118 protein-coding genes and 5 tRNA genes (2 of these 123 only partly in view) are annotated in these 115,343 nt (G+C 36.3%); 37 read left to right on the top strand and 86 right to left on the bottom strand.

The genetic code is table 11. From position 1 onward, the window contains the following. The 5 genes from B8977_RS06470 to B8977_RS06450 form a co-directional block, all read left to right on the top strand. A protein-coding gene (locus B8977_RS06470; RefSeq protein WP_084016862.1) for a YceD family protein crosses the window boundary here: on the top strand, positions 1-92 show its 3' portion. It extends 466 nt beyond the left edge of the window; only the last 92 of its 558 coding nucleotides appear in the window; its start codon lies beyond the left edge, outside the window; it ends in the stop codon at positions 90-92. Between the two features lie 15 nt (positions 93-107). Further along, positions 108-308, top strand: coding sequence for a 50S ribosomal protein L32 (rpmF, locus tag B8977_RS06465; RefSeq protein WP_084016861.1), 201 nt, complete (start codon positions 108-110; stop codon positions 306-308). A 230-nt stretch (positions 309-538) separates the two neighbouring features. After that, entirely contained in the window at positions 539-1,024 is a 486-nt protein-coding gene (accB, locus tag B8977_RS06460; protein ID WP_084016860.1) for an acetyl-CoA carboxylase biotin carboxyl carrier protein, read from the top strand. Positions 1,025-1,043: 19 nt separating this feature from the next. Beyond that, complete coding sequence (gene accC / locus B8977_RS06455; RefSeq protein ID WP_084016859.1) at positions 1,044-2,402, top strand: acetyl-CoA carboxylase biotin carboxylase subunit; 1,359 nt, start codon at positions 1,044-1,046, stop codon at positions 2,400-2,402. A gap of 357 nt (positions 2,403-2,759) precedes the next feature. After that, a complete protein-coding gene (locus B8977_RS06450; RefSeq protein ID WP_084016858.1) occupies positions 2,760-3,008 on the top strand; it encodes a hypothetical protein in 249 nt (82 codons plus the stop codon). A 64-nt stretch (positions 3,009-3,072) separates the two neighbouring features. Here the strand turns inward: B8977_RS06450 and B8977_RS06445 are convergent, their stop codons facing one another. Continuing rightward, on the bottom strand, positions 3,073-3,567 hold the full coding sequence (locus tag B8977_RS06445; RefSeq protein WP_394334469.1) for a Smr/MutS family protein: 495 nt from the start codon (positions 3,565-3,567) through the stop codon (positions 3,073-3,075). 118 nt (positions 3,568-3,685) lie between these two features. On the opposite strand from B8977_RS06445, the gene B8977_RS06440 reads away from it, so the two are divergent. Together B8977_RS06440 and B8977_RS06435 are read left to right on the top strand one after the other, a co-directional pair. Next, positions 3,686-4,786 (top strand): hypothetical protein, encoded by a 1,101-nt coding sequence (locus B8977_RS06440; protein ID WP_084016856.1) that lies wholly within the window; start codon positions 3,686-3,688, stop codon positions 4,784-4,786. A gap of 12 nt (positions 4,787-4,798) precedes the next feature. Next, positions 4,799-6,403 carry a T9SS type A sorting domain-containing protein gene (locus B8977_RS06435; protein ID WP_084016855.1) on the top strand — a complete coding sequence of 535 codons (1,605 nt, stop codon included), beginning with the start codon at positions 4,799-4,801 and terminating at the stop codon, positions 6,401-6,403. Between the two features lie 55 nt (positions 6,404-6,458). On the opposite strand, the gene B8977_RS06430 is transcribed toward B8977_RS06435, so the two are convergent. From B8977_RS06430 to B8977_RS06330, 20 genes are all read right to left on the bottom strand, one after another. Next, on the bottom strand, positions 6,459-7,766 hold the full coding sequence (locus B8977_RS06430; RefSeq protein ID WP_084016854.1) for a dihydrolipoamide acetyltransferase family protein: 1,308 nt from the start codon (positions 7,764-7,766) through the stop codon (positions 6,459-6,461). 103 nt (positions 7,767-7,869) lie between these two features. Next, positions 7,870-8,718, bottom strand: coding sequence for a T9SS type A sorting domain-containing protein (locus B8977_RS06425; RefSeq protein ID WP_159447459.1), 849 nt, complete (start codon positions 8,716-8,718; stop codon positions 7,870-7,872). Between the two features lie 108 nt (positions 8,719-8,826). Next, positions 8,827-9,132, bottom strand: coding sequence for a DUF3467 domain-containing protein (locus B8977_RS06420; protein ID WP_084016852.1), 306 nt, complete (start codon positions 9,130-9,132; stop codon positions 8,827-8,829). Next, positions 9,132-13,391: a DNA-directed RNA polymerase subunit beta' gene (gene rpoC, locus B8977_RS06415; RefSeq protein WP_084016851.1), complete on the bottom strand. Its 4,260-nt coding sequence runs from the start codon at positions 13,389-13,391 to the stop codon at positions 9,132-9,134. Before rpoC ends, B8977_RS06420 begins: the two co-directional genes overlap by 1 nt. Positions 13,392-13,486: 95 nt before the next feature. Next, positions 13,487-17,320: a DNA-directed RNA polymerase subunit beta gene (rpoB, locus tag B8977_RS06410; protein WP_084016850.1), complete on the bottom strand. Its 3,834-nt coding sequence runs from the start codon at positions 17,318-17,320 to the stop codon at positions 13,487-13,489. 418 nt (positions 17,321-17,738) lie between these two features. After that, on the bottom strand, positions 17,739-18,110 hold the full coding sequence (gene rplL, locus B8977_RS06400; protein WP_084016848.1) for a 50S ribosomal protein L7/L12: 372 nt from the start codon (positions 18,108-18,110) through the stop codon (positions 17,739-17,741). A gap of 115 nt (positions 18,111-18,225) precedes the next feature. Then, positions 18,226-18,855 (bottom strand): 50S ribosomal protein L10, encoded by a 630-nt coding sequence (rplJ, locus tag B8977_RS06395; RefSeq protein ID WP_317043190.1) that lies wholly within the window; start codon positions 18,853-18,855, stop codon positions 18,226-18,228. 12 nt (positions 18,856-18,867) lie between these two features. Then, on the bottom strand, positions 18,868-19,563 hold the full coding sequence (rplA, locus tag B8977_RS06390; RefSeq protein WP_084016847.1) for a 50S ribosomal protein L1: 696 nt from the start codon (positions 19,561-19,563) through the stop codon (positions 18,868-18,870). A 20-nt stretch (positions 19,564-19,583) separates the two neighbouring features. Then, complete coding sequence (gene rplK, locus B8977_RS06385) at positions 19,584-20,024, bottom strand: 50S ribosomal protein L11 (protein ID WP_084016846.1); 441 nt, start codon at positions 20,022-20,024, stop codon at positions 19,584-19,586. 256 nt (positions 20,025-20,280) lie between these two features. Further along, complete coding sequence (locus B8977_RS06380; RefSeq protein WP_084016845.1) at positions 20,281-20,796, bottom strand: hypothetical protein; 516 nt, start codon at positions 20,794-20,796, stop codon at positions 20,281-20,283. A 42-nt stretch (positions 20,797-20,838) separates the two neighbouring features. Beyond that, positions 20,839-22,032 (bottom strand): leucine-rich repeat domain-containing protein, encoded by a 1,194-nt coding sequence (locus B8977_RS06375; protein WP_084016844.1) that lies wholly within the window; start codon positions 22,030-22,032, stop codon positions 20,839-20,841. 66 nt (positions 22,033-22,098) lie between these two features. Continuing rightward, on the bottom strand, positions 22,099-23,481 hold the full coding sequence (locus B8977_RS06370; protein ID WP_084016843.1) for a dipeptidase: 1,383 nt from the start codon (positions 23,479-23,481) through the stop codon (positions 22,099-22,101). Between the two features lie 159 nt (positions 23,482-23,640). Continuing rightward, a complete protein-coding gene (locus B8977_RS06365; RefSeq protein WP_084016842.1) occupies positions 23,641-24,717 on the bottom strand; it encodes a reverse transcriptase family protein in 1,077 nt (358 codons plus the stop codon). A gap of 160 nt (positions 24,718-24,877) precedes the next feature. After that, entirely contained in the window at positions 24,878-25,204 is a 327-nt protein-coding gene (locus B8977_RS06360; RefSeq protein WP_084016841.1) for a hypothetical protein, read from the bottom strand. Next, a complete protein-coding gene (locus tag B8977_RS06355; protein ID WP_084016840.1) occupies positions 25,191-26,048 on the bottom strand; it encodes a phosphoribosyltransferase-like protein in 858 nt (285 codons plus the stop codon). Before B8977_RS06355 ends, B8977_RS06360 begins: the two co-directional genes overlap by 14 nt. A gap of 135 nt (positions 26,049-26,183) precedes the next feature. Then, on the bottom strand, positions 26,184-26,597 hold the full coding sequence (locus tag B8977_RS06350) for a type II toxin-antitoxin system VapC family toxin (protein ID WP_084016839.1): 414 nt from the start codon (positions 26,595-26,597) through the stop codon (positions 26,184-26,186). Beyond that, positions 26,594-26,836, bottom strand: coding sequence for a DUF6364 family protein (locus tag B8977_RS06345; RefSeq protein ID WP_084016838.1), 243 nt, complete (start codon positions 26,834-26,836; stop codon positions 26,594-26,596). The genes B8977_RS06350 and B8977_RS06345 overlap by 4 nt, the downstream gene beginning before the upstream one ends. A 75-nt stretch (positions 26,837-26,911) precedes the next feature. Then, on the bottom strand, positions 26,912-27,778 hold the full coding sequence (locus B8977_RS06340; RefSeq protein ID WP_084016837.1) for a hypothetical protein: 867 nt from the start codon (positions 27,776-27,778) through the stop codon (positions 26,912-26,914). Further along, entirely contained in the window at positions 27,779-28,489 is a 711-nt protein-coding gene (locus B8977_RS06335; protein WP_084016836.1) for a hypothetical protein, read from the bottom strand. Positions 28,490-28,507: 18 nt separating this feature from the next. Continuing rightward, complete coding sequence (locus B8977_RS06330) at positions 28,508-29,080, bottom strand: hypothetical protein (RefSeq protein ID WP_084016835.1); 573 nt, start codon at positions 29,078-29,080, stop codon at positions 28,508-28,510. 356 nt (positions 29,081-29,436) lie between these two features. On the opposite strand from B8977_RS06330, the gene B8977_RS06325 reads away from it, so the two are divergent. Beyond that, positions 29,437-29,763 carry a DUF4286 family protein gene (locus B8977_RS06325; protein WP_084016834.1) on the top strand — a complete coding sequence of 109 codons (327 nt, stop codon included), beginning with the start codon at positions 29,437-29,439 and terminating at the stop codon, positions 29,761-29,763. Here B8977_RS06325 and B8977_RS06320 read toward each other — a convergent pair. Together B8977_RS06320 and B8977_RS06315 are read right to left on the bottom strand one after the other, a co-directional pair. Next, the gene (locus B8977_RS06320) at positions 29,760-30,632 is read right to left on the bottom strand and encodes a nucleoside phosphorylase (protein ID WP_084016924.1); all 873 of its coding nucleotides are present in this window, start codon (positions 30,630-30,632) and stop codon (positions 29,760-29,762) included. The genes B8977_RS06325 and B8977_RS06320 overlap by 4 nt on opposite strands. Positions 30,633-30,740: 108 nt before the next feature. Then, complete coding sequence (locus B8977_RS06315; RefSeq protein ID WP_084016833.1) at positions 30,741-31,325, bottom strand: Crp/Fnr family transcriptional regulator; 585 nt, start codon at positions 31,323-31,325, stop codon at positions 30,741-30,743. Positions 31,326-31,669: 344 nt separating this feature from the next. Here B8977_RS06315 and B8977_RS06310 point away from each other — a divergent pair, with 344 nt between their 5' ends. Together B8977_RS06310 and B8977_RS06305 are read left to right on the top strand one after the other, a co-directional pair. Then, entirely contained in the window at positions 31,670-32,488 is an 819-nt protein-coding gene (locus B8977_RS06310) for a ZIP family metal transporter (RefSeq protein ID WP_084016832.1), read from the top strand. Between the two features lie 137 nt (positions 32,489-32,625). Next, the gene (locus tag B8977_RS06305; RefSeq protein ID WP_084016831.1) at positions 32,626-33,360 is read left to right on the top strand and encodes a fatty acid desaturase; all 735 of its coding nucleotides are present in this window, start codon (positions 32,626-32,628) and stop codon (positions 33,358-33,360) included. 18 nt (positions 33,361-33,378) lie between these two features. On the opposite strand, the gene gloA2 is transcribed toward B8977_RS06305, so the two are convergent. The 24 genes from gloA2 to B8977_RS06185 form a co-directional block, all read right to left on the bottom strand. Further along, positions 33,379-33,765, bottom strand: a complete 387-nt coding sequence (gene gloA2, locus B8977_RS06300) for an SMU1112c/YaeR family gloxylase I-like metalloprotein (protein ID WP_185116599.1) — start codon at positions 33,763-33,765, stop codon at positions 33,379-33,381. Positions 33,766-33,776: 11 nt separating this feature from the next. Beyond that, positions 33,777-34,538: a hypothetical protein gene (locus tag B8977_RS06295; RefSeq protein WP_084016829.1), complete on the bottom strand. Its 762-nt coding sequence runs from the start codon at positions 34,536-34,538 to the stop codon at positions 33,777-33,779. Positions 34,539-34,545: 7 nt separating this feature from the next. Continuing rightward, the gene (locus B8977_RS06290; protein WP_084016828.1) at positions 34,546-35,409 is read right to left on the bottom strand and encodes a DUF808 domain-containing protein; all 864 of its coding nucleotides are present in this window, start codon (positions 35,407-35,409) and stop codon (positions 34,546-34,548) included. Between the two features lie 260 nt (positions 35,410-35,669). After that, positions 35,670-36,215, bottom strand: coding sequence for a transcription termination/antitermination protein NusG (nusG, locus tag B8977_RS06285; protein ID WP_084016827.1), 546 nt, complete (start codon positions 36,213-36,215; stop codon positions 35,670-35,672). A gap of 26 nt (positions 36,216-36,241) precedes the next feature. After that, a complete protein-coding gene (gene secE, locus B8977_RS06280; protein WP_084016826.1) occupies positions 36,242-36,436 on the bottom strand; it encodes a preprotein translocase subunit SecE in 195 nt (64 codons plus the stop codon). A gap of 68 nt (positions 36,437-36,504) precedes the next feature. Further along, positions 36,505-36,576: transfer RNA gene (locus tag B8977_RS06275), tRNA-Trp, on the bottom strand. A 70-nt stretch (positions 36,577-36,646) separates the two neighbouring features. Next, a complete protein-coding gene (gene tuf / locus B8977_RS06270) occupies positions 36,647-37,834 on the bottom strand; it encodes an elongation factor Tu (RefSeq protein ID WP_084016825.1) in 1,188 nt (395 codons plus the stop codon). A 140-nt stretch (positions 37,835-37,974) separates the two neighbouring features. Beyond that, a tRNA-Thr gene (locus tag B8977_RS06265) sits at positions 37,975-38,046 on the bottom strand. Positions 38,047-38,055: 9 nt separating this feature from the next. Next, positions 38,056-38,128, bottom strand: a tRNA-Gly gene (locus B8977_RS06260). Positions 38,129-38,201: 73 nt separating this feature from the next. After that, positions 38,202-38,283, bottom strand: a tRNA-Tyr gene (locus B8977_RS06255). A 25-nt stretch (positions 38,284-38,308) separates the two neighbouring features. After that, a tRNA-Thr gene (locus tag B8977_RS06250) sits at positions 38,309-38,382 on the bottom strand. A 109-nt stretch (positions 38,383-38,491) separates the two neighbouring features. Then, on the bottom strand, positions 38,492-38,791 hold the full coding sequence (gene hpf / locus B8977_RS06245) for a ribosome hibernation-promoting factor, HPF/YfiA family (protein WP_084016824.1): 300 nt from the start codon (positions 38,789-38,791) through the stop codon (positions 38,492-38,494). Then, the gene (locus B8977_RS06240) at positions 38,781-39,692 is read right to left on the bottom strand and encodes a tyrosine-type recombinase/integrase (protein WP_084016823.1); all 912 of its coding nucleotides are present in this window, start codon (positions 39,690-39,692) and stop codon (positions 38,781-38,783) included. The genes hpf and B8977_RS06240 overlap by 11 nt, the downstream gene beginning before the upstream one ends. 70 nt (positions 39,693-39,762) lie before the next feature. After that, positions 39,763-39,957 carry a 30S ribosomal protein S21 gene (rpsU, locus tag B8977_RS06235; RefSeq protein WP_084016822.1) on the bottom strand — a complete coding sequence of 65 codons (195 nt, stop codon included), beginning with the start codon at positions 39,955-39,957 and terminating at the stop codon, positions 39,763-39,765. Between the two features lie 62 nt (positions 39,958-40,019). Further along, on the bottom strand, positions 40,020-41,162 hold the full coding sequence (locus B8977_RS06230) for an acyl-CoA dehydrogenase family protein (protein WP_084016821.1): 1,143 nt from the start codon (positions 41,160-41,162) through the stop codon (positions 40,020-40,022). Between the two features lie 101 nt (positions 41,163-41,263). After that, positions 41,264-42,217: a ComEA family DNA-binding protein gene (locus tag B8977_RS06225; RefSeq protein WP_084016820.1), complete on the bottom strand. Its 954-nt coding sequence runs from the start codon at positions 42,215-42,217 to the stop codon at positions 41,264-41,266. 69 nt (positions 42,218-42,286) lie between these two features. Further along, complete coding sequence (locus tag B8977_RS06220; protein WP_084016819.1) at positions 42,287-42,583, bottom strand: hypothetical protein; 297 nt, start codon at positions 42,581-42,583, stop codon at positions 42,287-42,289. Positions 42,584-42,592: 9 nt separating this feature from the next. Further along, complete coding sequence (locus B8977_RS06215) at positions 42,593-42,814, bottom strand: PspC family transcriptional regulator (RefSeq protein ID WP_084016818.1); 222 nt, start codon at positions 42,812-42,814, stop codon at positions 42,593-42,595. After that, positions 42,804-44,090 carry a DUF2851 family protein gene (locus tag B8977_RS06210; protein WP_159447458.1) on the bottom strand — a complete coding sequence of 429 codons (1,287 nt, stop codon included), beginning with the start codon at positions 44,088-44,090 and terminating at the stop codon, positions 42,804-42,806. The genes B8977_RS06215 and B8977_RS06210 overlap by 11 nt, the downstream gene beginning before the upstream one ends. A 38-nt stretch (positions 44,091-44,128) precedes the next feature. Next, positions 44,129-45,217 (bottom strand): peptide chain release factor 1, encoded by a 1,089-nt coding sequence (prfA, locus tag B8977_RS06205; RefSeq protein ID WP_084016816.1) that lies wholly within the window; start codon positions 45,215-45,217, stop codon positions 44,129-44,131. A 129-nt stretch (positions 45,218-45,346) separates the two neighbouring features. Next, positions 45,347-46,111 (bottom strand): T9SS type A sorting domain-containing protein, encoded by a 765-nt coding sequence (locus B8977_RS06200; protein WP_084016815.1) that lies wholly within the window; start codon positions 46,109-46,111, stop codon positions 45,347-45,349. A gap of 131 nt (positions 46,112-46,242) precedes the next feature. After that, positions 46,243-47,067, bottom strand: coding sequence for a T9SS-dependent choice-of-anchor J family protein (locus B8977_RS06195; protein ID WP_084016814.1), 825 nt, complete (start codon positions 47,065-47,067; stop codon positions 46,243-46,245). Between the two features lie 135 nt (positions 47,068-47,202). Further along, positions 47,203-49,389 carry a glutamine synthetase III family protein gene (locus tag B8977_RS06190; RefSeq protein WP_084016813.1) on the bottom strand — a complete coding sequence of 729 codons (2,187 nt, stop codon included), beginning with the start codon at positions 49,387-49,389 and terminating at the stop codon, positions 47,203-47,205. Between the two features lie 201 nt (positions 49,390-49,590). After that, positions 49,591-49,995 (bottom strand): DUF4293 family protein, encoded by a 405-nt coding sequence (locus tag B8977_RS06185; RefSeq protein WP_084016812.1) that lies wholly within the window; start codon positions 49,993-49,995, stop codon positions 49,591-49,593. 196 nt (positions 49,996-50,191) lie between these two features. Between B8977_RS06185 and rho the strand changes: the two genes are divergently transcribed. After that, positions 50,192-51,937 (top strand): transcription termination factor Rho, encoded by a 1,746-nt coding sequence (gene rho, locus B8977_RS06180; protein ID WP_084016811.1) that lies wholly within the window; start codon positions 50,192-50,194, stop codon positions 51,935-51,937. A gap of 73 nt (positions 51,938-52,010) precedes the next feature. Here the strand turns inward: rho and B8977_RS06175 are convergent, their stop codons facing one another. From B8977_RS06175 to dnaX, 3 genes are all read right to left on the bottom strand, one after another. Continuing rightward, positions 52,011-52,931: an FKBP-type peptidyl-prolyl cis-trans isomerase gene (locus B8977_RS06175; protein WP_084016810.1), complete on the bottom strand. Its 921-nt coding sequence runs from the start codon at positions 52,929-52,931 to the stop codon at positions 52,011-52,013. A gap of 56 nt (positions 52,932-52,987) precedes the next feature. After that, a complete protein-coding gene (locus B8977_RS06170; protein ID WP_084016809.1) occupies positions 52,988-53,491 on the bottom strand; it encodes a hypothetical protein in 504 nt (167 codons plus the stop codon). A 131-nt stretch (positions 53,492-53,622) separates the two neighbouring features. Then, on the bottom strand, positions 53,623-54,717 hold the full coding sequence (gene dnaX, locus B8977_RS06165) for a DNA polymerase III subunit gamma/tau (protein ID WP_084016808.1): 1,095 nt from the start codon (positions 54,715-54,717) through the stop codon (positions 53,623-53,625). 114 nt (positions 54,718-54,831) lie between these two features. Between dnaX and B8977_RS06160 the strand changes: the two genes are divergently transcribed. From B8977_RS06160 to ribB, 4 genes are read left to right on the top strand one after another with little or no spacing between them, the layout of a single operon-like run. Beyond that, entirely contained in the window at positions 54,832-57,225 is a 2,394-nt protein-coding gene (locus B8977_RS06160; protein ID WP_084016807.1) for an FtsK/SpoIIIE family DNA translocase, read from the top strand. A gap of 5 nt (positions 57,226-57,230) precedes the next feature. Continuing rightward, a complete protein-coding gene (locus B8977_RS06155; RefSeq protein ID WP_143736356.1) occupies positions 57,231-57,857 on the top strand; it encodes an outer membrane lipoprotein periplasmic chaperone LolA1 in 627 nt (208 codons plus the stop codon). Beyond that, entirely contained in the window at positions 57,858-59,324 is a 1,467-nt protein-coding gene (locus tag B8977_RS06150; RefSeq protein WP_084016806.1) for an LptF/LptG family permease, read from the top strand. Positions 59,325-59,332: 8 nt separating this feature from the next. After that, entirely contained in the window at positions 59,333-60,457 is a 1,125-nt protein-coding gene (gene ribB / locus B8977_RS06145; protein WP_143736354.1) for a 3,4-dihydroxy-2-butanone-4-phosphate synthase, read from the top strand. On the opposite strand, the gene B8977_RS06140 is transcribed toward ribB, so the two are convergent. The 9 genes from B8977_RS06140 to B8977_RS06100 all read right to left on the bottom strand — a co-directional run bounded on the left by B8977_RS06140 (position 60,452) and on the right by B8977_RS06100 (position 71,774). Beyond that, positions 60,452-61,111: a class I SAM-dependent methyltransferase gene (locus B8977_RS06140; RefSeq protein ID WP_084016804.1), complete on the bottom strand. Its 660-nt coding sequence runs from the start codon at positions 61,109-61,111 to the stop codon at positions 60,452-60,454. The two genes, ribB and B8977_RS06140, sit on opposite strands and share 6 nt — an antisense overlap. 9 nt (positions 61,112-61,120) lie before the next feature. Continuing rightward, a complete protein-coding gene (locus B8977_RS06135; RefSeq protein WP_394334468.1) occupies positions 61,121-62,197 on the bottom strand; it encodes a PA0069 family radical SAM protein in 1,077 nt (358 codons plus the stop codon). Positions 62,198-62,427: 230 nt separating this feature from the next. Further along, entirely contained in the window at positions 62,428-63,330 is a 903-nt protein-coding gene (gene porN, locus B8977_RS06130) for a type IX secretion system ring subunit PorN/GldN (RefSeq protein WP_084016802.1), read from the bottom strand. Positions 63,331-63,352: 22 nt separating this feature from the next. Continuing rightward, positions 63,353-64,891: a type IX secretion system motor protein PorM/GldM gene (gene porM / locus B8977_RS06125; RefSeq protein ID WP_084016801.1), complete on the bottom strand. Its 1,539-nt coding sequence runs from the start codon at positions 64,889-64,891 to the stop codon at positions 63,353-63,355. A 56-nt stretch (positions 64,892-64,947) separates the two neighbouring features. Next, entirely contained in the window at positions 64,948-65,622 is a 675-nt protein-coding gene (gene porL / locus B8977_RS06120) for a type IX secretion system motor protein PorL/GldL (RefSeq protein WP_084016800.1), read from the bottom strand. Positions 65,623-65,690: 68 nt separating this feature from the next. Next, a complete protein-coding gene (porK, locus tag B8977_RS06115) occupies positions 65,691-67,145 on the bottom strand; it encodes a T9SS ring complex lipoprotein PorK/GldK (protein ID WP_084016799.1) in 1,455 nt (484 codons plus the stop codon). A 105-nt stretch (positions 67,146-67,250) separates the two neighbouring features. Further along, the gene (locus B8977_RS06110; RefSeq protein WP_084016798.1) at positions 67,251-68,387 is read right to left on the bottom strand and encodes a formimidoylglutamase; all 1,137 of its coding nucleotides are present in this window, start codon (positions 68,385-68,387) and stop codon (positions 67,251-67,253) included. Positions 68,388-68,392: 5 nt separating this feature from the next. Next, the gene (gene topA, locus B8977_RS06105) at positions 68,393-70,900 is read right to left on the bottom strand and encodes a type I DNA topoisomerase (RefSeq protein WP_084016797.1); all 2,508 of its coding nucleotides are present in this window, start codon (positions 70,898-70,900) and stop codon (positions 68,393-68,395) included. A gap of 49 nt (positions 70,901-70,949) precedes the next feature. Further along, positions 70,950-71,774: a DUF2189 domain-containing protein gene (locus tag B8977_RS06100; protein ID WP_084016796.1), complete on the bottom strand. Its 825-nt coding sequence runs from the start codon at positions 71,772-71,774 to the stop codon at positions 70,950-70,952. A 211-nt stretch (positions 71,775-71,985) separates the two neighbouring features. Between B8977_RS06100 and miaB the strand changes: the two genes are divergently transcribed. From miaB to secG, 6 genes are all read left to right on the top strand, one after another. Then, positions 71,986-73,425 (top strand): tRNA (N6-isopentenyl adenosine(37)-C2)-methylthiotransferase MiaB, encoded by a 1,440-nt coding sequence (gene miaB, locus B8977_RS06095; RefSeq protein WP_084016795.1) that lies wholly within the window; start codon positions 71,986-71,988, stop codon positions 73,423-73,425. Between the two features lie 30 nt (positions 73,426-73,455). Further along, entirely contained in the window at positions 73,456-74,013 is a 558-nt protein-coding gene (locus B8977_RS06090; RefSeq protein WP_084016794.1) for a GNAT family N-acetyltransferase, read from the top strand. Positions 74,014-74,026: 13 nt separating this feature from the next. After that, positions 74,027-75,289 carry a sigma-54 interaction domain-containing protein gene (locus tag B8977_RS06085; RefSeq protein WP_084016793.1) on the top strand — a complete coding sequence of 421 codons (1,263 nt, stop codon included), beginning with the start codon at positions 74,027-74,029 and terminating at the stop codon, positions 75,287-75,289. Between the two features lie 70 nt (positions 75,290-75,359). Beyond that, positions 75,360-75,863: an LptE family protein gene (locus tag B8977_RS06080; RefSeq protein ID WP_245828463.1), complete on the top strand. Its 504-nt coding sequence runs from the start codon at positions 75,360-75,362 to the stop codon at positions 75,861-75,863. Between the two features lie 121 nt (positions 75,864-75,984). Further along, positions 75,985-76,746: a hypothetical protein gene (locus B8977_RS06075; protein WP_084016792.1), complete on the top strand. Its 762-nt coding sequence runs from the start codon at positions 75,985-75,987 to the stop codon at positions 76,744-76,746. A 5-nt stretch (positions 76,747-76,751) separates the two neighbouring features. Beyond that, on the top strand, positions 76,752-77,099 hold the full coding sequence (gene secG, locus B8977_RS06070; protein WP_084016791.1) for a preprotein translocase subunit SecG: 348 nt from the start codon (positions 76,752-76,754) through the stop codon (positions 77,097-77,099). A gap of 317 nt (positions 77,100-77,416) precedes the next feature. On the opposite strand, the gene B8977_RS06065 is transcribed toward secG, so the two are convergent. Next, a complete protein-coding gene (locus B8977_RS06065; protein WP_245828460.1) occupies positions 77,417-78,283 on the bottom strand; it encodes an ion transporter in 867 nt (288 codons plus the stop codon). Positions 78,284-78,319: 36 nt separating this feature from the next. Between B8977_RS06065 and B8977_RS06060 the strand changes: the two genes are divergently transcribed. Next, positions 78,320-79,210, top strand: coding sequence for a TIGR01777 family oxidoreductase (locus tag B8977_RS06060; RefSeq protein ID WP_084016790.1), 891 nt, complete (start codon positions 78,320-78,322; stop codon positions 79,208-79,210). 58 nt (positions 79,211-79,268) lie between these two features. Here B8977_RS06060 and aqpZ read toward each other — a convergent pair whose 3' ends face one another. From aqpZ to B8977_RS06035, 5 genes are read right to left on the bottom strand one after another with little or no spacing between them, the layout of a single operon-like run. Beyond that, positions 79,269-79,976, bottom strand: a complete 708-nt coding sequence (gene aqpZ / locus B8977_RS06055; protein ID WP_084016789.1) for an aquaporin Z — start codon at positions 79,974-79,976, stop codon at positions 79,269-79,271. A gap of 40 nt (positions 79,977-80,016) precedes the next feature. Further along, positions 80,017-80,940, bottom strand: a complete 924-nt coding sequence (locus tag B8977_RS06050) for a GYDIA family GHMP kinase (RefSeq protein WP_084016788.1) — start codon at positions 80,938-80,940, stop codon at positions 80,017-80,019. A 14-nt stretch (positions 80,941-80,954) separates the two neighbouring features. Next, positions 80,955-81,833, bottom strand: a complete 879-nt coding sequence (gene fabD / locus B8977_RS06045; RefSeq protein WP_084016787.1) for an ACP S-malonyltransferase — start codon at positions 81,831-81,833, stop codon at positions 80,955-80,957. 54 nt (positions 81,834-81,887) lie between these two features. After that, positions 81,888-83,759, bottom strand: a complete 1,872-nt coding sequence (locus tag B8977_RS06040; protein ID WP_084016786.1) for a glycosyltransferase — start codon at positions 83,757-83,759, stop codon at positions 81,888-81,890. Between the two features lie 9 nt (positions 83,760-83,768). Beyond that, on the bottom strand, positions 83,769-84,584 hold the full coding sequence (locus tag B8977_RS06035) for a 2,3,4,5-tetrahydropyridine-2,6-dicarboxylate N-succinyltransferase (RefSeq protein WP_084016785.1): 816 nt from the start codon (positions 84,582-84,584) through the stop codon (positions 83,769-83,771). A 199-nt stretch (positions 84,585-84,783) separates the two neighbouring features. On the opposite strand from B8977_RS06035, the gene ruvX reads away from it, so the two are divergent. The 4 genes from ruvX (at position 84,784) to mazG (ending at position 87,302) form a co-directional block, all read left to right on the top strand. Further along, entirely contained in the window at positions 84,784-85,194 is a 411-nt protein-coding gene (ruvX, locus tag B8977_RS06030; RefSeq protein ID WP_084016784.1) for a Holliday junction resolvase RuvX, read from the top strand. Between the two features lie 123 nt (positions 85,195-85,317). Continuing rightward, positions 85,318-85,890, top strand: coding sequence for a peptide deformylase (def, locus tag B8977_RS06025; RefSeq protein WP_084016783.1), 573 nt, complete (start codon positions 85,318-85,320; stop codon positions 85,888-85,890). An 18-nt stretch (positions 85,891-85,908) separates the two neighbouring features. Further along, positions 85,909-86,439, top strand: coding sequence for a DUF5606 family protein (locus B8977_RS06020; RefSeq protein WP_084016782.1), 531 nt, complete (start codon positions 85,909-85,911; stop codon positions 86,437-86,439). 95 nt (positions 86,440-86,534) lie between these two features. Beyond that, positions 86,535-87,302 (top strand): nucleoside triphosphate pyrophosphohydrolase, encoded by a 768-nt coding sequence (gene mazG / locus B8977_RS06015; protein WP_084016781.1) that lies wholly within the window; start codon positions 86,535-86,537, stop codon positions 87,300-87,302. A gap of 29 nt (positions 87,303-87,331) precedes the next feature. Here mazG and purE read toward each other — a convergent pair whose 3' ends face one another. Both purE and B8977_RS06005 read right to left on the bottom strand, forming a co-directional pair. Next, complete coding sequence (purE, locus tag B8977_RS06010) at positions 87,332-87,832, bottom strand: 5-(carboxyamino)imidazole ribonucleotide mutase (RefSeq protein WP_084016780.1); 501 nt, start codon at positions 87,830-87,832, stop codon at positions 87,332-87,334. A 17-nt stretch (positions 87,833-87,849) separates the two neighbouring features. Next, a complete protein-coding gene (locus B8977_RS06005) occupies positions 87,850-88,977 on the bottom strand; it encodes a 5-(carboxyamino)imidazole ribonucleotide synthase (RefSeq protein ID WP_084016779.1) in 1,128 nt (375 codons plus the stop codon). Positions 88,978-89,081: 104 nt separating this feature from the next. On the opposite strand from B8977_RS06005, the gene B8977_RS06000 reads away from it, so the two are divergent. Beyond that, positions 89,082-90,914 carry an ABC transporter ATP-binding protein gene (locus tag B8977_RS06000; RefSeq protein WP_084016778.1) on the top strand — a complete coding sequence of 611 codons (1,833 nt, stop codon included), beginning with the start codon at positions 89,082-89,084 and terminating at the stop codon, positions 90,912-90,914. Between the two features lie 52 nt (positions 90,915-90,966). Here the strand turns inward: B8977_RS06000 and B8977_RS05995 are convergent, their stop codons facing one another. Beyond that, complete coding sequence (locus B8977_RS05995) at positions 90,967-91,404, bottom strand: lipocalin-like domain-containing protein (protein WP_159447457.1); 438 nt, start codon at positions 91,402-91,404, stop codon at positions 90,967-90,969. Between the two features lie 81 nt (positions 91,405-91,485). Between B8977_RS05995 and queG the strand changes: the two genes are divergently transcribed. Beyond that, on the top strand, positions 91,486-92,445 hold the full coding sequence (queG, locus tag B8977_RS05990; RefSeq protein ID WP_084016776.1) for a tRNA epoxyqueuosine(34) reductase QueG: 960 nt from the start codon (positions 91,486-91,488) through the stop codon (positions 92,443-92,445). 7 nt (positions 92,446-92,452) lie between these two features. Further along, positions 92,453-92,965: a hypothetical protein gene (locus tag B8977_RS05985; protein WP_084016775.1), complete on the top strand. Its 513-nt coding sequence runs from the start codon at positions 92,453-92,455 to the stop codon at positions 92,963-92,965. Here the strand turns inward: B8977_RS05985 and B8977_RS05980 are convergent. Continuing rightward, positions 92,962-93,849, bottom strand: coding sequence for a helix-turn-helix domain-containing protein (locus B8977_RS05980; RefSeq protein WP_084016774.1), 888 nt, complete (start codon positions 93,847-93,849; stop codon positions 92,962-92,964). The genes B8977_RS05985 and B8977_RS05980 overlap by 4 nt on opposite strands. Before the next feature lie 186 nt (positions 93,850-94,035). Between B8977_RS05980 and hemA the strand changes: the two genes are divergently transcribed. From hemA to hemE, 4 genes are read left to right on the top strand one after another with little or no spacing between them, the layout of a single operon-like run. Next, positions 94,036-95,280: a glutamyl-tRNA reductase gene (gene hemA, locus B8977_RS05975; protein ID WP_084016773.1), complete on the top strand. Its 1,245-nt coding sequence runs from the start codon at positions 94,036-94,038 to the stop codon at positions 95,278-95,280. After that, a complete protein-coding gene (hemC, locus tag B8977_RS05970; RefSeq protein ID WP_084016772.1) occupies positions 95,280-96,197 on the top strand; it encodes a hydroxymethylbilane synthase in 918 nt (305 codons plus the stop codon). The genes hemA and hemC overlap by 1 nt, the downstream gene beginning before the upstream one ends. Then, entirely contained in the window at positions 96,194-96,868 is a 675-nt protein-coding gene (locus B8977_RS05965) for a uroporphyrinogen-III synthase (protein WP_084016771.1), read from the top strand. Before hemC ends, B8977_RS05965 begins: the two co-directional genes overlap by 4 nt. Next, on the top strand, positions 96,855-97,883 hold the full coding sequence (gene hemE / locus B8977_RS05960) for a uroporphyrinogen decarboxylase (protein ID WP_084016770.1): 1,029 nt from the start codon (positions 96,855-96,857) through the stop codon (positions 97,881-97,883). Before B8977_RS05965 ends, hemE begins: the two co-directional genes overlap by 14 nt. On the opposite strand, the gene B8977_RS05955 is transcribed toward hemE, so the two are convergent. The 7 genes from B8977_RS05955 to B8977_RS05925 all read right to left on the bottom strand — a co-directional run bounded on the left by B8977_RS05955 (position 97,880) and on the right by B8977_RS05925 (position 103,190). Beyond that, positions 97,880-98,272 carry a GreA/GreB family elongation factor gene (locus B8977_RS05955; protein WP_084016769.1) on the bottom strand — a complete coding sequence of 131 codons (393 nt, stop codon included), beginning with the start codon at positions 98,270-98,272 and terminating at the stop codon, positions 97,880-97,882. The two genes, hemE and B8977_RS05955, sit on opposite strands and share 4 nt — an antisense overlap. A 224-nt stretch (positions 98,273-98,496) precedes the next feature. Beyond that, on the bottom strand, positions 98,497-98,844 hold the full coding sequence (locus B8977_RS05950) for a T9SS type A sorting domain-containing protein (protein ID WP_084016768.1): 348 nt from the start codon (positions 98,842-98,844) through the stop codon (positions 98,497-98,499). A gap of 118 nt (positions 98,845-98,962) precedes the next feature. Further along, the gene (gene tsf, locus B8977_RS05945) at positions 98,963-99,784 is read right to left on the bottom strand and encodes a translation elongation factor Ts (RefSeq protein ID WP_084016767.1); all 822 of its coding nucleotides are present in this window, start codon (positions 99,782-99,784) and stop codon (positions 98,963-98,965) included. Positions 99,785-99,898: 114 nt separating this feature from the next. Continuing rightward, entirely contained in the window at positions 99,899-100,660 is a 762-nt protein-coding gene (rpsB, locus tag B8977_RS05940) for a 30S ribosomal protein S2 (RefSeq protein ID WP_084016766.1), read from the bottom strand. Positions 100,661-100,849: 189 nt separating this feature from the next. Then, on the bottom strand, positions 100,850-101,236 hold the full coding sequence (gene rpsI, locus B8977_RS05935; RefSeq protein ID WP_084016765.1) for a 30S ribosomal protein S9: 387 nt from the start codon (positions 101,234-101,236) through the stop codon (positions 100,850-100,852). Positions 101,237-101,244: 8 nt separating this feature from the next. After that, entirely contained in the window at positions 101,245-101,700 is a 456-nt protein-coding gene (gene rplM, locus B8977_RS05930) for a 50S ribosomal protein L13 (protein ID WP_084016920.1), read from the bottom strand. Positions 101,701-101,861: 161 nt separating this feature from the next. Beyond that, positions 101,862-103,190 carry a T9SS type A sorting domain-containing protein gene (locus B8977_RS05925; RefSeq protein WP_084016764.1) on the bottom strand — a complete coding sequence of 443 codons (1,329 nt, stop codon included), beginning with the start codon at positions 103,188-103,190 and terminating at the stop codon, positions 101,862-101,864. A 129-nt stretch (positions 103,191-103,319) separates the two neighbouring features. Here B8977_RS05925 and B8977_RS05920 point away from each other — a divergent pair, with 129 nt between their 5' ends. Next, complete coding sequence (locus tag B8977_RS05920) at positions 103,320-105,743, top strand: alpha-ketoacid dehydrogenase subunit alpha/beta (protein WP_084016763.1); 2,424 nt, start codon at positions 103,320-103,322, stop codon at positions 105,741-105,743. 89 nt (positions 105,744-105,832) lie between these two features. Next, entirely contained in the window at positions 105,833-105,967 is a 135-nt protein-coding gene (locus tag B8977_RS15260) for a hypothetical protein (RefSeq protein ID WP_262494077.1), read from the top strand. A 527-nt stretch (positions 105,968-106,494) separates the two neighbouring features. Here B8977_RS15260 and B8977_RS05915 read toward each other — a convergent pair. Continuing rightward, a complete protein-coding gene (locus tag B8977_RS05915) occupies positions 106,495-107,373 on the bottom strand; it encodes a cation diffusion facilitator family transporter (protein ID WP_084016762.1) in 879 nt (292 codons plus the stop codon). 77 nt (positions 107,374-107,450) lie between these two features. After that, on the bottom strand, positions 107,451-109,082 hold the full coding sequence (pruA, locus tag B8977_RS05910) for an L-glutamate gamma-semialdehyde dehydrogenase (RefSeq protein WP_084016761.1): 1,632 nt from the start codon (positions 109,080-109,082) through the stop codon (positions 107,451-107,453). A gap of 123 nt (positions 109,083-109,205) precedes the next feature. On the opposite strand from pruA, the gene B8977_RS05905 reads away from it, so the two are divergent. Then, entirely contained in the window at positions 109,206-109,991 is a 786-nt protein-coding gene (locus B8977_RS05905; RefSeq protein ID WP_084016760.1) for a hypothetical protein, read from the top strand. Positions 109,992-110,018: 27 nt separating this feature from the next. Here B8977_RS05905 and B8977_RS05900 read toward each other — a convergent pair whose 3' ends face one another. From B8977_RS05900 to B8977_RS05865, 8 genes are all read right to left on the bottom strand, one after another. Then, positions 110,019-111,269, bottom strand: a complete 1,251-nt coding sequence (locus B8977_RS05900; protein WP_084016759.1) for a type IX secretion system plug protein — start codon at positions 111,267-111,269, stop codon at positions 110,019-110,021. A gap of 137 nt (positions 111,270-111,406) precedes the next feature. Next, positions 111,407-111,688, bottom strand: a complete 282-nt coding sequence (locus B8977_RS05895) for a GNAT family N-acetyltransferase (RefSeq protein ID WP_084016758.1) — start codon at positions 111,686-111,688, stop codon at positions 111,407-111,409. 1 nt (position 111,689) lies between these two features. Then, on the bottom strand, positions 111,690-111,893 hold the full coding sequence (locus B8977_RS05890) for a (4Fe-4S)-binding protein (protein ID WP_084016757.1): 204 nt from the start codon (positions 111,891-111,893) through the stop codon (positions 111,690-111,692). 11 nt (positions 111,894-111,904) lie between these two features. Then, positions 111,905-112,300 carry an OsmC family protein gene (locus B8977_RS05885; protein WP_084016756.1) on the bottom strand — a complete coding sequence of 132 codons (396 nt, stop codon included), beginning with the start codon at positions 112,298-112,300 and terminating at the stop codon, positions 111,905-111,907. Continuing rightward, positions 112,300-113,193: a pirin family protein gene (locus B8977_RS05880; RefSeq protein ID WP_084016755.1), complete on the bottom strand. Its 894-nt coding sequence runs from the start codon at positions 113,191-113,193 to the stop codon at positions 112,300-112,302. Before B8977_RS05880 ends, B8977_RS05885 begins: the two co-directional genes overlap by 1 nt. Positions 113,194-113,195: 2 nt before the next feature. Beyond that, positions 113,196-113,510, bottom strand: coding sequence for a GNAT family N-acetyltransferase (locus B8977_RS05875; RefSeq protein WP_084016754.1), 315 nt, complete (start codon positions 113,508-113,510; stop codon positions 113,196-113,198). Between the two features lie 113 nt (positions 113,511-113,623). Beyond that, the gene (locus B8977_RS05870; RefSeq protein WP_084016753.1) at positions 113,624-114,502 is read right to left on the bottom strand and encodes a pirin family protein; all 879 of its coding nucleotides are present in this window, start codon (positions 114,500-114,502) and stop codon (positions 113,624-113,626) included. A gap of 112 nt (positions 114,503-114,614) precedes the next feature. Beyond that, positions 114,615-115,253, bottom strand: a complete 639-nt coding sequence (locus B8977_RS05865; protein ID WP_245828458.1) for a Crp/Fnr family transcriptional regulator — start codon at positions 115,251-115,253, stop codon at positions 114,615-114,617. A 23-nt stretch (positions 115,254-115,276) separates the two neighbouring features. On the opposite strand from B8977_RS05865, the gene B8977_RS05860 reads away from it, so the two are divergent. Beyond that, a protein-coding gene (locus B8977_RS05860) for a DUF1569 domain-containing protein (RefSeq protein ID WP_084016752.1) crosses the window boundary here: on the top strand, positions 115,277-115,343 show its start. 392 nt of this gene lie beyond the right edge of the window; only the first 67 of its 459 coding nucleotides appear in the window; the start codon lies at positions 115,277-115,279; the stop codon falls past the right edge of the window.

Below are 115,343 nucleotides of genomic sequence, written 5' to 3'. Positions count from 1 at the left end.
ATGAAAGTGAAATAATTGAAGAAGAAAATTCAAACGACGAAGAAATAGACCCTCGTTGGGAACAATTGAAAAAACTAAAAAATAATAACTGAGAAATAATATAAGTTATGGCACATCCTAAGAGACGACAGTCCACTACGAGAAGAGATAAACGTAGAACGCATTACAAAATCGAAGCACCTCAATTGGCTGTTGACAAAGCAACCGGAGAAGCACATCTTTACCACAGAGCTTACTGGCTTGACGGTAAAATGTACTACAGAGGGAAAGTCGTAATGTCAAAACAACAAGACGAAGAAGTAGAATAATTCTATTGATAAGAAAATTAAAAAGCTGTTTCTAAAATTTAGAGACAGCTTTTTCAATTTTTTCATCTATTCTATTTTAATTAAATTAAAAGTCATATGCCTGCATGTCAGCAGACACAGAAGTTTGTGTAAAAAATCGCCATCTTAAAGGTAGATTTTTATGCTCATTTCATACTTTTATTTTACTTTTGAAATTCCTACCGCAATTTTTATAAAAATAAAACACAGTTATGGACATTAAAGAAATACAAAACCTGATCAGATTCGTATCAAAATCAGAAGTTGCTGAAGTCAGTTTGAAACTTGAAGAATTTGAAATAAAAATCAAAAACATTGGCGGACAAACCATTACGTATGCACAACCACAAATGATGCAGCAACCAATGATGCAACAAGCTCCACAGGCATTTCAACCTTCTGCTCCTGCAGTCGGCGAAAGCAAAGCTGAAGCAGCACCTGCTGAGGACAATTCAAAATACATCACTGTAAAATCTCCAATGATCGGAACTTTTTACCGTTCATCAGGACCTGGAAAAGATGCATTTGTTTCTGTAGGAGACAGCGTTTCACCGGGAAGTGTACTTTGTATTGTGGAAGCCATGAAATTATTCAATGAAATTGAATCTGAAGTTTCAGGTAAAATTGTGAAAATTCTGGCAGACGATGCGACTCCAATCGAGTACGATCAGCCATTGTTTCTAATCGATCCTTCTTAAATCACCAAAAAAGCAAAATATGTTTAAAAAAATATTAATTGCAAACCGAGGTGAGATTGCGATGCGCGTAATCCGTACCGCAAAAGAAATGGGAATCAAAACCGTAGCGGTTTATTCTACTGCAGACCAAGACAGTTTGCACGTACGTTTTGCAGACGAAGCCGTTTGTATCGGACCACCATCGAGTGCTGAGTCTTATTTAAAAATTACCAATATCATTTCAGCTGCTGAAATTACAGATGCTGACGCTATACATCCGGGTTACGGATTTCTTTCAGAAAATTCTAAATTTTCCAAAACTTGTCGCGAACATGGCATCAAATTCATCGGTGCTTCTCCGGAACACATAGACAAAATGGGTGACAAAGCAACTGCAAAAGCTACGATGATCGAAGCTGGAGTTCCTGTAGTTCCGGGTTCTGAAGGGATTTTGAAAGATTATGCTGAAGCGAAAAAAATCGCGAAAAAAATCGGATATCCTGTAATGATCAAAGCTACTGCCGGTGGGGGTGGAAAAGGAATGCGTGCTGTTTGGGCAGAAAATGAGCTTGAAAAACACTGGGAATCTGCGGTTCAGGAAGCAACTGCTGCTTTCGGAAACGGTGGCATGTACATGGAGAAATTAATCGAGGAACCTCGTCATATTGAAATCCAGGTTGCAGGAGATTATACCGGAAGAGCTTGTCACTTGTCTGAAAGAGACTGTTCGGTTCAGCGTCGTCACCAGAAATTGGTTGAAGAAACGCCTTCTCCTTTCATGACAGATGATTTGAGAGAAAGAATGGGGAATGCGGCTGTAAAAGCGGCTGAATATATCGGATATGAAGGTGTTGGAACCATTGAATTTTTGGTAGACAAACACGGAGATTTTTATTTCATGGAAATGAATACGAGAATCCAGGTGGAACACCCAATTACAGAACAAGTAATTGACTACGACTTAGTTAAAGAACAAATTCTTTTGGCTGCGGGTCAGAAAATTTCCGGAAAAAATTATTTCCCGAAATTACATTCGATTGAATGTAGAATCAACGCGGAGGATCCTTACGCAGGATTCCGTCCTTCACCGGGATTGATTACGAATATCAACATTCCGGGTGGACACGGTGTTCGTGTGGATACGCATGTTTACGCAGGTTACCAGATTCCACCGTTTTATGATTCGATGATTGCGAAGTTGATTGTGACTTCTCAGTCGCGTGAGGAATCTTTGGCGAAAATGCGTCGTGCTTTGGAAGAATTCTACATCGAAGGAATCAAAACTACAGTACCTTTCCACAGACAGTTGATGGACAATCCTGATTTTATCGCAGGAAATTACACGACGAAGTTTATGGAAGATTTTGTGTTGGATCCAACTTACGCGGATCGTTTTTAAGGAATTTATTCATTCTATAAATAATGAAAATGCCGTCTGTTTTTGAAGATGGCATTTTTTTATTGGGTTAAATATCAGTGTAAGCGGATTTGCGCCCGCGATATGCAGGGCGGCGAGGAACGAGTCGGTCTGAAGCGAAGCGGAAGACGGAAGCGACAGCGTACCCCGGAGAAGCGCGATAAGGCGTCCAAATTATAAATTCAGAGGTTAAAAATAAGAACTTAGAGATTTGATTTAAGAGGGTTTAAAATCCTAATTTAATTCATTCTAAATACAAATAACTGAAATTCAGTTATTTAAAATTATTCTTGATTTGGTAATTCTTAAATTTGATTTATAATTTTAAAAATCTTAGTTATGAATGTTCAATTGGCAAAATGTTGTGGAAACTGTGAGAATTTTATAAATGGGCAGATTTGTGCTGTGCAGGAAATCGTGGTGAGTGAAAATCAGGTTTGTGAGGCATATCAGTTCAAAGCGGTTTTGCACAGAGATGATGATTGTTTGAAATGTGTGAAATTTCAGACTATTAATTGCGCGCATCCTCAGAAAGCAAGTGAGGGGATTTTGTGCAGTGTTTGGTACCCAAGAACGGCGATGATGTAATTTTAATTTTCCATTTTTATAATATGAGAGAATTCAATTGGATTGGGTTCTCTTTTTTATTGGTTTAAAATAGTCGGACTTCGGTGGCGCCAAGTTTGTATTTTTGGAATGATGCGTCATAGTATTCAAGTCGAGACTGGGCTTCGAGCAATTTATACAGTTCTTCACGGAGTTTTCCACTGCCGTGTCCGTGGATGAAAATAATTCGGTTCCGTTTGTCAGTTCTTGCGGAATCAATTTCGTATTTTACTTTATTCAATTGAATTTGCAACATTTCATAATTGCTTAAACCGGAAGGATAATCTACTAAATGACCTATGTGCAAATCGATTTCTTTAGGAGCATCGCTTTGATGAGGTTTACTTTTGATGGGTTTGGTTTCGGGTTTTGGATTAAAATCATTGATAAGCAATTCCTGATTGAGAATGAGTTCCGAGGCACTGAAAGTTTCTTCAAATCCATGTTCATTCAGGATTGAAACGCCTTGTTTACTAACTTTTATGACAGTACCGGTCTGGTCGTCATCGATTATTTTTATTTTATCTCCTACTTTAAACACAGCCAAATATATAGAGTGAAATTAAATTAGTCAAATGATGTGAAAATAATTTATCACACATGACTAATGTCATTAATATTTTCTTAACTTCGATTGTTTTTTACACACATAACTACACATGAGACAAATTTATTCTTTATTTTTTTTAATTATTCTTTTTACAATAGTTGGCTGCTCTTCAGATAATGACGGACCAATTGACGAAACTCCAACGGAAGTTTCTCCGGTTATTTTCGATATCAATGCAGTACCTTATCCTAAACTTTCCGATTATAATTTTTTCAAAGGAAACTTAGCTAATTTAGATCCTGTTTATGGAGTTTTACCCTATGAACCTATTTCTTCTCTTTTTACTGACTATGCATTGAAATCTAGATTTGTCTGGATGCCAGATGGTGTAAGCGCCAATTATGTTGCCGATGATAAAATTTTCAATTTCCCTTCAAGCACAGTTTTGATTAAAAATTTTTATTACAATAATGTAGCTCCGAATAATTCAAAAAAAATATTGGAAACACGTTTGATGATCAAGAAAGGGAGTGAATGGATATTTGCGAATTATAAATGGAATGATACCCAAGACGAAGCTGTTCTCGATATGGAAGGAAGTTTTGTACCCGTTGAATGGTCGCAAAACGGGGAAACTAAGAATGTACTTTATCGAATTCCTTCGAAATCAGAATGTTTGACTTGCCACAAACAAATTGAAGCTGCAATTCCGATTGGACCTAAGCCACAAAATTTGAATTTTAATATTAATTATTCTGACGGAAATAAAAACCAAATTGAAAAATGGGAAGAGTTTGGGTATCTGAATATAGGTTCCCCTGGCAATATAGTATCTATGGTCAATTATACTGACAATTCAAAATCACTGGATCAACGGATCCGTTCTTACTTAGATATCAACTGTGCACATTGCCACAACGAAACCGGACACTGCAATTACCTACCTATAAAACTTGCTTATTCTGAAACGGCTGATCCGCTGAATTTAGGAGTATGCATTGTTCCAAACATTAACATCAGCGGATTTGTTGGAGAAGAGGTGACACATATAGTGGTTCCTAATAATCCAGGGAAATCTGCTATGTACCATAGAATTAAATCAGATTTAGAAAATATCAGAATGCCTATGATTGGCAGAAGTTTAGTCCATGACGAGGCTGTGACTCTGACTACGCAATGGATCAATTCTTTAGAAGGAGAATGCAATTAATAATTAACATATATGAAAAACTTTTATTTACTATTAATGTTTGCTTCATTTAGTTTAAATGGACAAATTACATTTACTTCACAAAATGTTCCTGCTGACGGGACTTATAAAATGTGTGTCGTAGATATGAACGGAGATTTTTTGGATGATATTGTAAGTGTTTCCAGCAACAAGATTCATGTACTATTCCAAAATGAGGACGGTACTTTTACTTCTCAAAACTTCCCGACAAGTAATGTGTTATATCTTCCGGGTTGGTCTTTAGCTGCAGGAGATTTTAATGGAGACGGATATAATGATTTGTTATACGGTTCTTCTCAAGGAGTTACCTTTATGCTTACGCAGGTCAATGGTATGAATGTTTCCTACAGTACTCATGCTGGCAACCAATATGTATTTGCTCAACGTTCTAACTTCATTGACATTGACAACGATGGTAATCTTGATGCTTATGTATGTCACGATACCGAACCAAGTGTTTATTATACAAATGAAAATAATTCACCCGTATTCCATCAAGGAGGTTTAGGAGATTATCCTTCAGGTGGACATTATGGTTCAATTTGGATTGATTATAATAACGATGGTAAGCAAGATTTATATATTGCAAAATGCGGAGGTGAGGAAGAAAGAAGAAGAAACGAATTGTATAGAAACAATGGTAATGGAACATTTACCAATGTTGCCGGAGAAGCAAATTTGGATAGCACTTCAGAACAATGGTCTTCTGCTTGGGGTGATTTTAATAATGATGGATGGATGGATGTTTTCAACGGAAAAAATGCTCAAATGGGTGGACAAGGAAGTCATGAATTGATGGTAAATAATGGTGATGGAACTTTTACAAATGTCACAGCAGGTTCGGGCTTCGATATTTATAATGGCACAAGCAGAGAACATTTTACTTATGATTTCAACAATGATGGATATTTGGACATCGCAGGAAACGGTAATAAAATTTTCATCAATAATGGTGATATGACTTTTACGCCAATCAATGCACCTTTCTCCGATGCTTCAATTGGGGATTTGAACAATGATGGGTTTTTAGACGCTTATGCTTTTGGTTGGGTTTATTACAATAGTGGAAATTCTAACAATTGGCTTAAAATAAATACAATCGGTACTGAAAGTAATTTAAATGGTATCGGTGCCCGTGTTGAACTTTATAGTGAGTTGGGAATGCAAATCCGAGACGTACGAAGCGGTGAAGGTTTCTCATTTATGAGTACGCTTAACACTCATTTTGGAATTGGTACCGATGCCGAAATTGACAAGGTAATTGTTCGATGGCCTTCAGGAATTGTAGATACTATTGAAAATCCGGAAATCAATTCCACCTTAGTTATAGTGGAAGGCGAAAGTATCTTGGGTGTAAACGATACAGCGGCAGAGAAAATCTCCATCTATCCAAATCCTGTAAAAGATATTCTTTACGTTCAAGGAAAATCATTAAATGGATCAAATGTTGAAATATTTCATTTGACAGGAAGCTTGGTTCTTAAATCAAAATTAACTGATAACAAAGTTAATGTTTCTAATTTAGCCAAAGGAATTTATGTAATTTCTGTTGAAAATCAAGGTAAGAAAACTACCATGAAATTTATCAAACAATAACTCTAACAAAGCTATTTTAACAAAAAAACCACTCTTTGAGAGTGGTTTTTTTTATTTAAAACGAAGTATTCAAATCAAATGCTTCCAAATACTGAGCCACCCGCTGCACAAACATTCCTCCCAAAGCACCATCCACAACACGGTGGTCATAAGCATGAGACAGATACATTTTGTGACGGATGGCAATCACATCACCTTGCGGCGTTTCAATCACCGCCGGTTTTTTGATGATCGCTCCTACAGCTAAAATTGCAACTTGCGGTTGTGGAATGATTGGTGTTCCCAATGTATTTCCGAAACTTCCGATATTGGTAATCGTATAAGTTCCACCTTGAATTTCATCTGGTTTCAATTTATTTTGACGTGAGCGATTGGCCAAATCATTGACTTGTTTTGCTAGTCCGGCCAAACTGTATTGATCTGCATTTTTTATTACAGGAACAATTAAATTTCCTGTTGGTAAAGCTGCCGCCATACCTATATTTATATTTTTCTTTTTGATGATTTGGTCTCCGTTGACCGAAACATTGATCATTGGGAAATCTTTAATTGCTTTTGCGATGGCTTCAATGAAAATCGGCATAAAAGTAATTTTCTCACCATTTTTCTTTTGAAATTCATCCTTGTTTTTCTCTCTCCAAAGAACAATATTTGTCACATCAGCTTCGATGAATGAAGTAACGTGAGGAGCTGTTTGTTTGCTTGCCACCATGTTTTGTGCTATCATCTTACGCATTCTGTCCATTTCGATGATTTCATCACCACCTGAAATAACCTGAGGCTGCGCAGTTGAAGTTGGAGCCTGAACTTGAACGGTTGTTGAAGCCTGAGCAGGAGCAGAAGCTTTTCCTGACTTCTTATCTTCCACAAATTTCAGCAAATCTTCCTTAGTAACTCTGCCTTCTTTTCCTGAACCTTTTATTTGATCCAATTCAGAAACAGATATATTTTCTGCTTGTGCGATGGACTTTACCAAAGGTGAATAAAATTTATCGGAAGTTGAAGCATCAAAGTTCTCTGTATTTTGAGTCAATGTTTTTTCTAGTTCTGCAACAACAGCTTGCTCAGATTGAGGAGAAGAAGCCTGAGAAGGTTCGGAACTTTGAGTTGAAGCTGTACCTCCTTCTATTTCGAGTATAGCAATCGGCTCACCAATTTTTGCAACGCCATCTACATCGATCAAAATCTCCTTCAAAACACCGGCTACAGGAGACGGAACATCTGAATCCACCTTATCAGTTGCAATTTCTACTACTGATTCGTCTTCAGCAATCGGATCGCCTACTTTTTTTAACCAACTGATTACTGTGGCTTCCATCACGCCCTCACCCATTGCAGGCAAAATCAATTTATAATCTGACATAGCTTTTATTTGTTTTGAGTGGCAAATTTACTTAATTTTTAGGAAAGTTATAATTCAATCTAAGCATATATGTTTCTTATACTTTTATTGAGGTATGGATTAATTATTTCATAATAAATGAAATCTTAGTTATTTTTTTAGGTTCATGAATCTGCAATACATAAATTCCTTTGCTCAATCCTCTTAAATCAAATTCTAAAAAATCTTTTTTTGATACAAATTTTGAAAGATGTTTTTTTCCTGATAAATCATAAATTTCAATTTTATCTATAGGTGTTGTCCCTTTTAGAATTCCTTTAGAATTATGAACTGTAAATTTAAAACCTGAAAAATCTTCTGATTTTATTGACATTGTAGAAGTACACTGATCAGTCATTTCATCATCGAAATAAAATAAATTTTCATTTTTAAAGAAACAGCTAACTTTACCTACCCCATCATAATCCGGATTACCGCCCGGTGCATTGATTATCGAAAGCGACCCCATTCCTTCTACCCAAATCGGATAGTATCCCTGACTTTCAGTATTTGAAATTGTAGGAGAAAAATAAAAAAACTTACCTGTTTCGCTCTGAGTAATTGGATTAATTCTAATTGAATCAAGGCGAAAATATCCGCCTTCTGGGGGAAAGGGTGTGATTGGATTTTCTAAATTAATTGAATCTCCTTCTTCTAAGTTAAAATCATACATCAAATATTCTCTAATATTCCCATCAATTGTTGTGGTCAGATAAACCTTTTTTTCAGAAACATTTTCCCGCAAAAGAAAAGTTCTTGAAATATAATGGTAACCATCGAGGATTTTGTGATTTTGAGCATTTACAATCGTATCACCATCAGTATAATATACATCTTTGAAACAATCCCCTAAGTAACAACTTATCAGATTCCACTCATTTCGATTATCTAGCAAAGGTGTATAGCTCTGCGAATTGACGCAGATGTGAAACATTATGAAAAAAAGGAATAAAAGATTTTTCATTATTATTAAAATTAAAACTAATATACTTAAAATTAAACCATAAAAAAACCCCGTCTTTCGACGAGGTTTTTAGAAAATTTATGCTTCTCCCGGAGGGCCAAAATTAAATGGCATCGCGGTTGATTGCTGCTCTTTTACTTCACCGAATTGAGCTTCATATCGGCGAACATTTTCAGCCAGTGCATTGACCAAACGTTTCGCGTGCTGAGGTGTCAGGATAATTCTTGACTTCACTCTCGCTTTTGGAACGCCGGGCATCATCTGAATGAAATCTACCACAAATTCGGTAGGTGAATGATTGATCACTGCCAGGTTTGAATAAATTCCGTCTGATACCTGATCATTGATTTCGATGTCTATGTTTTGTTTTTTTTCTTCGCTCATTATAGTACTGATTTAGCATTTACCAATTCTTCATATTCTTTATTAGAACCCACGATGATGCTTTGGTATTCTTTCAATCCTGTTCCTGCAGGGATTAAGTGACCAACGATAACGTTTTCTTTCAAACCGTTTAAGTCGTCTCTTTTCCCGGCAACAGCAGCTTCGTTCAATACTTTTGTTGTTTCCTGGAAAGATGCCGCTGACATGAATGATTTCGTTTGAAGTGAAGCTCTTGTGATACCTTGTAAAATTGGCTGAGCCGTTGCAGGCATAGCATCTCTTGCAGAAACAAGGTTTTTATCTTCACGTTTCAATTTAGAATTTTCATCGCGTAATTCTCTTGAAGAAATGATTTGTCCCGGATTCAATTCGGTGCTGTCTCCAGAATCTTCCACGACTTTCATTCCGAAAATTCTGTCGTTTTCTTCCAAGAAATCATCTTTGTGTTCCAAGCTGTCTTCCAAGAATCTTGTATCACCAGAATCAACGATTCTAACTTTACGCATCATCTGACGAACGATAATTTCAAAGTGTTTGTCATCGATTTTTACCCCTTGCAAACGGTAAACCTCCTGAATTTCATTAACCAAATATTCCTGAACGGCAGTTGGCCCTTTGATTCTCAAGATATCTTCCGGAGTAGTTGCCCCTTCTGACAATGGGAAACCGGCGCGGATAAAGTCATTTTCCTGAACCAAAATCTGGTTAGATAATTTAACCAAATAAGTAGATTTTTCTCCTGTTTTTGACTCCACCATGATTTCACGGTTACCACGTTTGATTTTACCGAAAGAAACCACACCGTCAATCTCAGCAACAACTGCAGGATTGGAAGGGTTACGTGCTTCGAACAACTCGGTAACACGCGGTAAACCTCCTGTAATATCTCCTGATTTTGCAGAGCGACGAGGAATTTTCACCAAAATTTTACCGGCTTTAATTTTCTCACCATCATTTACAATCAAGTGGGCACCAACCGGAAGGTTATAATTCTTTTCTTCTTCTCCTGAAATAATTACTTTCAGGGTAGGAATCAATTTTTTGTTACGAGATTCAGAAATTACTTTCTCCTGGAATCCGGTTTGTTCGTCAATTTCCAATTGGAAAGTTGAACCTTGTTCAATATTTTCATATTCAACCTTACCGGCAGATTCAGCAATGATTACCCCGTTATATGGATCCCAGCTAGAGATGACATCTCCTTTTGAAACTGTTGCACCATCCTGAACTCTCAAAATCGAACCATACGCGATGTTATTGGTCATACGAACGTTTCCGTCCGCATCGATTAATTTCATCTCAGTTGAACGAGAAACTACAACGTCAGCTATATTTCCTGATTCATCTTCACTTTTTACAGTTCTCAAATCGTCGAAATCTACACGTCCGTTTGCTTTTGCAAGTAATGAAGACTGTTCAGAAACGTTACCTGCAGTTCCTCCAACGTGGAACGTACGAAGTGTCAACTGCGTACCCGGCTCACCAATTGACTGAGCGGCAACAACACCAACAGCTTCACCTTTCTGAACCGGTTTTCCGGTTGCAAGGTTACGACCGTAACATGCTGCACAGATACCTGTTTTAGCTTCACAAGTCAATGGAGAACGAACTTCTACGATTTCGATTCCGGCAGCTTGGATAGCATCTGCAGCTTCTTCTTTGATAATTTGATCGGCAGAAATTAATTTCTCTCCCGTATCCATATTGTAAACATCGTGTAACGAAGTTCTACCTAAAATTCTAGATGCAAGAGATTCAACGATTTCTTCGTTTTTCTTCAATGCTGCAACTTGTGTTCCTCTCAAAGTAGCACAATCTTCTTCCATCACGATTACGTCTTGCGCAACGTCAACCAAACGACGAGTTAAGTAACCCGCATCCGCCGTTTTCAAAGCGGTATCTGCCAAACCTTTACGTGCACCGTGCGTTGAAATAAAGTACTCCAAGATAGAAAGACCTTCACGGAAGTTTGATACAATCGGATTTTCGATGATCTCCCCTCCTGACGAACCTGCTTTCTGCGGTTTCGCCATCAATCCACGCATACCTGACAACTGACGAATCTGCTCTTTCGAACCACGCGCCCCAGAATCAAGCATCATGTAAACTGAGTTAAATCCGTCTTTGTCTTCTATCATACGTTTCATTACGATTTCAGTCAAAGTCGCGTTGGTATTGGTCCAAACGTCGATTACCTGATTGTAACGTTCGTTATTGGTGATCAATCCCATGTTGTAGTTTACCTTGATATTTTCAACTTGATTAATCGCATCATCAATCAAATCTTTTTTCTGATCCGGAATCAAAATATCACCTAAACTGAATGACAATCCACCTTCAAATGCATTTTTAAATCCAAGATCTTTCATTTCATCAAGGAAAGCTGCAGTTGTAGGGAAGTCAGTGATTTTCAAGATATTATTAATAATAGTCCTCAAAGATTTCTTTGTAAGAACTTCATTTACATATCCAACTTCTTTTGGTACGATTTGGTTGAACAAAACTCTACCAACTGTAGTTTCAATTATTTTTTGAACTAATTCTTCACCTTCACGAACTGTAGTTTTTACTTTGATCTGAGCATTTAATTCAACACTTTTTTCATTGTAAGCAATTTCCACTTCTTCCGGAGAATAGAACGTAATTCCGTGTCCTTTTCCTTGTTTCGAAGCTTTGGTCATGTAATAAAGACCCAAAACCATGTCCTGAGAAGGTACCGTAATCGGTGAACCATTTGCAGGGTTCAATACGTTTTGAGAAGCCAACATCAATAACTGCGCTTCCAAAATCGCTTCCGGCCCTAATGGTAAGTGAACCGCCATCTGGTCACCGTCAAAATCGGCGTTGAATGCAGTACACACCAATGGGTGCAATTGGATTGCTTTACCTTCAATCAATTTTGGCTGGAATGCCTGGATTCCTAAACGGTGCAAAGTTGGAGCACGGTTCAATAAAACCGGGTGTCCTTTCAATACATTTTCCAAGATATCCCAAACAACAGGCTCTTTTCTATCGATGATTTTCTTTGCAGATTTAACTGTTTTTACTATTCCTCTTTCGATCAATTTACGAACGATGAATGGTTTGTACAATTCAGCTGCCATGTCTTTTGGCAATCCACACTCGTATAATTTCAAGCTTGGCCCTACGACAATTACCGAACGAGCAGAATAATCCACACGTTTTCCAAGTAAGTTCTGACGGAAACGACCTTGCTTACCTTTCAATGAATCAGAAAGAGATTTCAACGGACGGTTTCCATCTGCTTTTACCGCAGAAGCTTTTCTTGTGTTGTCAAATAATGAATCGACAGATTCCTGCAACATGCGTTTTTCATTACGCAAGATTACTTCCGGCGCTTTGATTTCCATCAATCTTTTCAAACGGTTGTTACGGATAATCACACGACGGTAAAGGTCATTCAAATCCGAAGTTGCGAAACGTCCACCATCTAGCGGCACCAATGGTCTCAATTCTGGTGGAATTACAGGAACGACACGCATGATCATCCATTCCGGACGGTTTACGTGGTCGATGTTAGATTCACGAAGTGATTCCACAACCTGCAATCTTTTCAACGCCTCGGTTCTTCTTTGTTTCGAAGTTTCGTGGTGCGCTTTGTGACGCAATTCGTAAGACAAAGCATCTAAATCTGTTCTTCTCAACAAATCTTCTAATGCTTCCGCTCCCATTTTCGCGATGAATTTGTTAGGGTCGGTGTCTTCCAAATACTGGTTGTCAGAAGGAAGTGTTTCTAAAATATCAAGGTATTCTTCTTCTGTCAAGAATTCCAATCTTGCCAATTCTCCACCTTCAGGAGCTTTAGCAATACCGGCTTGGATAACGATGTATCTTTCGTAATAGATAATCATATCCAATTTTTTCGATGGCAATCCCAATACATAACCAATTTTGTTTGGCAATGAACGGAAGTACCAAATGTGTGCAACCGGAACCACCAAATTGATGTGTCCAATGCGCTCACGACGAACTTTCTTTTCTGTAACTTCTACACCACAGCGGTCACAAACTATTCCTTTGTATCGGATTCTTTTGTATTTACCACAGGCACATTCGTAATCTTTTACAGGTCCGAAAATTCTCTCACAAAACAAACCGTCACGTTCAGGTTTGTGTGTTCTATAGTTAATCGTTTCAGGTTTTAGAACTTCTCCTCTTGAATCTTGTAAAATAGATTCGGGAGATGCTAACCCGATACGGATTTTTGTAAATTTACTTGTTTTGTTTTTTGTTGACATAATGATTTTTTCTAATCAATTATAAATTTAATAATGGTTGAATTTAGATTCTTTACTCCGTTTCACTCGTTAAGAATGACACGAAAAGTAAGAATTTATTCTTCCAATGTTATGTCTAATCCAAGACCTTGTAATTCGTGCAACAATACGTTGAACGATTCTGGAATTCCAGGTTCTGGCATCGGCTCACCTTTTACGATTGCTTCGTAAGTTTTAGCTCTACCAATCACGTCATCTGATTTCACAGTCAAAATTTCACGAAGGATGTTAGATGCACCGAATGCTTCGAGTGCCCAAACCTCCATCTCTCCGAAACGCTGACCACCAAATTGTGCTTTCCCACCCAAAGGCTGTTGCGTAATCAAAGAGTATGGTCCGATAGAGCGCGAGTGCATTTTGTCATCTACCATGTGTCCTAATTTCAACATGTAAATCACACCAACGGTTGCTTGCTGCGCAAATCTTTCTCCTGTTCCACCATCGTACAAGTATGTTGTACCGAATCTTGGCACACCTGCTTTGTCAGTTAACTCGTTGATTTGTTCAATTTTAGCTCCGTCAAAAATTGGCGTTGCATAGGTTTCACCCAATTTCATACCAGCCCAACCTAATACAGTTTCGAAAATCTGACCGATGTTCATACGAGAAGGTACCCCAAGTGGATTCAATACAATGTCAACCGGTGTTCCGTCTTCTAAGAAAGGCATGTCTTCATCACGAACGATTCTAGACACGATACCTTTGTTACCGTGACGGCCTGCCATCTTATCACCCACTTTCAACTTACGTTTTTTAGCGATGTAGATTTTAGCCAATTTCACGATTCCTGCAGGTAATTCATCTCCAACCGAAATAGTAAATCTTTCACGGTTCAATGCACCTTGCAAATCATTGTGTTTGATTTTATAATTGTGAAGCAATTCTTTTACTTGGTCGTTTTTGTCTTCGTCAACTACCCAAACACTTTCTGCTCCTGTTAAGTTCAAATAATCTTCAACACTTGACAATGCTTTTTTAGAATATTTCGTTCCTTTTTTGATAACTTCTTCATTCAAGTCGTTGAATACACCTTGAGAAGTTTTTCCGTCTAAAAGAATGAATAATTTGTCTAATAATCTTTCACGTAATTCGTCAAATTTAGTATCAAATTCTCCTTCAACGCTGTCGATGATTGCTTTGTCCTGAGATCTTCTTCTCTTATCTTTGATGCTTCGTGAGAATAATTTTTTGTCAATTACTACACCTCTCAAAGATGGAGAAGCTTTCAATGAAGCATCTTTTACATCACCTGCTTTGTCACCAAAGATTGCACGCAATAATTTTTCTTCCGGCGTTGGATCAGACTCTCCTTTTGGAGTGATTTTTCCGATCAAAATATCGCCAGGTTTTACTTCAGCACCGATACGGATCATACCGTTTTCGTCCAAATCTTTTGTAGCTTCTTCCGAAACGTTTGGAATGTCCGGGGTCAATTCCTCCATTCCTAATTTTGTATCACGAACATCTAATGAATACTCGTCAATATGAATCGATGTAAACCAGTCTTCACGAACAACTTTTTCGTTGATCACAATCGCATCCTCAAAGTTAAATCCTTTCCAAGGCATGAACGCAACAACCAAGTTACGACCGATTGCCAATTCACCATTTTCAGTTGCATAACCTTCACAAAGAACTTGTCCTTTTGAAACTCTGTCTCCAATTTTCACAATTGGTTTCAAAGTAATTGTAGTTCCCTGATTGGTTTTTCTGAATTTGGTTAATTTGTATGTTTTTTCCGGAGAATCGAAACTTACCATGTCTTCATCTTCAGTTCTATCGTATTGAATAGAAACTTTGTCCGCATCAACATAAGTTACAGTACCTTCTCTTTCTGCATTAATCAAAATACGAGAATCTTTTGCAACTTGTTTTTCCAGACCTGTACCTACGATTGGAGCTTGTGGCTTCAACAAAGGAACGGCCTGACGCATCATGTTAGATCCCATCAATGCACGGTTCGCATCATCATGTTCCAGGAAAGGAATCAAAGATGCAGAAATAGATGCAATCTGGTTGGGAGCAACGTCCATCAACTGAACTTGATTTGGCTCAACAACCGGGAAATCACCGTCTTCACGAGCAGTTACCCTGTCGTTGATGAATTCTCCTTTTTCGTTGATCGGAGCATTTGCCTGCGCAATTACTTTTTCTTCTTCTTCTTCAGCAGAAAGATAAATTGGCTCCTGTGACAAATCAACTTTACCATCATTTACATTGCGGTAAGGAGTTTCGATGAAACCTAAATTATTAACTTTTGCAAATACACAAAGTGAAGAAATCAAACCGATGTTCGGACCCTCAGGCGTTTCAATCGGACAAAGTCTTCCGTAGTGTGTATAGTGAACGTCACGTACCTCGAAACCTGCTCTTTCACGGGAAAGACCTCCAGGTCCTAGGGCTGACAAACGACGTTTGTGCGTAATCTCAGAAAGTGGATTTGTTTGGTCCATGAACTGAGAAAGCTGATTTGTTCCGAAGAATGAATTGATAACAGATGAAAGTGTTTTTGCATTGATCAAATCAATAGGCGTAAACACCTCATTGTCACGAACGTTCATTCTTTCACGGATGGTTCTTGCCATACGCGCCAAACCTACTCCGAACTGAGCTGCCATTTGTTCACCAACTGTTCTTACACGACGGTTTGACAAGTGGTCGATATCATCAACCTCAGCTTTTGAATTCACCAATTCGATCAAATATTTAATGATGGAAATGATGTCTTCTTTGGTTAAAACCTGAGTTTCTTCAGAAATGTTTAAACCTAATTTTTTATTTAACCTGTAACGACCTACCTCACCCAATGAATAACGTTGATCAGAGAAGAATAATTTGTCAATGATTCCTCTTGCCGTTTCCTCATCTGGTGGTTCTGCGTTACGTAATTGTCTGTAAATATATTCCACAGCTTCTTTCTCCGTATTGGTCGGGTCTTTTTGAAGTGTATTGTGGATGATGGCATAATCTGCCGATTTGTTATCTTCTTTGTGAACAAGAATTGTTTTCACACCTGAATCAACGATTTGATCCAAATGTTCTTTTTCGATAATTGTTTCACGATCGAGGATAATTTCGTTACGCTCGATAGAAACAACTTCTCCTGTATCTTCATCTACGAAATCCTCATGCCAAGTGTTCAAAACACGTGCGGCAAGTCTTTTTCCCATTGCTTTTTTGATAGAAGCTTTGCTTACTTTGATTTCCTCTGCCAAGTCGAAAATTTCCAAGATTTCTTTATCTCTTTCATATCCGATTGCACGAAGCAAAGTCGTCAAAGGTAATTTTTTCTTACGATCGATGTAAGCATACATTACGCTGTTGATGTCAGTAGCAAATTCAATCCAAGATCCTTTGAAAGGAATAATTCTGGATGAATATAATTTAGTACCGTTTGCGTGGTATGACTGACCGAAGAAAACACCTGGTGAACGGTGCAACTGAGAAACGATTACACGCTCAGCTCCATTTATGATGAACGAACCAGAGGCCGTCATATAAGGAATAGTCCCCAAATAAACGTCTTGTACAACGGTTTCGAAATCTTCGTGTTCAGGGTCTGTACAAAAAAGTTTCATACGTGCTTTCAACGGAACACTGTAAGTCAGCCCTCTTTCGATACACTCGTCAATAGTGTAACGCGGCGGATCTACAAAATAATCAAGAAATTCCAGCACGAACTGGTTTCTGGTGTCTGTAATCGGAAAGTTTTCAGCAAACGTTTTGTACAAACCTTCGTTCCCTCTCTGATCTGGACGTGTCTCTAACTGGAAGAAATCTTCAAAAGATTTGATCTGGATGTCAAGAAAGTCCGGAAACTCGGATTGAACTTTGGTCGAAGAAAAACTGATTCTCTGATTTCCCTGAGTTTTGTTGTCTTTTTTACTCATAAAAATTTTAAGAAATGGGTTAAAAAAATATTTTGATGCTCAAAAAATATTAAACAATTGCCTTAAATTAGCTCTTGTTTAACTGCAACACTGGTATATCTTTTCACAGTGTAGTGCAAAATATTTCTTATTCCTTTTTAGATTCAACAAAAGTTGAGGCAGCTATAAATGAAAATTCCTCTTCCGTTTACACGAAAGAGTTCAAAATCAGAAACTTACTTAATTACAACTATTTATTGTTCTCAAAAGGACTGCAAATCTACGAATTAATCTATTATTTATCAAATGAATTTTCTATAATTAAATTTCAATCCTAATAAAAACAGATTTCTCCTTCGCCGAAATGATATTAGAAATTTAAAAAATAAAAAAGGCTGCCTCGTATGAGACAGCCTTTTGTTATTTTGGTGAATAAGAATTATTTCAATTCAACTTCAGCACCAGCTTCTTCTAATTGTTTTTTCAAAGCTTCAGCTTCGTCTTTAGAAACTCCTTCTTTTACTGGTTGAGGAGCACCATCAACTAAGTCTTTTGCTTCTTTCAAACCTTTACCTGTCAAATCTTTTACCAATTTAACTACAGCCAATTTGCTAGCACCACCTGATTTCAAGATTACGTCGAATTCAGTTTGCTCTTCAACAGCAGCACCTTCACCACCACCTGCAGCAACTACAACTGCAGCAGCAGCTGGTTCGATTCCGTATTCATCTTTCAAGATTGTTGATAATTCATTTACTTCTAAAACTGTCAAGTTTACTAACTCTTCAGCTAATTTTTTAACATCTGCCATTTTTAAATGTTTTTTTTTGGTTTTACAACTTTTTTTTGTTTGTTCAAAATCTAAGTTTCAATTAATTAAAAAATTCACATTAAACTTCAAACGTTTATAATTATTATGAGTGCGCTTATTCGCCAGCAGGTGTTTCGTCTGCTGATTCAGAAGGTTCTTCAGCCGGAGCCTCAGTTGCTTCAGGAGTTTCAGTTTCTGCAGCTGCTTCTACAGCCGGAGTTTCTTCTGCCACTTCCGTAGTTCCTTCTTCTTTTGATGCGTTGTCTTTGTTCTGCAATTGAGAAACCAAAGACTGGATTGGAGATTTCAACAATGCAACGATGTCTGCAATCATCTCTTCGCGAGATTTCAATGCTGATAATGCTGCTAATTTGTCGTCACCAACGTAAACACTTGATTCAATCCAAGCACCTTTCAAAACCGGTTTGTCCGATTTTTTTCTGAATGTTTCGATTACTTTTGCGGGAGCATTTCCTTTTTCAGCAATCATCAAAGCAGTGTTACCTGCCAATGAATCATATAAACCTGAAAAATCTTTATCCTCGATACGCTCCATTGCTTTTTGCAATAAAGTGTTTTTAACTACACGAAGAGAGATGTCACCTTTGTGGCAAGCCCTTCTCAATTCGGTGGTATTAGATGCGTTTAAACCTGAGATATCAGCAAGATAAACTATGTTTGACACTTCTAATACAGCGGTTAGATCGTCGATCATTTGCGCTTTTTGTTGTTTTGTCATTCCCATAATTACTTACTTTTATACGTTTAAACTTTTAGGATCAATAGAAATACCAGGGCTCATAGTGCTTGAGATGGTAATGCTTCTCATGTAAAGACCTTTTGCTGCGGTTGGTTTCAATTTTTGCAAAGTCTGAACTAATTCAGCTGCATTGTCCTTGAGTTTTTCCGGTTCGAAAGATACTTTTCCGATTGCTGCGTGAATGATACCGTAACGGTCAACTTTGAAGTCGATTTTACCGGCTTTCACATCTGCAACTGCTTTTCCTACTTCTGTAGTTACAGTTCCTGCTTTTGGATTTGGCATCAAACCTCTTGGACCTAAAACACGACCCAATGGACCTAATTTACCCATAACAGCCGGCATAGTAACAATAACGTCAACATCTGTCCAACCATTTTTGATTTTATCCAAATACTCATCCAATCCTACATAATCTGCTCCTGCAGCTTTTGCTTCAGCTTCTTTGTCTGGTGTAACCAATGCCAAAACTGTTACGTCTTTACCTGTTCCGTGTGGTAGGGAAACTACACCACGTACCATTTGATTCGCTTTTTTAGGATCTACTCCCAAGCGAACCGCTATATCTACAGATGCATCAAACTTTGCAGTATTTACATCTTTTACTAAAGCTGCCGCTTCGTCAATAGTATATAATTTATTCTTATCTACTTTAGCTTGTGCTTCCTTTTGCTTCTTTGTTAACTGAGCCATTTTCTAAACTTTTAAATGTTTTACTCGGGAGCTTGACCTCCTTTTACGGTTATACCCATAGAACGAGCCGTCCCGGCTACCATTTTCATTGCAGACTCTACAGTGAAACAGTTCATATCTTGGATTTTATCCTCAGCAATAGTGCGGATTTGATCCCAAGAAATGTTTGCTACTTTCACACGATTTGGTTCTCCTGATGCTTTTTTAAGCTTTGCAGCGTCCATCAACTGGATAGCAACAGGTGGTGTTTTGATAATGAAATCAAAAGATTTGTCTTGGTATACAGTGATTACAACCGGTAAAACCTGACCTTGCTTTTCCTGCGTACGTCCATTAAACTGTTTGCAGAACTCCATGATGTTGACACCTGCAGCACCCAATGCCGGTCCTACCGGTGGCGATGGATTTGCAGCGCCTCCTTTCACTTGAAGCTTTACAACTTTTTCGACTTTTTTTGCCATTTTGTTTTTTTAATAAAATTGAATACTAAATGAATTTGGAAGCATTTATTATTCAGTAATTTAGATTACTCACAATAACCTATTTTACTTTCGGACTGCAAAAGTATAAAAATAATTTAATCCAGCAAAAGTAAATTACTGATTTTTAGAAAGATTTAATCTAATAGGTATATAAATTAAAAAAAGTGTGATGACCTATAAATTATTAAGATAGAATGGATTTATACACCTTAAAATAAGTTGATAAAAAATTTGATTACTGTTTTGTATAAACCATCGTCAAATCTTCCATCAAAACCACTTCAAAGTTTTCATCCATATAAATCTGACCATTCGGTATTACAAATGTCAACACATTTCCCGTAAGTGTTCCTGTCATGGTCCCTGTCTCTGTAATGACCGTGACAGTATTTTCATTCTGAAGCCATGTAAAATCAGTAGTCTCATTTTCCAAAACACATTCAGTAGTGAATGTCACATCATCAGGAAAACTACCGGAAACGGCTATTTCTAAATAAGAGGTAGATTGTGTTTGACCGGTGAGGTTGGCGCTGAATACAGCAGTTTCATTTTGGTAGCACTCTGACTCGATCATAAAATCAGTACCTGAAATACCATCTCCATTGATATCAACAGGGGTTTCGACCAACATAGACGTCAATTTCCAACTTCCTTCCAAAGTCACCGGACCATCGATGATAGTAAATAAACCTTCATCATTAGTACAAGCAGTCAGCGATAGAAAACCTGCAATTATAAATAATTTTTTCATTGTGTGTTAATAAAATTTAAGCGTAAAAATAAAAAATTATAATTAAAAACCAATGCTTGGCGGAGCAGCATAACAATTCCCTTTATTCCAAACTTGTTTTTTAGAATCAATTAGTTCCTTAATGGTCTTACTGTCTTTTTCATATTTAATTTTAAACGTTTTTACATCAGAACTATTTGCGGGAGTGAAAATCAAATTGCCGTTTTTTATTTCAGAATTACCATTTGAGAATTCTATATCCATAGCTGAAACAATTGTATAACCTTCCTTTTCAGCTTCCAATTTATCTTTTTCATTGTATTCTGAAGATTCTTTTACCAGTTTGGCATAAACATTATTTCCTGAAAAATCCAATGTATAAAGTGATTCCTTTACTATGTCACCATTTTTTATCTTTTCAGTAAAATTCAAACAATTTTCGTTTCCAAAAACATCTTGCGTTTCTGTTTCTATGATGGGCTCTATAATTGGCGGCGGTAGAAGTTCAGGATTTACTTTAGCTTTTTTGGGCAGCAGTTTATCAATCTTTGATTTATTAGTTTGATAATAATTTTTGTCTATATAAATGATTTCAAGATCCTTCAAATTCTTGATTTCAGCCGGGATTTCAAATGATTTTTTTTGCTCAATATCAAGCGTTTTCAAATGAACCAACTCTGTAATAACACTTGGAAATGATTCAAATTGATTTTCCCCCACATACAAATATTGCAGCTTTGGCATATCTTTCAAACAATCAGGCAACGTTTTCAATTGATTGCTGCTCAACGCAAACATCTCTAGGTTTTTAAGCCGGCAAATGGATTCAGGAAGATTTTTAATTCCCGTTTCAGAAATAAGTAAATATTCCAATTGACTCAACGAACCAATTTCATCCGGAATATTTTGAATCGAGTTATTAGCTACATCCAATGTTTTCAAATTTTTTAATTCCAAAATTTCTTCCGGAAAAGAAGTGAATTGATTTCTGGGAATTGAAAGTTCTCTCAGCTTTGTAAGCTTTTTAATGGATGGGGGTAAAGTATTCAATTCATTGTCATCCAAAATCAAAATCTCTATTTCCTTCCAGGCTGAAAAATTATCAGGCAGTTCTTTCAATCCTTTACTATACAAGTGAAGACTGTAAACAAACTCCGATTCGGGCGCTTTTCCCGATAGAAATTCTTCTTCCTGACTGTAAACATTCGAAACAAATGACAGCATAAGAAAACTTAAAATAATTTTGATTTTTTTCATAAATTGAAATTTATAAGATAAAAAAAGAGGTACTTTGAATACCTCTTTTAAACTTTATTTTTAGAATTAACCTTCTACGTAATATTTAAAGAAATAAGGTATGGTTTCAATTCCTTTGTAGAAATTAAACAATCCGAAATGCTCATTTGGTGAATGAATCACATCTGAATTCAACCCAAAGCCCATCAACACAGATTTCGAACCCAATTCTTTCTCAAACAAAGCAACAATCGGGATGCTTCCTCCGCCTCTTGCAGGCAAAGCTTCTTTCCCAAAAGTTTCAGTCATTGCTTTCTTAGCCGCCTGGAATCCTTTGTCCGAAGTTGGCAACACATAAGCCTGTCCGCCATGATGAGGAATTACCTTTACCACAACCGAACTTGGTGCAAGTGTCGGGAAATAATCTACAAACAATTTCGTGATTTTCTCAGGGTCTTGCCCCGGAACCAAACGCATCGAAATCTTTGCAAATGCATGCGAAGCAATCACTGTTTTTGCTCCTTTTCCGATGTATCCGCCCCACATTCCGTTCACATCCAAAGTTGGACGGATAGATGCTCTCTCTATAGTCGAATATCCTTTTTCTCCTTGTATATCGGAAATCCCGATTGATTTTTTATAATTGTCTAAGCTAAATGGGATTTTCGCCATATCTGCTCTGTCTTGTTCAGACAATTCTTCCACATCATCATAAAATCCGGGAATCGTAATGCGCCCGTCGTCGTCATGCAATTTCGCAATCATTCGCGACAAAACATTCAAAGGATTGGGAACCGCACCGCCGTAAACACCAGAGTGCATATCCAAATCTGCTCCTTTTACTTCCACCTCTACATAGCTCAATCCACGCAAACCAACTGAAATAGAAGGTTGTTCTTTGGAAATAATCTCTGTATCGGAAATCAGGATGATATCATTCTTTAATTTTTCTTTGTTGTTTCTCACAAATTCACCTAAGCTGCTGGAACCTACTTCTTCTTCACCTTCAATCATAAATTTGATGTTGCAAGGAAGCTGTCCGCTTTTGTTCATCGCTTCAAAAGCTTTTACATGCATGAAAAACTGTCCTTTGTCGTCCGCAGAACCACGCGCGAAAATTGCCCCTTCAGGGTGGATTTCCGTTTTCTTGATCACAGGCTCAAATGGTCCCGATTCCCACAATTCCAACGGATCTGCAGGCTGTACGTCGTAGTGGCCATATACTAAAACAGTTGGCAGAGAAGCGTCAATCAATTTTTCGCCATATACTACCGGATAACCGCTGGTTTCACAAACTTCAACATTGTCTGCGCCTGCAGCTTTCAAATATTCGGCAACTTTATCTGCTGTATTGAGTACATCTTGGTTAAATGCAGGGTCAGCACTTACCGAAGGGATTTTCAGTAATTCAATTAATTCATCTAAAAAACGTTGTTTATTTTCTGTGATAAACTTCTGGGTTTCGTCCATTTTTACTTTTGTTTGATATAAAAAGCTAATGTAACAAATTCATTTTAAATTCTGAAATTGGAAGGGGAATAAGATTGTTTAGTAACATTTTGGGACTTGGCGAATGTGGCGGAAATCGAAACAGAAAATTTCAATTCATCTTAAACTTCTATTTAGCCGTTAGCTATAGTACTTTTTTTTCTCTTCGATTAGAATCTCCTTGTATCGTTTTAATTCTAAATCTTCAGGATTTAGTGAAAGTCCATATTGTATTTTACCTATAAGATGAAATACATAATAATTTCTCTCTTCATTTGTCCTTTTTAGATGATCTTCTAATCCAAACTTTGAAATGTAATACATTGAATTTCGTATTTTATTTCTTTCGGCTTTAGGTAATTGGACTTTTTTATTAACAATTACGCCAGAAATAATTTGTGGTACATTTTGTTTCATAAAATTGGTTTTTTCGATATTTAATCTCAAACCAATTTTATTTAGTTCTACTATTATAAAGGTTATTAAGTCTTCTTTATTTATATTACCTCCTGAAAAGGTCATATCATCCGCATAACGAGTATACTTGAGCTGATTTTGAATACAAAATTTTGCGACTGAATCATCAAATTCTGATAAAATTAGATTTGATAGATAAGGGCTTGTAGGTGCACCTTGTGGTAAATATCTATTTGAAATATTAACTCTTTGACCCTTTTTTCCTTTTGTTACATATGTACAAAGATTAGATAAATAATAGGAGACATCTTTAGCATATCCTAATGCAAGGAAATAATTAAAAATATTATTGAATTTAATCGAAGGAAAAAAATCTTCAATATCCAATGTCAAAATTTGTTTTTCGTTAGTGTGATATTTTAAATATTCTCTAAATTTTCTTTTAGGAGTATAACTTTTACAATATCTACTGACCTTTTGCTTGTAGAGAATTTCTTCAAGAATAAAATATTGAATTTCTTTTAAACTAGGAAGAGGTTCTGAGATTTCACGAAAATTTCCGTTTTTTTTTTGAATTTTGAATTTTCTATAGAAAAATTCAGTTGAATTTATAGCTCTACTTAAATATGAATGTTGGTATCCTACTAATCCAGCTAAATGATATGAATTATAAATAATCGGTAATTTTTTCGATACCAAATTTTCACTATAATTTAGACATTTAATTATAATTTCCTCTGAAAACCCAATATTAAGTGCCTTTTCTCTAAAATGTTTTTTATATAATTCAAAATCTACCATACAAAAAAAGTTTCCTTTATGTTTGGGAGTAATTAATTACTCCCAAACGGAAAAATGAGCTTTAACTAAGCAAATATCGGAGATTTTGCTTAGTTACAAGCTCATTGAGCTTGAAATTTAGTTCCCAAATAAGGGTTAGTGACTCACATCCCATATTATATTAAAAATATAATTTATTTTGGTCAGGTAAATATATAAAATCTATTTCAATTTTATGTTCCAATCTTGATTTCTCCTCTTTCTCAATCCATTTATCTTTATCTATATTTTTGTATTTCGCTGATAATTCATCAAAAAGTTTTAGACCGTCTTTTGTTAAAGATAATTTTGCATCTTGATAATTTAGTATTCCTTTTAACGTTAATTCTTTAATATTATCAATAACTTCAATAAAAGTTATGTCTTCCCTAACTAGTCTTCGAATATTGCCATTATTACAAATTATATGTAATAATTGATATAATTCATTATTATTAAATTTTTTCATACTGTCTTGGAAAAGGTGGTCTTAAATTTATTTGTTTTTTATAATTGCTCCAAAATATGGGAAAAGTATTGTCAGGAGTTCTCAATAATGTAATTAAGCTTTCAGATTCCTTGAAACCTAACGAATATTCGTCAATTGATGTGAAAATTCTTTTTTCAATGTTTCTCATTACATTTTTTTTATCCAAAACATCATCTCCAGTATTATAATCTGATATTCCTTTTAAGACTTCTATATTTTTATAAATTTTATATTTTTTCGACAATCTCTCATGAGTATCCATCCGAATAGCAATTGTTAATATTCTAATTTTATCTCCAATATTCTTATTAGTAGTTCCAATATCTTTTATACAATTTTCCAATGTCTCACCGCTACCTATAAAATCATCAACTAAGAGTAAAATATCTGATTTCCTAAATCTAATGTTAGGTATTTGGGAAAAAGCATTAATATCTTCGAATTTATATACATCACTATTTGGGATGGTTGGTATCAAAGATTTTATTAGATATGCAATAAAATTTCCACTTTTGACTTTCGATTGTTGGACTTTTGTAATTATTGGAAAAATATAAATATTTTGATTATTTGTGTTGAGTTCTGTAATCAAATCGATTAATAACTGTCTACAAGCGTTATAATAATCATTTAATGATATCCAATGAAATCTTTCTAAAAGTTCAAGAAATAAATTATATTCCTCATCATTTTCAAATACTATATTCGAAAAATTTGACAATGCTTCGAATACATCAGTATAATTTTCTTTTTCTTTCCATTTTTTTTCTTCAAAAATCTTATCAAGTTCAATTAAATAAGATATTGATTTTTCACTACTCATTCTAGTATTGTGCTTTTCAAGTATTACAGTTACACAAATATAGATGAAATTACTAAAAATGGAACTTAAATGCTTATATGTGATTAAGTAAAAATATTTAAATTATTTATCTGATTGTAATCAAGTCATAAAAACCTACAAATTCAAAAAAAACTCGTCCGGACTTAGAACCGGAATTTCACTTCCTTTAAAATCCTTTCCGTTACGAGTAATGATACAATTGATGTTTTCAATAGACGAAGCGCACAAGATTTGGATAGCATCTTCAAAATCTTTGTAATTGGAACGAAGACCTTTCTTGATTATATCGGTATCAACAACAATAATTGTTATAAAATCAAGCAGATTATACAAAACCTCACGAAGCGATTTTTCGTCCAGATATTTTTTAAGTAAATAATGTGTAGTTGCAATAGAATGTGAGGAAGTGAAAATCTGCAATTTATTTTCTTCCGCCAGTTGAAATATTTCAATTGCATATTTACTGAAAGGCTTTCTGTCTGCAATTAAATCGACAATTATGTTCGTGTCAAGAAATACTTTTTTCATAGATGTTTCTTTTCCATAGCAGATCTCAATTCAGTTTCTTCATCAAAATCTGCAGGAAGATTTACTGCGCCGACAATTTTTTTTAATCTTGGAGAAAGTTCGTGGTCTCCATTTTCACGGGTAATCGTCTCCAAATAATTCTCTATCAATTCAGACAAACTTCGTCCGGTACTTTTTGCATAAGACTTTGCCCGTTCAATAACAGATTTCTCGACAGTCAATGTAAGTTTAGTTGTCATTATACGTGTTTTATTTTCAAAAATACGTATTTGGATTTAGAATTACAAATTGGTTTGATTTATAAGAAAGTAGAATCAATCTTCCCCTTTTCTCTTAATTTCATATTGAAACTCCAAAACCCTCAAATTCCAAAGCGTCAACTTTTGCGTTGCCACCAACTTTTCACCCACAGAACTCACAATTAAGCGATCCTGAAAAGAACGGATGTATTGAGACCAAAATCTACCCTTAGAATCATTGAGCAAAAAATAAAAACCCGCATCACCAAACTTTTTCCCCGATGAAATCAAAAGCAGTTCCCCGTTTACACCTACACTCGGCGTCATGATGACCGTAGCGTTTCCATTGGGCAAGGGAAACACGGCTTTGATACAGGTTTTCCCCGAAGGAAGTTCACAAGTAGAATAAATACCTGAATATAAAACCTGCTGAGTCGATTCAAAAGTTCGGTACCAAACAGTATATTTTACCTCCTTAGATTCAGGATTTACGAGTCGGATGATTTCACTCTTGATTTGATTTGAACTTTCAAAATTATTAGTTGGTACATTAAGTTGATTAATTCTATTGCTGAATAAATAATTAATCAATTTCCCAAAAAACTTAAAAAAAGGATTCCATTTTACAGCAAAACTCAATTCATAGTCCGCAGTTTTTTCGTAGAAATCCACAACATTTTTGGAAAGACGGTTATATTCTTCACTTGAAAAATTCAAATCTTGAATAGATGCCAAAAGTCCGTTTGATGCAGTATTTCTTTCAATTTCCAAAACTTTGTCTTTCGCAATTTCATGTATGAAATCATCGGCTTTTGCTCCGGGTTTCCCAAATGCCCCCATCAGCCAAGGAACATCATTCGACTCTATTTCCTTGCCCCAAAAGATAGCCCATTGCTGCGTAAACCAATCCTGAAAATTTTGCTTGGGAGAAGCCAATTTCATTTATTTAGAATTTAGATTTGGGATAATGTGACTACGACCTTTCCACACACCATATTCCGCAACCGGTTTGAAACGCAGAGTCGTAAATTCATAGTGAAAGTCTTTCCTGTCTCGTTCTTTCATTGCTTGTGCATGACGTTGCGGCTTCTCAACAGCACTGTGACCATGAACCATATCTGTCATTTCCTTTTGAGATTTCCAAACTGAAAAAGTTGAAACAGTATTCGGAAATCGGATAGCAGCCAACGCCAACGTAATTCCGGGATGGTCACGCACCAATTTTTCAACAGGTCTGCCCCAATGAATAAATCTCGGAACCTGCAAAAGCCTCATGCGTGCAAGGGTAAATGCAACCACAGGAGCATCCGCATCATTCAATTCATCGACTTCTTCAGGCATTTCAAATCCACTTATTGTTCCCCATTGACGCAAAAACAATAAACGCGTATGCCAACCCGTTGCCAGCATTTTCCCAAACTTATCATTCTCTAAAAAATTATCTATTGCTTCTTCATTTTCCCATTGCGCAAACACAGCCAATTCCCCGATCAATATTCGTGATTGGGAAAATAGTGGAGCCCCCAATGTCATAGTAGTCATGCATTCAGCATGCAACAATCCAGGAATATTTTTTAGAACAGTTGGATTTATAATTCCCTTTAACCCGGAAGTAAATGTTGTGGTGGCAAGATGAAAAGTAAATACACTCATGAATTAATTCTTACATTGCTATTCATCTCCCTCATTTTTCCAGATTCTAACCTTATTTTTCCTTGCGTATAGCTCAGCACTTTTTATTTGTTCTATGAAATTATCATACGTTTTGTGATCGATATAAACTTCTACATCAGATTTTTCATCACTATCCTCATACAATTCCTTTTGCCATTTTTCCATTTCATCCCAAGTTTTTGGTCTCATCATGGTTCCACCTGGAAAACTACCATTTCTGATTAAATAATTGTTCAATGTATCTTGCTTATCAATTACCCAACTATAAACAATTTTAGATTCAGGCTCATCAACATCTACAGGTCCAAAAGAAGATACCGAAACGACTATAGCATCTGGGTGCTTTTTTAACCATTCACTTATTAAACTCTTAGTATTCTCTGCACTGGGCGGTCTAAAAAAACCTGAACCCAGTAAACAATAAGTGTTTTTGGGATAATTAGCATTCGATCCGAATATCAAATTAAATTCAAAATCAGTAATTTTTAAAGATTTTTCTTTTTCTTGTCCTTTGCAATTGCAGAAAAATAAAATACTCAATGAAAATATTAAAACAATTATTTGTTTCATGATTATTTTTAAGGTTGATAGCACAAATATAAATTAAACTATCAGAGTTTAATACGCACTCCACTAAGTAATTCTACAATCCTCTTAGCTACTCCTGCACTAGCCATGTCATTCCCTGCACTCACGATGGCAGCTTCTTTACTCGCCTAGGTAAGTTCTTCACTTATATTGTCATTTCCTTCACTCGCGTTGGCTAACGCACAATCATTCTAAATAATCTCTGAAACCTGCATTAGAAAAGCATTCCGGCACGACCCATTTTCTTATTTTAAAAATACAGTTTTAGATTTTGAAATTTCCCAATCTTCAAGTTTTTAAATTAAATCCTTTATCTTCGTTTCAGAAATAGATTTCAAATGATCATTTACAACGTAACCATCAACATAGACGAAAAAATAGAAACAGAATGGCTCCATTGGATGCGCAAAACGCATATTCCCGAAGTCATGAATACAGGTAAATTCATCTCATGCAGATTTTCTAAACTTACTTCCCACAAAGAAGACGGAAGTCAAAATTATTCAGCACAATACGTTTGCCACTCAAAAGAAGATTTACAGGATTATCAGGACAATTTCGCACCCATGCTGCAACAAAAGTCTCTTGAAAAGTTCGCAGACAAGATGCTTGCATTTCGCACGGAACTTGACATTATAGAGGATTTTTATTCCGTTTTGAGTTAATTCGTCAACTTCTCCAAAGCATATTGGATCATCTTGTCGATGCTCTTGTAAGAATCTTTGCTAAATTCTCCCAAGGCACGATTGGCAACGATACAATTCAATGAAAGCGCTTCATGTCCGAGCATTTTTGACAAACCGTAAATAGCCGAAGTCTCCATCTCGAAATTGGTGATTTTATGCCCATTGAATTCAAAATTAGCCAAAACATCATTGATATTTTCAGGAGAAGGAACTAAACGTAATTTCCTTCCCTGCGGTCCGTAAAATCCGCAGGCAGTTGCCGTGATCCCCAAACTTGTCTGGTCTGATGACAATAATTCCAACAAATCAGTAGAACCTTTTACTACATAAGGGACAGGCTTCGAATCATCCCATTCTGAATGGTCATAAAAAGCTTCTTCCATGTCCAGGTCACGTACCATCAAAGAATCCTCATAAAAATGAAGTAAACCATCCATGCCTAATCCGTGCGAACTCAAAACAAAACTGTCTACAGGAATTTCTTTCTGTAAAGCCCCAGAAGTTCCCAATCTTACAAATTGTAGTTCTTTTTGGATTGGATTTAATTCTCCCGTTTCTAAATTGATGTTGGCAACAGCGTCCAGTTCACTTAAAACAATATCGATATTATCCGTTCCCATTCCGGTCGAAATTACCGTAATCCTTTTGCCATTCAAGCTTCCGGTATGTGTTACGATTTCTCTTTTGCGTGTTTGGAATTCAATCGAATCAAAATATTGAGAAACTTTTTCCACGCGGTCCGGGTCACCTACAGTGATTACCAAATCTGCCAGATGTTCCGGGCGGATGTTACAATGGTAAATACTTCCGTCAGGATTCAAGATAAGTTCAGATGCTGCTTTGCTCATAAAATCAATTTCAAACATCAAACCTACATAAATTTTCTAATCCGAGATGAATTTAAAATTAGGTTTAAAACAAATTTTTCCAAAAATTAAAATTGAATTCAACTTAAATTATTCATCATCAGAATTTTTCAGAAATCTGCTTTTGAGACGGCTCAGCGAAACGGGATGAATTCCAAGATAAGAAGCGAGGTATTTGCTTTTCACGCGCAAAACCAGATGAGGTTGTTTCTTTATCAAATGCTCATAACGCTCTTCGGGAGAATATTTAATAAATGAATTTAAATTCTTAAAAATATTCATTGCCGTTTGTTTCCAATAGTTTAGAAGCAGCAAACCGATATTGGGATATTTCTGCGTAGATGCTTCCAGTTCTTCATAATTCAATACAAACATTACCGTATCTTCCAGTGTTTCATAGTTATAACGTGAAGGTTTTTTCAGAACCAGCGTATCCATGGAACCAAAAACCTGACCATCGGTTACAAAATGAACCGACTTGTCATTGAGACCGTATACGCGTATAAGCCCTTCCATAACGACACCGACATCATTTGTAAATTCACCTGATTTTAAGATAATCGTATTGGCAGGGTATCTTTTGAGTGTAGTGAGTTCAAGTAATTTTTTTCGATCATCATCACTTAAAAAATCCTGTGTTTCAAAAAATGATTTTGAAAAATAATTGGTATCCATTCTAGTTTAGCAAGTAAGTATTAAAATTAATATTCTTAATAGCTGCTAGTTATTCATAAGATGGAGATTGGTTATTTTAAAAACTGCCCCGGAAGAATAATCTGCCGGAGCAGCTACCTTAACCTAAACCAAACCTATATTTTTAATTGGTTCCGCGATATTACAGCAATTTTTGTGAAATTTTTCTCTTTTTGATTTCGAGTTTGAATTTTATTAACCCAAGATAATAAATTGAGTATTTTATGTTTTAATTTGAATTAAATTGAAATTTATTAAAAAATTCAAAAATCAAATAAAAGTTAGATTTGTCTAACAATTTTATATATTTGTATTAAATTAAAAAAATGTTTCAAAGCCTGATTGATTATTTTGAAAGTATTTCTCCTATTTTGGCAGCGTTGTATGCAACACTTTTTACGTGGGGATTGACAGCTTTGGGCGCCTCATTTGTTTTCTTTTTCAAAAACATGAACCGTGTTTTGCTGGACGGAATGCTGGGTTTCACGGGCGGAGTTATGATTGCAGCAAGTTACTGGAGTTTGCTTGCGCCTGCAATAGAAATGAGTACGGGAGGAGGTTTCATGAAAATCGTCCCCGTAGCGGTTGGATTTATCATGGGTGCGATGTTTCTTTTTGGGTTAGACAAATTATTACCCCATTTACACATCAATTTCAAACAATCAGAAGGTGTGAAAACACCGTGGCAGCGAACTACTTTACTGACTTTAGCAATTACCTTACACAATATACCGGAAGGATTGGCGGTCGGGGTATTATTCGGTGGCGTAGCTGCCGGAATTCCTGAAGCTACGATTGCAGGCGCAGTTACTTTGGCAATTGGAATCGGAATTCAGAATTTTCCTGAAGGAATTGCCGTTGCGATGCCCCTTAGAAGAATGGGACTTTCACGCCGAAAAAGCTTTATGTATGGGCAGGGCTCTGCAATTGTAGAACCTATATTTGGGGTTTTGGGTGCACTTGCAGTTACATTTTTCACACCCATTTTACCTTATGCTTTAGCATTTGCGGCAGCTGCGATGATTTATGTGGTGATTGAAGAAGTCGTTCCTGAAACACAGCAAAGCGGAAATACCGACATTGCTACTTTAGGTTTTGTTGCAGGATTTGTGGTGATGATGTCGCTGGATGTTTTGTTGGGATGATTAATTTAATATTTCTTTGGGTTAATTAATTTCTTTTCAATGAATTAAAATACTACCTTGCCACAATTATTCAACAATCCGTCGTAAAACCCTGAATGTTGTTTCGTTATTAATTATTTAAAACAACATTCTTTCTTATGGCTATTTTAGTATTTCTGATACTTCACTGGTATTTTTCTTTATTTTTCCAATCCGTTTTTCACCATCGTTATGCAGCACATAATATGTTTACGATGTCTAAATTTTGGGAAAGAATTTTTTACATAGGCTGTTTTCTAACTCAAGGTTCATCTTACATCAGCGCTTATGCTTACGGTCTGATGCATCGCCTGCATCATGTACATACAGATAAACCTGAAGATCCGCATTCGCCGCACAATGACCCTAATCCTTTTTTGATGATGTGGACAACTCGAAACAGTTACATCAATATTCATGTGGGAAATACTTTGGTTGAAAATAAGTATAAGAAAGATCTGCCGGAATGGGAATCATTTGACAAAATTGCCCATAATTGGGTAGTACGTGTTCTTTGGATTTTGATTTATATTTTGATTTATGCTTGGCTGGCGACTGCTTGGTGGCAATGGCTTTTTCTACCGATAACCATTATTATGGGTTCTTTTCAGGGAATGGCTGTCAACTGGTGGGCACACAAATTTGGTTATGAAAACTTTAAGATGAGTAATACTTCCAAAAATATCCTTCCGTTTGATTTCATTTTTTGGGGTGAAGCTTACCATAACAATCACCACAAATATCCAACTACCCCCAATAATGCAAGAAGATGGTTTGAATGGGATATGGGTTTTCAGTCGATGCGTTTATTGCAACTCTTCAGAATTATAAAAATTAAAAGATTGGCAGTTTAATTGTTTTTTATCCAAATTTTATTTCTCATAAAATTCCAACGGAAGTCCATCGGGATCTGAGAAAAAAGTAAATCTTTTTCCCGTAAATTCGTCAATGCGAATGGTTTCTGTGGTTACATTTTTTGAATTTAATTCTTTAACAGCCTTGTCCAAATCATTCACTCCAAAAGCCAAATGACGCAATCCTGCAGCTTCAGGACGGGAAACTCTTTCGGGCGGATCGGGAAATGAAAACAATTCGATGATGTAATTTCCATTCAAAGCTAAATCCAATTTGTGCGATTCTCTTTCTTCGCGGTAAACTTCTCTAATGATTTCCAGTCCTAAAATTTCTGTATAAAATTTCTTCGAAACTTCATAATCGGAACAGATGATGGCGATGTGATGGATGGAATTAATAATCATCAGAGTTTAGTTTAATACATCGAAAAATCAATAGCAAAACCTGTTACATATGGATGTTTCAAGGATTTGAGTTCAGGTATGTATTTTTTATTGACTACCATTATTTGTAATTCTAAATATTTTTTTGTGGGCTGGTTTATTCTTCCAACATTATATCCGCTTGGAATAATCCTCAAAACATGATTTTTGAATTCCCAATCATATAACATGTATTCAGTAATTGTGGATTTATATGATTTTACTTTTCCATATTTTGAACTCAAATTTAAAATCAATTGATCAATCAAATCTTTATTTTTGATTTGATTTGATTCTTCATTCGGTACTGTAGTTGAACCAACAAGAAAAACCATTTTATTTTTTTCTGGTTTTTCAATCATTACCAATTCATTCAGATACAAATCATTGATTTTTGCTACGGTATCATTCTTAGGTTTGAAACCTATACTATATACATAACCATATATATTATAAGATTTCACATCGCTTAACACATAACTTTCTACAAGTGAAAATGGTGTATTGTCTTTTGATACAGAGTATAAAGTATCTTTTACAAAAATGGGACGCATAGTTTCAAATTTAGATGCGCCTGTCCTTCTACTTAGATTTTTATGTTCTTTAGGTAGATTTCCATGTATTGATTCCAATGCGGTATAATAATATTTTGAAACATCAAATTTCGAATCAACTGTAGCTAAATCCAATACTAAATTTTTTTGAGCATAAGAAATTGTAGAAACAATAAGTCCTATATAAACTAAAAATTTCAAAGGCAGTTTATTTAAATAATTTTATGATTTTTTTACCTCCTTCCACAACCAATAACGTCAAAATTCCGGCGATCAAACCAAATCCAATTTCTTTGAATATTGACGGAATGTTCGGTAATAAGTGATGGAAGTAATCAATATTGTGTACAAAAATACCACCGGAAACCAAAATCAATGCAATTGTTCCTATTACACCCAACGATTTTATTACAATTGGCAAAGCTTTTACAAGTAAATTCCCTAATGTATTGAAGAAGCCTTTTCCATCTGATTTTTTGATTAATTGATAACCTGCATCGTCCATTCTGACAATGAGTGCGACGATTCCATAAACGCCGATTGTAGCTATGATAGCTACTACGGAAACGGTAAGGATTTGTGTTGTCAGTTCGCTTTGTAAAACACTTCCAAGCGAGATGATTACAATTTCTACAGAAAGAATGAAATCAGTGATTATGGCTGAACGGATTTTCTTTTTTTCTGCTTCGCGGTCATCTACTGTATTTTCAGTGATAACTTCTTCGCCTTTTTTTTCACGGTGGAATAGGAAATGGATGATCTTTTCAACGCCTTCATAGGCGAGGTAAAATCCTCCAATCACCAATGCTATGGTTGTAGCTATCGGAAGAAATACGTTCATTAATAAAATTACGGGAACTATAATCAGTTTATTGATGAAAGACCCCTTTGTAATCGCCCAAAGAACAGGGATTTCACGTGAAGCGAGAAATCCAGTTGCTTTTTCGGCATTGACAGCTAGATCATCACCAAGGATTCCTGCAGTTTTTTTGGTTGCTAATTTACTTGCGACTGCTACGTCGTCCATGAGTGCTGCGATGTCGTCTAATACTGCAAAAATTCCTGATGCCATTTCTATTTTTGTTTGGTTGCAAATTTATATTTTAGATTTCAGATTTTAGAATTTCATGAGGTTAAAGTTTTATATAGAATAAATGTTGAATTTTTTAATAATTATAACATTTGAAATAAGTCAAGCAAAATTGACATCCATGATTATTTATTAAAAATCTAATAAAAAATTATGAAGAATTTATAAGAAAATATTGGATTTCTAAAATAAAAAAAGTGCTTCTTGTGGGAAGCACTTTATATTTTTTTATAAAAAAAACACTAAACTTTTTCTACTTGCATGAAGCTCAATTCAAGCGGAGTTTTGCGTCCGAAAATCAAAACCATCACCTCCAACTTACGTTTGTCTTCGTTGATTTTTTCAATTGTTCCGTTGAATCCGTTGAATGGTCCGTCGATAACTTTTACAGTTTCTCCTACTAAATAAGGAATGCTTACCAAATTGTCATCTGATTCTGCCAATTCATCTACTCTACCCAACATTCTGTTGACTTCGGCCTGTCTCATCGGCAATGGATCACCTCCCTTGGTTGCACTTAAAAAACTGATAACACCCGGAATGTTTTTGATTATGTGAGGAATTTCCCCTTGAAGTTCTGCTTCAATCATCACATAGCCCGGATAGTGCACTTTTTCTTTTTGTACTTTTTTACCGTTTCTGATTTGAATTACTTTTTCCATAGGAACGACAACCTGCCCTATGAAATCTTCTAATTTATGGTACTGAATTTCATTTTCAATGTAAGTTCTTACTTTGATTTCCTGTCCGCTGACAGTTTTTAAAACGTACCATTTTCTATTAGCCATAATCTCTTTCTTATCAAATTACTGTTTTATCTTAGGAAGGTAAAGATGTTTTTAATAACTACATCTCCGAAGAAAGTATCTACTAAATACAAAAAGATTGCTAAGATAACCGTTGCAATAGCCACGATAATCGTGTCTTGCTGCAGGCTTGACCAAGATGGCCAAGTTACATGGTCTTTGAATTCGTAATAGGATGATTTTATATAGTTTACTATTTTCATCTGTTAATTTTTTAAAGTTTTAAAGAATTCCAATTAATTATTAAATGATATTCTCAGTCCACTTGTTGCACGGGCACAAGGATTCGAACCCTGACCAGCGGTTTTGGAGACCGCGATACTAACCATTATACTATGCCCGTAAGTAAAATAAGGTGTTCTCGAATTCGAAAACCGAAAACACCTTTATTTTGTATTATTTAATTCTAAGAATTAATCAAGGATTTCAGTAACCTGACCTGCCCCAACAGTTCTACCACCCTCACGAATAGCGAAACGTAAACCATCGTTCAACGCGATTGGTTGAAGCAATTCAACAGTGATTGTCAAGTTATCTCCAGGCAATACCATCTCTACGCCTTCTGGCAACTGGATTTCTCCTGTTACGTCAGTTGTACGAACGTAGAATTGAGGACGGTATTTATTGTGGAATGGTGTGTGACGACCTCCTTCCTCTTTTGTCAAGATATAAACCTGAGCTTTGAATTTTTTGTGAGGTTTTACTGAACCAGCTTTAGCGATAACCATACCACGACGGATATCTCCTTTTTCAATACCTCTCAACAACAATCCAACGTTGTCTCCAGCTTCACCTCTGTCAAGGATTTTACGGAACATCTCAACTCCTGTAATTGTTGAAGTTAATTTTTCTTCTCCCATACCAACGATATCTACACCGTCACCTGTGTTGATAACACCTGCTTCGATACGACCTGTTGCTACAGTACCACGACCTGTGATAGAGAAAACGTCTTCAACCGGCATCAAGAATGGTTTGTCTTGCTCACGAACTGGCTGCTCGATCCACTCATCAACTGCATTCATCAATTCCATTACAGTATCAACCCATTTAGGCTCACCGTTCAATGCACCTAAAGCTGAACCTTGAACTACAGGACCATTGTCTCCATCATATTCGTAGAAAGACAATAAATCTCTGATTTCCATTTCAACCAATTCCAATAATTCTGGATCGTCAACCATGTCAACTTTGTTCATGAAAACAACGATTCTTGGAATACCTACCTGACGTCCTAAAAGGATGTGCTCACGAGTTTGTGGCATTGGACCATCAGTTGCAGCAACAACCAAGATTGCACCGTCCATCTGAGCGGCACCTGTAACCATGTTCTTTACGTAATCCGCGTGACCTGGACAGTCAACGTGAGCGTAGTGACGGTTAGCTGTTTCATATTCAACGTGTGAAGTATTGATTGTAATACCTCTTTCTTTTTCTTCTGGTGCATTGTCGATTTGGTCGAATGATTTCGCCTCCGACAATCCTGCATCTGATAATACTTTTGTAATAGCTGCAGTCAATGTGGTTTTACCGTGGTCAACGTGACCGATAGTACCAATGTTCAAGTGCGGCTTATTACGCTGAAAGGTTTCCTTTGCCATTGTTTTAAATAATTTCTATTGTTATACTTAATTTCTAAATTGTTTCAACACGAAAAGTGGTGAGCTTTCGTGCCCAACACCTATTTTTTTATCTTCATTAAATCTTCTTCATACTAACCATGAGTCGCTACTCTACCCTGAGCCAATGACGGGAATTGAACCCGTGACCTCGTCCTTACCAAGGAAGCGCTCTACCCCTGAGCTACATCGGCCAAAAGTTGAGCGGGAAACGAGACTCGAACTCGCAACATTCAGCTTGGAAGGCTGATGCTCTACCAATTGAGCTATTCCCGCTTATACTTAATTAGTCAACTGAATTGACTTTGTCCAATATCAGAATAAAGATTTTCTCTTAAAAACATCATTGTGGGGAGAGCAGGATTCGAACCTGCGAAGACGTAGTCAGCAGATTTACAGTCTGCCCTCGTTGGCCGCTTGAGTATCTCCCCAAGATTTATAGATGTTTATTTTAAGAGCCGGCAGAGGGATTCGAACCCACGACCCCGAGATTACAAATCACGTGCTCTGGCCAACTGAGCTATGCCGGCAAAAAATCTTCATTTTTATGTAAAAGAACAGTCCGTTTTTCTATAACGGACTGCAAATGTACGAAGTTTTACGAATTCTCCAAATTTTTGGAAAAATATTTTTTAAGTTTTATCTGTCGCCTACTTTCTCCTTTTTTCTGATGATTAATTTCTTCAATGTATCTACCGATAAATCAATACATTCCTCAAATGACTGCCCAGTTTTCTTCACGACGATATCGTCTCCCGGAACTTCTAATTTTATATCTACTGTCTTGTTTTCTTTCTCTGAAATGTTCTCAACTTTTAAATAAACTTGAGCCGCAATTATTTTATCATAGTATTGATCTAATTTGCTTAATTTCTTTTCAACGTACTCCTCTAATCCATCTTTCGCGTTGAAATTTACTGTTTGAAGGTTAATTGTCATAATCGTTTCGTTTTTTAGCCACCCGAGGGTGTGCATCGTTAAACACATTTTTTAATTGTTCTATGCTACCATGTGTGTAAACTTGCGTGGCGGACAAACTTGAATGCCCCAATAATTCTTTGACCGCATTCAACTCTGCGCCACGGTTTAGCAAGTGGGTAGCAAAACTATGCCTCAACATATGAGGGCTTTTTTTATGCTTCGTACTTACAACACTAAGGTAATGATTAACGATGTTATAAACAAATTTATCGTATAAAGGTTTTCCTTTTGGAGTTAGAAAAAGTAATTCCTGACTGTCGGAAAACTGAATTAACCTCGAATATATATAGGTCTTTAATAGATTTAATAAATCATCATTCAAAGGAATGATGCGCTCTTTGTTTCTTTTCCCTAAAACTTTTATGTTTTTATCGGAAAAATTGATGTCTGAAATTTTCAATTGGATTAATTCATTACGACGCATACCGGTTTGGTAAAATAAATCCATAATTAATTTATCCCGAACTCCGCCAAAACTATTTGGGAAAATTTCTTCCGAAGCAAATAACGAATTCAATTCGTCTTCCGAAAAAGGAAGTTGAACTTTGTTGTATTGTTTTATTGTTTTGATGCCCGAAACAGGAGAAATCTTAATTTGCTCAATCTTTAAAAGGTATTTGTAATAACTTTTGAGCGAACTGATTTTACGGTTGATGCTTCTTTCCGAAAGAGACTCTCCGGACAATTTCATCAAATACGAACGAAGATGAATTTTAGAAGCTTTATGAATGTTGGAATCTGAAGTTTCAATTTGATAGAATTTCTGAAATTCATCCAAATCCAATTTATAATTAAGAATTGTTTGGGGAGAATAATTTTTCTCGAATTCGAGATACTCTAAAAATTTAACTATAGACATAAAAAAACCTGTTTAACAAAGTTATAGAAACTAAGTTAAACAGGTGTATATTTTTGAGAAAACAAAAATCTTAATCCTCCTCGCGGCTGATCATCTGCTGTTTGTAAGCAGCTCTAAGACGTTGTTGTCTGTTTGTTACAGATGGTTTGATAAATTGCTGACGACTTCTCAATTGACGTACAACTCCAGTTTTGTCAAACTTACGTTTGTATTTTTTCAATGCTTTGTCGATTGATTCTCCGTCTTTTACTGGTATAATTAACATATTGACTCTTATTTTTGAGGTTGCAAATATAGGAAAGATTATTATTCCTACAAACTTATTTATTAATCTTTTAAAATATTTCTACCTATAACCAATTTTTGAATTTCAGTCGTTCCTTCTCCGATGGTACAAAGCTTGGAATCTCGGTAAAATTTCTCCGCCGGAAAATCTTTTGTATAACCATATCCACCAAAAATCTGAACCGCTTCGTTCGCAATTCTCACACAGGCTTCAGATGCGTAATATTTCGCCATCGCTCCTTCCGTTGTCATTTCCTGATGGTTATTTTTCAAGTGAGAAGCTTTTTGAATCAACAGTTCTGAAGCTGCAATTTCCGTTGCCATTTCAGCCAATTTGAAATTAATCGCTTGAAAATCTGCAATTCTCTGCCCAAATTGATGACGTTCCATCGCATATTTTTTAGCCGCTTTGTAAGCTCCTTTTGCAATTCCTAAACTCAACGCAGCGATGGAAATTCTTCCTCCATCCAATATTTTCAATGCTTGTTTGAAACCTTCTCCTACTTCACCTAAACGGTTTGCATCGGAAATTCTACAATTGTCAAAAATCAATTCAGCCGTTTCAGAAGCGCGCATTCCCAATTTATTTTCCTTTTTACCGGAAGAAAATCCTGGCGTTCCCATTTCAACCACAAAAGCAGTCGCATTGTTTTTTGCCCCTTTTTCACCTGTACGCGTCATCACCACTGCAACGTCGCCGCTGATGGCATGTGTAATAAAATTTTTTGCACCATTGATGATCCAATCGTCGCCATCTTTTTTGGCTGTCGTGCTCATTCCTCCTGCATCAGAACCGGTATTGTGTTCCGTCAGCCCCCAAGCTCCAATCCACTCTCCTGTAGCCAATTTCGGAATCCATCTTTTCTTCTGTTCGTCATTTGCGAACATCAAAATATGGTTGGTACACAATGAATTGTGTGCGGCAACAGAAAGTCCGATTGACGGATCTACCTGTGAAATTTCATCCACGATTGCTACATATTCGTGATAAGAAAGTCCGCTTCCGCCCAATTCTTCGGGAACAAGAATTCCCATGAATCCCATTTCTCCCAATTTTTTAAAAACCTCAACAGGAAAAGTTTGTGCTTCGTCCCACTCCATAATGTGCGGTTCGATATGCTGTTTTGCAAACTCCCTTGCAGACTCTGCGATTATATTTAGACTTTCATTCACTTCGAAATTCATACACTTAATTTTTTGTTTTGCGTTACCGAACCTTGGGTTCTCCTTTTAATTTCAAATGCTAAAAATAAGCAAATTATTATAATATGAAAATTAATAAAACTTTAATCGAAAATCAGATAAGGTTCAATCTCAGCAAATTTATCTTCGCTAATGGAATAACATTTTTTCAAAGTTGCCGCATCTTTGAATTTTCCACCGAGCGAACGTTTATAATTCATAATTGTACCCACTTGCTTTTCTGTGAAACCTAATTCCATCCATTGCTCTTTTGAATATTCATTTGGATTGAATTTTTTGATTTTGATGGGTACTGGATGTTGGATGATTGATATTTTTTCTTTTTGTCCCGTTGGGATTGATTCTTTTACCGATAAAATTATGTGAGGTTTCATTTCCTGAAATTTATCTTCATTGATAACAAAACAACTTTCAATTTGTTCCAACGAAGTAAAATTTCCACCCAAACTTTTTTTGTATTTTAAAATCGTTAAGGCTTGCTTTTCCGAAAACCCAATTGACATCCAATCATTTTGCGAATATTCATTTGGATTAAATTTTCGATAATTGATTTTCTTTCGGGGTGAATAATTTCCTGATTGATATCGGCTCGAGTTTGAATTTCCACTTGAAAATTCTGGCAATAATATATAAGGAGATAATTCATCAAATTTATCTTCATTGATAACAAAACATTCTTTAATTTCTTGTTTGGATAAAAAATTCCCGCCTAAACTTCTTTTGTATTTCAAAATTACGTCAGCTTGTTTTGGAGAAAAACCAAGATTCATCCAACCCTCTTTATCCAATTCATTTGGATTGAACTTTTGTAAGTCTACGGATTGGTATTTTGAAGTTTTATAATTAGAACTTCCTTCCTGAGCGTCAATCTGCTTTTGTAAATCTGTAATTTCATTGGGAATTGATAAATTTTCAATGGGTTTTGGATTTTTATCAATCTGCCAGATTCCGATTTCAATTAATAATAAGGAAGAAATCAAAATAGAAACTGCAACACGCTGAGATTTGGAATAGCGCACCTGAGACAAGGCTTTCATTAAGTTGAATTTTAAGTTGGTATGATAAATTTAAAGAAAAAATCATCACAAAATTAAAATCCTATGAAATTAGTTTTTCAATACTGCTCCAAAAATAAATTCATAATTCATCACCACAAAAAATATGGTCAATGGAGAACAAATCAAGAGAAACATGATGGTTTGCCATTGACAATCTTTGATGATATTTCTTTTTTTCCAAAACAAAATCAAAATTCCAATCAACGAAAAAATTGAAACCAAAAATGCTAAAATAATATTGCCCAAGCTCTCATCGTAAATGAGAAATTGCGCAGAATAAATCACATACCAAATGAAAAAAGTTAGCAACACTAAAGTGATGGAGTAAACGCGGGAAAGATTCATCCTAAAAATTTAAAGATCAAAAACCGATCTTCTCCTGATGACAAATCCGTCTTTGACCCAAAGGAAAAATGCAAGAATCAAATAAAATCCAAAAGTAACGCCGAGCGTCACAAATGAAAGGTAAATGTAGAGCAACCGCAATTTGGAAGCGCGTACGCCGAAGCGATCTGCGATTCTCGAAATCACGTTAAAACCATTGAATTCCAAAAAATTACGGAGTTTATCGAACATTTTTCAGGATTTGTAAACCAACGCTGCAATTTAAGCAATTTTTCTCATCGCAATAATGTTTTTTCAGTTCCAAATAAGCTTGTGAATCAAAGGCGTTTTCGGCTTTTAACCCCATTTTGGCAAATTCGTCAATAATGGTATTTTTTTCAGGCGGAAGCGAAATCAGCAAATCAATCAATTCGTCATTGATATCTTTCCCAATCGATTTTGCATACGCAAATTTCACAGGAACGATTACGTTGATGATGATTCTTTCGATTAATTCTGAAGTGATTTTCTTGTCAGAATTCCGCGCGCTTTCTTTATCTAAAGTATAATGCGTTTTCCAAAATTCATTTAATTCCAAATCGGAAAAAACAGGATAAATTTTCTCCGCCGATTTACTTCCCATCAAAAACATAAAAAGATTTGGATATTGGCTATAAACCGAAGCTAATTGCGCTAATCGAACCGTTGGGAAACTTGGGGGACGCAACCTGAAAAATTTAAAAACAGATGAATTTATAGGGTTTAAATTATATTTTGATTGGAGAAATTGAAATTCTTTTTGGAGTAACTTCACATATTTGCTTTCAGATTCAATTTCCAAAAATCCTGCTTGACCGAGAAACAAAGCCTGAACCAAATCGGATTGGTTTTGGGTTTTCTGGATGATTTTAAAATCAAATGAATTCGCCCAGTGCTGAAAGGCTTCTGCATTGATTTTCAAACCAAAAGTATAAGCCAGTTTTTTGAACAATAATTCTTCCCAGTTTTTCCCGTTTTGAGAAAATTCTTCTTCGATTTCCGAAACTTTTCGTTCCAATCTTTGAACAAAAATTCGTTCCAGCCAAAAATTGACAGTTTCTCTTGAAATTTGATTTAAGCTTTCTTCACATGGAATAAAATTTCGCTGTGCTTCCAGCAATTGCCTGTAATTGAACAAAACTTCTTTGGGGATGAAATTCTTTAATTCCAAAGTAGGAATATTTCTTTGTTGCAAGAATTCAATTTCATTATCATGTTCAAAAACAACATGAAGAATCACATTTGAATAAGCATCATCATTTGAATGTTTGTGCAAATCCCAGTCGGAAGATTTTACATGAATTTCAATATTTCCAGCCCAAAGCGTATTTTTAATTTTGACTTTTGAGCTCAAGAAATCGGGTCCGGAATCATTTAAATTCCATTGACCTTTTTGTTCAATGAAAAGTTCTGAACCATCAGTACAACAAAGATTTTGAATTTGGAATAATTGAAAATTCCACACGAAATGTAAAAATTTTTCTTTCAAGTTGGTTATAGGTTTACAACCTGAAAATTACAAAAATTTTAAATATCGTCGGAACCTTTTAGTTTTTCTGCGTTTTCTGCCAATTTCAACGAATCAATCATTTCCTGAATGTCGCCATTCATGAAATTGTCCAAATTGTAAATAGATTTATTGATTCTATGATCAGTTACGCGACCTTGCGGATAATTATAAGTTCGGATTTTCGCAGAACGGTCACCAGTAGAAACCAAAGATTTACGCTGCGCAGAACGCTCGGCGTGTTTTTTCTCGTATTCGATTTCATACAATTTCGTACGAAGTAATTGCAACGCTCTTTCACGGTTTTGGTGCTGAGAACGCGCTTCCTGACAAACAATTACGATTCCAGAAGGTTTGTGCGTAAGCTGTACTTTTGTTTCCACTTTGTTTACATTCTGCCCTCCTGCTCCACTTGAACGTGCGGTTTGGTATTCCAAATCTGCGGGATTGATTTCTACGTCAACCTCTTCCGCTTCCGGCAAAACCGCAACGGTAATTGCTGAAGTATGAACGCGACCTTGAGATTCAGTTTCCGGTACACGCTGCACGCGGTGAACACCACTTTCGTATTTCATGGTCCCGAAAACAGTTGCTCCCTGTACCTCCATGATGAGCTCTTTGTAACCTTTAACAGATCCTTCGCTGGTATTGAGAATTTCAAATTTCCAACCGCGGTTTTTGAAATACATCGAATACATACGGAAAACGTCTTCCACAAATATCGCAGCTTCGTCTCCTCCTGTTCCGGCACGAAGTTCCACAATGATGTTTTTTTCGTCTTCAGGATCTTTTGGAATTAATAAGAATTTGATTTCTTCTTCTACTTGCGGAATTTTGTTGATAGCTTCGTCTTTTTCCTCTTTTGCCATTTCCGTCATTTCTGGATCTGAACCGTCTGCGATGATTTCGTCTGCTTCTGTAATGGCGTTGAGCAAAGATTCATAATGCTGCTGGACATCCACCAAATCTTTGAGATCGGAATATTCTTTATTTAATTTGGCATAGCGGGCCTGATCGGAAATGATGTCCGGCTGGATGATCAAATCCGCAACTTCGTCGAAGCGTTGTTTGATTGCTCTTAATTTTTCCAATAAACCTTTGTCTGCCATTTTGTAATTTTTGAGTTTGCAAAGATAAGGTTTAGTAAAAAAGTAAAAACTAGAAATTTCAAAAGATTTTTAATGAAAAAATCCCCTGAGTTTTCTCAGGGGATTTGAAAATATTAGAAAATAACCTAATTATTTTTTAACGATTTTTTTCGTTTCAGTATTTTGACCGTCAGTGATTTTCACTACATAAACACCAGCAGCTAAATCAGAAACATTGTAAGAAGAAGCTGAACCGAAAGTCTTAACTGTTCTACCAGCCAAATCAGTTACTGTAACTGTTACGTTGTTTGCATTGAATTTAGAAGATAGGTTTACATTGAAATTATCAATAACAGGATTTGGATAAACTGCCGATACATTTTTATTCAAATCGGAAACCGCCATAGTTCCAACTTGCACCAAATAATCCTCAATTTCACCATAGATTTCATTTTCTTCATCTACACAAGGATCTTGTGGATAGTCTCCAGATGAACCTGCTGCAGATAGATAAATTCTCATTGTATAAGTTCCATCGCTGACATCGGAAGGAATTGTAATTTCACCAAAAAAAACACCTCCAGTATCTCCTTCTACCACATCAAATCTTTCATCTGAATCAAATGTCATATTATTATCGAAATCAATCCACATTGAAACTTTTTCATACCATCCGTCACCGATATCCATAGAAATTTCATAAGTTTCCCCTGGGACTACTTGAGCTGGATCAACTGTTTCTGTGTAATCACCATATCCATCAGGGCTACAGTCAGAATCATTATTTATCCCTGCAAAAGTCACATTGTAAATCACATCTCCATCATTGCAGTCCAAAGAATCTGGAATACAATATTGTGCATTTAATACTGAAAATCCGGCTGCAAAAGCCAGAGAGAATAATAGTTTTTTCATTTTATAGTTTTTTGGTTTAGACAAATATAATTTTTTTTTCTGAATTACAATGATAAAAAAACAGGATAGACTGGTATATTTAGTCTACCCTGTTTTTTTATGACCTACGACCTTAAAATCTTAAGCTGTGATTACTTTTTAACGATTTTTTTCGTTTCAGTATTCTGACCATCAGTGATTTTCACTACATAAACACCTTTTGGCAATTCAGAAACGTTATAAGAATCTGCAGCTCCGAAAGTTTTAACTGTTCTGCCAGCCAAATCAGTTATTGTAACAAATACATTGCTTGCATTGAATTTAGAAGATAGGTTTATATTGAAATTATCAATAACAGGGTTTGGATAAACTGCCGATACATTTTTATTCAAATCGGAAACCGCCATCAAAGTTTCCGCCTCAACAGAAACATCATCAATTGAAAGCCAATCTTGATCTGTCACATCGTGATGTCTAAATGCCACGTAAACTATTTGACCTGCAAAATCACTTAAATCTAAGTCTCTATCATATTGAGTTCCTGCATTTGCAGGATCATCATAAGTTTCTGTAAATGTCACATCAGAAGCCTCTAATGAAGCTAAATCAGCAGCTGTAGCTACATATACTGAATAATTCTCCAAATCCCACGCTGCTGCTGCTGCTTGAACTTTCCAATTAAGTGTGATAGCTCCAGAAGCTCCAGTCAAATCTATCGCTGGTGATACCACCCAGTTATCTGGAGTAAGAGCTACTTGCTGCCATGATCTTGAAATTAGTGATATTGGAGAAACAGGATTTTGATTTTGATCCTGTACATAAAACAAATCACCCCAAGTATTACCATCCCCATCTTCATCATAGATAGTCCAATCAGAAATGTCTTCATCTTCAAAATCATCACTCCAAATTACTGTCTGGGCATTCACTGTCATAAATCCGGCTACCATAGCCAAAGAAAATAAAAATTTTTTCATTTTTTATAATTTTAATTTGTTCAAAGTTAATGGAAGGATTTTTGAAAAAGCAGTACAGCCTCTATTTTAACACGCATTTATGACATATATCACAAAAAAAGAGAGCCTATTGAAGGCTCTCTTTTTTTTTATCATTTACTTTGTAAAAAGTAATTCTCTATACTTTGTCAACGGCCAGATTTCATCATCTACCATCATTTCCAAATCATCTACAGCAGAGCGTATCCCGTCAAATAACGGCTTTACATTATCACAAAAAGCCTCTGCTCTTTTATGTGAATCTTCAATGTGGTGAGATTTTGTTTTTTCGACCAATAATTTATCTACCGAGGATTTGATAATTGCAATTTTCTCAGAAATGGTTTTAATCAAATCAATTTGTTCTTTTGCTAAATCTTTGAATTCTGCAGCAGAAAAAATCTCTTTCAAACCTTGTACATTTTCAATTAATTTGTTCTGATAATTAATAGCAGTCGGAATGATGTGGTTTCGTGCCAAGTCAGAAAGTACCTGCGCTTCGATGTCAATCAATGAAGAATATTTCTCTAATTTAATTTCATTTCTAGCCTCGATTTCTCTTTTGGTTAAAACACCATTTTCCACATAAATATCAATGTATTTTTGGTTTAGTTCTGATTTGAGTGCTTCGGGAGTTGTTTTTAAATTATTTAATTTACGTTTTGCTGCCTCCATTTCCCAATCTCCGCTGTAACCGTCTCCTTCAAACAAAATATTTTTAGAAGTTTTGATGTAATCTCTCAAAACATTGAAAATCGCTTCATCTTTTTTCAATCCTTTGTCAATTAATTTATCCACTTCCGATTTGAATTTTTTTAATTGATGCGCAACGATTGTATTCAAAACCATCATCGGTTCGGCACAGTTCGCAGAAGAACCCACTGCTCTAAATTCAAATTTATTTCCTGTAAATGCAAAAGGTGAAGTTCTGTTTCTGTCTGTATTATCTAAAAGGATTTCAGGAATTTTCCCAACTACATTTAATTTGATGTCGGTTTTTTCATCAGGAGACATTTTCCCTTTGCTCACTTTTTCCAATTCATTTAAAACATTAAAAAGTTGTGATCCTATGAAAATAGAAATAATTGCCGGTGGTGCTTCGTTAGCACCCAATCTATGATCGTTTCCTGCTGCAGCTATCGCACTCCTCAACATATCACCATATTCGTTTACAGCTTTAATTGTATTAATGAAAAATGTCAAAAACTGTAAATTCTTTTTAGGGTTTTTTCCGGGGCTTAATAAATTTTCTCCTGTATCTGTACTTAAAGACCAGTTATTATGTTTACCCGAACCATTTACTCCTTTAAATGGTTTTTCATGAAACAAAACTCTGAAATCATGTTTTCTAGCAACCCTTGCCATCAAATCCATCAACAATGAATTGTGGTCAACTGCTTGATTTGCTTCTTCAAAAACAGGAGCACATTCAAACTGATTTGGTGCAACCTCATTGTGCCTTGTTTTAATTGGAATTCCCAATTTCATACATTCGATTTCCAAATCCTGCATATACATCAAAGCGCGTAATGGAATAGATCCGAAATAATGATCATCCAATTGCTGACCTTTTGCAGGAGAATGCCCAACCAAAGTTCTTCCTGTAAATTGTAAATCGGGGCGTGTGTTGAATAATGCTGAATCTACTAAAAAATATTCTTGCTCCCAACCCAAGGTAGATTGCACTTTATTTACGTTTCTGTCAAAATACCTAGCCACATCGGTCGCTGCTTCATCAACCAACTGTAAGGCTCTCAATAATGGTGTTTTATAATCCAAAGTTTCTCCTGTGTAAGAAATAAATACTGAAGGAATACATAATGTAGTTCCTATCACAAATGCAAAAGAAGTGGGATCCCAAGCAGTATAACCTCTCGCTTCAAAAGTATTACGTATTCCTCCATTGGGAAAACTAGAAGCATCCGGCTCTTGCTGTACCAGCATCGATCCGCTGAATTGCTCAATTGCTTTTCCACCTTCGACTGGCGTAAAAAATGCATCATGCTTTTCTGCTGTCGTTCCAGTCAACGGCTGAAACCAATGCGTATAATGAGTAGCGCCTTTACTTAATGCCCAATCTTTCATCGCTGCCGCAATCTGATCTGCCGCTTCTCTCGGTATTTTTTCTCCTTTTTCACGAGCTGCCATTATATAGCCAAAAGCACCTTTGGTCATGTACTCTCTCATCGCATCCTCTGAGAAGACGTTTTGGTTAAACAATACAGAAAGCTTTTCCGGAACTTCTACGGGAATTGGATTTCTTTTGAGTACTTCTTTTAGCGCATTGAAACGTAAATGTGACATAGTGGGTAATTTTTTAAAGTAATTCTATGCAAAAATATATAATTCTTAAATACACCCCTTAATTTTTAGGGTTAAATTTAATTTTTAATGAAATTTAATCAAAATGATGTGTCAAATCCACTTAAAATTTAAATTTATAAAATAAAAAAAGAGCAACTCTAAAAGAATTGCTCTACGCGCTCATATAAAAAGTTGCTAGATTTACCTGAACCTGTCCACCGATTTCACAAGCTTTTCGTCTTTCTTAATGTAACGATTTGCTATAATTAAAAGCACTATCGAGATGAAAGGCGCAAAAAGCCCAATACCCTTCTCAGAGTTAAACCCTCCGGGTAAATTTGATAAACTGTAAGCCAGATAACCTACTAACAAAATGTTCAATAAAATATTCAGCAACCCAAGTTGCATCTGTAACTTTCTGTTTTTAAACAAAAAGATTGACGACAAAGATAAGACAGTTGACAACAAAAACAAAACGAGTAATATAATTACGTCTTCCGCCTGAATCCAACCAGTGGTTGTTTTCCACAAATTACCTACCCATGCCGAAACCGCAGAAAAAATTCCTGCTAAAAATAAAAAAATGCTTTGTTTGCGTTGTATCATGTCTGATGAATTGCACTGCAAAATTAAAAATATTTTTTTTGTTGTGTTTTAAATTTTATTCGTAACATTGCAGTGATATTTCTAATCACAAAATACTTCACAACACTTTTATTGAAATTTTAGTTTTCTGACTAACAAGTAATTAGAAGTAAATCCACACTTTATAATATACCCTATTTAATACACAAAAATTTTTATGTTTGATTTAAATGAATTAAAAAGCAAAAAATTAGATGAATTGCAGGAAATTGCTTCGAACCTAAAGGTAAAAAAGGTAAAGCAGTTAAAAAAAATGGATCTGATATATAGCATTTTAGACCAACAAGCTGCCAATTCAGCTCTTGCAAAAGAAGAAAAACCAACTCCTGAAGCTCCTAAAAAAAGAGAACCAAGAGAAAGAAAAATATTCCCGAAAGCTCAAAAAGAAAATACAACTCAAGTTCCGAAAGAAAATACAGAGACTGTAGTTGAATTAAAAGAAGAGACGAAAATAGAGGAACCAAAAAAAGAGGAAGTAAAAACGGAAACACCGGCACAAAACACCCGTCCACCACAAAATAATCCTCCAAAAACTAATAACAATCCCAACCAAAATAAAAACCAGAACAATAACCCGAACACCAAACAAAACAACCCTAACCAGAATCCCAACCAAAATAAAAACCAAAAAAACTCCAACAACCCCCAACAGCAAAGACCTAACAAAACGGTTCACCAAAATCCAAATCAACAAAATAACGGTAATGTAAACCCAAACAGCAATCCACAAAGTGGAAACCAGCAAAATAACGGGGATAAAAATAAATACCGCGCTTCCAATTATGAATTTGAAGGAATAATTGACACGGAAGGTGTTTTAGAAGTCATGCCGGATAATTATGGTTTTTTACGCTCGTCGGATTTCAACTATTTATCTTCACCAGATGATGTGTATGTTTCTCAGTCACAAATCAGACTTTTTGGCTTGAAAACAGGAGATACAATTACAGGAGAAGTTCGTCCGCCAAAGGAAGGAGAAAAATATTTTCCATTAATTAAAATAAAAGAAATCAATGGTCGTACACCAGATTTCGTTCGTGATAGAGTTGCGTTTGAACATTTAACTCCGTTATTTCCTGAAGAAAAATTCAAATTAGCAGAAAATAATTCCACACTTTCCACGAGAGTTTTGGATTTGTTTGCTCCTATTGGAAAAGGACAACGCGGTATGATCGTCGCACAGCCCAAAACGGGTAAAACTGTTTTATTGAAAGAAGTTGCCAATGCAATTGCAGCGAATCACCCTGAAGCATATTTAATCGTTTTATTAATTGACGAGCGTCCTGAGGAAGTTACCGATATGAAACGAAGTGTGAACGGAGAAGTAGTTGCTTCGACGTTTGACAAAGAAGCTACGGAACACGTGAAAGTTGCGAACTTGGTTTTGTCGAAAGCGAAAAGAATGGTAGAATGCGGACACGATGTCGTGATTTTATTGGATTCAATTACGCGTTTAGCAAGAGCATACAATACAGTTGCTCCAGCCTCCGGAAAGGTTTTGTCAGGTGGTGTAGATGCGAATGCGCTTCACAAACCTAAAAGATTTTTCGGTGCGGCAAGAAATATCGAAAATGGCGGATCACTTACAATTATCGCAACAGCTTTGATCGATACAGGTTCTAAAATGGACGAAGTTATCTTTGAAGAATTCAAAGGAACAGGTAATATGGAATTACAATTAGACCGAAAAATCGCCAACAAACGTATCTTCCCTGCGATTGATTTGGTCTCATCAAGTACGCGTCGCGATGATTTGTTGCTAGACGAACCAACGCAGCAACGCATGTGGATCATGAGAAATCATTTGGCTGATATGAATCCTTTGGAAGCAATGGAATTTCTTCGAAGCCGAATTAAAGGAACACGTTCCAACGAAGAATTTTTGATTTCGATGAATAAATAAAATTCAATCAAAATATCAAACATAAAAAAAGTCCCGAAATTCGGGACTTTTTTTATGTTTGATCAATTTGGAATTAATTTCCTCCTTGCTGTTGTTGCTGTTGCATCAATTGTTGAATCTGTTCTGGAGTTAATTGTTGCTGAGGCGCTTGAGCCGGAGCTTCTTTTGCTTCTAACAATTCAACTTCAAATTCCAAAGTTTCGTTTGGTCCGATAGCACCATCCGGGCTCCCGTTCATTCCATAACCTAAATTAGCAGGAATGTAGAATTTATATTTAGAACCAACTTTCATCAACTGCAAACCTTCAGTCCAGCCTGGAATTACATTTGCCAATGGAAATTCAACCGGTTCTTTTTTAGATTCGTCAAAAACTTTACCGTCGATTAACTTTCCTTTGTAATTAACTTTTACGATACTGGTTGCAGTAGGCAACGCTCCCGTTCCTTCTTTTACAACCTCATACAATAAACCGCTGGCAGTAGCTTTGACTTTGCTGTCTTTCTTTTTGTCTTCTAAAAATTTATTTCCTTTCTCAAGGTTTTCAGCTGACATTTTATCTCTATTAGACTGCATATAGGTCTGCATGAACATCCCGATAGAATCTTTTGAAAATTTCAGTTCGCTTTTTTTCAAAACATCCATGATACCTGCAACTGCAAATTTCGGATCTACTTTCCCTTCTAATTTCTGACCTTTGATGAAACCTTGAATCGCCATCCCGATGCTTTGCCCTTGCGCATAAGAATCTCTGTCTTTGCTAGAATTGTTTATATAATCCCAGATTCCTTTTTCCAATTCTGCATAGTTCAAGCTATCTTCTTTCAAAGATTGTGAATACTGTTCAACTTGCTGACCAATGTTTAAACCATAAGCATAACCTGCTTTCTGATCGTCATTTTCTAATTTACCTACTGAAGCACCGCTTCCACCTCCTGATTTGTTACAAGAAATGATAACCGCAGCCAAAATTGCACTAACAATTATTTTTTTCATTTGATATTAATTTTTCCTTTTAAATTTTCGGCAAGTTTACGAAATATTTTTCGTCCTTAATCATTTGAATTCAAATCCAATCCAAATTCATTTTTCATTCTCAGCAAAATCGGATTTTTTTCAGCCATTTCTTTGAAAATATCTGTTTTTGATTTTATATAAGTCTGCGTCAATTCAGATTTTGAAATCTGAACTTCAAATTCGATGTAATGATTCTTTAACTTTTCTCGTAAAGCACGCATCAACGCGTCTTTTTGCAAATCAAATTCAGAAGAAAGCGACAAAGAAGAAAACTCAAAAATGATTTTCAGCTCATCTTTCAAAGTAATTTTTGCAGTATGCAATGCGTTGTAAGCGGGAATTTGTTTCTGCAATTTTAGATTTTCTACAAATTCACTCCAAACTGTGATGAACTGATTTTCGTTAAAACTTTCCTTAGGCAAATTACTTCTGTCTTCCAAAACGGGTTTTTCCTCTTCAACTTTATCAAAAATATTTTTCAGATTAAATGAAACAGGCATTTCTTTTTTGGTTGAAATGGGCTTGTCTGCACGCTTCACTTCAGGTGTAGCTACTTCTATTTTCGGAGAAGTTTCAGGATGAACAAAAGTTGATTGTTCCGTTTTTGGGTCTAATTTTTCTTGTGGTGGATTAACTTTGGGAATTTGAATCGTTCTGCCTTGCGGTGAAATTATCCTAAACTTTTTTTTTTATCAATTGAATTTTCTGCTGTCAAAGAACCCAATTGCATCAAAGCAATTTCAACTGTAAGTCTTGCATTTTTACTCGTTTTGTAATGGATGTCGGCTGTATTACAAATTTCAATTGCATCAATCAAAAATTGAGAATCACATCTTTGTGCTTGATCCAAATATTTGATTTTGGTGTTTTCACCCACTTCCAGCAAATCAATTGTCTGCGGAATTTTCGCCACCAATAAGTCACGGAAATGTCCGCCTAATCCGCTGATGAAAAGATGCGCATCAAATCCTTTGTTCAAAATATCATTGAACTGCAACATCAAATTTGGAATTTCATTTTTCAAAGCAGCATCCGTAATTTTGAAATAATATTCATAGTCCAAAACATTCAGGTTTTCCGCAACTTTTTCCAAAGTCAATTTCCCCGAAGTGAAAGTCACCATCCGGTCAAAAATCGAAAGTGCATCACGCAAAGCACCATCTGCTTTTTGTGCAATTAAATGCAAAGCATCTTCTTCGTATTCTACATCTTCCTGACGTGCAATATTTTCCAAATGCAATTTGATGTCATTGATGGAAATTCTTTTGAAATCATAAATCTGACAACGCGACAAAATCGTCGGGATTATTTTATGTTTTTCTGTAGTCGCCAAAATGAAAATCGCATGCGCAGGTGGTTCTTCCAAAGTTTTCAGAAAAGCATTAAACGCAGCTTGAGAAAGCATGTGCACCTCATCAATGATATAAACTTTATATTTCCCAACTTGCGGTGCGAAACGAACTTGGTCAATCAAACTTCGGATATCGTCCACTGAATTGTTTGAAGCCGCATCCAGTTCAAAAATATTGAATGCAAAATCTTGATTTTCTTCGTCGATCTGATTGTTTTCTTCGTTGATTTTTCTTGCCAGAATTCTCGCGCAAGTAGTCTTTCCTACACCTCTCGGACCACAAAACAAAAGTGCTTGCGCCAATTGATTGTTGCCAATCGCATGTTCCAAAGTATCGGTAATAGAAGCCTGCCCAACTACATCTTCAAACTGCAGCGGACGGTATTTTCTGGCTGAAACAACAAAATTTTCCATACGGTTTGACAAAACTACAATAATTTTTTAGTTGAAAAATGATTGAGAATTTAATTTATTGACAGACTTATATTCTTATTTTTGTAAATTAATTTTATTTCAGAATTTATCCGAATGGACGAACCGAAAATGATTTCTCCAAAACCACCGCGTAAAAATGTCTTGAAAACCATTTCCGGCGTTGTTTTTTTAGCATTGGGCATCATTTTATTGATTTCCTTTGTTTCTTATATTTTCCATGGTCACAACGACCAAAGCCAGCTCGCTGATTTTTGGAGCCGAGAAGTCGTTGCTGAAAATGTTTTAGGAAAGCTTGGTGCTTATTTAGGTGAGCTTTTCATCTACCATGGAGTAGGTATAACTGCCGTTTTCTTACCCATATTTTTTATTTTGTTGGGAATTAAAATTTTGTTCAAATTCAAACAGATAAAACCTTTCAAACTACTTTATAATTGTTTGTTTTTTTTGATTTGGACACCAATATTTTTAGGATTTGTTTCAAAAATCGGAATTCTTCATGGTGTAATGGGATTTGAGATAAATGACTACATGAACACATTTATCGGAAAAATCGGAATGGGAATTTTATTAGGAATGAGTTTGATTCTTTACATGGTCATTAATTGGAGAATCACCCCAGAAAAACTGGCAAGTTCTGTTCAAAGAAAATCCAAAGGATTGGATGAAGATGATGAAAATTTAGAACCTGAAATCAAAACGGAAAAACAAACAGAAGCTTCTATTTCTGAAATTCCAAAACCGAAAAAAATAACCCCTGATCCAATTGAAGAACTTTCTTTGGATAATTTGAATCCGAAAACTGAATTGATTATCACTGATTTTCCGGAAGAAAAAAAAACAATCTCTCCGAGCAATGAATTGATTATAGAAAATATTTCCACAAAGGATGAAGATGATCTAGAATTAACTGTGGAAAAAATTAAACAAGAAGATACGGTTGAGAAAATTTCTGCAAATCTTGTAGAAAAACATGGTGAATACGATCCGACTTTGGATTTGCCTGGATTTAAATTTCCGCCTTTGGATTTGTTGAGAAAATATGATTCCGGTGAAAATGTAACCATCAATCAACAAGAATTAGAACGAAACAAAAACCGTATCATCGAAACACTTGCCAATTATGGCATTGGAATTTCTCAGATAAAAGCAACCATTGGCCCTACAGTAACTTTGTATGAAATCGTTCCGGAAGCAGGTGTAAGAATTTCAAAAATTAAAAATTTAGAAGACGATATCGCTTTAAGTTTAAGTGCATTGGGGATTCGAATTATCGCACCGATTCCAGGAAAAGGAACGATTGGAATTGAGGTTCCAAACAGTCATCCGACGATGGTGTCAATGCGTTCTGTGATTGCTTCTCAGAAATTTCAAACTGCAAAAATGGAATTGCCGATTGCTTTTGGAAAAACCATTTCCAACGAAACTTTTGTTGCCGATTTGGCAAAAATGCCTCACTTATTGATGGCGGGTGCGACAGGACAAGGAAAATCAGTTGGATTGAATGCGATTATCACTTCATTGTTGTACAAAAAACATCCTTCCGAATTGAAATTTGTGATGGTCGATCCGAAGAAAGTGGAATTGACGCTTTATTCAAAAATCGAACGTCATTATTTAGCAAAACTCCCTGATTCTGATGATGCAATTATAACGGATAACAAAAAGGTAATCAACACATTGAATTCACTTTGTATTGAAATGGATGACCGATATGAATTACTCAAAAATGCTTACGTTAGAAACTTAAAAGAATACAACGAGAAATTCAAACAAAGAAAATTAAATCCTGAAAATGGTCATAGATATTTGCCTTACATCGTTTTGATCGTCGATGAATTTGCGGATTTAATCATGACTGCCGGAAAAGAAGTTGAAATGCCGATTGCACGTTTGGCACAGTTGGCGCGTGCCGTTGGAATTCACTTGATTATCGCAACACAAAGACCTTCCGTTAACGTAATTACGGGAACCATCAAGGCCAATTTCCCTGCGCGTGTAGCATTTAGGGTAACTTCAAAAATTGATTCACGTACAATTTTGGATTCTTCGGGAGCTGATCAATTGATTGGAAAAGGAGATATGCTTTTCACGACCGGAAATGAATTAGTGCGTTTGCAATGTGCGTTTGTAGATACGCCTGAAGTGGATGAAATTACCGAATACATCGGTTCACAAAAGGGTTATCCAGACGCGTTTTTATTGCCTGAATATGTCGGTGAAGATGGCGGAAGCGCTATGGATATTGATTTGAATGACCGCGACAGTTTGTTTGATGATGCCGCCAGAATTGTCGTAATGTCACAGCAAGGTTCGGCCTCACTTTTGCAAAGAAAATTAAAGTTAGGTTACAACCGTGCAGGGAGGCTTATCGATCAATTGGAAGCAGCTGGAATTGTAGGTCCGTTTGAAGGCAGTAAAGCCCGTCAGGTGCTGATTATGGATGACATGAGTTTGGAACAGTTGTTGAATAATTTGAATCAAAATTAAATCTAATGATCAAGTACATATTTTTCACGGTGATTTTATTGTCACTTTCCATTTCTGCAAATGCTCAAAATGCTAAAGAATTGCTGGATCAGGTGAGTAATTCTTACTCAAAAATCCCAACTTATTACATCAAATTTGAAGTAAAAGAAAGCGGAAATTCCAAAGGCGAAATTGGTGAAGTTTATGCTTCAAAAGAAAAATATAATCTGAATGTGATGGGAATCAATCAGATTTATGACGGGAAAACTTTGTACACCATTTCAAAGGAAGATAAAGAAGTTACTGTTTCCATACCTACAAAAGACAGCGACGATCTTTTGACGCCTGTTAAAATTCTGGGGATGTACAAAACGGGTTACAAATATGAATTGGAAAAAACCAGCACCATTGACGGAAATAAAATTCAATTTATCAAATTAACGCCAACAGGAAATTCTGATGTAAAATCTATTTCCGTAGGAATTAATACAAACAATAAAACCCTTTACCAATACAAGGAAACCAATAAAAATGGAGGTACTAGAACCATCACTGTGAAAGATTATTTAGAAAATTTAATTATTCCGAAACCTTTGTTTAAATTTGATAAGTCAAAATATGAAAGCGACGGCTACATTGTAACCCAGATTTAAATGATCAAAAAGCTTGATTGGTACACGGTTAAAACGTTTTTAGGACCATTTTTTTTTATTTTCAGTATCTTATTTTTCATCTTCATCGTGCAGTTTGCATGGCAGGAAATGGAAAAGTTTGCAGGAAAAGGATTGAGTTGGCTTACCATCGGTGAACTGTTGATTTATTTGGGAATCAACGTTATCCAGCTTGTTTTACCGTTAACCATTTTGTTGGGCTCCATCATGACTTTTGGTGGATTGGGCGAGCGCTATGAATTGGCTGCCATGAAGGCTTCTGGAATTTCTCTTGCAAGAATTCTGACTCCTCTTTTTACTGTTGTTTCCTTGATGGCAATCGGACTTTATTTTTTTGGAGACCACGTTATGCCGTATTCACAAAGGAAAGCAAAGAATTTAGCTTACAATATTGTCAAGGCCAATCCTACTTTACAATTGGTGGAAGGTGCATTCATTGAAAACATTCCCGGATTCAGCATGAAAATTAACAAAGTTTCCGGTGAAAATCAAGATATTTTAGCAGATGTTTTCATTCATAAAACCGGAAAATTTGATGATGACAAACAAACCATTATTTCAAAAAAAGGAACATTAACCCGTGACAAGGAAGACATTCGTCTTTTGAAAATGGAGCTTTTTGACGGACATATTTATGTGGATGAAATAAAAGGCAAAGGCGCACAGGAAAGAAAAAATCAACCCAATCAATCCATCAAATTTGATACGATGAATCTATACATCGACATCTCTGAAATTTTGCAAAAAGCAATGGATGAAGAAAATATTACAGACCATTACCGATTTCTCAATGCTTCAAAATTGAACCGAAGAATTGATTCCATGACCAAAGATTATGCAAAATATTACGACCAAGTTTTCAAAGGAAACTATGCTAAAAATGTTTATGGATGGGATAAGTTGAAGGAAATCAAATTATCTGCAAAGGATTCTTTACCTAAAAAAATAGAAGATTTAAAACCTGAAAAGAAAACCCAATTACTGAACGAATCCATTGCCTCAGTGGAAAGAGAAATGGAAAGTTATAAATGGCAGGGAGAAGAAATTCGTACTAAAACAAAAATTCAGGCGAAACAAAAGCTGCATTATCACAGAAATTTCTCGTATGCTTTTACCTGCATCATTTTCTTTTTGATTGGCGCTCCGTTAGGTGCAATTGTAAAAAAGGGGGGAATCGGGATGCCGGTTGTGATTTCGATTGTCATATTTGTTCTGTATTATATCATCAATTTTTCTTCTGAAAACATGACCAAAAATGGCATTATAGACCCTACCTTTGCTGCATGGTCTGCAAACCTGATATTTTTCCCTTTTGCTATGGTGCTGTTTTACAAGGCAAATAATGATTCGGGATTATTTAACTTAGGAAATTATTTAGATCCGGTAGTTAAATTCTTTTCAAGGTTCAGACGCAAACAAAAAAATACCGAACATAGTCGTTATCAATGATGGAAACAATGTTAGAAACAATCCGCCTAAACACCATATCTGAAGCTCTAAAAGACATTCAAGAAGGAAAAGTAATCATCGTTGTCGATGACGAAGACCGCGAAAATGAAGGCGATTTCATAGCCGCTGCCGAAAAAGTTACACCCGAAATGGTCAACTTCATGGCGACACATGGACGAGGGTTGATCTGTACACCGCTTACAATTGAACGTTGTCAGGAATTGGATCTGCATTTGATGGTTACGAACAATACCGTTTTACACGAAACCCAATTTACTGTTTCGGTTGATTACAAAGGAAAAGGAAATACCACCGGAATTTCTGCGAAAGACAGAGCGAACACAATAGAATCGTTGGTGGATCCACATACAAAAGCGTCTGATTTAGGGCGACCGGGACACATTTTCCCTTTGCAAGCCAAAACTGGCGGAGTTTTGAGGAGAGCAGGACATACGGAAGCTGCGGTTGATTTGGCAAGATTGGCTGGATTTAAACCTGCCGGAATTTTGGTTGAAATCTTAAATGAAGACGGTTCCATGGCACGTTTGCCACAACTTTTCAAGATTGCTGAAAAATTTGATTTGAAAATAATTTCGATTCAGGATTTGATTGCTTACCGTTTGCAACATGATTCATTGATTGAAAGAATTGACGAATTTCCGGTGCAAACTGCTTTCGGTGATTTCCAGATGACTTCTTACAAACAAACAACTAATAATCAAATCCACTTTGCTTTGACAAAAGGAAAATGGACTGAAAATGAGGTAATTCCGTTGAGAGTGATTTCTTCGAATAGTTATTACGATTTGTTTTCTGCGTTACAATTTGGGGAAACACCTTTGGTTCAAAAAACTACTGAGATCATCAATGACTTTGGAAAAGGAGCAATTATTTTCATCAATAATGTTTCCGATTCTGATTTGTTGTTGAGCAAAATGAATCAGTTCAAACAGTATTTAGAAGGAACTGCTGCGACAGGAATCATTCCAAATGACATGAAAGATTATGGAATCGGAGCGCAAATCATTAAAGATTTAGGCATCAAGAACATCAATCTCATTACAAGAAACCCAAATGCAAAACAATCTGTAGGCGGTTTTGATATTGAAATTGTTGAATATACCGAACTATAAAGTTTTCTTCAAAACCATCGTTAGAAACTTTCGGCTGACAATTTCTCCTGATTTCGATTGAATTTCTTCTGTTTGATTTTCGATTTTTTCAAGATTGAAATTTGAATGTTCAATTAATTTTTGGACATCTTCGATGCTGTATAAATTAAATCCGAATTTTGTAAAAGGAAGTTTCTCCATAAAATCTTTTTCAGCAAAAGTCAAACAGAAAATTCCATTTGGTTTTGTAGTTCTGTAAATTTCATTGATAAATTCAATTGGATTTGACCAGAAATAAAGCGTGTTTACTGTAAAAATTTTATCAAAAGAATTATCAGCTTCGGAAAAAATATCTCCGTCGTACAACTTGAATTCTATAGAATTATTTTGAATTAAATTTTGGTTTAATTTCTTTGCTTCAATGTTCATCAATTCCGAAATATCATAACCCGTATATTGAATTTCGATTGCTTTCTCGAAAATTAATTTCAAATGGCCGCAATTTCCATGACCGATTTCCAAAATAGAATCTCCATTTTTAATTTCTAAATTATCGATGGAATGAATGGTCATTTTGATATTATTTCTGTCCATCATTTCCGCCACTTCTACTCCTTTTTTCCCAGATGGATTGCCCAATTGCTCCGCAAGCCCTTTCAATTCTTGTTCATTCATATTTCAAAATTAAAACAAAGATAATTGTTCTCCCTTTTTTCCGTTGAAAAGATGTGTTGCTAATTCTTCACGTTTGGGCTTGTCCGCAAAATATTTCTGTCTTCCGATTCTAAATGTTGAATGAATCATTTCCGCAATATTCCCTTCGCCTTTGTTTCTTTTCATTGCCAATCTTTCACCGAGTTTTCCTCCATGCATAGATTTGATCTGGTTCAAAACTTTCTCTGCTCTGTCAGGATAATGTTCATGAATCCAAGAGGAAAAAACCGGCTCTACCGTATCATTTAATCTGACCAATGTGTAACCGAAATTATAAGCTCCCAACTCTGAAACTTTTTTTAAAACAGGAAGAATTTCCATGCTGTTGAGTCCGGGAATGATGGGTGCAACCATCGGAAAAACCGGAATTCCATTTTGAACCAAGGTTTCAATTGTTTTTAATTTTTGTGGAATTGATGAAGTGCGTGGTTCTAACTTTTTTCTCAAATCTTCATTGATGGTGGGAATGCTAATCGCAACATTGACCAGGTTCTTTTCCGCAAGCTTTTTCAAAATGTCTAAATCACGTAGAATTAAAGCATTTTTGGTGATAATTCCCACCGGATGGCGGTAATCCAGACAAACATTTAAAACCTTGCGTGTAATTTCTAATTTTCGTTCTACAGGCTGGTAGCAATCTGTATTTCCGGAAAGCATAAATTCCCTTGCTTGATATCCTCTTTTTTGAAATAATTTTTCTAATAATTGAGGCGCAGATTTTTTGACTAAAATTTTGCGTTCGAAATCTATTCCTGCACTGTATCCCCAATACTCATGCGTAGGCCGTGCATAGCAATAAGCACAACCGTGCTCACAGCCTTGGTATGGATTCATGGAAAACTCCAAAGGTTGTCCTTTTCTTCGGACATCATTCATGATGGTTTTTGGGAAAACTTCTATGATTTCTGTTTTGGCGATAGATTCCTCTATTTCTCCTTCTTCTGTCAGTAAGTTATCTTCATAAATGGTGCGTTCATAAGCATTTCGATTGAAATGATTGTGAACGTTTTCTATTGCTCCCTGTCCTTTTGTAATTTTTGATTCCACACTCAAATTTACGAAGTGATAACGTCAAAATATGTCGGTGTTGATAAGTTGAAAAGTTAAAATTTATAACGTTGACTGCGTCAGGGATGTTTAGTGGCGCGACTGAAAGGAGCGGTCTGAAATGGCAATGAAAGACCGGAGCGAAGCATAGACCGAAGCAGCCCGCCCGGGCGCCCAAAAAAAATCCCGCTGAGGTTGTCAACGGGATTTGTATTGGATTAAAATAATTTTTAATAGTGCCACATATCGGCTTCAGACTGAAGAATGCTCTCGCGGATGCGGTCGTGCTCTTCTAACTGACCTTTAGAGTTTCTTGGAATGTAATCCTCAATCGGTCTGATTCCATACATGGTTTGAGCTTTGTAGATGACTGAAGAGAAACGTCTTGCATTCAACAAATCATCAAACGTAATACTGGACGAAGAGTTATTTGGATTGAAAACATTGTAATTGTTCAATGTTTTACGCGCACTTGGGTACCAAATCCAGAATAATTCCACATATTGTCCGTCATCAAACTCAGTACCTAAAGTCTGTGCGTCTGGCCCCATGATACAAAGTCCTAAAAGACGATATTTCATTTCTCCTAAACGACGGTCTATGTACCAAATTCCTTTGATTTTTACCATTTTGATGTCTTGAGAATCCATTTCGAAGTTAAAAATAGCACCTTCATCAGGAGTTTCTCCAGCTTCGACCATATCGTAATAAAATTGTTGCGTATCAACATTTACCATACGATCTCTGATTTGTTGATAAGTCATCTTATTTTGAAAGTACTCATCATCATAAACTTCTGCAATTTCTCCGCTTTCCACTCCTTTTGCCAAAGCATCGAATAGAGTAGCTGATTCTGTCAATAATCCGTCAGAAGAACGGTAGTAAGGCTGATTGAGACGCTCGTTCAAATCGATAACTTCCCAAACGACTTTTGACCAAATGACTTCTTTGTCCTCGATGTAACCATAAGGCAAAGGTTCTGCCAAGGTACTAACTGTATCTCCTGCTTCGGTAACCTTTGTTTTATTCGCTCTCTGCTCCCTTAATTCTTCAGGTGAAATCGCGTTTAAAACATTCTGGGCATAGCCCAAAGATGCCACCAAACTCATTATTCCGAAAAAAAGACACTTCATGATGATTGATATTTATTAATTTTTATTGTACTTCAATTGTTACCGGTGATGCTTCACCAGAAATAGATCCTGAGCTATATTTGATATCGAAAACAAATACGGCATCACCTTTTCTTGCTTTGCTCAATACTCCAGATGCAGCAGACATTTTGTTTCCTGTTACAGAAGCTGTAGGCTGACCAGGAACTTTTACTTTGAATGAGTTTACATTCGCAGTTAAGTCGAACAAGAAGTCTGGCCAGTCAACACGAACTGTTTGTGCTGCCAATCCATTTGCTGGAACTGTAATACTTGTTTTGTTCAAGATGTTACCTCTTGCAGGTGGAACTGGTTTGATTCTAAATTCTTTTTTACCTGAAACAGTTTTACCTGAGGAAGTTTTAGCTGAAGCAGTAAATGTTACTGTTCCGCTACCTGCTGCAGGCTTAAAGTTGTATTTACCGTTAGATCCACTCAATCCTCCTACTGATGCTGTCAATGAAATTGCTCCTTCCGCACCATTTACTGTAGCTGAAATCGGGTTATCTAATCCACGGTAAACAACATTCATCTTATCAGCTGTAATGATAGCTCCACTTGGTGGTTCTGGAATTGTTTCAGCAACTACTTCATATTGTTGGGTAAAAGGCATTGATACATCTTTTCCATTCGCTTTATAACTCATAGTACCAGAAATAGTTTTCATACCTGAACCAGTTGGAGTGATATTAAATACTGCTTTACCGTCTTTTAGTGTCACGTTTTGACCGCCTACAGATACAGATCCTTGAAGAGTATTGTCAAATGCACCAAAAGCAATGCTTGCTTCAACTGGTTTTCCAGCTCTCATAATTGGTGGAACCATTACGATAGGTTGGAATGCTTTTAACTCAATTTCATCCTCCAATTTGTTAGACAATAAAGTTCTAACCAAGTTACCCTCTTCTGTGCGAATATCTGATTGTAATTTCGTTAAGTTAGCCAATCCTGCAATCAAAGGTTGTCCATAGAATAAACTGTTTAACCAAGATTTTTTTCCTCTGTCTGAAGTGTTGAAAATTTGTTCAACACGTTTTTTGTCACGATCAGAATCAGCATAAGCCGTAGCCATAAAAGTTTTGAAATTATCAACTGCTGATTTTAAACCTTCCGCTTCCGGTTTCGGTTTGTCATCAGAAATAAATAACAAATTAGTAACTGCATCTACATTAGATAAAGAAGCATAATTTGTTTCATGCTCTTCAGTTGCTCCAATTGCAGGCAATTGATATGCCTGAGTTTGCATAATTTTATTTTTCAATGCATCTATAGCATTAAACGCTTTATCTGCTTCAGCTTTTACCTGGTCAGCCTTTCCTTGGATAGCCGCATAATCAGGATCTTCACTTGCTTTTTTTACAATTTGATCGTAAAATGTCGTATTATTTTCATCAGTCAATTTTGATGATTCATTCAAAGTGACTGTTATATCTTCAAAAGATCTCAACACCTGACGATCTACCTGCATTGCCATCATTGCGATGAAAATCAGGTACATCAGGTTGATCATCTTCTGACGTGGTGACTGTTTGCCTTGTGCCATTTTTATTTAATAAGTAGAATGTTAAACATTAATTTCATTTTGAGTTAATTGAATTCTTAACTTCCTTTCATTGCAGATAACATTCCGCCGTAAACTTTGTTCAAGCTGTTGATGCTTGCAGACAAAGCTTCCATTTCCTGTTGGAATTTCTGAGAACCTCCCGCAGATGCCTCCATTTCTGAAATGAATTGTTTGTTTAATTCTACTTGTTTTTGTCCGCTTTCTAATTGTACCTGGTACAAAGCATTTAATGACTCCATGTGATTTGCAGCCAATGCTAATTGGTCTCCATACTGTTGTGTAGCTGCTGCTGCGCTTGTAGTTTTATTGATTTCATTAACAGCCGTTCCGAAGTTATCGATACCTGCACGTAATCTTTCCATCAAAGAAGCGTCTAATTTTGCATCAGCCAACATTTTGTCTAATTTTTGAGAAAGAGACATGTTGTCTGACTCCTCAACCACTTTGGCAGTTTTTCTTGCTACTGGAGAACCATCAGCTAATTCCGGATATGCTTTTTCCCATTGGTAATCACCTGTTGGTTTGTCAAAAGCAAATACAACGAAAATCAATGCTTCCACAACCAATCCAATTGCAAGGATGATAGATCCATCGATTCCTAATGGTGAATAGTGGTTAATTTTACATAATGCTCCGATAATTACTACTGCAGCCCCTAAACTATAAACCATGTTTAGTATAACGTCCTTTTTGCTCGCTTTTGTTGCCATAATTCTAAAAATAAATTTGTGTTAATTAAAAATTTATAAAATAATTGTTTTGATTTGTTTTCTTATTCTTATCGTTTCTTCTTGAATTTGATTTTTGCTCCTTCAGGGAAAGATTGTACGGTACGGAATCCAATGAAACTTCTCGCTGAATCTTTGTGTTCCCAGTCACGTGCGCTTACCATCAATAAATATCCTACGTCTTTCCAAGAACCACCTCTAACAGATTTGTTTTCGCTGTGTTCTCTCATGATTGAAGGGTTTAATGATGATGTCGTCTGATAGAATGCTTTGTCATAAGGAGAACTTGTCCACTCTGCCACATTTCCTGCCATGTCATACAATCCGTATCCGTTTGCATGGAAAGTTTTTACAGGAGCTGTGTACATGTAACCTTTTCCTTGGTCTTCGATATAATCACCTCTTTTTGGTTTGAAGTTTGCCAAATAACATCCTCTGTCATCTGTCAAATAAGGACCTCCCCAAGGGTATGGTGCATCTTGTAAACCACCGCGGGCAGCATATTCCCATTCGATCTCAGTTGGTAATCTGTAGTCGATTACTTTATTTGAAACACCATTCTTTTTCTTTTTAGTTGAAAGATAGTCGTTTTGTTTTTTTGTTTTGTATGCACAGAAAGCCATTGCCTGATCCCAGCTTACTCCTACTACAGGATAGTCTGAATACGCCTGATGCCAGAAATAGTTTTGGTGCAACGGATCATTGTGTGAATAGTTAAAATCTCTTACCCAAACTGTAGTATCAGGATAGATACTTACTTCTTCCTCGTGTCTGTAATCGATTCTGTAAGAATCTGAATTTCCTTTTTCTTTGGCGGCACCTTCCTGATCCACCCAAATGTATTTGTATTTCAGTTTACGAACATCAATCAATCTTTCTCCGTTGAACCTTTCTTCAGGTGGATAATACATGCTCTCCATTACTTCCACGTAATCAATGTCAGGGTATTCATATTTATTCCAAGCCAAGTCAACGTTCCAGTTTAATTTTCTTTGATCAGCAGGCACACCCGTTCCGCCATCGCGACCTGTAGCATTTTGCTTCAACCATTCATCATAAGGAGTTGATTCTCCGTCTTCCGAACCTGAAACATATTGATATGCTGCAATTCCTGTAGCATCCCTGCCACCGCCTCCATTTGTAGGATCAAATCCTAATTCAGCAGCTTTCTCAGCCAACATCGTTCTTGCGATAGAATCACGTACATAACTTACGAATACTTGATATTCTGAATTCGTCGTTTCAGTATCGTCCATATAGAATCCTGAAACGGACACTGTTCTTACCGGTGCATCATTTTCAAATGTAAAATCATAATCAGTTTGTCCCAATACAAATGACCCGCTCGGAATGGGAACCATTCCCTTAGGGCGTTGCGGGGTCCAACCAGACGATTTCTGTCCTACGATCTGACCGTCGTCTTTCCCTTTCCTACCCTTCTTCAACATATTACAAGAAGAGAGTGTGAAAGACAAAATGATTACTGCTACCAATGCTTTATTCATCCTCAATTTTTTTTAAGCGTGTAAATCTATTATAATTTTACGATTCACCAAAAATAATTTCCTTTGGCTTTTAGCTAACGAACAAAAAATGATATTATTGTTACTTTAATATAATTTTTTGTACGATTTCCACCAGCGTTCCGGTATTTTTCCTTCAAGTGAATTTTCATAGTCCTTTTTTGAACAAGGAACTATCTGACTGCCTTCTTCTTCGGCATCATTCATATCCTTGAGTTCCAGCCACCACTGCTCCGTTTTTAAATTGTGGTAAAATGTCAAATCCTGTTCAGGAATTTGTACATAAAATTTTTCAAAATCATCAGATTCCCTAAAATCCGAATCTTGTGGGGCATGGTTTTTTCCTTCAATAAAATACCAGAGAATTTCAGACAACAACAAATCGTCTGATTCTATGTTTTTCGCTTTGTAGTTATAAACGCCAAAGGACTGTACTTTATTGTTGATGCCCGCGTACCTGGAAAGCGAACATATTTCCCTAGAATTGAATCCGTTCGGAGACAATTTAATTCCAGATTGAAAATCAGAGAATTGCATCGATTCTAAATTCAAAACAACCATGTCAGAATTCCGTAATTCTGGCTCTGATTCGTTGATATTTTCAATTAATTTCCCTAATCTTTTCACATCAAAATTCAGATGTTCCATCAAATCCAATTCCTCTTGTGCGACAAAATATGTCTGGTGACCAAGATGTGTATATTCGAATAAATTATGTGGCGGTTCGGCAATGATTTTGCTCAAATAATTTGAAAAAGACAAATCTTCTTTTTCATTTCCCAATCGAAATCGATTGTCAACACAGGTCAAGTTCACATTTAATTTTACAGAATCAAATGCTCTGAATTGCGAATAAGCCAAATTAGAAGTTCCACCCAAAACAATTACTATCGATTTGCTGCGCAAAATTTCTTCCTGGATTTTTTGCAGTGCGAAATAAGTATCTTCCTTCGTTGAGCCGGGCTCCAAATCACCCAAATCATAAATCGGCAAATGCCAATCTCCTTTTTTTAATTGATAAAATTCTTTTCGGAATGTATCAAATTCCAATTCGGAATTGAATTCAGATTCTCCACCACGTGTTTCTTTGACTCCCAAAATCACCAAACCATTGGAAGCTATTTCGTTGTCAAAATTTATATTTCTACCGATTGAAAAATCATCGAGCGTCGTTGCAAACCCCTGTAATTCGCCCGAAACCGGCGTTAAAAATTCATTCAGCATTTAAATTATTTCTTTTTTGTGGTTTTCTTAGCTACCGGTTTTTTCGACCCCGCTGCTTTTTTTGCTGGTTTTTTGGCTTCGATTAATTTTTTCGCAACATCCACTGTCATTTTCATCACATCGACTTCTTTTGCGAGTTCAATTTTTAATTTCCCTTGAATTAAATTGTGTCTTCCCCAACGTGCTTTTTCGATTCTGATTCCTTCACTTTCCCAGTTCTGAACAACTTTTTCAGATTCCTTTTTTAATTTATCTTGAATCAATTCCTCGATGTCTTTGTTCGACAAATTATCGAAATCATATTTTTTGTTCACGTTGATGAACATTTCGTTCCATTTGATAAAAGGTCCAAACCTTCCTTTTCCTTTCGTTACTTCCAGTCCATCATAAGACGCAATCGGCGCGTCTGCTTTCATTTTTTCATCAATCAATTCAATGGCTCTTTCCAACGAAATTTCCATGATGTCTTCCCCTTTTGGAACCGAAATGAATTTCTCCTGAAATTTCACATACGGCCCAAAACGCCCCACGTTGATTTCAACTGTTTCATTTTTGTATAAACCTAAATTTTTAGGCAGATCAAACAATTGCAAAGCCTCTTCCAAACTGATGTTGTGAATGGATTGTGTGCTTAGTAAACTTGCAAACCTTGGTTTTTCTTCGTCTTCTGAATTGCCAATTTGAATCATCGGGCCAAATCTTCCGATTCGTGCCGAAACAGGTTTTCCTGATTTTGGATCGATGCCCAATTCACGTTCGCCCGTTGCACGTTCCGCAGTTTCCTGAACGGTTTCTACGTTTTTATGAAATTTCCCATAAAATCCGTCGATCATTTCCGTCCATTGCTCTTTCCCTTCTGCAATCGCATCGAAACTTTCTTCCACTTTGGCAGTGAAATCGTAGTCCAAAATATTTTTGAAATAATCTACCAAAAAGTCATTCACCACAATTCCGATGTCGGTTGGAATTAATTTCCTTTTGTCTGCACCAAAAGTTTCGGTTTCAACTTTTTCAGTGATTTTATCTTTCTTTAATTTTAAAGTCTGCAACTTTCTTTGTTCCCCATCCAAACTTCCGACAATCACATATTCACGATTTTGAATCGTAGAAATTGTCGGCGCGTAAGTCGATGGACGACCGATTCCCAATTCTTCTAATTTTTTAACCAAAGAAGCTTCCGTATATCTCGGCGGAGATTTAGTGAATTTTTCAGTTCCGAAAATTTCATCTGCTTTTAATTTTTCATTTTTAGAAACATCGGGCAAAATTGCTTTGTCATCTTCCGCATCGTCATCGGTAATCGTATCTTGATAAACTTTCAAAAACCCGTCAAAAATGATGATTTCTCCTCTTGACTGGAAAATTTCAGAATTGTTTGAATTTTCAATGTCAATTATCGTACGCTCCAAATCAGCATTTGCCATTTGGCTCGCAATCGCTCTTTTCCAAATCAAATCATACAATCTGTGTTGCGAATCATCTCCACCAGCAGATTTGACATCAAAATTTGTTGGACGAATCGCTTCATGCGCTTCTTGCGCAGATTTATTTTTATTGGTATAATTTCTTGGTGAACTATATTTATTGCCAAATTCTCTTTGAATTGTTTTTTCCGCAGCAGCAATTGCATCTTGCGACAAATTCACGCTGTCGGTTCTCATGTAAGTAATGTGCCCCGCTTCATATAACTGCTGTGCAACACGCATCGTTCTGGAAACCGGATAACCTAATTTCAAAGATGCTTCCTGTTGCAAAGTCGAAGTAGTAAAAGGCGCAGACGCCGAACGTTTTGCAGGTTTTTTCTGTAAATCTTTTACTTTAAATTCTGCATTGGTGCACGATTCGATGAATTTTTTAGCTTCTTCAAAAGTTGAAAATTCTTTCGTTAAAATTGCTTTTAATCCTTTGTTTTCTTTGGTTAAAAATTGAGCTGTAAATCTGAATGAAGAAACCGGTTTGAAACCTTGAATTTCTTTTTCTCTTTCTACAATCAAGCGAACTGCAACGGATTGCACACGTCCTGCAGAAAGTCCTGGTTTGATTTTTTTCCATAAAATAGGAGAAACTTCAAAACCTACCAATCTGTCTAAAACTCGTCGCGCTTGTTGCGCATCAACTAAATTTTCATCTATGCTTCGTGGATTCTCAACTGCTTTCTGAATTGCTTTTTTGGTAATTTCATTGAAAACAATTCTATGAGTTTCTTTCTTTTTTAAATCTAAAACATTGTACAAATGCCAAGAAATCGCTTCTCCTTCGCGGTCCTCATCGGAAGCGAGCCAAACGGTTTCTGCTTTTTTAGTTAATTCTTTTAGTTTTTTTACGACTTCTTTTTTATCGGCAGAAACTTCGTAAAGCGGTTTGAATTTGTTTTCGATTTCGATTCCCATTCCTTTTTTGGGCAAATCCACGATGTGTCCAAAGCTAGATTCGACCATAAAATCGTCTCCAAGATATTGTTGAATGGTTTTTGCTTTGGCGGGTGATTCGACTATTACAAGGTTCTTGGGCATCTCTAAATTTTTGGCAAAAATAGAAACAAATAATTTAAGCTACCAAAATCTATTGAATTTCGCCGATTTTTGAAATGTCGTCCGCTTCATTATTAAATCCAATTATTTTATCGTACAAAACAAAAGTCGCGATGTATAAAAAAGGAAATGTGAATAAAATACCAACCCCGCAGAAAATTACTCCAATAAAAGAAATAATGAATGAAATCGCCAATATAAAAAGTAAGAAAAACCAATTTTTTGAAGTAACCGAAATACTTGATTTCACAGCTTCAATCCATGAAAAATTACCAAAGACAATGAATGGAATTGTAAAAACTAAAAAGACTGAAAGAATTATAAAAAGTATAAGATAAATAAAACTCCCAAATCCCGGAATAAACTCATCAAAACCTACATTTACAAGCTGCATAATGGCTGTAAACAAAAATGTATAAATGACAATATTTGAAAAATAAGGCTGTTTGTAATAAACGAATAAATCTGACACAGAGCCATTGCCTCCATATTGGGTATTATAGGCAACTTTGTACAACCCAGCCAGCATCGGAGTGATTAGGGCTGTAACAACTGCCGATAGCAAAGAACTGATTAATTTTGAATTTAAAGCAATATTGGAAAGCGCAGCCTCAAGTGCATTAGGATTGCGTTGGGCCGTTTCCATAAATTCCGTCAAACTCATTCCATAAACCATCCCAAACATGGAAAGTCCTACAATCATCAATATCAAGAAGTAAAGAAGTGTTACCACAAAGCCGGGAAGAATTGATTTTTTATGTATATCAAAAGCATCTGACAAAACACCTTCCAAATGAAGTCCATAACCTTCTCTTTTAATTTGTTCCAATTTATTCTTTACAAAACTATTTTCCATGTTGATTTAATTTTCATCAAAAATACTTAAAAGTTAAATAAATGCAAATCTTAAATCGTCTGTCATAATGTCAGTATTTTTCGTAAATTTGTAGCCTTAATTTTTTTGTTTAAAGTCTAAAATTCAATGTTAAAAGATGTTTCTATTGAAACCCTTACTAAATAACACCCTACTTTAACATTAAACTTTAAACCTTGAACACCATACGATTATGCACACAGAAACAAAAGAAATAAACGAATCAAAACAGGGCGAATCCTTGATTTTAGACAGTAAGAAAAGGAATTCTAAAAAATTATTTTTAGAGAGTTACGGTTGTCAGATGAATTTTTCCGACTCTGAAATCGTTGCTTCGATCTTGTCTGAAAACGGATACAACACCACCAATAAAATGGAGGAAGCCGATTTGATTTTGGTCAATACTTGTTCCATCCGCGAAAAAGCCGAGCAAACCGTCCGCAAAAGATTAGGAGAATTTAATGCATTAAAGAAAAACAATCCTTCTATGAAAGTCGGCGTTTTGGGATGCATGGCGGAACGTTTGAAAGCCAAATTTCTCGAAGAAGAAAAAATCGTGGATTTGGTTGTCGGACCAGATGCTTACCGTGATTTACCTAATTTATTAGAAGAAGTTGAAGACGGCAGAAATGCCATCAATGTAATTCTTTCCAAAGATGAAACTTACGCAGATTTAAGTCCGGTTCGTTTGGGCGGAAATGGAGTGACCGCATTTGTGACTATCACTCGCGGATGCGACAATATGTGTACTTTCTGTGTGGTACCGTTTACGCGTGGACGTGAAAGAAGCCGTGACCCACATTCGATTTTGGAAGAATGTAAAGATTTAGAACAAAAAGGCTACAAAGAAATTACGCTTTTAGGTCAAAACGTTGACTCGTTTTTGTGGTACGGCGGCGGAATGAAAAAAGATTTCAAAAAAGCGTCGGAAATGCAGCAGGCAACAGCGGTTGATTTCGCACAATTATTGTCAATGGTTGCGGAAGCAGTTCCGGGAATGAGAATTCGTTTTTCTACTTCCAATCCGCAAGATATGGACGAGAAGGTTTTGCGTGCAATGGCGAAATACAACAACATTTGTAAATACATTCACCTACCCGTTCAGTCCGGAAGCACAACGGTTTTAGATAGAATGAACCGTCAGCATACGCGTGAAGAATATTTATCCTTGATTGATAAAGTTTATGAAATAATTCCTGATTGTGCACTTTCACACGATATGATTGCTGGATTCTGCGGCGAAACTGAAGAAGAACATCAGGATACGCTTTCGTTAATGGAGTATGTAAAATATGATTTCGGATTTATGTTTGCTTACTCAGATCGCCCGGGAACGCCTGCCCACAAAAAAATGGAAGATGATGTTCCGGAAGAAATTAAGAAAAGAAGATTAACTGAAATCATCAATTTACAACAAAAACATGCTGCTGAAAGAATGCGCGCTTACGTGGGAAAAGTGCATGAAGTTTTGATCGAAGGGAACAGCAAACGTGATGAAAATTTCTGGTACGGAAGAATTTCACAAAATGCTGTGATGGTTTTCCCTAAAACGGAAGGAACCAAAGTCGGTGATTTCGTGATGGTAAAAGCCAATGACTGTACTTCTGCAACTTTGTTGGGAGAAATGGCTTAAACGAGTTGAAACCTAAAACTTGAAAAAAAAATGAATTTAAACACTGATTTTTCAAAATTCCCGCTTCTTATGACCGAAAATCTGATTTTAAGAGAAGTCGTTGAAACAGACGTTGATGAAATATTTTTCTTGCGCTCAGACTTGGAAGTTATGAAATACATTCCACGAGAACCTGCTACAAAAAAGCAAGATGCTTTGAACCACATCGAAGTACTTAGAAAAGCCAAAGAAAATGAGGAAGGAATCAACTGGGCGATCACCCAAAAAGGCGACGACACTTTAATGGGAATCATTGGACTTTATAGAATTAACAAAACTGATTTCCGTGCAGAAGTCGGGTATATTTTAAATCCGAAATTTCATGGAAAAGGAATCATAAAAGAAGCATTGGACAAAATCATTGAATTTGGATTTAATCAAGCTCAATTTCATACATTGACTGCAATCATAGACGCTCGAAATACCGCTTCAGAAAACGTTTTAAAGAGAGCTCATTTCACAAAAGAAGCTCATTTCAGAGAAGATTGTTATCACAATGGTGAGTTTACAGATTCCATTCATTATTCAATTATAAACCCTCAACATTAAACTTGAAAAAAGAATGGATAATCTAACAACCATAAAACAAAGATTTTCAATCATAGGAAATGACGCCGGACTCAACCGTGCTTTGGAAAAAGCAATGCAAGTTGCACCGACGGATATTTCTGTCCTGGTGAGTGGTGAAAGTGGTGTCGGGAAAGAATTCATCCCAAAAATCATTCATTCACAATCAGCCCGAAAACACAATAATTATATTGCCGTAAACTGTGGTGCAATCCCGGAAGGAACCATCGATTCAGAATTATTTGGTCACGAAAAAGGTGCATTTACCGGTGCTACCGCAACGCGAAAAGGATATTTTGAAGTAGCTGATAAAGGAACCATATTTTTAGATGAGGTAGGTGAACTGCCATTGCCGACACAGGTTCGTTTGCTGCGTGTTTTGGAAAGCGGCGAATTTATGAAAGTAGGTTCATCGGATATCCAAAAAACCGATGTGCGTGTTGTCGCTGCAACCAACGTAAAAATGACCGAAGCCATCGAAAAAGGAAAATTTAGAGAAGATTTATATTACAGACTAAACACTGTTCAGATTGACGTTCCAGCATTGCGTGAGCGCAAAAATGACATTCCGCTTTTGGTCAGAAAATTTGCTTCAGATTTTGCTTCCAAATACAGAATGCCTCCGTTGGAATTCACTTCAGAAGCCATGCAATACATCACGACGTATCCTTGGCCGGGAAACATCAGACAATTGCGAAATTTTGCGGAAGAAATTTCAGTCGTGGAAAAGGACAGAACAATCACTTTTGAAAAAATTCAAACCTATCTTCCCAATCAAAATACGATGCCTGCTTTGATTTCGAAAGAAAAATCCGGTGGAACCGGCGACCATTTAGAACGCGAAATTTTGTTTAAATTTTTATTGGAAATGAAACAGGATTTGAATGATTTGCGTTCACTGACTTTAGATTTAATTCATAACAAAGAAAATATTTCTACCGGAAACCAAGATTTGCTGAACCGCGTGATTCGGGAAAATAACACGGCTGAACCTGATTTTTCTTCATTGAAAATTTATCCGAAAGAAGAACCAAAAACTTCTATTATTCAAGATTATGATTCTTATAATTATGATGACCATGAATTTGAAGAAGTCAGTTACGATGCGGAGTCTTTGTCTTTGCAGGAACAGGAAAAAGAAATGATCCGCAAGGCATTAGAAAAATACAAAGGAAAACGCAAAGCGGCTGCCGATGAATTGGGAATTTCTGAAAGAACACTTTACCGAAAAATTAAACAATACGATTTAATTGGATAAAATCAATAGGATTATGAATAAAATAAGTTCAAAGCTCATTCAAAATTCAAAATTCAGGATGAATTTAAAAATGAAATCATTCTTGCCTTTTGTCTTTTGTCTTTTGCCTTTAATATTTACTTCTTGCTATACCCTTTCGGGTTCTTCCATCGACCCGACATGGCAGACAATCAAAATAGCAACATTTCCCAATGTAGCACCTCAATACCAAAATCCAAATTTAAGTCAGGAATTTACCAATAAATTACAAGATATTTTCAACAACAGAACAAAATTATCTTTGACAGCTGATGACAATGCCGATCTGCTGATAGAAGGAGAAATAACTGGTTACCAACAAAGTGCAGTTGCCATCCAGGCTAATGAAATCGCTGGAAAAAACCGGTTAACAATGACCGTGAGGGTTCGTTATCAAAATAACAAGGACGAAAGCAAAAGTTTTGATAAGTCATTTTCTGCTTACGAAGATTTTGAGGCAAATCAAACCATCATGCAGGCAGAGAGCGCTCTCTTGCCAGATATTATTGAACAGCTAACCGCACAAATTTTTAATGCAATCGCGATGGATTGGTAATTTTGATGTATGCTGGATACCAGAAGATGGGTGTTTCCGTTCTTTTGAATTTACATCAACATTCTATTATCAAATCTATTTTAGCTAATTTCGCATTTCCATTATCGTATTTCGATTAAATATGAACACAAGAATTCAACATCTTATCAATAAACCATTTGAAGTACAGCTTTCAGATGTGGCTTTGCTACAGGATGAAATCGACAAATATCCGTATTTTGCGACGCTTCGTTCATTGTTGTTATTTGGATTAAAGGAATTTGAGCACGAATCTTATAATACGGAATTAAAGAAAACAAGCATCTACAGCCCAAGCCGCGTTGCACTTTACCACTACCTTCAAAGGGAAAAACAAACAACTGAAGTATTTGAAGAAGTAGAACCAATTTCTGAAGCTGAAACAATTGAAACACCAGCGGAAACAGCTCAGATTTCTGAAGAAATCATTAAAACGAAAGAAGAATTAGTTCAAGCTGAAGAAACCGAAACAATTGAAGTCCAGCCCGAAATAGAAACCATTCCTGTTTCTACCCATCAGGAAATGACATTTTCACAATGGTTGCATATTTCAGAAACCAAAACAGAAGAAAAACCAACCGAAAAAGACATCAAATTTCAGCTGATTGACGAATTTATCGAAAAATCACCCAAAATTTCTCCTGTAAAAATTTCAACAGAAATAAGTCAACTCGTTGTCAAAAACGATAACCCAAGCGAATATTCAGACCTCATGACCGAAACGCTTGCCCAGATTTATACCCAGCAAAAGAAATTTGACAAAGCAATCCGCGCATATAAAATTTTAAGTTTGAAATATCCGGAAAAAAGTATTTTCTTTGCAGACCGAATTAACGAAATAGAAAATTTAAAGAATACAAAATAAACACAATGGGAACTTTCACATTTTTAATGGTACTTATTATAGTAGTTTGTGTACTGATAATATTAGTAATTTTATCACAAAACCCTAAAGGAGGAGGACTTTCATCCACATTCGGCGGATCAGGTGGCGGACAGATGTTCGGCGTACAACGTACCAACGAATTCCTTGACAAAGCAACTTGGACATTGGCAACCATTATTGTGGTACTGATTATTACTGCAAACGTATTACAGGAAAATCCATATGCATCTACCGTTCCGGTAAATGAAGTTCCGGTTGAATTGCCACAACAGCAATCAGCACCAACACCAGATGCACCGGCTACACCGACCAATACGCCTCCGGCAAACTAATCAGAAATCATTATTTCAATATACAGATCCCGTTGACAACCTCAGCGGGATTTTTATTTTTTTTATTTTTCAATTCAAGCTTAGCCCTACAAAATTTGAAACTTGAAGAATTAAACTTGAAACTTTTTTTGGGCGCGACCCCGCCGGAAAGAAAATTTAGATATCTTTCAGAAAAATTGTAGCCGTCGGGGTCGGGCTATCCGCTGCAACTCCTCGCTCCTTCCTCGCTGTGGGGTTTCCGCTGCTATCCCTCGCGTAATCACGCAGATCATTTAAATACGAGTTATAAATATAAAAACATCCTGTATCTAGCAATTTTATGAATTCAACTTCGTCCCACAAGTCTTGCAGAAAACAGCTTTGTCGAGATGATAACTATCGTGACAATGCGGACAAACCTGTGTATTTTTAGGAGGTTCAGGAGTTTTGGAACGGCTCAATTCCGACGAAACAATTCCCGTCGGTACTGCAATCACACCATAACCGATGATCATCACTACCGAGGCAAGGAATTTCCCCAAAGCCGTTGAAGGTGCGATGTCCCCATAACCCACGGTCGTCAACGTAACCACCGCCCAATAAATACTCGTCGGGATGCTCGTAAATCCCGACTCCGGATGCTCGCTTTCCACCACGAACATGATGGAACCAATCACCACTACAATCAAGATAATAAATGAAAGAAAAACGATGATTTTCGCACGGCTTTGGCGAAGCGCAATCAAAAGCATACTTCCGCCACGCATGAACTGCGTCAGTCCAAAAATCCTGAAAATCCTGAACAACCTCAGAATTCGGATGCTCGATAAATATTTCGTCGACGGATACATAATTCCCAAATAAGTAGGTAAAATGCTCAGTAAGTCAATGATTCCATAAAAACTAAAAAAATACCGCCATGGCTTTCTTACGCAATACAAACGAAGCGCGTATTCAATCGTGAATAAAATGGTTACAACCCATTCCAGGACAACCAATATCGTATGGTATTTCGCATTTATGGATGGTACGGATTCCAGCATTACCAATGCGACACTGAACAAAATCGTTATCAGCAGCATCACATCAAACAGCTTACCCAAAGGCGTATCGGCTTCGAAAATGATTTCGAAAATTTTTTCTTTAAGATGGTTTTGTTTTGATTTCTCCATACGGGGAAAAATCAGTTTATCTTCAATATTCATATCGTAGATTTGTAAAACGAATTTACACAATTTTCTATGAAGACAGTATTAATTAGTGGCGCAACCGGTTTGGTTGGAAAGAAATTAAAAGCGGCTTTGGAAGCTAAAAATTATACCGTCAGAAGTTTATCACGAAAAAAAGAAAAAGATTTATTTTACTGGAATCTTCAGGAAAATTACGTCGACCCAAAAGCATTTGAAAACTTAAATACCATCATACACCTAGCCGGTGCTCCCATTTCTGAAAAGTGGACAAAGGAGTACAAAAAAGAATTGTACGACAGCCGAATCAAAACGGCTGAATTACTGTTTGAAAACACAAAAAAATACGCTCCCGACCTCAAAACATTCATCACTTCTTCCGGAGCAAATTATTACGGAACATTTACAACTGATAAAATTTTCTCAGAAAATGAGCCAAATGGAAATGATTTCTTAGGGAATCTTTGTTTGGATTGGGAAAATGCTGCCTTCAAATTTGAATCACTTGGGACACGTGTAGCCACAGTCCGTACAGCCGCAGTTTTATCTGATAAGGATGGAATGCTAAAAAAATTAATGCCTTTGACCAAATTAAATTTAGCTTCGCCGTTGGGTTCCGGAAAACAAATTGTGCCTTGGATACACATCGATGATTTGGTTGGAATTTATATCCATATTTTAGAAAATGAAAATTTAAATGGCGCATTCAATGCCTGCGCACCTGAAATCGTAAACAATTCTCAATTCACAAAAACACTTGCCAAAACGATGAGCAAATCAGCATTTTTACCGGATGTTCCTTCTTTTATTTTGAAAATAATTTTAGGGGAAATGTCTTCAATTGTTTTGAAAGGAAGCGCAGTTTCTCCGGAAAAAATCCAAAATTCACGATTCAAGTTTCAATTTCCTGAATTGAATTCAGCATTGAAAAATTTAATCCAATAAAAAAAGCCACCGAAAATATCATTCGCGGCGGCTTCACCCTCATGTATGTCTGAACTTTTTACTGCTCAGAATCTTTTTGCAATAAAAATTTATAAATTAATCCACCCACAATTGCACCCGCAATCGGCGCTGCCCAAAACAACCAGAGCTGCTTCAAAGCTTCACCGCCAACAAAAATCGCTTGAGAAGTCGAACGCGCAGGATTTACAGAAGTGTTCGTAATCGGAATTGAAATTAAGTGAATCAGCGTCAAAGCCAATCCAATAGCGATTCCCGCAAATTGTCCATTTGCAAATTTGTCCGTCGCTCCCAAAATCACAATCAAGAAAAATGCAGTCAACACAAATTCCGTCAAAAATGCAGCAATCATGCTGTAACTTCTGCCTCCATAGCCCGGCATTTCATAAAAATTCGTGGCAAATGCCCCTGCTCCTTCCGCAGAAAATGCGCCTGCGCCACTCAAAATGGCGTATAAGATAAATGCCGATGATGTCGCTCCCAAAACCTGCGAAATGATGTAAGGTGCCAATTCTTGGGCAGAAAATCTGCCGCCCGCAAACAAACCAAAAGAAACTGCGGGATTGAAATGACCACCGGAAATGTGACCCACAGCGTACGCCATCGTCAAAACTGTCAAACCAAAAGCAAGAGAAACACCTAAAAGACCGATTCCGATTTCCGGAATTCCTGCGGCAAATACGGCACTACCGCAACCGCCAAATACCAGCCAAAAAGTTCCGAAGAACTCAGCAAAATACTTTTTCATTATTAAAAAATTTAAATTAGTTGGACGATAAATGTAGAAATTATTTTTGAATCATAATTTCTTTGTAAGAAAAAATTGTGTTGTAACCTCTTGATTGGAAATATTCTTTATAATTTTCCCGCTCAGTCACCATTACGAAATCGCCGCCCCAAGCACCTAAACTCTTGACGCTGCCGGAATAATCTGAAAAATATAAATCCTTTGCTTTCGGAACTTCCATGTGTTGTGAAAGTAAATTTTCATGCTGATCGATGTAAGATTCAAATTCACAAAGAGAATCGGATTCTACAATTTTTTGAGTAAGAATTGAGATTGCATCAACAAGTTGTTGATTTTTAGGTTTTGATTTGTATTGTTTTGAAACGCCGATTTGCGTGTCTTGTTTTTGGTTTAAATAAACAAAATGAAGTTTGTCGAGAAAATCAGGATTGAATTCTACAGGTTCAATCCTTCGTTGATTATCTAAAATCTGATAATAAATTGAAGAATTCTGACTTGCGCAAGCAACATCGTAACCGCTTGTTTTGAAAGTTAAGTCTGACAATTCAAATTCATCAACACCGGAAAATTTCGCCAATAAATAAATCAAAGTCGAACTGCTGCCCAATCCCCATTCTTTCTTAAATTCCAATTGGGTTTTGCAATGAATATTTTGGGTTTGTTTTTTGAAAAAATTTGGATTTAATTTTTCGATTGCCCGAAATAATTCTTTTAATTTTTGGGTTAGTTTTTCTTCAGAAGCATTTAAAATTCCTAATGTTTTCAGCTCAAATTCAGCCGAAAACCATAGCGAACCATCTTCCAAAAAGGCTTCCCAAATCAAAGTTGGATTTTCTGATTCTTCCAAATAATCAACTTCTAGAATTTGTCCCAATTTTGTAGGAATTGCAAAGGAAAGTCCACCGTCAAGAACTGTGTATTCTCCAGCTATATATAATTTTCCGTTGGCTCGAAATGAGTTCAAAGTTTCAAATTTAATTACGAAGCCGCAGAACTTGTGGAAACTTCAGAACTGATTTTCCTGACCAAGCCTTGAAGTGTATTTCCCGGTCCTACTTCGATGAATTCCGTAGCGCCGTCTTTAACCATATTTTGAACGGATTGTGTCCATTTTACGGGTGCCGTCAATTGTTTGATTAAATTTTCTTTAATTTCATCAGGATTTGTTACCGCCGTAGTCGTCACATTTTGGTAAACCGGACAAATTGGATTTTTGAATTCGGTCTGGTGAATCGCTTCTGCCAATTCCACCTCAGCCGGTTTCATCAAAGGCGAGTGAAAAGCACCGCCCACAGGCAAAATCAAAGCACGTTTTGCACCGGCTTCTTTGAGTTTTTCACAAGCCAATTCTACCGCAGGAATTTCTCCTGAAATCACCAATTGCCCGGGACAATTGTAATTTGCAGCAACTACAATCCCTTCTGTTTCAGCACAGATTTGCTCAACAATTGCATCTTCCAGACCAAGAATCGCGGCCATCGTGGAAGGATTCATTTCACAAGCTTTCTGCATCGCCAAAGCACGTTTGTAAACCAAGCTCAATCCTGCTTCAAAAGTCAAAGTTTGGTTTGCTACCAAAGCTGAAATTTCTCCCAAGGAATGTCCGGCAACCATATCCGGAACAAAGTTTTCTAATGTCTGCGCCAAAATTACAGAATGTAAAAAAACCGCTGGTTGGGTTACTTTGGTTTGTTTTAATTCATCGGCTGAACCTTCGAACATAATTTTAGAAATTGAAAAACCCAATTGTGCATCGGCTCTGTCAAATAATTCTTTTGCCAATGTTGAATTTTCATATAGATTTTTACCCATTCCGGTAAATTGTGCTCCTTGCCCTGGAAATACGTATGCTTTCATCTGTAAATATTTATGTTTGGTGTTGTTTAGAATTAAATCTAAGAAAAATTAAATTTAACCATTATTTTTTGACTGTTTTTCATTTTCCCACATTTTCGATAGGAATAAATAGCGTTTGAAAACTGAATGTGCATGCAGTTTTGAAATGATGTAACCCTCTCCGCCGTCTAAAATCCCTAATCGAAGAATGTAATGATGTACAAATCTGAACCAAGGTTTTACCCAAAAATGGAAAACAGTTGGTTTTAGTCTTTTCGCAAATAATTCTTTGGCTCTTAGAATTGAATATTGAGTCAATTTTCGGTCATATTCCTCAACTGAAAAATAGGAATAATGATCTAATTTATTCTTCAGAAAACGTACCGTTCCTTTGCTGTCAATGAGTTCGTGCACCATTCTGCCTTCGCCATATTTGTTTTTAGATTTTTTAAACAAACGAATGGCTTTGTCATTTTGCCATCCGGAACGTTTGATATATTTGTCCATGAAATAAAATCGGCGATACACAAAAAAAGCGTCGGCTCTGTCCTTTTCTATTTCATCCATCATTTCATGGATAAGCGCTTTGGGAATCCTTTCATCTGCATCAAAAAAAGTAACCCATTCATGGTTTGCCTGTTCGATTGCAAAATTTTTCTGCGCTGTGAAATGGTCAAATTTACGTGTCATGAAAACCACTTTGGGATGTTTTTTGGCTATTTCTGCTGTACGGTCGGTACTTTCGGAATCGACGATGATGATTTCGTCAGCATACCAAGCTTCCTCCAAAAATTTCTCTATGTTTCTTTCCTCGTTATAAGTAATCAATAATGCGGAAATTTTAGGCATGGTTTCTACATATTTTTCAGGCAATTCAACTGCCCCGAAATTATTTTGCAAAAATTTATCTGCCTCAGTCCTTACATAATCAAGTTTCAATTTTTTATAAAGTTTAGTAGTCTGATTAAACAATTGTTTCTCTGTGAGTTTATTCACAGTTTGTTTATCTAAATCCTGAAAATGTACACTCACATGATGGATTCCATCCTCAAAACAACCCCAATCCGAAGGGAATTTATGGGGTGAATAAATGCTGAAAGTTGGTACATTCAAGGCTTTGGACATATTCACAGCACCTCCTTCATTTCCAATAAAAGCATCACAATGATGGAGAATTTTGAGGAATTCCCTGACATTTTTGCCCATTACCTCCAGGTAAATTTTATCAGTTGAATTCAATCCATTCATGATTTCATCTACAACAGGTTGCTGACTGGGAATGTAATTGAATAAAATATTGAAATTATAATATTTCTGGATGTGCCCAATCAATTGGATCATATATTCAATCGGCCATGATTTATCTTTTCCGCTTCCCAAAATTCCAATCATCAAGGTTTTTCTTGAGGCATCCAATCCTGCATTTTCCAAAATTTCTTTTCCTTCCTGAATTTCTTGTTCAGTCAGATAAATTTTAGGGTGAAGTGCATATGGAATTGGTTTAATCATCAATGGTGTAACCAATGAAACACGGTTATCGATTGCAGTACAGGCGGTTTCTTTTGAAGGAATTTCAGCCTTTTCTATCACATCTGTATAAATATGTTTGAAGAAGGGTTTGTCATAACTGATTCTCCTTTTTGCACCTGATTTTAGTGAAATGAAACGGCTTTGCAATTTAGCATATGGATCGATGACGATATCATATTTTTCGTCATGGATTTTGTTTGCGTAATTATTTAAAACGGAAATCTTTTTTAAATTTTTCTCCTTGAATGTAATGATTTTATCAATAAAAGGATTGTTTTCCAAAACTGCAGATGCAGGTTCATAACAGAAAAAATGCACATCGACCTCAGCATAAATCTGTTTCAGATTTTCTGCAATGACGGAAGAAGTCAACACATCTCCGATGTATTTATTTTGTATGATCAGGGCTTTTTTCAAGACAAAAATTTAAACTGCAACATTGTGTTCTCTCAAAGCATCATTGAGTGAAGTCTTTTTGTCTGTACTTTCTTTTCTTGTCCCAATGATCAATGCACAAGGAACTTGAAATTCGCCCGCAGGGAATTTTTTAGTATAACTTCCCGGAATCACAACCGATCGCGGCGGAACTTCACCTTTTATTTCAATCGGCGTTTCTCCTGTAACATCTATGATTTTAGTTGAAGCAGTCAAAACAACATTTGCGCCCAAAACTGCTTCCTTCCCTATTCTCACCCCTTCAACTACGATACAACGTGAGCCGATGAAAGCATTGTCTTCGATGATTACAGGTGCAGCCTGTAAAGGTTCTAAAACACCACCAATTCCAACTCCGCCACTTAAGTGAACATTTTTACCGATTTGTGCACAACTACCAACAGTCGCCCAAGTATCGACCATCGTTCCTTCATCTACATAAGCACCGATGTTTACATAAGAAGGCATCAAAATCACACCCGACGAAACATAAGCGCCGTGACGTGCAATTGCATGAGGAACAACTCGAACTCCTTTTTCAGCGTAATTTCTTTTTAAGGGAATTTTATCGTGGAATTCAAAAATGCCGACTTCAAGGGTTTCCATTTTTTGGATGGGAAAATACAAAACAACTGCTTTTTTCACCCATTCATTGACTTGCCAACCACCGTTTTTGGGTTCGGCAACCCGGAGTTTCCCTTCGTCCAACAAATCAATTACTTCTCTGATGGCTCTTTGGACTCCTTCTTCTTTCAACATTTCTCGGTTGTCCCAAGCCTGCTCTATTATTTGTTTAAGATTTACCATATTTTAAATTATAATTTTAGATTTCAAATTTTAGAATTAAATCCAAAACCAGAAATCTAAATTTTCGTGTGTTGGTACAAAACTACATTTTTAAAGCGAAATGCGAAATGCGTTTTGCGAAGTTCATTTAATTAAATCATAAAATTCATTTTCAAATCTTAAGATTGGTTCATTTTCAAATTAAATCTACCTTTGCATCATGCCAAGAATCATCGCTATCGATTTCGGAATGAAACGCACGGGAATTGCCGTCACTGACGAAATGCAAATCATCGCTACTGCGCTCGACACTATCGAAACTTCAAAATTAATAGAGTTCCTGACGAAATACATTCCTGAAAACAATGTAGGCGAAATGGTCGTGGGTCTGCCGATGCGGATGCATGGCGAAGTCGGGCAATTGGAAACTGAAATCCAGAAATTCATCCATAGAGTGATGGCGAAATTTCCGCAGTTACCCATCAAAAGACAAGACGAAGCTTTTACTTCCAAAATGGCTTCACAAGCGATATTTATGAGTGGCGCGAAAAAAAAGACAAGACAAGATAAATCTCTGATAGACAAAGTGAGTGCAACAATTATTTTGCAATCTTACATGGAAAATAGATGATTTTAAATTCGAGCCTCGAAATTCGAAGTTCGCATTAACAATATATTTATTAAATTCTTTTTACTTTCTACTTTTTACTTTGTACTTAATTTTATCTTTGCAACCTATTTATAAAAAATAACAATGATTTTACCTATTCGTGCATTTGGCGATCCGGTTTTAAGACAGACCGCAACGGACATTGACAAGGATTATAAAAACCTGAGTCAGCTGATTGCCAATATGTTTGAAACGATGTATGATGCATATGGCGTCGGATTGGCTGCACCGCAAATCGGTTTGGCGATTCGTTTGTTTGTGATTGATTTGACTCCGTTTGCGGAAGATGATGCTTACGAAGAGATCAGCGAAGAACTGAAATCGTTCAAAAAAGTATTCATCAACCCGAAAATTATTGAAAAAAAAGGTGAAGAATGGAAGTTTAACGAAGGTTGTCTGAGCATTCCTGGTGTTCGCGAAGACGTTTCCAGACCAGAAACAATCGTGATTGAATACTATGATGAAAATTGGAATTTGCAGAAAGAAGAAATTTCCGATATTCGTGCCCGCGTTATTCAGCATGAATACGACCATATCGAAGGCATTTTGTTTACGGATTATTTGTCCGCATTCAAGAAAAAATTAGTTCAAAATAAATTAAAAAATATTTCAAAAGGGAATGTGAAGGCAGATTACAAGATGCAGTTTCCCAATTAAATTTAGAAAAGAAAGATTATGGATTTAACTAAAATTATTTCAATTTCAGGAAAACCGGGATTGTTTAAACTGGTTTCTCAGGCTAAAGGAAGTTTCATCGTAGAGGATTTGGATAAAGGAAAAAAGACTTCTATTTCTGCACACAACAACGTGAGTTTGTTGGAGAATGTTGCGATTTATGGTGTTTCTGATGAATTTCCTTTAAAAGAAGTTTTTACAAGAATTTTCAATAAAGAAAATGGCGGAACAGCCATTTCACACAAGGAATCAGGTGCAAACTTGAGAAAATACATCGAGGAAGTTCTGCCTGAATATGACGAATCAAGAGTTTATGATTCAGATTTGAAAAAATTGTTTCAATGGTACAACATTTTGCAAGCGAAAGGTTTGGTAACGCCAGCTCCAGAAACTGAGGAAGCACCTGCTGAAGCTAAAACTGAAGAAAAACCAAAGAAAACTAAAAAGGCTGCTGCTCCTAAAGCGGATAAAGAAGAAGCGGCTGAAAAGAAAGCTCCTAAGAAAGCGGCTGCGAAGAAGAAAGAAGACTAAGTAATTATTTTAAATTATAAATGTTGAAATCGAAGATTCGACGAAGTCAATTTTGAATGATTCTTAAACTCATTTAAAATTCAAAACTTAATATTGTGAATTCACGGGATGAACAACTCAAAGCATTTAACCGTTTGCTCGACATCATGGATGACTTGCGTGAGAAATGCCCGTGGGATAAAAAGCAAACGCTGGAGTCGCTTCGTTACTTGACGATTGAGGAAATGTATGAACTTTCTGACGCGATTCTGGAAGATGATAAACAAGAAATCAAGAAGGAACTGGGTGACTTGTTCCTTCATTTGATTTTTTATTCGAAAATTGCTTCTGAAACCGATGATTTTGATGTGGCTGATGTGCTCAACGGCATCAGTGAAAAATTGATTTACCGTCACCCGCATATTTACGGTGACGTAATAGTTGCCGATGAGGAAGAGGTAAAAAGAAACTGGGAGAAACTGAAACTAAAAGAGGGTAAAAAATCTGTGCTGGAGGGCGTTCCCAAGTCTTTGCCCGCGATGGTAAAGGCGCATAGAATCCAAGACAAAGTGAAAGGAGTGGGTTTTGAATTTGAGAATTCAGAGGATACCTGGGCGAAAGTTGTGGAGGAAATCGAGGAGTTCAAAGCTGAAACCGATGTTGAAAAACGGGAATTGGAGTTTGGAGATGTGTTGTTTTCTCTGATCAATTATGCGCGTTTCACGGGAATCAATCCTGAAGATGCGTTGGAAAGGACGAACAAAAAGTTCATTTTGCGGTTCCAACAAGTCGAAATGCTTGCGCAGGCGCAAGGAAAAAACATTGCTGAGCTGACTTTGGCAGAGCAGGATAAACTTTGGGAAGAAGCAAAAAAGATAAGGTAGAATTATAATTCAAAAATATTTATTCTGAATTAATCAAATTCATTTCTAAATTCTCCTTTCACTTTTTGGATTTTAGCTTCTACCTCTCCTTTCATTTTGATATGATACTTAGTCAAATTCGAAGAAATTTTTTCATCAAAGCTTCCAATCATTCGTGCAGCCAACAATCCTGCATTTTTAGCACCGTTCAAAGCTACAGTTGCAACAGGAATTCCATTGGGCATTTGTAAAATTGACAAAATAGAATCCCACCCATCCACAGAATTGGAAGATTTAATGGGAACCCCAATTACCGGCAAAGTAGTCAGCGAGGCTACCATTCCCGGCAAATGCGCTGCGCCACCCGCTCCTGCTATTATTATTTTCAAACCTCTTTCTTTTGCTGATTTCGCATAATCAAACATACGTTCCGGTGTACGGTGGGCAGACACGATTGTCAATTCAAATTCAACTCCTAACTCGCTTAAAATCTCCCCTGCTTGTTTCATAATCGGTAAATCGCTGTCGCTTCCCATGATGATTCCTACCATAATATTTTATTTTAAGTTCAACGTTCTGCTGTTACTTGAACGGTTTTATTTACTTTTTCGATGTTTGATTTTAATTCTTCCAAATCATTTCCGATCAACGTGATGTGCCCCATTTTTCTACCGGGACGTGTTTCTTGTTTGGCGTACCAATGCAGGTAAACGCCTGGAATCTTTAAAATCTCATCCAAATTTTCAATCTGTGCTTTCCCTGATTCATTTTCTGCTCCGATCAAATTCACCATCGCCGAAGTAGAAAATAAATTGGTGCTTCCCAATGGTAAATCCATCAAAGTCCGCAGCATTTGGTCAAATTGCGAACTATAGGCAGCCTCTATGGTAGAATGTCCGCTGTTGTGAACACGACTCGCTGTTTCATTTACCCAAATCGAACCATCTTTATTCAAAAACATTTCTACAGCAAAAACGCCGGGAGAATTCAATGCTTTCACGACTTGTAGCGCAATTTTTTCTGCTTCTTTTGCTTTAATTAAATCCAAACTTGATGGCATCAACAAATAATCCAACAAATTGTATTCTTGGTTGAAAACCAATTCCACAACAGGATAATTTACAAAATTTCCTTTTCCGTCAGCTATGACTACCACTGCAATTTCTTTGTCTAAATCTGCAGGCGTTTCATAAATGGATGGCACTCTGAGAATTTTTTCGATTTCATTTCTAGATGGTAAAAACTGTACCCCCTTTCCGTCATAACCACCTTTGTTTGCTTTCTGAAAAAGTGGAAATTCAGTTACGACACAAATCAATTCCTTCCAATCTTCCAATTCGAAATAAGGTGCTGTTGGGATTTCATTGTCTATGTAAAATTTCTTCTGAACAGATTTGTCCTGAATGATTGCCAATGCTTCCGGATCCGGAACAATTCTTTTTCCAAGTGATTTCAAATGACGCAGAGCTTCCACATTGACATGCTCGATTTCGATTCCGATTGCATCCAGTTCTTTACCAAAATCAATTACAGTTTGATAATCTACAAAATCTCCCTGTACAAAATGATGCGCATGTTTGGCGCAAGGTGCATGTTCAGAAGGATCTAAAATGTGAATTTCTGCCGGATATTGCATCGCATTTTGCAAAAACATATATCCTAACTGTCCGCCGCCTAAAATTCCAATCTTAATCATGTTTGCGAAGTTAATTCTTAATGTTTAAACTTTCAAGATTTACGCACTTCGAAATTCGAATTTCGAAATTCGTTTTGTTACCTTTGCTTAAATTTTGAGATTTAATGAGCTTGTTTAAAAGAGCAATTCAATATACAAAACCTTATCGTTCTTCCTTTGCCATTGCCATTGCATGCAATTTCATGTATGCAATTTTCAATGTTTTGGCATTGGCATTTGTGATGCCAACTTTAAATATTTTATTTGATGAAGAAAAAAAGGATATAATCGCAAAACCGATTTTTTCCGGAGATTTAATGGATTTGAAAGATTTCGCTTCAGATTATTCTGCGTACTACATGAACGAAATCGCTATACAAAGCGGTCCTTTACAGGTTTTGCTTATTTCTTGCATAGGATTTATCACACTGTTTTTTTTTAGAAATATTTTCAGTTATCTGTCTGAATTTTTTCTAATTGATTTGCGTTCAGGTGTTTCAAAGGATTTTCGTGTTGATATTCACAATAAGATTTTGACACTGCCTGTTTCTTATTTTACCGAAAAGAAAAGAGGCGATATGCTTGTTCGCATTTCCAGTGATGTGGGGGAAGTCGAAGGGAATATTTTAAATGGTTTGGTTGAAATTATACGCAGTCCGATTGTGATCATCGTTTGTGTTTTTACACTTTTTATGATCAGTTACCAATTGACTTTATTTGCTTTATTGGTCTTCCCAATTATGGGAACAATTATTTCGATCATTGGAAAAAGTTTAAAGCGTGATGCAGGAAAAGCCCAAATTGAATTGGGAAATATCATGTCTTATGTAGATGAAACTTTGAATTCTCTCAAAATAATTAAAATATTCAATGCTGAAAATCAAATCAAAAAACGATTTGACAACTCCATCAATTACTTCCGAAAATTACTTCAAAAAGTAATGAAAAAGCGTGCGCTGGCATCGCCCACAAGTGAATTTTTAGGGGCAATTACCATTGGGATGATTGTATTTTTTGGAGGAAAATTAAGTTTAGAAGGAAATGGGCTGAAAGGTTCAGAATTCATATTTTATATAGCAACCTTTTACACTTTATTAGATCCGATAAAAAGATTTTCCCGTTCGCTTTCCGATATACAGAAAGGACAAGTTTCGGCACAAAGAATTTTCGAAGTGTTGGATACCGAAGTTTCAATTCAGGACAAACCTGATTCGATTAATTTTCAGGAATTTAAAAATCAAATTGAATTTAGAAATGTAAATTTCGGATATGCAGAAAAAACGATTATCAAAGATTTCAATTTGACCATTAAAAAAGGAGAAACTATTGCTCTGGTGGGGCATTCCGGAAGCGGAAAATCTACTTTAGCCAATTTGATTACGAGATTTTATGATGTTTCTGAAGGCGAAATTTTAATTGATGGCGTAAATGTCCGCGACATTAAATTGAAAGAATACAGACAACTTTTTGGACTGGTAACACAGGACAGCATTTTGTTCAATGATTCTGTGTTTAATAATATTGCGCTCGGTGATGAAAACCCGTCGATGGAAAATGTAAAAAATGCAGCGATGATTGCCAATGCAGAAGAATTTATCTTGAAACTTCCGGAACAATACAATGAAAGCGTCGGTGAAAGCGGTGGAAAACTCTCCGGTGGACAAAAACAACGTTTGAGCATTGCGCGTGCAGTTTACAAAAACCCACCTATTATGGTTTTGGATGAAGCAACTTCAGCACTCGACACCCAATCGGAAAAATTAGTTCAGGATGCATTGAGCAAAATGATGCAAAACCGGACTTCTTTGGTCATTGCGCATAGGCTTTCGACCATTATGAATGCGGACAGAATTATCGTTTTGGAAGATGGAAAAATCATAGAATCGGGTAACCATAATGAACTTTTAGAGAAAAAAGGAAATTATGCAAATCTGATTCAACTTCAGAATGTAGAATAAAAAATTCCTGTCATGAGAAATGACAGGAACAAATTTAAACTATGGACAATAATTATTGCCTGCTAAATGTAACCCTCGCAGTCTGACCCTCAAATTGTTGTTCTGTCGTGAACTTATTGTTATTATCTGAGAAATTCAATTCTGCGGAAGTTGGCGTTTGATTGATAGTAATCGTATAAACATTTCCTTCCCTGGACCAGGTTCCATTATCGTCAGGGCCGGCTTCGCAATCTCCTTCCGCATTTTCCTGGAAAGTTTTATTTACTACAGAATAGTCATTGTAGAAATGAGAGACAGTCTCAATTTCACAAACTCCCTGAAACACTAAAATCGGATAGATGTCGGTATCATCAACAATAATACTTGAAATTTTCCATGCGCCCACAATTACATCCACGTTGTTATTATTTCCACCTTCGTCATCGTTGCTACATGACATTGAAAACAATCCCATCAATAAAACAGGAACAACAAACATTAATTTTTTCATATAAATCATTTTAATTTAACCTTAATATAACGTGCCGATTTTAATGCTTATTTTTGAAATGATTTTATTTATGAATCATTTGTGGAATTTTTAACAAGAAACACGGCGAATCCTAACAGCTTACTAAAAAAAAGTAATCTCATAAAACAACGCGCTCTGGAACTGGGTTTCGGAAGTTGTGGCATAGCCAAAGCTGAATTTCTGGAAGAAGAAGCTAAACACCTAGAAAGCTGGCTGCACAAAGGAATGCACGGTAAAATGTCTTACATGGAAAATCATTTTGACATGCGGCTTGACCCGAGATTGCTGGTGGATGGTGCAAAATCTGTAGTCTCTCTTACTTATAACTATTTTCCGGAAAAGATTCAGGAAAATCATTCTTACAAAATTGCCAAATATGCTTACGGAACCGATTATCATTTTGTTGTAAAAGATAAATTAAAAGAACTTTTAAATTTCATACAAGAAGAAATCGGTGAAGTCAATGGGCGCGCTTTCGTAGATTCCGCACCTATTTTGGAACACGCTTGGGCAAAAAAATCCGGAATTGGCTGGGTCGGAAAAAATTCACTTACACTTTCCAAACAGAAAGGTTCTTTTTTCTTTTTAGCTGAATTGATTCTCGATTTGGATTTGGAATATGATTCTCCCATTCAAACTGATCATTGCGGCAGCTGTACAAAATGCATCGACTCATGCCCTACTGAAGCAATTTTACCGAACAAAACTGTCGATGGAAGCAAATGCATTTCTTATTTTACAATTGAATTGAAGGAAGAAATTCCATCGGAAATGTCCGGCAAATTTGGCGATTGGATTTTTGGATGTGATGTTTGCCAGGACGTTTGCCCTTGGAATCGGTTTTCATTGCCGCATCGCGAAGAAAAATTTAACCCAAATGAAGAATTACTAAATTATTCAAAATCAGAATGGGAAGACATAACAGAAGATGTTTTCAGAAAAATTTTTGCAAAGTCTCCTGTAAAAAGAACTAAATTTGAAGGAATCAAACGCAATATCGATTTTATAAAACCTAATTAATTCTTTTATGAAAAAAACTTTCACTATACTTTTATTTGCTGCTTCATTGGCTTTGAGTGCGCAAATTTCCACAACCCGAATGAATGATTTGAAACTCGGAATGTCATTATCTGAAGTCGAATCTTCATTAGGTAAACCATTAGAATTGACCAAGGGTGAAAACGATTATGGATATGTCACTAAAATTTCACATAAAGGAGCGGAATTTTCGGTTCGTTTTATAGAAAATCAAAATGAAAGCGGGATGACATATTATTCACTTTATGAAGTGGAAACGGTTTCTTCAGCTGTCAAAACCATTTCAAAAATCGGTATTGGAAGCAGTTTAGATGATTTGTGGAAAGCATATAAAAACTATTCAATTTCTGTTTGGAAAGGTTGGGATGAGAACACAGAAAAATATTCTACTACCGAGCGAGTTTTTCAATTACAGGATAATGATGCCGCAACCGTGCTTTATTTCTACTTGAGAAATGATAAAGTTTATAAGATTTCTTTGAATTATTTTGAAGGCTGTTAAGCCTGCTTAGCGAACTGTTTTGGGGTAATTCCGTATTTCTTCTTGAAAGCTGATATAAAATGGGAAGGATTTTCATAGCCGATTTCATAGGCAATGTCTTTTACTTGTAAATCTCCGGTTTCCAATTTTTCACGCGCCATTTCTAGTTTTTTATCCAGCACAAAACCGTAAACCGTACTGCCATAAACTTGTTTGAAACCTTCTTTCAGTTTGTACTCAGAAAGTCCTGATTGTTCGGAAAGTTCTTTCAAAATCGGAGGATTATTTAAATTTTCAAGAAGAATTTCGCGTGCTTCTTTCAATTTTTTTGCATCTTTTTCATTATCCAGAAAAGGGCAATTTTCTTTTTGATTGCTTTCTGATTCGGAAAAATGCAATGTAAAAAGTTCATACACTTTCCCTAAAACATAGAGGTTTTCAAAATGAGGATTGAGATTATTGTTTTCAATTTGGTTCAAGACCATTCGGATGGTAGTGGAAATATTTTGCTGATTGTAATATTTAGTTTGCGTTTTGGTTTGATTCAAAAATTCAGCCCGAATATTATTATCCGAAAACAAATTGTGCAGCTTCTCAACCGAAACAAAAACGATGGTAACTTTAGAGTCTGAATTGATGCTTAAATTCAATGGTAATTCCAATGAAGGGTTGTAAATTAAGAAACTAAAACCGTCATTGAGATTGATTTTATAATTCCCATTGTTGAAATTAAAAGTCATTCCCCCTTTGGTACAAAAGTAAAATTGAATGAATTTTTTATCAATTCCTTTTGTAATCGTATCTGTAAAAGGCGTATTGTTGTCAATGTGTGCCAGATAAATATCCGAGCCCATCCAATATTCTTTTACTTTACTTTTATAGGTATTTTTCAGTTTTGTTTCCATAAATGACATTCATCAGCTATACTACATCAAATGTAAAAACACTTTACCAGAAAGCATTCATAATGCAAAGGTAAGTATTTTGTTTAGAATCATTCTAAAAAAATGAATTTCGACAAATAGCGTTATTTCTCAAAAGAAGGCGTTATTTTTACATTAAGAACCGTTCTATTTTTGTCGTTGAATAAAATGAGCGTGAACCACACAAAGAAAAATTTTTATGTCATCGGAATCAGTTTTGAAAAAGCTGATGCTGAAACACGTGGTAAATTTACTTTTTTTCCGGATGCAGTTGAAGCTTTTACAAATGAGGCAAAAGAATTAGGAATTGAAAGTTTCTTTGTGGTTTCCACTTGTAATCGTTCCGAATTTTATGGTTTCGCTGAAAATCCGCAGACAATGATTGATTTGTATTGCAAATATACGAACGGAACTGTGGAAGAATTTTTACCGGTGATGAATCTTACTGAAGGTGACGGAGCGATTCGTCATTTATTTGAAGTTTCCTCTGGTTTGAAAAGCCAGATTTTAGGTGATTTTGAAATCATCGGTCAAATCAAAACCTGGTTCAGTCGATTCAAAAAGCAGGGTTCATCAGATTCATTTTTAGAAAGATTGATCAATACAGCTATTCAAATCAGTAAAAAAGTCAAGAACCAAACCACCCTCAGCAATGGCGCAGCTTCGGTTTCTTATGCTGCCGTACATTATATCCTTTCCACGCAAAAAGAGGTTTCGCAAAAAAACATTCTTCTGTATGGAATCGGAAAAATTGGAAGAAATACTTGTACCAACTTGGTCAAACATACACAAAACGATCATATTACGCTAATTAACAGAACCAAGGAAAAAGCTGAAGTACTGAGCCAGAAATATGAAGTTTTGGTAAAAGATTTTTCCGAATTAAATAATCAATTGAGGCAAACAGATATCCTGATTGTTGCTACCGGATCGAATCACCATACGATTACGGAAGACATGATTCCATTTGACAAAGAAATGGTAATCATCGATTTGTCGGTTCCTGAAAATGTTTCGCATACTCTGGCGTCTAGAGAAAACATTCAGTTGATAAATGTTGATGGCTTGTCAAAAATGGTCGATGATACATTGGGTTCGCGCAAAGAATCTGTCCCGGCCGCTTATGCAATCATTGAAGAACACAAACAGGAATTTGATGAATGGCAGAAAAGCAGAGAATTCGTCCCTGTAATTCAATCATTTAAACAAAGATTGGAAAATTTACATCAATTTGAATTTCAGAATCTACAAAAGAAAAATCCTGAAATCAACGGAAAAGAATTTTTGCTTGCCGATAAATTAGTTCAAAACCTTACCAATCAATTTGCTTCTTACATTCTCGAAAACCGCGAAAATGCAGACCATACCATCGCTTTGATGGAAGATATTTTCCGATTAAAAGCCAAAGCTTGATGCAGAAAATCCGAATTGGAACACGCAAAAGTCCACTCGCTATGTGGCAAGCCGAACTTGTGGCAAGTAAACTCAAGGACAAAAACATATCCACTGAAATAGTTCCCATTACTTCCGACGGAGACATCAATCTGAAACAACCGATTTATCAATTGGGAATTTCCGGTGTTTTTACACATTCGCTTGACACTGCTCTGATTAATAACCAGATTGACATTGCCGTTCATAGTTTAAAGGATGTTCCGACGATTCTTCCTGAGGAAATTGAATTGGTTTCCTGTCTGGAAAGAGGAAATCCATATGATGTTTTGATTTATAAATCGGATAAAATTTTCGAAAAAAGTAAACGAACGATTGGCACTGGAAGTTTGAGAAGGAAGTCTTTTTGGCTCAATAAATTTCCGCAAGATGAAGTAGAAAATCTTCGTGGAAATGTACAATTAAGATTACAAAAATTAATAGAATCAGATTGGGATGGAGCTATTTTCGCTTATGCCGGTATTGAAAGAAGCGGAATTTTGGGAGAATTGAATTCGAGAGGATTGAAATATCAAACTTTAGAATGGATGATTCCCGCGCCATCACAAGGAATTGTGGGAATTACCGTAAGAAAAGGTTTTGAAATGCCGAAAATTTCTCATGAAAATTCTACAATTTCAGCTAAAATTGAACGACAGTTTTTAAATATTTTGGAAGGCGGATGTACCGCGCCCATTGGCGGATTTGCTGAAATAATTGATGAAATTGTTCATTTTAAAGGAGCGGTTTTGTCTTTGGATGGAAGCAAAATAATTTTAGTTGATGAGAATTTCCTCAAGTATGAATTTGAAAATAAAGGAAAAGAATTAGCAGAGAAATGTTTGAATAACGGTGCAAAGGAATTGATTCAACAAGTTCAAAAAGAATTAAAAGCGTGAAAAAAATCCTTTTCACAAAAGAAATTTCGTCTGATTTTTTGAAACAGAATTTGTCTCAGGAGATGGATTTTGATGTTGTTAATTTTTTAGAAATTAAAATTAATCCTGAAGAAAAAATAATCCCTTTTTTAAATAAATCCATTGAAAATTATTTACTTACAAGTCAAAACTCAGTTAAAGCGATTAAAGATTTAGATTTAAAAGGAAATTTTTATGTAGTCGGGCAAAAGACCGCTGAGAAATTAATTCAAAATAATTTCAAAGTTGAAGTTGTAAAAAATTACGCTTCTGAATTGGCTGAATTCATATTAGAAAATAAAACTTCTAAAGAATGGATTTTCTTTTGCGGAAACAACCGACGTGATGAATTGTTTGAAAAATTAATTCCCAATGGACATTCCATCAAAGAAATTCAATGTTATGAATCACATCCAAATCCGCATGATTTGGATGACAATAATTATGATGGGATTGCATTTTTCAGTCCTTTGGGCGTCAAATCTTATTTAGAAAATAATAAAATTTTACCCGAAACAATCATCTTTTCGATTGGTAAAACGACTTCACAAGAAGTAAGAATACATACAAAAAACAAAATTATCAACGCCAAAATTCCAACTTTGGAAAGTGTCATAGAAACCATAAACAACTATTATTATGTTGAAAAATGATTTATTGCTGAAAGCATTGCGAGGAGAAGAATTGCAAAGACCGCCCGTGTGGATGATGCGTCAAGCCGGTCGTTATTTACCTGAATTCATCGCTTTACGCGACCAATATGATTTTTTCACACGTTGTCAGACACCTGAGCTGGCTACTGAAATCACATTACAGCCGCTGAGAAGATTTCCGTTGGATGCAGCGATTTTATTTTCTGACATTTTAGTGGTTCCGCAAGCGATGGGTATGAATTTCGAAATGAAACCCGGCGTTGGTCCTTGGCTGGAAAATACAATTAAAACTTCAGCTGACGTGAAAAATGTAATTGTTCCGGATGTAGAAGAAACTTTGGGCTACGTTTTTGAAGCGATTAAGCTAACCAAAAAAGAATTGGACGGAAAAGTTCCTTTGATCGGATTTGCGGGCTCTCCGTGGACTATTTTGTGTTATGCTGTGGAAGGAAAAGGTTCGAAAACATTTGACATTGCAAAAGGATTTTGTTTTGAAAATCCGGTTGCTGCACATGAATTACTTCAAAAAATCACCGATACAACAATCAAATATTTATTGAAAAAAGTAGAATCGGGTTGTGATGTAATTCAGATTTTTGACAGCTGGGGCGGTTTGCTTTCTCCAAACGATTATGATGAATTTTCCTGGCCATATATCGAACAAATTGTAAATGTGCTTGCGGAAAAAGTTCCGGTTACGGTTTTTGCAAAAGGTTGTTGGTTTGCATTGGAAAAAATGAGTCAGTCAAAAGCTTCAGCTTTGGGCGTGGATTGGACAGTAACGCCACAAATTGCCCGTTATTTGACTAAAAATTCTATAACGCTTCAAGGAAATTTCGATCCTGCACGTTTGCTTTCTCCGCCTGAAACAATTCAAAAAATTGTCAAAGAAATGATCGATGAGTTTGGAACTACAAAATACATTGCAAATTTAGGACATGGAATTTTACCTAATGTCCCAGTTGAACATGCGCAGGCATTTGTAGAAGCAGTTGTGAATTATAAGAAAATTTAAATTTCTGGATTTTCATTTGAAACAGACAAAATGGAAAGTTTTGTTTCGCCGGCTGGCATGTTCCAATTGACTGAATCATTTTCAGAAAATCCAATCAATGCAGTTGCTAAAGGAGCAAAAATCGAAATTTTCCCCTTCTTGAAGTCAGCATTTTCAGGAAGCACAACTTGAATTTTCATTTTACGTTTGGACTTTTCTTCAACGAATTCTACTTCTGAATTAATTCTGATTATTTTTTTGTTGAGTTCTTGTTCCTGAATGACGATGGCCCTGTCCAATTCATTCGAAAGTTGTTGTACATCTTTGGTCAAATTTGCATCTGTGTTTCTTTTGATGATTTCGCGCAACATTTGATATTCTGACAATAATATGATTGGTTTTAAATTCATGATTTTAATTTTTAATAATAGTTTTCATTCTTCAATTTTTGAAGAATATTTTAAAATTTGAAGTAATATTTCTCCCGAAAGAATTATCGAGAGGCTGAAATGATGTAGGCTTTGTTATGTGAACCCAAGACAGTTTCACACATTTTTTTGGAAAGGGATAACTGAAATATATTATTGTATGTATTTCTACATTTACACATTTGAAAATAAATTTTCAGTAAAAATTATTGCTTGATAAGTGTGGCAACTTCTGTAGTGCCGTCTTCGAACATTACACGAACCATATATTTACCTTTTTTAAGGTTGCGTACATTTAATTCGATGTTCTTTGAAGAAGAGTTTGTATAAGTTTGAGAAAAAACTTCGCTTCCGATGATACTGTAAATAGAAATTGCTTTTACTTCGAATTGATTTCCTTCGATAGAAACCTGAACATCTGCAATCGCTGGATTCGGAGAGATTTTAACTGTTTTTTCAGCAGCATTATTAGATATAGAAATCCCCCCTTTGTTCTGTGCCTGCACAGTCAAAGCGGAAAATGTTAAAAACATAATAAGTAGAATCTGTTTCATATCTATATCTCTACAAAATTAGAACTTATTTTAATTAAAAACAATACCCATGCCAAAATATTTTAACAAAAAAAAGCCCTGACAAAATCAGGGCTTTAAATTTATATCTCAAATAAGATTATATCCCGTAACGGATGAATCCAACTACCTCTAATTCAGGGCTGATAGATTTCAAATGTTCAGCTACAGTTAATTTAGCTTCTTTGATAAATGGTTGGTGAACCAATGTATTTTCTTTGAAGAATTTCTGCAATTTACCTTTTGCGATGTTTTCGATCATGTTTTCGGCTTTACCTTCCTGACGCAATACATCTTTTGCAATTTCCAATTCTTTCTCAACGATGTCAGCAGAAACTTCATTTTCATTCAAAGCTACCGGATTCATTGCTGCAACCTGCATTGCGACTTCTCTTGCACCTTCTTCAGCGCCGTCAACTTTAGCAGAAAGAGCTACAACCGCACCGATTTTGTTACCAGCGTGGATATAAGAATTTACAAATGCACCTTCGATTTTCTGGAAAGTTCCGATTTCGATTTTCTCACCGATTACACCTGTTTGTTCAGTCAATTTTTCAGCAACTGTAATTCCTCCGAAATCAGCATTCAAGAAAGATTCTTTGTCAGCGTAGTCAAATGCCATATCAGCAAATTTGTGAGCCAATGCAATGAAATCTTCGTTTTTACCTACGAAGTCAGTTTCACAGTTAAGAGAAACAATCACACCTTGTGTGTTGTCAGCATTTACTTTTGCAATAACAGCACCTTCAGTACTTTCTCTGTCAGCTCTGTTTGCAGCTACTTTTTGACCTTTTTTACGAAGAATTTCGATTGCTTTTTCGAAATCTCCTTCCGCTTCTTCCAAAGCTTTTTTAGAATCCATCATTCCGGCTCCTGTAGCGGTTCTTAATTTACTTACTTCTGCAGCGGTTGCTTTGTACATTGTATTTAGTTTTTATTGAATTAAAAAATTTGAATCTAAAATAAAAAGTAGTTCTCTCAATTACGAAAGAACTACATTAACTTTTGTTTAAATGTGATGAATATTCATCGTAAATTATTCAGCGTCTTCTGTAGTGTTTTCTTCTACAACTTCAGCTTTTGGTTCTTCTTTAGCTTTGTCTTTTTCAGCTTTACGGGTTGACAATCCTTCTTTGATTGCTCCTGTAACATGCTCCAAAATAATGTCAATTGATTTTGATGCATCATCGTTTGCTGGAATTGGGAACTCAACTTCTCTAGGATCTGTGTTGGTATCAACCATTGCAAAGATTGGAATACCCAATTTCTGAGCTTCTGCTACTGCAATATGTTCTCTCACTGTATCAACGATAAAGATCGCTGAAGGAATTCTTGTCATGTCAGCAATTGAACCTAAATCGCGCTCTAATTTCAAACGTTGACGATCAACTTGTAGTCTTTCTTTTTTAGATAGTGTTTCGAAAGTTCCATCTTTTTTCATTCTATCAATGGAGTTCATTTTTTTGATCGCTTTACGAATTGTAACAAAGTTCGTAAGCATCCCGCCCGGCCATCGTTCAGTAATATAAGGCATATTGATGCTTTCCGCGTGTTTTGCAACAACTTCTTTCGCTTGTTTTTTTGTAGCTACGAAAAGGATTTTACGACCTGATGCAGCGATTTTACCCAAAGCTGTTGAAGCTTCTTCTAATTTAACTGCAGTTTTGTGAAGGTCTATGATGTGGATCCCGTTCTTCTCCATAAAGATATAAGAAGCCATGTTTGGGTTCCATTTTCTTGTCAAGTGACCGAAGTGTACTCCGGCTTCCAACAATTCTTTTACATTTGCTTTTGCCATTTTTTTGTTTTTTTAGTTTACGTTCTGCCTAATTTGCAAGCAATGTTTGAGTGGTTGAATGAATTCGCGCCTTAAACATTTAGATGCTAAACCTACCGTAAAATGGTTTTATAATTTATTATTTTTTAATTTAAAGTTGTAAGTTTTCAAATTCAATTTAAACATTGAAAATAAAACTCTAAACATGTATTAACGTTTCGAGAACTGGAATCTCTTACGAGCTTTCTTCTGTCCGAATTTCTTACGCTCTACCATTCTTGGGTCACGAGTCAACAAACCTTCTGGTTTCAATTGTCCTCTGAAATCTGTATCGACCTCGCACAAAGCTCTTGAAATCCCTAAACGGATTGCTTCTGCTTGTCCTGTGATCCCACCTCCGAAAACTTTGATATCTACATTGTATTTACCTTTTGTCCCAGTGATAGTCAAAGGTTGTTCTACTTTGTATTGCAAAACTCCGGTTGTGAAGTATTCTTTTAATTCGCGGCCATTTACGAAAATTTCTCCGTTACCTTCTTGTAAGTAAACTCTTGCAACGGCTGTTTTTCTGCGGCCTATTTTGTGAACGATTGCCATAATTAATTTTAAATATATGCGTTAATATCTATTTTCTTTGGTTTTTGTGCCGTATGCTGATGCTCTTCTCCTGAAAAAACATGAACATTTGATAAAAGTTGGCTTCCCAATTTATTTTTTGGCAACATACCTTTTACCGCTTTTTCGATCAAACGGATTGGGTCTTTGTCAAATAATTGCTGAGCAGTCAAACTACGCTGACCACCTGGGTAACCTGTGTGACGAATGTATAATTTATCGTTCCACTTGTTTCCTGTTAATTGGATTTTATCAGCATTTACAACGATTACATAATCTCCGCAGTCTGCGTGAGGTGTAAAGTTTGTTTTGTGCTTTCCTCTTGCCAGCTTAGCAACTCCTGAAGCTAATCTACCTAGACTTAGGCCGGCTGCATCAACCTGAATCCACTCTTTTTGAGAGGTTTCTTTATTAGCTGATATTGTTTTGTAACTTAACGTATCCACTATCTTGATTTTTACTATGTTATATTCTGAATGAAATTCGGGTTGCAAATGTATGAATTCATTTTGGATTCACAAATGCCTTTGAATAAATTATTTAAAAATTTTATCATAAAAATAAAAAAGCCCCTGACGGGGCTTATTAACTTTATATTTTGAGTAAATTATTTTACTACAACTTTAGTGTTTTCTACACCACCATTTGCATATTTAACTTGTGCAACATATACACCTGCAGGCAATGAAGATACATTTACTTTAGTTCCTTTAGTTTGAGAAACAACTTTACCAGTCAAATCAATTACATTAACTTGTACAATTTCGTTTTTAGCTGTAAAGTTGATAACTGAAGAAGATGGGTTTGGATAAACTTGTAAGTTTGACTTAGCATTTACATCTGAAACTGCCATGCTCAAGTTTCCGTCAAATTTCAATACTCCGATAGAACCTCCAGGTCCGTCGCTGAATTGACCACACCATCCTGTTGTTCCATTAAAGAACTCCAATCTACCTCTTTGCTCTCCTGAATCAATTTCAATCCAAGTCATTCCTCCATCTGTAGAGTATGAAGAACCCATTGGTGCTGCAGAGTTGATACCTGAAGATACGAATGTACTAGCTGTTCCCGGAACGTGAGTAATGTCACCTGGATACCATACACCTTCTGGAACGATATCTTCCCAAGTTGAACCACCATTAGTTGTTTTGTAGATAAAAACTGAACCGTTATCGTTTGTGATTAACAAACCATTGTTTGCATCAGAAAAAGCAAAATCTGCAGAAGATCCAGCAGTAATTACACCACCAAAGTCGATTGCAGGACTTACAAATGCTTCCCAGTTAACACCTCTGTCATTAGAACGTAAAATACGACCTGTACTTGTTCCTAACCAAATGTTATCTCCAACTACATCTTTCATACCTACATAAGTAAACTCATCAGCATTCTGAGGAGCTGGAGCTGTTGAAATAACCGTCCAAGTTGCACCTCCGTCTGTAGTTCTGTACATTTCAAATTTACCTGCTACTGGATCCCCTCCTGAATATCCATTGTTAGCATCCCAAAAATAGATATGGTTAGCAAAAGAAGCAGAAGCTGTAAAGATTCCACCAGAATATTTCGTCCAGTTAGTACCTCCATCTGTAGTTTTCCATATTCCATTATTAGTAGCACCTCCACTGCTTGGAGCAGTTATAAGGTAAGCAGTATTTCCATCAATAGCAGCTATATCACTTAATAAAGCTCCAGAAGGAATTTCCTCAGCAGTCATAGAAACCCAAGTAGAACCACCATCAGTAGTTTTAGCGAAGTCTTTTGGATAAGTTCCTCCTCCTGTACCATCATAAGCTGTCATCCACACAGTATTAGCATCTGCTATAGATATTTCATCTACACCCCAGCTTTGAGGCCAATTGGTAGCTTGTGGAGTCCAAGCCTGAGCATTAGCTAACACACCTGTTAATGCTATTGCCAAAAAATAAATTTTCTTCATTTCTTTATATTTATTAAAAATTACAAGTCGTAAAATTATCAAACTTTATTTCAAAAACAAATTTTTATCAGTTAAAAAATCATTTGAAATAGATTTTATACTTTTGTTTCCATTATAAATAATTGAATCATGGAAGTTCAGACTGAAAGCAAACTAACTTTTGACCAGTTCAAAAAACAAATAATTGAAGATTATAAAATAGCCGTTTTATCGAGAGAAACCAGTCTTTTAGGAAGACGTGAGGTTTTAACGGGTAAAGCTAAATTCGGAATTTTCGGTGACGGAAAGGAATTGCCACAAATAGCAATGGCACGTGTTTTCAAGAACGGAGACTTTCGTTCGGGATATTACCGAGATCAAACTTTTATGCTGGCCATAGGTCAATTGACACTTTCTGCGTTTTTTGCACAATTATATGCCAATACAGATTTAGAGAAAGAACCCGCTTCCGGTGGTCGTCAAATGACTTCTCACTTTGCTACTCGTTCTTTAAATGATGATGGGTCGTGGAAAAATTTAACAGAGCAAAAAAATTCGAGCTCAGATATTTCTCCGACTTCAGGGCAAATGCCAAGATTGCTTGGGTTGGCACAGGCTTCTAAGTATTACCGCGAAATCACAAATGCTGATACAGAAAATAATTTTTCTATCGAAGGAAATGAAATCGCATTCGGAACCATCGGTGATGCAAGTACTTCGGAAGGCCCTTTTTGGGAAACCATCAATGCCGGAGGCGTTTTACAGGTTCCCATGATTGTTTCAATTTGGGATGACGGATACGGAATCTCAGTTCCGGCTAAATACCAAAGAACCAAAACTAATTTAAGCGAATTGTTATCGGGTTTCCAAAGAAATGAAGATGAAAGAGGTTATGAAATTATCACTTGCAAAGCTTGGGATTATGCCGGTTTGATTGATGCTTATCAACGTGCTGAAAAGTTAGCAAGAGAAGAACATATTCCTTGCATCATCCACGTGAGAGAGTGTACACAGCCACAAGGGCACTCGACTTCTGGATCGCATGAGCGCTACAAATCTGAAGAAAGATTGGATTGGGAAAAAGAATTTGACGGAATTGCGAAGTTTAAAGAATGGATTTTGAATTTCGATGCGGCAGATGAAAAACTGGCAACAGAAGAAACATTAAATAAAATTGAAGAAGAAGCCAAAAAAGAAGTTAAAACTGCTCAGAAACAAGCTTGGGAAGACTATTTGAATCCATTATTGAATTTGAAAAATCATGCAGTTGAATTGTTGGAAAAAGTTGCATCGGAAAGTCCAAATAAATCTTTCATAGAAACTGAAATTAATTCTTTAAAATCAAAACAAACACCATTTAAAAAAGATGTTTATTCTGTTGTGAGGAAGGTTTTCAGAATGACCAGAGGAGAAAATTCTAATGCTAAAAAAGAACTAATCCAATGGTTTGAAGCGAGAATGAAAATTGAAAATGATGTGTATTCATCGCACTTGCATAGTGAATCTCAATGGAATGCTTTGAATGTGGAGAAAGTTGACCCTATCTATGCAGAAGAACCTTTATTGGAAGACGGACGCGTAGTTGTGAGAGATAATTTTGATAAAATATTTGAACAAAATACCAATGTTTTAATCTTTGGAGAAGATGCAGGAAACATTGGTGATGTGAACCAAGGATTGGAGGGATTGCAGGAAAAATACGGAGAAACAAAAGTTTCTGATACCGGAATCCGTGAAGCTACTATTTTAGGACAAGGTATCGGAATGGCAATGCGCGGGCTTCGTCCTATTGCCGAAATTCAGTACCTCGACTATGTATTGTATGGATTGCAATTAATGTCAGATGATTTGGCGACAGTTTTATACAGAACAAAAGGTGGGCAAAAGGCACCTTTAATCATCAGAACGCGCGGACATAGATTGGAAGGTGTATGGCATGCAGGTTCGCCAATGGGTGGAATCCTGAATTTGGTGCGAGGAATGTATGTTTTAGTGCCGAGAGATTTAACAAAAGCAGCTGGATTTTATAATACTTTGTTGAAATGTGATGAACCAGCTATCGTTGTGGAAAGCTTGAACGGCTACCGATTGAAAGAAAAAATGCCTCAAAATATCGGTGAATTCAATACACCAATCGGTGAGGTGGAAATCACTAAAACAGGAAGCGATGTAACTTTGGTTACGTATGGCTCGACATGGAGAATTGTAACTGAAGCAGCTAAGGAATTGGCTCAATTAGGAATCGATGCCGAAGTTATCGATATCCAGTCTTTGCTTCCGTTTGATGTGAAGCATGATATCGTGAAAAGTTTGGAGAAAACCAATCGTCTGGTTGTGATTGATGAAGATGTGCCGGGCGGTGCTTCTGCGTTTATGATGCAGCAAATATTGGAAGAACAAAACGGATATTTCCACCTCGATAGCAAACCAATTACGATTGCGGCGAAAGCGCACCGAACTGCTTACGCAACGGATGGAGATTATTTTTCGAAACCATCTGTGGATGACATCGTGGAAAAGGTTTATGAGTTGATGCTCGAAGCGAAACCGAATGATTTCCCTGAATTGTTTTGAATAATTTAAATATTCAATTTTAATATATTAAATCCGCCATTGAGCGGATTTTTTTATTATGTATCGGATTGCTTTATTTAAAATGATTTGTGTTAGCTAAAGTTTCTGCAGAAAATGCAAAGGCCTTTGAAAAACTTACTAATAGAATTGCTGAAATTGCTGAAAACTCTGCAGAGGATGCTGAAGTGAGTGCAAAATTTGGGATGGGAATGTGCAAGACATAACCAGATCAGAGACAAAACTTGGTCTCTTCATCAGGTTGTTTGGTGTTTTATCGAAAAAAAAGCAGGTATAGATTAAGAAAATTTGAAAAATACCAAGAATTTGGTATGTTGTATTTGTTTATACGCCTTTATCTTTGCCTCAGGTTTAGGTTGGTTAAAATAAAAACACCGTCTTCTGTAATGGATGACGGTGTTTTTTGTTTTATAAATTTTGCAACAACTTTTCATTAAATAACCGGACTTTCAGTTCTTCTCCTAATCTCAAAGACCCACATCTTTTCTCTATCGAATTCAGTTTTATAAAGAATCTGCACCAGGGATATGCAGGGCGCGACTTTAAGGAGCGGTGCGAAATGCAATGAAGCACCGTAGCGAAGCGAAGCCCGGAGCAGCCCGGCAGGTGCCTAAAAATGAGAAAAAAAGCAAAAAGGCAAAAGACAGAAATAAAGTCTATGTATAAAATATTTGAACCAGAATAAATAATAAGTTTTTACGAAGTTCTCCAAGGTAAAATATGATTGTAACAATTATATCATCGTTACCCTATCCGGTTCGGTGTGCACTAAGACGTCGGCGACTTGCGGAATTTGCTTCTGGATTTCGTCTTTGAGGTCGTGTGCAATTTTATGGCCTTCTATGACGGAAATGTTGCCATCGACAATCATATGTAAATCGACGTAATAAGTCATCCCCATCTTGCGGACGTGGCACTTTTCGGTGTCAACTACTCCACTTACCGTCACTGCAATTTCACGGATTTGGATAATCAAATCATCATAGATTTGTTCGTCCGAAATCTCTCTGAGAACGGGACGGAATATTTTGTAAGCGTTGAAAATGATAATTCCTGATGCAATCAGGGCGGCCCAGTCATCAGCTGCTTCAAATCCATCTCCCATGAAAATGGCAATGGCGATACCGATGAATGCCATAACGGATGTGATGGCGTCGCTCCTGTGGTGCCATGCGTCGGCTTTGAGCGAGGAGCTGTGGGTTTCACGGCTTTTGCGGATGACATATTGGTAGGATAATTCTTTGAATATGATAATTCCTCCTAGCACAAATAAGGTGAACGTTTTGGGTCCTTCGTGCGGGGTTTTGATGTTTTGGATGCTTTCGTAAGCAATGATGGTAGCAGAAACGACGAGAAATCCGATAACTGCAAATGTGGTCAGGGTTTCGAATCTTCCGTGTCCGTACGGGTGGTTTTCATCTGCGGGTTTGGTGGAATATTTGAGTCCAATCAAAACCAAAATGGATGAAAATACATCAGCAGTGGATTCTATCGCATCGGCAATCAATGCATAGGAATTTCCTAAAATACCTGCTGCTCCTTTGATCAAAACGAAAAATAAATTTCCGATGATGCTGAAAACGGAAGTTCGTATAGCGGTCTTTGAACTCATGTGTTATTTGGAATTATTTGTATTAAAAAACCTCAAAGTTTGATTTTCTTTGAGGTTTTTGTTTTATCTGTCTAATTTTAATCTTTTGCTAAGAATGGATATCTGTAGTCTTTAGCAGGAACGAAAGTTTCCTTGACTGTTCGGACGGAAACCCAACGCATGAGGTTCATCGCAGAGCCTGCTTTGTCGTTGGTTCCCGAAGCACGAGCTCCACCAAATGGCTGCTGCCCTACAACTGCTCCTGTCGGTTTATCGTTTATATAGAAATTCCCTGCAGAATTTTCCAGTGCTTTGATTCCTTGGTTCAATACATAACGGTCTTTTGCGAAAATCGCTCCTGTCAATGCATAATCAGAAGTTGTATCCACCAATTCCAATGTTTTGTCCCAGTCTTTGTCTGCGAAAACATAAATCGTCAAAACTGGTCCGAAGATTTCTTCTACCATGCTTTCGTATTTTGGATTGGTCGTCAAGATAACCGTTGGCTCGATAAAATAACCAACTTTGTCATCACATTTTCCTCCAAAAACAACTTCAGCTTCTTTGCTTTTCTTCGCTCTGTCGATGTAACCTTTACTTTTCTTGAATGAGTTGGCATCAATTACGGCTGTCACGAAGTTTGAAAAATCTTCAGGACTTCCCACTGTAATGGTATCTAATGCTTTTTTCATTTCTTTCTGAACTTTCGTCCAAAGGCTTTTTGAAATATAAGCTCTGGAAGCGGCGGAACATTTTTGTCCCTGGTATTCAAATGCGCCACGAATCAATGCTGTAGCAACTTCTTCAGGATTTGCAGATTTGTGCGCAACCACGAAATCTTTTCCTCCTGTTTCTCCAACGATTCTTGGGTATGTTTTGTGCGTATTGATGTTTTCTCCGATTTGTTTCCACAATGATTTGAATACAGAAGTGGAACCCGTGAAATGTAATCCTGCAAAATCCGGGTGCTCGATACAAATTTTTGCTGTTTCAGCACCTCCTGTCAAAATCATATTGATAACCCCGTCCGGCAAACCTGCTTCTTTGAAGACTTCCATGATTACTTGAGCTGAATAAACCTGCTTGTCAGATGGTTTCCAAACTACCACGTTCCCCATCAATGCCATAGAAGCAGGAAGATTTCCTGAAATCGCCGTGAAATTGAATGGTGTAATCGCAAATGTGAATCCTTCCAATGGCCTGTATTCAACACGGTTCCAGATTCCATCTGATGAAATCGGCTGGTCTGCATAAATCTGTGTCATGAACTCCACATTGAAACGTAGGAAATCGATATATTCACAAGCTGCATCAATTTCTGCCTGGAAAGCATTTTTGGATTGCCCGATCATAGTTGCAGCGTTGATTCTGGCACGGTAAGGTCCGGCAATCAAGTCAGCTGCTTTCAGGAAAATCGCTGCGCGGTTTTCCCAAGACATATCTGCCCAGTTTTTGCGCGCTTTCAAAGCGGCGTCAATTGCTTTGGCCACATCTGATGCCTGACCTGCATGGTAGTAACCTACAATGTGCTGATGGTCATGCGGGGGACGGATTTCTTTTTTGTTTCCGCTGAATATTTCTTCACTACCGATGTACTGAGGTACTTCGATGGTTTCTTTGTACATTTTTTTGTAAGTGGCAAGTAATTCTTTGCGTTCAGATGAACCCGGTGCATAAGATTTTACAGGCTCATTGCCCACGAAAGGGACTTGGTAAATTCCTTTTGGCATTTTGTTTTGCTTTTAAAAATTGTTGCACAAAGGTAAGAACTAAAAGTTTAAAGTTTAGGTTTGAGGGTTTAAAGTTTTTATTTGAAAAAGTATAAATTTGCAGACTTTAAAAAAATTTAATTTATGAAAAAATTATTTTTCTTGTTTACCTCGGCGATTTTTATGATAAGTTGTAGTAATGACGATGGTTCGTCTCCAATCGTAGACGAACCTGCAGAACCAAAAATTTACATCAAAAAAATAATCAATGTAGCATTGGCTGATTCTGATGGAACTACTGAAACTTTTTTGGTTGATTTTGAATATGAAGGTAATCAATTAAAAAAAATAATTAGTGGAAATGGATATACTGAATTAGAGTATTTAAATGGAAAGATAGTTTCGTATGCTAATTATAGTGATGGAAATATCAATTCAAGCGGTGAATTAGTTTATAACGGAGAACTATTAACGCATACACTTGCAGATGATTCGGGGTATAAGTTCAGAATTGATTATACTTACTCCAATGATGGGAAATTAAAAAGGACTCAACAATGCAGTGGCACAGAACCTTGCACCAATAACAATAGTTATACTGAATTTACGTTTCAAAATGACAACATCGTTCAAGAAGTAAATTCAATGGTCATATTTGGAACTCCGACAATTACAACTTATAATTATACTTACGATGACAAAAAGAATCCATTTACAAACTATGATGAGGTAACCAGAATTTTATTAAAAGATATGGTTAATGCAGCATTAAGTAAAAATAATTATACTTCGCAAACAGATTATAACGGAAGTTTAATCAATTATACAAACACTTATACTGAAGATGATTATCTGAAAAAACATGAAGGAAGATATGATTCCAATGGAAGTTTTTATGTTTCCTTTGAGTATGAATACACTGAATTATAATTCAACTGGCTCCTCCGGGAGCTTTTTTTAATTCCTCGTATTTGCTTCTCCGTATCCCATCAATACATCATAACGAACTCCCCAGGGACGGTAATAAAAAAGTGCCTGATAAAGATTTTCCGTCTGCCAGAAACTTCCGTTGATTTCGGACATACTTATTTTTTGGGTGGAATTGTCATAAACTGCGTACTGATAATTGTAATAACCTTGTTTCAACAAAACTGCTGCTTCCCACATATCAGCATCCGTCTTTTTCAATTGATATTGTGGTGCAATCTGCCAGTTGTTGAATGAGCCTACAATGTATAACTCCTTGTTTCCTCCTGCATCGTTGAATTCATCCAAAGCAAAATGAACCCAGACATAATCGGCCTCGGAACTAGACATGGTCTGGTCCATCAGTCTTGCATTTCTTATATAAAAAGCTCCGTTCACATCGCGGTCATCAAAATAACTTAAGTTGTGTTTTTGAAAATCAGCACGAATCACCGCATGGTATAAACTGTCTTGTCTAAAAACACGCTCAGTCGTCAAAGCAGGAACTTCCAATGTTTTGGTATCAAACCAAAGGTATTCACTTCCGCCTTCGAATAAATTATTTTGGTCGCGGTAAGTGAGTTGGTTATTTTGGGTGAATTGTGGTTTTTTAATAGTTAAATTATCTTCCCAGTTGTTATTTTTCATGATGAAGAGCGTCGCTCCATCAGGTGTTTCGGTCAGGTTCATCTGCGGACTTGACACCAATACATTTACCCTTTGTGTCAAATCTTTACTTCCGATGGCACGTTCTGTCTGTACTCCGAGTGAAACTTTTCTTTCGTCATAAACGGCAAATCTTCGGGTAAAAACCGGATTGTTTTCGTCTTTTGTATAAACTTTAATAACATAATTTCCGGCAACTTTCAGACGTGTATCGCGATTTGGAATTTGCAATTGGTAATGCGTATAAATCTGATAAGTATTAAATGAATTTCTGTAAGTACGGATATAATCTGAACTGTATCCGTCCAAAAATTCAGACTGGAAAATTCCTGAAGGTGTCCAATCGGCGTTGTAATGTTCAATTTTATAATTATATTCCTGAAATCCTGCATTTAAATCATCAAAAGACAGAATCAGATATTCGCTCCCCAAACGAATCAATGGCATTTGATCATTGGTCTGTGGATTGAACAGCTGGACGGTTCTGATGCTTTCAGGTGGTAAAACTTCAGAATATTTTTGTGCACTTAAAATGAACGAAACACAAAGCGATATAAGGGTGAGAATTAATTTCATCTGTTCTTTTTATTTTTTTTGCCAAACCTATATACAGATAGGCACGTGGAATGCTAACGATAAATTGTATCAATTCGCATTTCTTATTTTCAAAAGTAAGGATTTGAAATTAAAATTAATTCAAAATTTAAATTGAATTAACTCAACACATCCCTGATCTCAGCCACTTTATCAAAAACGCTTTTTGCAAAGGGACAAAGCGGAATGATTTTCAAATCTTTTTCACGTGCAAATTCCACCGCTGCCATCACCATTTTTTTGCCGACTCCCTGCCCGCTGAAATCGGGATTTACTTCTGTGTGGTCTATGATAAATTTATCAGCTCCCGCCCAAGTATAAGTCATCAAACCCGCTTGAATATCATTTTCAATTGCAGCAAAACCTCCTTTTTTGCCGTCGTCTTGTCTTTCTATTTTCATATTATTTTATACTTAATGCACCCGATGGGCAGATTGCTACTTGTTTGATTAATTGTTCGCTCGTTGCATTTTCCATTCTCAGCCAAGGCTTTTCTTTTGGAAAATAAACGTTTGGAAGTGTTTTGACAGACTTTCCTGAATGGGTACACAATTTAGGTTTCCACAAAATTGTGATTTCGCCGTTTGAATATTCTTTTGTGTCCATATCATGAATTTTTAAATTAATTCACTTTTAATTTCAATGTTTCCTGCCAGCATTTTATGAACGGGACATCTCCCTGAAATTTCATGTAGCTTATGGATTTGTTCATCTGTCAAATCTCCGGTGATTTTTATGTTTTTAGTAAATGTGGTCGTGTCTAATTTCAAATTTCTTTTAAAATCAACTTCAATTGTTACCTCATCCACATTCCAGCCTTTTCGGTCAGCATACATTTTCACAGTCGCGGTCGAACAAGTCGCCAATGCTGCCGAAAGTAATTCTCCGGGATTTGGCCCTAAATCTTTTCCTCCTGCGGAAATGGGTTCGTCAATCACAAAATTATGCGAATCACTTACAACCACTGTTCGGTAATTTTCCTTTCCTATCCTGGCTTTTACGCTTGTGCTCATTATTTCATTTTGATATTTGGATTCTGTGGCGGAAGAGGAACAAAATCAGTCTCGCCCGGAACTTTCGGAAATTTCTGTTCTAACCAATCTTGTTTTGCCTGTTCAATTTTTTCTCTTTCGCTTGAAACAAAATTCCAGTAGATGAATCTTTCTTCCGGAAATGCTTCTCCTCCAAAAATGTAAACCGTCGTATTTTCAGTCATTTCAAATTCACACAATTTGGCATCTTTCGCAATCAAAATATGTTTCGGTTCGTAAGTGTTTCCTTCACTTTTGATACTTCCTTCGAGAATATAAAGAGCGCTTTCACCAAACAAATCATCTCCGATACTCAACTTTGCGGCTTCCTTACTTTTAATTTCGATGAAATAAAGCGGACTATAAACCGGAACCGGCGATGTATGACCAAAAGCTTTTCCTGCAATCAATTTAATTTCAACGCCATCCTGTTCCCAATGCGGAATTGTATCAGCTTCGATGTGTGTAAAGCTTGATTCAACTTCTTCCAGTTCTTTGGGCAAAGCCACCCAAATCTGCAATCCGTGCAGACTTTTTTCGGAAGTTCTCAGATATTCCGGCGTTCTTTCTGAATGCACAACGCCTTTTCCGGCAGTCATCCAATTCACTGCACCCGGCTGGATTTCAACTTCTGAACCTATGCTGTCACGGTGCATAATTGCACCTTCAAACAAATAAGTCAAAGTGGAAAGTCCGATGTGCGGATGCGGAGCAACATCGAGATTTTGATAATCTTTGAGCTGTGCAGGTCCCATGTGGTCAATGAACACAAAGGGCCCGACAGATCTTTTTTGTTTGAACGGAAGCAACCTCCCTACCATGAAATTGCCAATATCTGCGGCTCTTTCTTCTATGATTAACTGAATGTTTGACATGATTAAATTTCCATTTTTTTAAAGTCAGGGTCTATGATTCTTTTCCATTCCGGATGCCTTTTGATATAAGCAAAAACAAACGGACAAAGCGGAATCAACACATAATTATTTTGTTCTAAATAATCCAAAGTCTTTTCTACGACTGCATTTCCGACACCTTTTCCTTCCAATTCCAAAGGAACTTCTGTATGCGTCAAAGTTATTTTACTGTCTCGTTCTTTGTAGTCAATGAAAGCAATGTGACCTTCCACTTCTAACTCGAAACGTTTATTTTCTTCATTTTTCACTAACTGAATTTCTATGTGTTCTGGCTTCATATTTCAATCTTTTTTTGGAATAAGGGGAAATTACGAAAATTCCCCCTTGCATTAAAATTAAATTTATATAGAATTATTAATTCTCAAATTAATTGAACTTCAGGCATTGCACCTTAACTCTCTAAATAACCAAATTTTCCGGTATTATAATCGTTGAAAGCTGCCATGATTTCTTCTCTGGAATTCATCACAAACGGACCGTGAGAAACAATCGGTTCGTCAATCGGCTCACCACTCAAAATCAAAACAACTGAATTTTCCAATGCTTCGACTGTGAATTCTTCTCCTTCATTTTTAAACAAAACAAAATGGTCTTCCGAAATTACTTCGCTTTCGTTTATTTTCACTTTTCCTTCCACTATTAATGCTGCAGTATTATAATTCGCAGGAAAATTAAAGCGTGCTTTTCCGCCAGAATTCAATTTTGCATTTTGTAAATGAACCGGTGTAAATGTGCTGGCAGTTCCTGTTATGTCATTAAATTTTCCTGCAATCACTTCGATTAAGCCTGCGTTTTCAGGCAATTCAACTTTTATAATTTGTTCGTTCGAAATGGCTTGGTATTTTGGTTTGGACATTTTATCTTTTGCGGGAAGATTGACCCAAAGCTGTACCATTTGGAAATCACCGCCTTGTTTAGCGAAATTTTCTTCATGGTATTCTTTATGCAAAACACCCGAAGCTGCCGTCATCCACTGAACATCTCCTTCACCAATTACGCCTCCACCGCCTGCGCTATCATGGTGTGCCACTTTTCCTTGATAAGCAATTGTCACTGTTTCAAATCCACGATGTGGATGCACACCAACACCTCTCTGACCATCAGTCGCGGGAAAATAATATTTAGAATTGTAGTCCAACATTATAAAAGGATTCATACGTTTCATGTCCAAACCGATAGCGTTTGGAATAAAATTGTGAACTCTGAAACCATCACCCACAAAATGTGCTGCGGGCGGTGCGATGACCAATTCTATATTTTTTGTTTTCACCTTTGAATAAGATTTGAAACAAAATTAGTATCAAATCAAAAGATATACATTGATGTAGGATAATTAAGAATATTTTGAATTATTTATAAAAATTAAAAATTTATAATAATAATTACCCTGGTTTGAAGTTTTTGTGCGCCAATTCTTTACGGACACGACTCAAAGATTCGGGTGTGATTCCCAAATAAGAAGCAATCATCCATTGCGGCACACGAAGGGTAACATCCGGATACAATTTAATAAAATCTAAATACCGAACCTCGGCGGTTGCGCTTAAAAGAAGATTGATTCTTTTGTGTAAATGACGAATGTGATTGTTGAGTGCAAATAAATTATAAGTTCTGAATGAAGGGCTTAATTCAGAAATTTTTTCAAAAAAAGCCTCGTTCATCATCACGATTTTAGAATCTTCCACCGCTTCGATGTATTGCTCGGAAGTATCATGAAACAGAACACTCGAACGGTCAGAAATTAACCAGTTTTCGGGTGCAAACTGTAAAATATGTTCTTTTCCGTGATTGTCAATCGTGTAGGCACGAAGCAAACCTTTGGCAACAAAAAAAGTGTGCAGGCAGGATTCGCCTTGACGTAAAATCACTTCGTTCTTTTTTACTTTTTTCTCGATGAGGTTTTCCTGTACAACTTTTCTGAGCTCAGGTGTTATGTCAACTGATTTTCCTTGAAAATATTCGATTATTTCTTCAAACATTCCGGTTGAATTTTGGCTCAATTTACGGCAATATTTGTACATTCATCAGCATTAAATAAAATTCTATGATTGACATTCAAAACCATCCGGTAATTTCTAATTTATTGAAAAAATTAAACCCTGAAACTCAAC

Origin of the sequence: Moheibacter sediminis, from assembly GCF_900176425.1 — a bacterium.
Classification (GTDB): Bacteria; Bacteroidota; Bacteroidia; order Flavobacteriales; family Weeksellaceae; genus Moheibacter; species Moheibacter sediminis.
Note: the sequence above shows the minus strand (reverse complement) of the source record. Positions and strands in the feature narration are given on the sequence as shown.

Coding starts and splice junctions, on each gene's coding strand:
- rho (WP_084016811.1), top strand. CDS start 50,192: ATGTTTGATTTAAATGAATTAAAAAGCAAAAAATTAGATGAATTGCAG.
- B8977_RS06215 (WP_084016818.1), bottom strand. CDS start 42,814: ATGTTCGATAAACTCCGTAATTTTTTGGAATTCAATGGTTTTAACGTG.
- hpf (WP_084016824.1), bottom strand. CDS start 38,791: ATGACAATTAACCTTCAAACAGTAAATTTCAACGCGAAAGATGGATTA.
- B8977_RS05995 (WP_159447457.1), bottom strand. CDS start 91,404: ATGAAAAAATTAATGTTTGTTGTTCCTGTTTTATTGATGGGATTGTTT.
- B8977_RS05925 (WP_084016764.1), bottom strand. CDS start 103,190: ATGAAGAAAATTTATTTTTTGGCAATAGCATTAACAGGTGTGTTAGCT.
- B8977_RS06035 (WP_084016785.1), bottom strand. CDS start 84,584: ATGGTAAATCTTAAACAAATAATAGAGCAGGCTTGGGACAACCGAGAA.
- rplL (WP_084016848.1), bottom strand. CDS start 18,110: ATGGCAGATGTTAAAAAATTAGCTGAAGAGTTAGTAAACTTGACAGTT.
- B8977_RS06160 (WP_084016807.1), top strand. CDS start 54,832: ATGGACGAACCGAAAATGATTTCTCCAAAACCACCGCGTAAAAATGTC.
- hemE (WP_084016770.1), top strand. CDS start 96,855: ATGTTGAAAAATGATTTATTGCTGAAAGCATTGCGAGGAGAAGAATTG.
- secG (WP_084016791.1), top strand. CDS start 76,752: ATGGGAACTTTCACATTTTTAATGGTACTTATTATAGTAGTTTGTGTA.
- B8977_RS06315 (WP_084016833.1), bottom strand. CDS start 31,325: ATGGATACCAATTATTTTTCAAAATCATTTTTTGAAACACAGGATTTT.
- B8977_RS05900 (WP_084016759.1), bottom strand. CDS start 111,269: ATGAAATTAATTCTCACCCTTATATCGCTTTGTGTTTCGTTCATTTTA.
- B8977_RS06140 (WP_084016804.1), bottom strand. CDS start 61,111: ATGAATGAACAAGAATTGAAAGGGCTTGCGGAGCAATTGGGCAATCCA.
- B8977_RS06305 (WP_084016831.1), top strand. CDS start 32,626: ATGGCTATTTTAGTATTTCTGATACTTCACTGGTATTTTTCTTTATTT.
- B8977_RS06420 (WP_084016852.1), bottom strand. CDS start 9,132: ATGAGCGAAGAAAAAAAACAAAACATAGACATCGAAATCAATGATCAG.
- rplK (WP_084016846.1), bottom strand. CDS start 20,024: ATGGCAAAAAAAGTCGAAAAAGTTGTAAAGCTTCAAGTGAAAGGAGGC.
- topA (WP_084016797.1), bottom strand. CDS start 70,900: ATGCCCAAGAACCTTGTAATAGTCGAATCACCCGCCAAAGCAAAAACC.
- B8977_RS06430 (WP_084016854.1), bottom strand. CDS start 7,766: ATGTCAGATTATAAATTGATTTTGCCTGCAATGGGTGAGGGCGTGATG.
- B8977_RS05915 (WP_084016762.1), bottom strand. CDS start 107,373: ATGAGTTCAAAGACCGCTATACGAACTTCCGTTTTCAGCATCATCGGA.
- B8977_RS05895 (WP_084016758.1), bottom strand. CDS start 111,688: ATGAAAATAGAAAGACAAGACGACGGCAAAAAAGGAGGTTTTGCTGCA.
- secE (WP_084016826.1), bottom strand. CDS start 36,436: ATGAAAATAGTAAACTATATAAAATCATCCTATTACGAATTCAAAGAC.
- tuf (WP_084016825.1), bottom strand. CDS start 37,834: ATGGCAAAGGAAACCTTTCAGCGTAATAAGCCGCACTTGAACATTGGT.
- B8977_RS06360 (WP_084016841.1), bottom strand. CDS start 25,204: ATGAAAAAATTTAATAATAATGAATTATATCAATTATTACATATAATT.
- B8977_RS06340 (WP_084016837.1), bottom strand. CDS start 27,778: ATGAAATTGGCTTCTCCCAAGCAAAATTTTCAGGATTGGTTTACGCAG.
- B8977_RS06175 (WP_084016810.1), bottom strand. CDS start 52,931: ATGAAAAAAATAATTGTTAGTGCAATTTTGGCTGCGGTTATCATTTCT.
- B8977_RS06200 (WP_084016815.1), bottom strand. CDS start 46,111: ATGAAAAAACTATTATTCTCTCTGGCTTTTGCAGCCGGATTTTCAGTA.
- B8977_RS06190 (WP_084016813.1), bottom strand. CDS start 49,389: ATGTCACATTTACGTTTCAATGCGCTAAAAGAAGTACTCAAAAGAAAT.
- B8977_RS06365 (WP_084016842.1), bottom strand. CDS start 24,717: ATGGTAGATTTTGAATTATATAAAAAACATTTTAGAGAAAAGGCACTT.
- tsf (WP_084016767.1), bottom strand. CDS start 99,784: ATGTACAAAGCAACCGCTGCAGAAGTAAGTAAATTAAGAACCGCTACA.
- B8977_RS06220 (WP_084016819.1), bottom strand. CDS start 42,583: ATGAATCTTTCCCGCGTTTACTCCATCACTTTAGTGTTGCTAACTTTT.
- B8977_RS06325 (WP_084016834.1), top strand. CDS start 29,437: ATGATCATTTACAACGTAACCATCAACATAGACGAAAAAATAGAAACA.
- B8977_RS06330 (WP_084016835.1), bottom strand. CDS start 29,080: ATGAAACAAATAATTGTTTTAATATTTTCATTGAGTATTTTATTTTTC.
- B8977_RS05875 (WP_084016754.1), bottom strand. CDS start 113,510: ATGAAGCCAGAACACATAGAAATTCAGTTAGTGAAAAATGAAGAAAAT.
- B8977_RS05880 (WP_084016755.1), bottom strand. CDS start 113,193: ATGTCAAACATTCAGTTAATCATAGAAGAAAGAGCCGCAGATATTGGC.
- rpoB (WP_084016850.1), bottom strand. CDS start 17,320: ATGAGTAAAAAAGACAACAAAACTCAGGGAAATCAGAGAATCAGTTTT.
- B8977_RS05905 (WP_084016760.1), top strand. CDS start 109,206: ATGAAAAAATTATTTTTCTTGTTTACCTCGGCGATTTTTATGATAAGT.
- B8977_RS06080 (WP_245828463.1), top strand. CDS start 75,360: ATGAAATCATTCTTGCCTTTTGTCTTTTGTCTTTTGCCTTTAATATTT.
- B8977_RS06450 (WP_084016858.1), top strand. CDS start 2,760: ATGAATGTTCAATTGGCAAAATGTTGTGGAAACTGTGAGAATTTTATA.
- B8977_RS05865 (WP_245828458.1), bottom strand. CDS start 115,253: ATGTACAAATATTGCCGTAAATTGAGCCAAAATTCAACCGGAATGTTT.
- hemA (WP_084016773.1), top strand. CDS start 94,036: ATGAGCGTGAACCACACAAAGAAAAATTTTTATGTCATCGGAATCAGT.
- ruvX (WP_084016784.1), top strand. CDS start 84,784: ATGCCAAGAATCATCGCTATCGATTTCGGAATGAAACGCACGGGAATT.
- B8977_RS06440 (WP_084016856.1), top strand. CDS start 3,686: ATGAGACAAATTTATTCTTTATTTTTTTTAATTATTCTTTTTACAATA.
- B8977_RS06310 (WP_084016832.1), top strand. CDS start 31,670: ATGTTTCAAAGCCTGATTGATTATTTTGAAAGTATTTCTCCTATTTTG.
- gloA2 (WP_185116599.1), bottom strand. CDS start 33,765: ATGATTATTAATTCCATCCATCACATCGCCATCATCTGTTCCGATTAT.
- accC (WP_084016859.1), top strand. CDS start 1,044: ATGTTTAAAAAAATATTAATTGCAAACCGAGGTGAGATTGCGATGCGC.
- B8977_RS06435 (WP_084016855.1), top strand. CDS start 4,799: ATGAAAAACTTTTATTTACTATTAATGTTTGCTTCATTTAGTTTAAAT.
- B8977_RS06240 (WP_084016823.1), bottom strand. CDS start 39,692: ATGTCTATAGTTAAATTTTTAGAGTATCTCGAATTCGAGAAAAATTAT.
- B8977_RS06090 (WP_084016794.1), top strand. CDS start 73,456: ATGAATTTAAACACTGATTTTTCAAAATTCCCGCTTCTTATGACCGAA.
- B8977_RS06005 (WP_084016779.1), bottom strand. CDS start 88,977: ATGATTAAGATTGGAATTTTAGGCGGCGGACAGTTAGGATATATGTTT.
- rplA (WP_084016847.1), bottom strand. CDS start 19,563: ATGGCTCAGTTAACAAAGAAGCAAAAGGAAGCACAAGCTAAAGTAGAT.
- porL (WP_084016800.1), bottom strand. CDS start 65,622: ATGGCAACAAAAGCGAGCAAAAAGGACGTTATACTAAACATGGTTTAT.
- B8977_RS05890 (WP_084016757.1), bottom strand. CDS start 111,893: ATGGACACAAAAGAATATTCAAACGGCGAAATCACAATTTTGTGGAAA.
- B8977_RS06065 (WP_245828460.1), bottom strand. CDS start 78,283: ATGAATATTGAAGATAAACTGATTTTTCCCCGTATGGAGAAATCAAAA.
- B8977_RS06370 (WP_084016843.1), bottom strand. CDS start 23,481: ATGGACGAAACCCAGAAGTTTATCACAGAAAATAAACAACGTTTTTTA.
- B8977_RS05955 (WP_084016769.1), bottom strand. CDS start 98,272: ATGAATTTAAAACCAATCATATTATTGTCAGAATATCAAATGTTGCGC.
- purE (WP_084016780.1), bottom strand. CDS start 87,832: ATGGTAGGAATCATCATGGGAAGCGACAGCGATTTACCGATTATGAAA.
- B8977_RS06355 (WP_084016840.1), bottom strand. CDS start 26,048: ATGAGTAGTGAAAAATCAATATCTTATTTAATTGAACTTGATAAGATT.
- B8977_RS06150 (WP_084016806.1), top strand. CDS start 57,858: ATGATCAAAAAGCTTGATTGGTACACGGTTAAAACGTTTTTAGGACCA.
- fabD (WP_084016787.1), bottom strand. CDS start 81,833: ATGAAAGCATACGTATTTCCAGGGCAAGGAGCACAATTTACCGGAATG.
- B8977_RS06155 (WP_143736356.1), top strand. CDS start 57,231: ATGATCAAGTACATATTTTTCACGGTGATTTTATTGTCACTTTCCATT.
- pruA (WP_084016761.1), bottom strand. CDS start 109,082: ATGCCAAAAGGAATTTACCAAGTCCCTTTCGTGGGCAATGAGCCTGTA.
- prfA (WP_084016816.1), bottom strand. CDS start 45,217: ATGGCAGACAAAGGTTTATTGGAAAAATTAAGAGCAATCAAACAACGC.
- B8977_RS06290 (WP_084016828.1), bottom strand. CDS start 35,409: ATGGCATCAGGAATTTTTGCAGTATTAGACGACATCGCAGCACTCATG.
- B8977_RS06020 (WP_084016782.1), top strand. CDS start 85,909: ATGGATTTAACTAAAATTATTTCAATTTCAGGAAAACCGGGATTGTTT.
- aqpZ (WP_084016789.1), bottom strand. CDS start 79,976: ATGAAAAAGTATTTTGCTGAGTTCTTCGGAACTTTTTGGCTGGTATTT.
- B8977_RS06230 (WP_084016821.1), bottom strand. CDS start 41,162: ATGAATTTCGAAGTGAATGAAAGTCTAAATATAATCGCAGAGTCTGCA.
- B8977_RS06000 (WP_084016778.1), top strand. CDS start 89,082: ATGAGCTTGTTTAAAAGAGCAATTCAATATACAAAACCTTATCGTTCT.
- B8977_RS06100 (WP_084016796.1), bottom strand. CDS start 71,774: ATGGAAAATAGTTTTGTAAAGAATAAATTGGAACAAATTAAAAGAGAA.
- B8977_RS06195 (WP_084016814.1), bottom strand. CDS start 47,067: ATGAAAAAATTTTTATTTTCTTTGGCTATGGTAGCCGGATTTATGACA.
- hemC (WP_084016772.1), top strand. CDS start 95,280: ATGCAGAAAATCCGAATTGGAACACGCAAAAGTCCACTCGCTATGTGG.
- B8977_RS05950 (WP_084016768.1), bottom strand. CDS start 98,844: ATGAAACAGATTCTACTTATTATGTTTTTAACATTTTCCGCTTTGACT.
- B8977_RS06185 (WP_084016812.1), bottom strand. CDS start 49,995: ATGATACAACGCAAACAAAGCATTTTTTTATTTTTAGCAGGAATTTTT.
- rpsU (WP_084016822.1), bottom strand. CDS start 39,957: ATGTTAATTATACCAGTAAAAGACGGAGAATCAATCGACAAAGCATTG.
- dnaX (WP_084016808.1), bottom strand. CDS start 54,717: ATGGAAAATTTTGTTGTTTCAGCCAGAAAATACCGTCCGCTGCAGTTT.
- B8977_RS06085 (WP_084016793.1), top strand. CDS start 74,027: ATGGATAATCTAACAACCATAAAACAAAGATTTTCAATCATAGGAAAT.
- B8977_RS06375 (WP_084016844.1), bottom strand. CDS start 22,032: ATGAAAAAAATCAAAATTATTTTAAGTTTTCTTATGCTGTCATTTGTT.
- rpmF (WP_084016861.1), top strand. CDS start 108: ATGGCACATCCTAAGAGACGACAGTCCACTACGAGAAGAGATAAACGT.
- B8977_RS05920 (WP_084016763.1), top strand. CDS start 103,320: ATGGAAGTTCAGACTGAAAGCAAACTAACTTTTGACCAGTTCAAAAAA.
- B8977_RS06380 (WP_084016845.1), bottom strand. CDS start 20,796: ATGAAAAAATTATTTATAATTGCAGGTTTTCTATCGCTGACTGCTTGT.
- B8977_RS05980 (WP_084016774.1), bottom strand. CDS start 93,849: ATGGAAACAAAACTGAAAAATACCTATAAAAGTAAAGTAAAAGAATAT.
- rpoC (WP_084016851.1), bottom strand. CDS start 13,391: ATGTCAACAAAAAACAAAACAAGTAAATTTACAAAAATCCGTATCGGG.
- B8977_RS06225 (WP_084016820.1), bottom strand. CDS start 42,217: ATGAAAGCCTTGTCTCAGGTGCGCTATTCCAAATCTCAGCGTGTTGCA.
- rpsI (WP_084016765.1), bottom strand. CDS start 101,236: ATGGCAATCGTTCACAAAATAGGCCGCAGAAAAACAGCCGTTGCAAGA.
- nusG (WP_084016827.1), bottom strand. CDS start 36,215: ATGGCTAATAGAAAATGGTACGTTTTAAAAACTGTCAGCGGACAGGAA.
- accB (WP_084016860.1), top strand. CDS start 539: ATGGACATTAAAGAAATACAAAACCTGATCAGATTCGTATCAAAATCA.
- porN (WP_084016802.1), bottom strand. CDS start 63,330: ATGAAGTGTCTTTTTTTCGGAATAATGAGTTTGGTGGCATCTTTGGGC.
- B8977_RS06425 (WP_159447459.1), bottom strand. CDS start 8,718: ATGTTTCACATCTGCGTCAATTCGCAGAGCTATACACCTTTGCTAGAT.
- B8977_RS06110 (WP_084016798.1), bottom strand. CDS start 68,387: ATGCTGAATGAATTTTTAACGCCGGTTTCGGGCGAATTACAGGGGTTT.
- B8977_RS06345 (WP_084016838.1), bottom strand. CDS start 26,836: ATGACAACTAAACTTACATTGACTGTCGAGAAATCTGTTATTGAACGG.
- porM (WP_084016801.1), bottom strand. CDS start 64,891: ATGGCACAAGGCAAACAGTCACCACGTCAGAAGATGATCAACCTGATG.
- ribB (WP_143736354.1), top strand. CDS start 59,333: ATGTTAGAAACAATCCGCCTAAACACCATATCTGAAGCTCTAAAAGAC.
- B8977_RS06335 (WP_084016836.1), bottom strand. CDS start 28,489: ATGAGTGTATTTACTTTTCATCTTGCCACCACAACATTTACTTCCGGG.
- rpsB (WP_084016766.1), bottom strand. CDS start 100,660: ATGGCAAAAGCAAATGTAAAAGAATTGTTGGAAGCCGGAGTACACTTC.
- miaB (WP_084016795.1), top strand. CDS start 71,986: ATGCACACAGAAACAAAAGAAATAAACGAATCAAAACAGGGCGAATCC.
- B8977_RS06060 (WP_084016790.1), top strand. CDS start 78,320: ATGAAGACAGTATTAATTAGTGGCGCAACCGGTTTGGTTGGAAAGAAA.
- rplJ (WP_317043190.1), bottom strand. CDS start 18,855: ATGGGAATGACAAAACAACAAAAAGCGCAAATGATCGACGATCTAACC.
- B8977_RS06320 (WP_084016924.1), bottom strand. CDS start 30,632: ATGAGCAAAGCAGCATCTGAACTTATCTTGAATCCTGACGGAAGTATT.
- B8977_RS06350 (WP_084016839.1), bottom strand. CDS start 26,597: ATGAAAAAAGTATTTCTTGACACGAACATAATTGTCGATTTAATTGCA.
- B8977_RS06075 (WP_084016792.1), top strand. CDS start 75,985: ATGAACACAAGAATTCAACATCTTATCAATAAACCATTTGAAGTACAG.
- B8977_RS05885 (WP_084016756.1), bottom strand. CDS start 112,300: ATGAGCACAAGCGTAAAAGCCAGGATAGGAAAGGAAAATTACCGAACA.
- porK (WP_084016799.1), bottom strand. CDS start 67,145: ATGAATAAAGCATTGGTAGCAGTAATCATTTTGTCTTTCACACTCTCT.
- B8977_RS05985 (WP_084016775.1), top strand. CDS start 92,453: ATGAAAAAAACTTTCACTATACTTTTATTTGCTGCTTCATTGGCTTTG.
- def (WP_084016783.1), top strand. CDS start 85,318: ATGATTTTACCTATTCGTGCATTTGGCGATCCGGTTTTAAGACAGACC.